Annotated in this window: 91 protein-coding genes and 5 pseudogenes (1 of these 96 cut by a window edge); 50 read left to right on the top strand and 46 right to left on the bottom strand. The window is 70.9% G+C overall.

Annotated features, from left to right (window positions below; all coding sequences use genetic code 11):
* Positions 1–117: 117 nt before the first annotated feature.
* The gene (locus ACIBTS_RS23795; RefSeq protein ID WP_399321929.1) at positions 118–999 is read left to right on the top strand and encodes a helix-turn-helix transcriptional regulator; all 882 of its coding nucleotides are present in this window, start codon (positions 118–120) and stop codon (positions 997–999) included.
* 107 nt (positions 1000–1106) lie between these two features.
* Here the strand turns inward: ACIBTS_RS23795 and ACIBTS_RS23790 are convergent.
* Positions 1107–1355, bottom strand: a pseudogene (locus ACIBTS_RS23790) (helix-turn-helix domain-containing protein); the annotation flags it as partial.
* Positions 1356–1649: 294 nt separating this feature from the next.
* Positions 1650–2531, bottom strand: coding sequence for an alpha/beta fold hydrolase (locus tag ACIBTS_RS23785; RefSeq protein WP_399321927.1), 882 nt, complete (start codon positions 2529–2531; stop codon positions 1650–1652).
* Positions 2532–2592: 61 nt separating this feature from the next.
* On the opposite strand from ACIBTS_RS23785, the gene ACIBTS_RS23780 reads away from it, so the two are divergent.
* Positions 2593–3024 carry a MarR family winged helix-turn-helix transcriptional regulator gene (locus tag ACIBTS_RS23780; RefSeq protein WP_399321926.1) on the top strand — a complete coding sequence of 144 codons (432 nt, stop codon included), beginning with the start codon at positions 2593–2595 and terminating at the stop codon, positions 3022–3024.
* Positions 3025–3043: 19 nt separating this feature from the next.
* Here the strand turns inward: ACIBTS_RS23780 and ACIBTS_RS23775 are convergent, their stop codons facing one another.
* Positions 3044–3343 carry a hypothetical protein gene (locus tag ACIBTS_RS23775; RefSeq protein WP_399321924.1) on the bottom strand — a complete coding sequence of 100 codons (300 nt, stop codon included), beginning with the start codon at positions 3341–3343 and terminating at the stop codon, positions 3044–3046.
* Positions 3344–3501: 158 nt separating this feature from the next.
* Here ACIBTS_RS23775 and ACIBTS_RS23770 point away from each other — a divergent pair, with 158 nt between their 5' ends.
* Together ACIBTS_RS23770 and ACIBTS_RS23765 are read left to right on the top strand one after the other, a co-directional pair.
* Positions 3502–4158: a response regulator gene (locus tag ACIBTS_RS23770; RefSeq protein WP_399321923.1), complete on the top strand. Its 657-nt coding sequence runs from the start codon at positions 3502–3504 to the stop codon at positions 4156–4158.
* Positions 4159–4277: 119 nt separating this feature from the next.
* On the top strand, positions 4278–4613 hold the full coding sequence (locus tag ACIBTS_RS23765; RefSeq protein ID WP_399322000.1) for a winged helix-turn-helix transcriptional regulator: 336 nt from the start codon (positions 4278–4280) through the stop codon (positions 4611–4613).
* Positions 4614–4766: 153 nt separating this feature from the next.
* Here ACIBTS_RS23765 and ACIBTS_RS23760 read toward each other — a convergent pair whose 3' ends face one another.
* From ACIBTS_RS23760 to ACIBTS_RS23750, 3 genes are all read right to left on the bottom strand, one after another.
* A complete protein-coding gene (locus ACIBTS_RS23760) occupies positions 4767–5081 on the bottom strand; it encodes an SCO5918 family protein (protein WP_399321922.1) in 315 nt (104 codons plus the stop codon).
* 79 nt (positions 5082–5160) lie between these two features.
* Entirely contained in the window at positions 5161–6666 is a 1506-nt protein-coding gene (locus ACIBTS_RS23755) for a DEAD/DEAH box helicase (protein WP_399321921.1), read from the bottom strand.
* Between the two features lie 195 nt (positions 6667–6861).
* A complete protein-coding gene (locus ACIBTS_RS23750) occupies positions 6862–7065 on the bottom strand; it encodes a cold-shock protein (RefSeq protein WP_079661011.1) in 204 nt (67 codons plus the stop codon).
* 325 nt (positions 7066–7390) lie between these two features.
* Here ACIBTS_RS23750 and ACIBTS_RS23745 point away from each other — a divergent pair, with 325 nt between their 5' ends.
* Positions 7391–9880: a SpoIIE family protein phosphatase gene (locus ACIBTS_RS23745; RefSeq protein WP_399321919.1), complete on the top strand. Its 2490-nt coding sequence runs from the start codon at positions 7391–7393 to the stop codon at positions 9878–9880.
* 232 nt (positions 9881–10112) lie between these two features.
* Here the strand turns inward: ACIBTS_RS23745 and ACIBTS_RS23740 are convergent, their stop codons facing one another.
* From ACIBTS_RS23740 to ACIBTS_RS23730, 3 genes are read right to left on the bottom strand one after another with little or no spacing between them, the layout of a single operon-like run.
* On the bottom strand, positions 10113–11354 hold the full coding sequence (locus tag ACIBTS_RS23740) for a sugar ABC transporter permease (RefSeq protein WP_399321918.1): 1242 nt from the start codon (positions 11352–11354) through the stop codon (positions 10113–10115).
* Entirely contained in the window at positions 11345–12124 is a 780-nt protein-coding gene (locus ACIBTS_RS23735) for an ATP-binding cassette domain-containing protein (RefSeq protein ID WP_399321917.1), read from the bottom strand. Before ACIBTS_RS23735 ends, ACIBTS_RS23740 begins: the two co-directional genes overlap by 10 nt.
* Before the next feature lie 26 nt (positions 12125–12150).
* Entirely contained in the window at positions 12151–13260 is a 1110-nt protein-coding gene (locus ACIBTS_RS23730; RefSeq protein ID WP_399321916.1) for a sugar ABC transporter substrate-binding protein, read from the bottom strand.
* Between the two features lie 192 nt (positions 13261–13452).
* Between ACIBTS_RS23730 and ACIBTS_RS23725 the strand changes: the two genes are divergently transcribed.
* Positions 13453–14319 carry a polysaccharide deacetylase family protein gene (locus tag ACIBTS_RS23725; RefSeq protein ID WP_399321914.1) on the top strand — a complete coding sequence of 289 codons (867 nt, stop codon included), beginning with the start codon at positions 13453–13455 and terminating at the stop codon, positions 14317–14319.
* Positions 14320–14500: 181 nt separating this feature from the next.
* Here ACIBTS_RS23725 and ACIBTS_RS23720 read toward each other — a convergent pair whose 3' ends face one another.
* The 7 genes from ACIBTS_RS23720 to ACIBTS_RS23690 form a co-directional block, all read right to left on the bottom strand.
* The gene (locus tag ACIBTS_RS23720) at positions 14501–16231 is read right to left on the bottom strand and encodes a glycoside hydrolase family 15 protein (protein ID WP_399321912.1); all 1731 of its coding nucleotides are present in this window, start codon (positions 16229–16231) and stop codon (positions 14501–14503) included.
* A gap of 73 nt (positions 16232–16304) precedes the next feature.
* On the bottom strand, positions 16305–17447 hold the full coding sequence (locus tag ACIBTS_RS23715) for an enolase C-terminal domain-like protein (protein WP_399321911.1): 1143 nt from the start codon (positions 17445–17447) through the stop codon (positions 16305–16307).
* On the bottom strand, positions 17444–19279 hold the full coding sequence (locus tag ACIBTS_RS23710; protein WP_399321909.1) for a thiamine pyrophosphate-requiring protein: 1836 nt from the start codon (positions 19277–19279) through the stop codon (positions 17444–17446). The genes ACIBTS_RS23715 and ACIBTS_RS23710 overlap by 4 nt, the downstream gene beginning before the upstream one ends.
* 100 nt (positions 19280–19379) lie before the next feature.
* On the bottom strand, positions 19380–22427 hold the full coding sequence (locus ACIBTS_RS23705; RefSeq protein ID WP_399321907.1) for an FAD-binding and (Fe-S)-binding domain-containing protein: 3048 nt from the start codon (positions 22425–22427) through the stop codon (positions 19380–19382).
* A 370-nt stretch (positions 22428–22797) separates the two neighbouring features.
* Positions 22798–23850: an iron-containing redox enzyme family protein gene (locus tag ACIBTS_RS23700; RefSeq protein WP_399321905.1), complete on the bottom strand. Its 1053-nt coding sequence runs from the start codon at positions 23848–23850 to the stop codon at positions 22798–22800.
* Positions 23847–24071, bottom strand: coding sequence for a CDGSH iron-sulfur domain-containing protein (locus tag ACIBTS_RS23695; protein ID WP_319676793.1), 225 nt, complete (start codon positions 24069–24071; stop codon positions 23847–23849). The genes ACIBTS_RS23700 and ACIBTS_RS23695 overlap by 4 nt, the downstream gene beginning before the upstream one ends.
* Positions 24055–24732, bottom strand: a complete 678-nt coding sequence (locus ACIBTS_RS23690) for a HemK2/MTQ2 family protein methyltransferase (protein ID WP_399321903.1) — start codon at positions 24730–24732, stop codon at positions 24055–24057. The genes ACIBTS_RS23695 and ACIBTS_RS23690 overlap by 17 nt, the downstream gene beginning before the upstream one ends.
* Positions 24733–24955: 223 nt before the next feature.
* Between ACIBTS_RS23690 and ACIBTS_RS23685 the strand changes: the two genes are divergently transcribed.
* Both ACIBTS_RS23685 and ACIBTS_RS23680 read left to right on the top strand, forming a co-directional pair.
* Entirely contained in the window at positions 24956–26002 is a 1047-nt protein-coding gene (locus tag ACIBTS_RS23685; protein ID WP_399321901.1) for an ATP-binding cassette domain-containing protein, read from the top strand.
* The gene (locus ACIBTS_RS23680; RefSeq protein WP_319676796.1) at positions 25999–26793 is read left to right on the top strand and encodes an ABC transporter permease; all 795 of its coding nucleotides are present in this window, start codon (positions 25999–26001) and stop codon (positions 26791–26793) included. The genes ACIBTS_RS23685 and ACIBTS_RS23680 overlap by 4 nt, the downstream gene beginning before the upstream one ends.
* Here the strand turns inward: ACIBTS_RS23680 and ACIBTS_RS23675 are convergent.
* Entirely contained in the window at positions 26771–29944 is a 3174-nt protein-coding gene (locus ACIBTS_RS23675) for an ATP-binding protein (RefSeq protein WP_399321899.1), read from the bottom strand. The genes ACIBTS_RS23680 and ACIBTS_RS23675 overlap by 23 nt on opposite strands.
* Before the next feature lie 183 nt (positions 29945–30127).
* On the opposite strand from ACIBTS_RS23675, the gene ACIBTS_RS23670 reads away from it, so the two are divergent.
* The 4 genes from ACIBTS_RS23670 (at position 30128) to ACIBTS_RS23655 (ending at position 36224) form a co-directional block, all read left to right on the top strand.
* A complete protein-coding gene (locus tag ACIBTS_RS23670; RefSeq protein ID WP_399321897.1) occupies positions 30128–31480 on the top strand; it encodes a hypothetical protein in 1353 nt (450 codons plus the stop codon).
* Positions 31481–31816: 336 nt separating this feature from the next.
* Positions 31817–33358, top strand: coding sequence for an alpha/beta hydrolase (locus tag ACIBTS_RS23665; protein WP_399321896.1), 1542 nt, complete (start codon positions 31817–31819; stop codon positions 33356–33358).
* A 202-nt stretch (positions 33359–33560) separates the two neighbouring features.
* Positions 33561–34919 carry a phosphatase PAP2 family protein gene (locus ACIBTS_RS23660; protein WP_399321894.1) on the top strand — a complete coding sequence of 453 codons (1359 nt, stop codon included), beginning with the start codon at positions 33561–33563 and terminating at the stop codon, positions 34917–34919.
* A 15-nt stretch (positions 34920–34934) separates the two neighbouring features.
* Entirely contained in the window at positions 34935–36224 is a 1290-nt protein-coding gene (locus ACIBTS_RS23655) for a hypothetical protein (RefSeq protein WP_399321893.1), read from the top strand.
* 58 nt (positions 36225–36282) lie between these two features.
* Here ACIBTS_RS23655 and ACIBTS_RS23650 read toward each other — a convergent pair whose 3' ends face one another.
* Positions 36283–36831, bottom strand: coding sequence for a DUF4232 domain-containing protein (locus tag ACIBTS_RS23650; RefSeq protein ID WP_319676613.1), 549 nt, complete (start codon positions 36829–36831; stop codon positions 36283–36285).
* 591 nt (positions 36832–37422) lie between these two features.
* Between ACIBTS_RS23650 and ACIBTS_RS23645 the strand changes: the two genes are divergently transcribed.
* Together ACIBTS_RS23645 and ACIBTS_RS23640 are read left to right on the top strand one after the other, a co-directional pair.
* Positions 37423–37569 carry a hypothetical protein gene (locus ACIBTS_RS23645; RefSeq protein ID WP_399321891.1) on the top strand — a complete coding sequence of 49 codons (147 nt, stop codon included), beginning with the start codon at positions 37423–37425 and terminating at the stop codon, positions 37567–37569.
* A gap of 15 nt (positions 37570–37584) precedes the next feature.
* The gene (locus tag ACIBTS_RS23640) at positions 37585–38352 is read left to right on the top strand and encodes a DUF2637 domain-containing protein (RefSeq protein WP_319676612.1); all 768 of its coding nucleotides are present in this window, start codon (positions 37585–37587) and stop codon (positions 38350–38352) included.
* A gap of 21 nt (positions 38353–38373) precedes the next feature.
* On the opposite strand, the gene ACIBTS_RS23635 is transcribed toward ACIBTS_RS23640, so the two are convergent.
* The 4 genes from ACIBTS_RS23635 to ACIBTS_RS23620 all read right to left on the bottom strand — a co-directional run bounded on the left by ACIBTS_RS23635 (position 38374) and on the right by ACIBTS_RS23620 (position 44451).
* Positions 38374–39579, bottom strand: coding sequence for a cytochrome P450 (locus tag ACIBTS_RS23635; protein ID WP_399321888.1), 1206 nt, complete (start codon positions 39577–39579; stop codon positions 38374–38376).
* A complete protein-coding gene (locus ACIBTS_RS23630) occupies positions 39579–40577 on the bottom strand; it encodes a DUF1259 domain-containing protein (protein WP_399321886.1) in 999 nt (332 codons plus the stop codon). The genes ACIBTS_RS23635 and ACIBTS_RS23630 overlap by 1 nt, the downstream gene beginning before the upstream one ends.
* A gap of 489 nt (positions 40578–41066) precedes the next feature.
* Entirely contained in the window at positions 41067–43718 is a 2652-nt protein-coding gene (locus ACIBTS_RS23625) for an RICIN domain-containing protein (RefSeq protein ID WP_399321885.1), read from the bottom strand.
* Between the two features lie 358 nt (positions 43719–44076).
* On the bottom strand, positions 44077–44451 hold the full coding sequence (locus ACIBTS_RS23620) for a cupin domain-containing protein (RefSeq protein WP_399321884.1): 375 nt from the start codon (positions 44449–44451) through the stop codon (positions 44077–44079).
* A gap of 73 nt (positions 44452–44524) precedes the next feature.
* Here ACIBTS_RS23620 and ACIBTS_RS23615 point away from each other — a divergent pair, with 73 nt between their 5' ends.
* Complete coding sequence (locus ACIBTS_RS23615; protein ID WP_161243422.1) at positions 44525–44965, top strand: MarR family winged helix-turn-helix transcriptional regulator; 441 nt, start codon at positions 44525–44527, stop codon at positions 44963–44965.
* A gap of 254 nt (positions 44966–45219) precedes the next feature.
* On the opposite strand, the gene ACIBTS_RS23610 is transcribed toward ACIBTS_RS23615, so the two are convergent.
* Positions 45220–47670, bottom strand: a complete 2451-nt coding sequence (locus ACIBTS_RS23610; RefSeq protein ID WP_399321882.1) for a non-reducing end alpha-L-arabinofuranosidase family hydrolase — start codon at positions 47668–47670, stop codon at positions 45220–45222.
* A 190-nt stretch (positions 47671–47860) separates the two neighbouring features.
* Positions 47861–49297, bottom strand: a complete 1437-nt coding sequence (locus ACIBTS_RS23605; protein WP_399321880.1) for an MFS transporter — start codon at positions 49295–49297, stop codon at positions 47861–47863.
* Positions 49298–49438: 141 nt separating this feature from the next.
* Between ACIBTS_RS23605 and ACIBTS_RS23600 the strand changes: the two genes are divergently transcribed.
* Positions 49439–49798, top strand: a complete 360-nt coding sequence (locus tag ACIBTS_RS23600; protein ID WP_079660980.1) for a metalloregulator ArsR/SmtB family transcription factor — start codon at positions 49439–49441, stop codon at positions 49796–49798.
* Between the two features lie 82 nt (positions 49799–49880).
* Here the strand turns inward: ACIBTS_RS23600 and ACIBTS_RS23595 are convergent, their stop codons facing one another.
* From ACIBTS_RS23595 to ACIBTS_RS23585, 3 genes are all read right to left on the bottom strand, one after another.
* Entirely contained in the window at positions 49881–50597 is a 717-nt protein-coding gene (locus ACIBTS_RS23595; protein ID WP_399321879.1) for a DUF1775 domain-containing protein, read from the bottom strand.
* Between the two features lie 72 nt (positions 50598–50669).
* Positions 50670–51326, bottom strand: a complete 657-nt coding sequence (locus ACIBTS_RS23590) for a hypothetical protein (RefSeq protein ID WP_399321877.1) — start codon at positions 51324–51326, stop codon at positions 50670–50672.
* A gap of 152 nt (positions 51327–51478) precedes the next feature.
* Positions 51479–52054, bottom strand: a complete 576-nt coding sequence (locus ACIBTS_RS23585) for a TerD family protein (protein WP_399321875.1) — start codon at positions 52052–52054, stop codon at positions 51479–51481.
* A gap of 142 nt (positions 52055–52196) precedes the next feature.
* Here ACIBTS_RS23585 and ACIBTS_RS23580 point away from each other — a divergent pair, with 142 nt between their 5' ends.
* Entirely contained in the window at positions 52197–52586 is a 390-nt protein-coding gene (locus tag ACIBTS_RS23580; RefSeq protein ID WP_399321874.1) for a BlaI/MecI/CopY family transcriptional regulator, read from the top strand.
* Positions 52587–52592: 6 nt separating this feature from the next.
* Complete coding sequence (locus ACIBTS_RS23575) at positions 52593–53525, top strand: M56 family metallopeptidase (RefSeq protein WP_399321873.1); 933 nt, start codon at positions 52593–52595, stop codon at positions 53523–53525.
* 154 nt (positions 53526–53679) lie between these two features.
* On the opposite strand, the gene ACIBTS_RS23570 is transcribed toward ACIBTS_RS23575, so the two are convergent.
* Positions 53680–53946, bottom strand: a complete 267-nt coding sequence (locus ACIBTS_RS23570; RefSeq protein ID WP_319670590.1) for a GlsB/YeaQ/YmgE family stress response membrane protein — start codon at positions 53944–53946, stop codon at positions 53680–53682.
* 238 nt (positions 53947–54184) lie between these two features.
* Between ACIBTS_RS23570 and ACIBTS_RS23565 the strand changes: the two genes are divergently transcribed.
* From ACIBTS_RS23565 to ACIBTS_RS23540, 6 genes are all read left to right on the top strand, one after another.
* Positions 54185–54547: an ArsR/SmtB family transcription factor gene (locus ACIBTS_RS23565; RefSeq protein ID WP_399321872.1), complete on the top strand. Its 363-nt coding sequence runs from the start codon at positions 54185–54187 to the stop codon at positions 54545–54547.
* Positions 54540–57197 carry a magnesium-translocating P-type ATPase gene (mgtA, locus tag ACIBTS_RS23560; RefSeq protein WP_399321870.1) on the top strand — a complete coding sequence of 886 codons (2658 nt, stop codon included), beginning with the start codon at positions 54540–54542 and terminating at the stop codon, positions 57195–57197. Before ACIBTS_RS23565 ends, mgtA begins: the two co-directional genes overlap by 8 nt.
* 178 nt (positions 57198–57375) lie before the next feature.
* The gene (locus ACIBTS_RS23555) at positions 57376–59097 is read left to right on the top strand and encodes an LCP family protein (RefSeq protein ID WP_399321869.1); all 1722 of its coding nucleotides are present in this window, start codon (positions 57376–57378) and stop codon (positions 59095–59097) included.
* A 131-nt stretch (positions 59098–59228) separates the two neighbouring features.
* Positions 59229–59456 (top strand): Sec-independent protein translocase subunit TatA, encoded by a 228-nt coding sequence (gene tatA, locus ACIBTS_RS23550; RefSeq protein ID WP_319670587.1) that lies wholly within the window; start codon positions 59229–59231, stop codon positions 59454–59456.
* A 75-nt stretch (positions 59457–59531) separates the two neighbouring features.
* Entirely contained in the window at positions 59532–59873 is a 342-nt protein-coding gene (locus ACIBTS_RS23545) for a DUF4190 domain-containing protein (protein ID WP_399321868.1), read from the top strand.
* Positions 59874–59903: 30 nt separating this feature from the next.
* Complete coding sequence (locus tag ACIBTS_RS23540; protein WP_319670585.1) at positions 59904–60476, top strand: TerD family protein; 573 nt, start codon at positions 59904–59906, stop codon at positions 60474–60476.
* Positions 60477–60559: 83 nt separating this feature from the next.
* Here the strand turns inward: ACIBTS_RS23540 and ACIBTS_RS23535 are convergent.
* Positions 60560–60724, bottom strand: a pseudogene (locus ACIBTS_RS23535) (sodium:proton antiporter); the annotation flags it as partial.
* A 6-nt stretch (positions 60725–60730) separates the two neighbouring features.
* Here ACIBTS_RS23535 and ACIBTS_RS23530 point away from each other — a divergent pair.
* Positions 60731–60952 (top strand): annotated as a pseudogene (locus tag ACIBTS_RS23530) (molybdopterin-binding protein); the annotation flags it as partial.
* A 16-nt stretch (positions 60953–60968) separates the two neighbouring features.
* On the opposite strand, the gene arsM reads toward ACIBTS_RS23530, so the two are convergent.
* Positions 60969–61862: an arsenite methyltransferase gene (gene arsM, locus ACIBTS_RS23525; RefSeq protein ID WP_399321866.1), complete on the bottom strand. Its 894-nt coding sequence runs from the start codon at positions 61860–61862 to the stop codon at positions 60969–60971.
* A 105-nt stretch (positions 61863–61967) separates the two neighbouring features.
* Between arsM and ACIBTS_RS23520 the strand changes: the two genes are divergently transcribed.
* From ACIBTS_RS23520 to ACIBTS_RS23455, 14 genes are all read left to right on the top strand, one after another.
* A complete protein-coding gene (locus tag ACIBTS_RS23520) occupies positions 61968–62342 on the top strand; it encodes an ArsR/SmtB family transcription factor (RefSeq protein ID WP_399321864.1) in 375 nt (124 codons plus the stop codon).
* Positions 62339–63082 carry an aquaporin gene (locus ACIBTS_RS23515; RefSeq protein ID WP_399321863.1) on the top strand — a complete coding sequence of 248 codons (744 nt, stop codon included), beginning with the start codon at positions 62339–62341 and terminating at the stop codon, positions 63080–63082. The genes ACIBTS_RS23520 and ACIBTS_RS23515 overlap by 4 nt, the downstream gene beginning before the upstream one ends.
* A 24-nt stretch (positions 63083–63106) precedes the next feature.
* Positions 63107–63535 carry an arsenate reductase ArsC gene (locus tag ACIBTS_RS23510; protein WP_399321861.1) on the top strand — a complete coding sequence of 143 codons (429 nt, stop codon included), beginning with the start codon at positions 63107–63109 and terminating at the stop codon, positions 63533–63535.
* A 270-nt stretch (positions 63536–63805) separates the two neighbouring features.
* Entirely contained in the window at positions 63806–64075 is a 270-nt protein-coding gene (locus ACIBTS_RS23505; RefSeq protein ID WP_399321860.1) for a CopG family transcriptional regulator, read from the top strand.
* Positions 64072–64515 (top strand): PIN domain-containing protein, encoded by a 444-nt coding sequence (locus tag ACIBTS_RS23500; RefSeq protein ID WP_285556848.1) that lies wholly within the window; start codon positions 64072–64074, stop codon positions 64513–64515. The genes ACIBTS_RS23505 and ACIBTS_RS23500 overlap by 4 nt, the downstream gene beginning before the upstream one ends.
* A 145-nt stretch (positions 64516–64660) precedes the next feature.
* Complete coding sequence (locus ACIBTS_RS23495) at positions 64661–65929, top strand: DUF418 domain-containing protein (RefSeq protein ID WP_399321858.1); 1269 nt, start codon at positions 64661–64663, stop codon at positions 65927–65929.
* Positions 65930–66198: 269 nt separating this feature from the next.
* The gene (locus tag ACIBTS_RS23490; protein ID WP_399321857.1) at positions 66199–68115 is read left to right on the top strand and encodes an ArnT family glycosyltransferase; all 1917 of its coding nucleotides are present in this window, start codon (positions 66199–66201) and stop codon (positions 68113–68115) included.
* 334 nt (positions 68116–68449) lie between these two features.
* Entirely contained in the window at positions 68450–70705 is a 2256-nt protein-coding gene (locus ACIBTS_RS23485; RefSeq protein ID WP_399321855.1) for a cache and HAMP domain-containing protein, read from the top strand.
* A gap of 6 nt (positions 70706–70711) precedes the next feature.
* On the top strand, positions 70712–71983 hold the full coding sequence (gene pgsB, locus ACIBTS_RS23480) for a poly-gamma-glutamate synthase PgsB (RefSeq protein WP_399321853.1): 1272 nt from the start codon (positions 70712–70714) through the stop codon (positions 71981–71983).
* Positions 71980–72462: a poly-gamma-glutamate biosynthesis protein PgsC/CapC gene (locus ACIBTS_RS23475; protein WP_319670574.1), complete on the top strand. Its 483-nt coding sequence runs from the start codon at positions 71980–71982 to the stop codon at positions 72460–72462. Before pgsB ends, ACIBTS_RS23475 begins: the two co-directional genes overlap by 4 nt.
* 58 nt (positions 72463–72520) lie before the next feature.
* Positions 72521–73618: an NlpC/P60 family protein gene (locus ACIBTS_RS23470; RefSeq protein ID WP_399321851.1), complete on the top strand. Its 1098-nt coding sequence runs from the start codon at positions 72521–72523 to the stop codon at positions 73616–73618.
* Between the two features lie 528 nt (positions 73619–74146).
* Positions 74147–75442: a cation:proton antiporter gene (locus ACIBTS_RS23465; protein ID WP_399321850.1), complete on the top strand. Its 1296-nt coding sequence runs from the start codon at positions 74147–74149 to the stop codon at positions 75440–75442.
* Between the two features lie 185 nt (positions 75443–75627).
* Complete coding sequence (locus ACIBTS_RS23460; protein ID WP_399321849.1) at positions 75628–75849, top strand: hypothetical protein; 222 nt, start codon at positions 75628–75630, stop codon at positions 75847–75849.
* A gap of 1044 nt (positions 75850–76893) precedes the next feature.
* Positions 76894–78051, top strand: coding sequence for a hypothetical protein (locus tag ACIBTS_RS23455; protein ID WP_399321847.1), 1158 nt, complete (start codon positions 76894–76896; stop codon positions 78049–78051).
* On the opposite strand, the pseudogene ACIBTS_RS23450 reads toward ACIBTS_RS23455, so the two are convergent.
* The 3 genes and pseudogenes from ACIBTS_RS23450 to ACIBTS_RS23440 form a co-directional block, all read right to left on the bottom strand.
* Positions 77936–78685, bottom strand: a pseudogene (locus tag ACIBTS_RS23450) (hypothetical protein); the annotation flags it as partial. The gene ACIBTS_RS23455 and the pseudogene ACIBTS_RS23450 overlap by 116 nt on opposite strands.
* Before the next feature lie 328 nt (positions 78686–79013).
* Complete coding sequence (locus ACIBTS_RS23445; protein WP_399321845.1) at positions 79014–79439, bottom strand: SRPBCC family protein; 426 nt, start codon at positions 79437–79439, stop codon at positions 79014–79016.
* A 47-nt stretch (positions 79440–79486) separates the two neighbouring features.
* A complete protein-coding gene (locus tag ACIBTS_RS23440) occupies positions 79487–79849 on the bottom strand; it encodes a VOC family protein (RefSeq protein WP_392654070.1) in 363 nt (120 codons plus the stop codon).
* A gap of 110 nt (positions 79850–79959) precedes the next feature.
* Here ACIBTS_RS23440 and ACIBTS_RS23435 point away from each other — a divergent pair, with 110 nt between their 5' ends.
* Positions 79960–80784 carry a helix-turn-helix domain-containing protein gene (locus tag ACIBTS_RS23435; RefSeq protein WP_399321844.1) on the top strand — a complete coding sequence of 275 codons (825 nt, stop codon included), beginning with the start codon at positions 79960–79962 and terminating at the stop codon, positions 80782–80784.
* Positions 80785–80942: 158 nt separating this feature from the next.
* On the opposite strand, the gene ACIBTS_RS23430 is transcribed toward ACIBTS_RS23435, so the two are convergent.
* Positions 80943–81821: an alpha/beta fold hydrolase gene (locus tag ACIBTS_RS23430; RefSeq protein ID WP_399321842.1), complete on the bottom strand. Its 879-nt coding sequence runs from the start codon at positions 81819–81821 to the stop codon at positions 80943–80945.
* A 131-nt stretch (positions 81822–81952) separates the two neighbouring features.
* On the opposite strand from ACIBTS_RS23430, the gene ACIBTS_RS23425 reads away from it, so the two are divergent.
* The 3 genes and pseudogenes from ACIBTS_RS23425 (at position 81953) to ACIBTS_RS23415 (ending at position 85996) form a co-directional block, all read left to right on the top strand.
* Entirely contained in the window at positions 81953–83899 is a 1947-nt protein-coding gene (locus ACIBTS_RS23425) for a BTAD domain-containing putative transcriptional regulator (RefSeq protein WP_399321840.1), read from the top strand.
* Positions 83900–84012: 113 nt separating this feature from the next.
* Positions 84013–84398 (top strand): annotated as a pseudogene (locus ACIBTS_RS23420) (transposase); the annotation flags it as partial.
* A gap of 368 nt (positions 84399–84766) precedes the next feature.
* A complete protein-coding gene (locus tag ACIBTS_RS23415; RefSeq protein WP_399321838.1) occupies positions 84767–85996 on the top strand; it encodes an MFS transporter in 1230 nt (409 codons plus the stop codon).
* A gap of 66 nt (positions 85997–86062) precedes the next feature.
* On the opposite strand, the gene ACIBTS_RS23410 is transcribed toward ACIBTS_RS23415, so the two are convergent.
* Both ACIBTS_RS23410 and ACIBTS_RS23405 read right to left on the bottom strand, forming a co-directional pair.
* Entirely contained in the window at positions 86063–86629 is a 567-nt protein-coding gene (locus tag ACIBTS_RS23410; protein ID WP_399321836.1) for a hypothetical protein, read from the bottom strand.
* A gap of 26 nt (positions 86630–86655) precedes the next feature.
* Positions 86656–87390 (bottom strand): alpha/beta fold hydrolase, encoded by a 735-nt coding sequence (locus tag ACIBTS_RS23405; RefSeq protein ID WP_399321835.1) that lies wholly within the window; start codon positions 87388–87390, stop codon positions 86656–86658.
* A gap of 80 nt (positions 87391–87470) precedes the next feature.
* Here ACIBTS_RS23405 and ACIBTS_RS23400 point away from each other — a divergent pair, with 80 nt between their 5' ends.
* The 3 genes from ACIBTS_RS23400 (at position 87471) to ACIBTS_RS23390 (ending at position 92096) form a co-directional block, all read left to right on the top strand.
* On the top strand, positions 87471–88445 hold the full coding sequence (locus ACIBTS_RS23400; RefSeq protein ID WP_399321833.1) for a helix-turn-helix transcriptional regulator: 975 nt from the start codon (positions 87471–87473) through the stop codon (positions 88443–88445).
* A gap of 106 nt (positions 88446–88551) precedes the next feature.
* Positions 88552–89127, top strand: coding sequence for a hypothetical protein (locus tag ACIBTS_RS23395; protein ID WP_399321831.1), 576 nt, complete (start codon positions 88552–88554; stop codon positions 89125–89127).
* 146 nt (positions 89128–89273) lie between these two features.
* Entirely contained in the window at positions 89274–92096 is a 2823-nt protein-coding gene (locus tag ACIBTS_RS23390; RefSeq protein ID WP_399321830.1) for a glycoside hydrolase family 2 TIM barrel-domain containing protein, read from the top strand.
* Between the two features lie 114 nt (positions 92097–92210).
* Here the strand turns inward: ACIBTS_RS23390 and ACIBTS_RS23385 are convergent, their stop codons facing one another.
* Entirely contained in the window at positions 92211–92786 is a 576-nt protein-coding gene (locus ACIBTS_RS23385) for a rhodanese-like domain-containing protein (protein WP_399321828.1), read from the bottom strand.
* A gap of 80 nt (positions 92787–92866) precedes the next feature.
* Between ACIBTS_RS23385 and ACIBTS_RS23380 the strand changes: the two genes are divergently transcribed.
* The gene (locus ACIBTS_RS23380; protein ID WP_399321826.1) at positions 92867–93151 is read left to right on the top strand and encodes a metal-sensitive transcriptional regulator; all 285 of its coding nucleotides are present in this window, start codon (positions 92867–92869) and stop codon (positions 93149–93151) included.
* 36 nt (positions 93152–93187) lie between these two features.
* Here the strand turns inward: ACIBTS_RS23380 and ACIBTS_RS23375 are convergent, their stop codons facing one another.
* The 6 genes from ACIBTS_RS23375 to ACIBTS_RS23350 form a co-directional block, all read right to left on the bottom strand.
* Positions 93188–93931 carry a sulfite exporter TauE/SafE family protein gene (locus ACIBTS_RS23375; RefSeq protein WP_399321825.1) on the bottom strand — a complete coding sequence of 248 codons (744 nt, stop codon included), beginning with the start codon at positions 93929–93931 and terminating at the stop codon, positions 93188–93190.
* Positions 93928–94293 (bottom strand): rhodanese-like domain-containing protein, encoded by a 366-nt coding sequence (locus ACIBTS_RS23370; protein ID WP_399321823.1) that lies wholly within the window; start codon positions 94291–94293, stop codon positions 93928–93930. The genes ACIBTS_RS23375 and ACIBTS_RS23370 overlap by 4 nt, the downstream gene beginning before the upstream one ends.
* A gap of 41 nt (positions 94294–94334) precedes the next feature.
* Positions 94335–95693, bottom strand: a complete 1359-nt coding sequence (locus ACIBTS_RS23365; protein ID WP_399321821.1) for a rhodanese-like domain-containing protein — start codon at positions 95691–95693, stop codon at positions 94335–94337.
* A gap of 720 nt (positions 95694–96413) precedes the next feature.
* On the bottom strand, positions 96414–97196 hold the full coding sequence (locus ACIBTS_RS23360; protein ID WP_399321997.1) for an amino acid ABC transporter ATP-binding protein: 783 nt from the start codon (positions 97194–97196) through the stop codon (positions 96414–96416).
* An 85-nt stretch (positions 97197–97281) separates the two neighbouring features.
* Positions 97282–98127: an amino acid ABC transporter permease gene (locus ACIBTS_RS23355; protein ID WP_399321820.1), complete on the bottom strand. Its 846-nt coding sequence runs from the start codon at positions 98125–98127 to the stop codon at positions 97282–97284.
* Between the two features lie 31 nt (positions 98128–98158).
* Complete coding sequence (locus ACIBTS_RS23350; protein ID WP_399321818.1) at positions 98159–99028, bottom strand: ABC transporter substrate-binding protein; 870 nt, start codon at positions 99026–99028, stop codon at positions 98159–98161.
* A 182-nt stretch (positions 99029–99210) separates the two neighbouring features.
* Between ACIBTS_RS23350 and ACIBTS_RS23345 the strand changes: the two genes are divergently transcribed.
* Together ACIBTS_RS23345 and ACIBTS_RS23340 are read left to right on the top strand one after the other, a co-directional pair.
* Positions 99211–100827, top strand: coding sequence for a gamma-glutamyltransferase family protein (locus tag ACIBTS_RS23345; RefSeq protein ID WP_399321817.1), 1617 nt, complete (start codon positions 99211–99213; stop codon positions 100825–100827).
* A 51-nt stretch (positions 100828–100878) separates the two neighbouring features.
* The gene (locus ACIBTS_RS23340) at positions 100879–101592 is read left to right on the top strand and encodes a TetR/AcrR family transcriptional regulator (RefSeq protein ID WP_399321816.1); all 714 of its coding nucleotides are present in this window, start codon (positions 100879–100881) and stop codon (positions 101590–101592) included.
* A gap of 19 nt (positions 101593–101611) precedes the next feature.
* On the opposite strand, the gene ACIBTS_RS23335 is transcribed toward ACIBTS_RS23340, so the two are convergent.
* Together ACIBTS_RS23335 and ACIBTS_RS23330 are read right to left on the bottom strand one after the other, a co-directional pair.
* A complete protein-coding gene (locus tag ACIBTS_RS23335) occupies positions 101612–101719 on the bottom strand; it encodes a LuxR C-terminal-related transcriptional regulator (RefSeq protein ID WP_399321996.1) in 108 nt (35 codons plus the stop codon).
* Between the two features lie 288 nt (positions 101720–102007).
* Entirely contained in the window at positions 102008–103702 is a 1695-nt protein-coding gene (locus tag ACIBTS_RS23330; RefSeq protein ID WP_399321814.1) for an RICIN domain-containing protein, read from the bottom strand.
* Positions 103703–104086: 384 nt separating this feature from the next.
* Between ACIBTS_RS23330 and ACIBTS_RS23325 the strand changes: the two genes are divergently transcribed.
* The gene (locus ACIBTS_RS23325; protein WP_399321812.1) at positions 104087–104455 is read left to right on the top strand and encodes a 2Fe-2S iron-sulfur cluster-binding protein; all 369 of its coding nucleotides are present in this window, start codon (positions 104087–104089) and stop codon (positions 104453–104455) included.
* A gap of 340 nt (positions 104456–104795) precedes the next feature.
* Here the strand turns inward: ACIBTS_RS23325 and ACIBTS_RS23320 are convergent, their stop codons facing one another.
* Positions 104796–105906, bottom strand: partial view of a glycosyl hydrolase family 95 catalytic domain-containing protein gene (locus ACIBTS_RS23320; RefSeq protein ID WP_399321810.1) — the end only. It continues 1775 nt past the right edge of the window; only the last 1111 of its 2886 coding nucleotides appear in the window; its start codon lies beyond the right edge, outside the window; its stop codon occupies positions 104796–104798.

The following is a 105906-nucleotide window of genomic DNA, read 5'->3' as shown; positions in this document are numbered from 1 at the left end:
GGGGCGGCGCGCCGGGCCCCCCCCCCCCCCCGGGGCGGGGGGGGGGGGGGGCCGCCCCCCCCCCCCCCCCCCCCCCCCCCCCCCCCCCCCCCCCCCGCGACCGGCCACAATCGTCGTATGAGCACAGCGATCAACCTGGGCGAGTTCCTCCGCACCCGCCGCTCCCTCCTGCACCCCGAGGACGTTGCCCTGCCGGACTTCGGAGGCCAGCGCCGGGTCGCGGGCCTGCGCCGAGAGGAGATCGCGCAGCTCGCCGGAGTCAGCGTCGACTACTACACCCGGATGGAACAGGGCCGCGTGCCCAACCCCTCAGGCGCGGTACTCGACGCCCTCGCCCGCGCACTGCAGCTGGACGCGGACGCCACCCGGCACCTGCACCGCCTCGCCCGACCGCAGCCCTCCGCCCGGCACGCTCCCCGGTGCCCGACCCGGCCGCAACGCGTACGCCCCATGCTCCAGCGGTTGCTGGACGATCTGGTGGACATGCCGGCGATGGTGATGGGCCGGCGCATGGACATACTGGCCTGGAACACGGCAGCGGCCGCCCTCTTCGGCGACTACACGCCCTTGCACCGAGCCGAGCGCAACATCGCCCGGATCACCTTTCTCGACGAGACGTCCCGGGAACTGTATGCGGACTGGACCTCCTGCGCCCGCGAGAACGTGGCTTACCTCCACCTGGACGCGGGACGGCACCCCGAGGACCCTCAGTTGGCGAGCCTGATCGGCGAACTGTCGATGAAGAGCGAGGACTTCCGTCACTGGTGGGCCGAGCACCCGGTGCAGGACAAGACCTCGGGAACCAAGCGATTCCACCATCCGGTGGTCGGCGATCTGGAACTGGCATACGAGACCCTGCGCGCAACGGACGACCCCGATCAGGCCTTGATCACGTATGCCGCCGAGCCAGGAAGCCCATCGCACGACGGCCTGCGGATGCTGCTGGCCTGGGCCACTGAGGCACCCTCCGCGATGCCGGACGACGACCGCGCGCGCTGACCTTCTGGGCAGTCCGGGCCTCACCGCCAGCGACCCACACCCGCGTCACACGCGCCATCGGTCAATGCCCCGACCAGCACATCGGCGAATAGAGCACCGCGCTGGCCCCGCAGGGACTGCTGGAGCACCACCGCGGAGACCTCGCCGAGCCAGGACCGCCCGGCTGTCCGCTTCGCCTCGGTGATCAGCTTCCGGGACAGGTCACCGGCCGTCGGGAAGGGCTGCCCGGCCCGACGGGCGTCCTCGCGGGCCCGCACGGCGTCGTTGAACACGACACGGGCGCACCCGAACGCCCTGACCAGCGCTGCCTGTTGAGTGGCGTCGGGGTACACGCGGAAGCTGTACCGGAGCTGCATGACGATCACACTAGGCACGTCGAACCCGCGTCGTCATCGGGAACGTGTGAACGATCCGTCACCGTCACGAGCCGGTTCCGGCTCCGCCGGACCTGAGTCTGCGACGCTCCGCGTCGCCACTGTCAGATTCGCTTCACCACCGGCCTGAAGGCCGATGCACTGCGAATGAAATCCGGTAGCGGTGGGCGAGCGCTCGGTCCAGGTGAAGGGAGCGAGCGGGGACGACGGGCTGATCGAGCCCGGCACGGTCGTCTTCACCAGCGCCGTCGTCAACCCGCGCCGTCGTGGACGGCGTCAGGCAGACGCCGGCGCCGTCCGGCTGAGGCTCGGCCGGCTGACGCGCGGCCGCGGGGCCGTGCCCGTCCCGTGGAGGTGGGCGTCGAGCAGGGCGAAGGTGGCTGCCGGCTGTTCGATGTGCGGGAGGTGGCCGGCCTCGGGGACGACCTGGAGCCGGCCGTCGGCGAACGCGTCGGCGTAGGCCGCGCCGTACGCCGGTGTGACGATGCGGTCGCTCGCGCCCCACAGCAGCAGCGTGGGGACGGTGACATGACGCAGTCGGCGCAGCAGTTTCGGGTCGTGCATGTTGGGCTCGCCCGCGAGAATTCGCAGGGTGGCCATGTTGGCCCGCATGACGGCGAGTTGGGCTGGTGCGAGGAGGGCCGGGTCCTGGTAGTGGCGCTCCGGGTCGTGCCAGACGTGTTCGGCGACACCGCGGGCGTCCAGGGTGAAGAAGTCCCGGATCGGCTCGTCGGGCACGTGCACGCCGACGGCGTCGATCAGGACGAGGTCGGTGATGATGCCCGCCGTGTCGCGCACGGCCATCTCCGCGGCCGTCCAGCCGCCGAACGAGGAGCCGACCACGAGGACGTCGCGCAGGCCGAGGGTGTGCAGGAGGCGGAGGTAGGCCAGGGCGAGGTCGTCGACGCCGGTCAGCCAGTCGGGGCGGTGGGTGCCGTTCCAGCCGGGGTGGGTGGGGGTGAGGGTGTGGGCGGTCCGCGCCAGATGGGCGGCGAGGCCGGCGACCGTGGCCGGTCCGCCGCCGCCGTGCAGGACGAGGACGGGGCGGCCGGTGCCGGCTGTGGCGAAGGTGAGGTCGCTAGGGATGTCGGCAGTGGCGTCGGCGGTGGTGTTGGCAGTGGTGTCGGTACTGGCGTGGGTGCTGGTGTCGGTGGGCATGCACCGAGCATAACTAAGGATGTTTATATAAGCCAGCTTAGTCGTGCATTAGACTGCACCCATGCCCGATGAACTGCAGCTCCTGGGACGCGCCGTCAAGCAGGCGCAGTACCGACAGCACCGCGCCCTGGACAGCCGGCTCGCCACCGTCGGCGCCACGCTCGCCCAGTGGGACGCCCTCCGGGCGATCAGTGAGTCACCCGGGGCCACGGGCCGCGCGCTGGCGGCGGCCACCTTCCAGAGCGAGCAGTCCTTCGGCACGCTCGCCGGGCGCATGATGGCGCTGGGCCTGATCGAGCGCCGCCCCGGCGGCGGCCGGCGCATCGAGCACCACCTCACCGCGTCCGGCGAACAGGTCCTGGCGGCCGGCCACCGGATCGCCGACGAGGTCCTCGCCACCTGCTTCGCCCCCCTGGACGAGACCGACCGCACGACGCTGCTGAACCTGCTGCGCCGGATGACGGCGGACCAGGACGCGGACGCGGGTCCGTGACCCGGCCGGTCGATCACTCTCAGGCCCGCTCACGGCTCCGTCGCTTCGGGGCCAGTGACCGGGACGCCTTCCGTGCCGCGGTGGCCACCGGGCCCGCCAGGAAGGCGGCTTCCACGGCCACGCTCAGGCGGACCCCGCGGCCGGAGGAGGAGTTGATGTCCAGCCCGAGGGCGTTCGCGGCCAGGATGCCGAGCGGGTAGGAGGCGAGGCACAGGGCGACGGCCAGCCAGACCGGGGGCGCGGGGCGCTCGCCGTTCCAGACGAACCGGGCGGCGATCGCGAGGGCGAGGAGCGGGACGACGAGGTAGGTCAGCTGCATGCCACCAGCCTCGCCGGGGCGGGCGGCGCAGGCGTCGGACGGCGGGATGAATCCCGGCGTCGGCGCCTATCGGAAGGTAGAGACGGTTGACATCCTCCCCCTCTTAAACCGGTCTTCGCGTTTCGCTTCGGCGACCCGTCCGCGCCGCCCCCGTCCGTGTGCTCGTCGTCGACGATCAGCCTGTCGTCCGTGCCGGGTTCGCGGCCATCGTGGACGCCGAGTCGGATCTGACGGTCGTCGGGGAGGCCGGTGACGGCGCCTCGGCGGTGGTGCTTGCGGGGCGGCTCGCCCCGGACGTCGTCCTCATGGACATCCGCAGGCCCGACATGGACGGCCTCACCGCGACGGGCCTCCTGACGCGGTCCGAGCGACCGCCCCGGGTGCTGGTGCTGACCACCTTCGACCTCGACTCGTACGTCTACGAGGCCCTGCGCGCCGGCGCCTCCGGCTTCCTCCTCAAAGACGCCCTGCCCGCCGAACTCCTCACCGGCATCCGGGTCGTCGCCGCGGGGGAGGCGATGCTGGCCCCAGCGGTCACCCGCCGTCTCATCGACGTGTTCGCCGGTGACGTCCCCGTCCCACCGGCCGCCACCGCCGATCTCCTCGACGCCCTGACCCCGCGCGAGCGCGAGGTCCTCTCGCTCGTCGCCGCCGGACTCGCCAACGCCGAGATCGCCGACCGCCTCGGTGTCACCACCGGCACCGTCAAGACCCACGTCAACGCCCTGCTGACCAAGCTCGGCGTCCGTGACCGCGTCCAGGCCACGATCCTCGCGTACGACACCGGCCTGGCCCGACCGAAGCCGCTGCACTGACCTCGACGTACGGTATGGGCATGGGCGGTACGGGTGTGGGCGGCACGGATGTGGGTGCGGGAGCAAGGGCGACGTCGTTGGCGGACCGTGTGCGCGCCGCCGACGCTCTCGGTGAGGGGATGTGCCCGCAGCGTCTGGTCATGGAACACGTCACCAGCCGCTGGGGCACCCTGGTCCTGATCGCGCTGCTGGAGCGCTCGTACCGCTTCGGCGAACTGCGCCGGGAGATCGGCAGGGTCAGCGAGAAGATGCTGACGCAGACCCTGCAGACCCTTGAGCGCGACGGGCTGGTCCACCGGGATGCCAAGCCGGTCATCCCGCCCCGCGTGGACTACTCCCTCACCGACCTCGGCCGTGAGGCGGCCGAGCAGGTCCGCAGCGTCGCGCTGTGGGCGGAGCGCCGGATGACGGCGATCCAGCGGGCCCGCGAGGAGTACGACTCCGCGAAGTCGTGACCCCGACCGGGACTCATGCCCGACCGGGACTCATGCCCGACCGGGACTCATGCCCGACCGGGACTTGTGCTTCCGACCGGGACTCATGCCCGACCGGGACTCATGCCCGACCGGGACTTGTGCTTCCGGCCGGGACTCATGCCCGGCCGGGACTCACGCGCCCTGGGGGCCGGGGCTGCCGAGGAGTTCCGAGGCGGTCTGCAGCGGTGTGAGAGCGTACTGCGGCACCGCTTCGGGGTGGGCGTGGCAGGTGAAGCCGAGGCGGGTCATGGCCCGGACGACCTCGCCGCCGGTGAAGTCGCGGCGGTCCTGCCGGGTGATGACCTCGCCCACCTGCTTCACGGGGTAGCGGCGGCGGCCGATGGTCACGGACTCACCGGTGATCGGCTCGGGCGGGATGCCCTTCATCGAGTCCAGCACCCCGTCCCTGGTCAGGTCGAACGGGTAACGGGCGATGACACAGCGCATGATGCCTCCCAGGGAGGAGAAGGGGACGGGGGAGCCGGGGGCCCGGGGAAGGGGCGAGCGGAGGAAGGAACGGGCGGGGTCAGGCCGCCGGGTCGGCGGCGGGGCGTTGGCGCGGTGCCGACCTGCGTCGGCCCGTGCCCGCCTCCGCCGAGGACCGGCCGCCCTGGCCGCCGCGGCCACGGCTGCCCCGGGACGAGTAGGACGCCCCCGCGCGCCGCGGACGCTTCTCGGCGGGCGGTGCGGTGATGACGACCGGCACGCCGGACGGGGCCTGGGCGCCGGTGATACGGCTCAGTTCCGCCTCGCCCGAACGGATCGGGGTGATCTGCGGGGAGATGCCGGCCGTGGCCATCAGCCGGCTCATGCCGCGCCGCTGGCCGGGGGTCACCAGGGTGACCACGCTGCCGGACTCGCCGGCGCGGGCGGTACGACCGCCGCGGTGCAGGTAGTCCTTGTGGTCGCTGGGCGGGTCGACGTTGACGACGAGGTCGAGGTTGTCGACGTGGATGCCGCGGGCCGCGACGTTGGTCGCCACCAGCACCGTCACATGTCCGGTCTTGAACTGGGCGAGGGTCCGGGTGCGCTGCGGCTGGGACTTGCCGCCGTGCAGGGCCGCGGCGCGCACGCCGCTGTTGAGCAGGTGCTCGGTCAGCCGGTCCACCGCGTGCTTGGTGTCCAGGAACATCAGCACCCGGCCGTCGCGTGCCGCGATCTCGGTGGTCGTGCGGTGCTTGTCGGTGTCGTGGACGTGGAGCACGTGGTGCTCCATCGTGGTGACCGCGCCCGCGGACGGGTCGACGGAGTGCACGACCGGGTCGCTGAGGTAGCGGCGGACGAGCAGGTCGACGTTGCGGTCGAGGGTCGCGGAGAACAGCATCCGCTGGCCGTCGGTGCGCACCTGGTCGAGCAGCTCGGTGACCTGGGGCATGAAGCCCATGTCGGCCATCTGGTCGGCCTCGTCGAGGACGGTGATGGCGACGTCGCTCAGCCGGCAGTCGCCGCGGTCGATGAGGTCCTTCAGCCGGCCGGGCGTGGCGACGACGACCTCGGCGCCGCTGCGCAGGGCGCCGGCCTGCCGGCCGAGCGACATGCCGCCGACGACGGTCGCCAGTCGCAGCCGCAGGGAGCGGGCGTACGGGGTGAGCGCGTCGGTGACCTGCTGGGCGAGCTCGCGGGTCGGGACGAGGATGAGGGCGAGCGGCTGGCGGGGCTCGGCGCGCCGTCCCTCGGTGCGGGCCAGGACGGCGAGGCCGAAGGCGAGGGTCTTGCCCGAACCGGTGCGGCCACGGCCGAGGACGTCACGGCCGGCCAGGGAGTTCGGCAGGGTCGCCGCCTGGATGGGGAACGGCACGCTCACGCCCTCGTGGCCCAGCGCGGCCAGCAGCGGCGCGGGCAGCGCGAGGTCGGCGAACGCCTCGACGGCGGGCAGTGCGGGGGTGATGGTCTTCGGCGGCGCGAATTCACCCTGGAGTGCGGCCGGGCGGCGTCCGTGACCGGAGGGGCGGCGCGAGGCGCTGCCTCCGTAACGGCTGCCCGTCGAACTCGCGAAACGGTCGTATGTGCGGTTATTTCGTGCACGATTCATGCAGAACCTTCCTTGTTGCGGGCGCGTGACAAGGAATTCCGCAGCTGGAAGAACGGCGCAGAGAATCGCGAGAACGAGCCGGAAACGGAGTATCGACAGTGATGACTGCGGTGAGAGTGGAGAGAAAACGAGCGAGCTGGGGCCCGCACCCCAAGGTGCGGGCCCCAGCTGCGAAGTACGCGTCTGCGCCGATGATCAGGCGTTGACGATGTTCTCGGCCGTCGGGCCCTTCTGGCCCTGCGCGATGTCGAACGACACCTTCTGGCCTTCCTGGAGCTCGCGGAAGCCCTGGGCGGCGATGTTCGAGTAGTGGGCGAAGACGTCGGGGCCGCCGCCGTCCTGCTCGATGAAGCCGAAGCCCTTTTCCGCGTTGAACCACTTCACGGTACCGGTAGCCATGATGAATCTCCTTCGGGTCGGTGCTCACCCGTCGGAAAACCTCTAGGCAACCACAACTGCAACTGCGTCGACAGTAGCACGCCGTGATCGGGAGGGTCGGAAAAATAATTCTGCGTGATCTCCCGTTCCGGGAATATTCATCGCGGGCGTCGTCGATTTTGTGCTTCTTGCCAGTTCGCGAGAACTGATCACCCTTGCTCTGTTGCGAGTGTCACTCCCAGGTCTCCGGCAGTCGGCCCGGCGGAATAAGGTTGAAAGTGGGCAGATGCACACATACCTGTGCCTCGGTGATGTGGAGAGCTCGACGAGAGCGAGATGAACGGTCATGCAGGAGACGGGCCCTGTCCGGGACGTCGTCGACGAGGCGCTCACCGCGCGCGTCACCGTCGACGAGCACGGCACCGTCACCGGGTGGAACGACGGTGCCGAAGCGCTGCTGGGACACCGCGCGGACGAGATGCTGGGCCGCCCGGCCCGCGCCCTGCTCGCCGAGGCGCCCGCCGCACCGGAGCTGCCGCCGTTCGCCCGACTGCCTAGGTGGCACGGCGAGGTCGCCCTCAGGCACCGCGACGGGCGGCGCGTGAAGGCCCGGGTGCTGGCCCACCACAGGATGCCGGAGTTCCCGGAGTCCGGCGGCGGGGAGTGGCTGGTGCTCTCGCCGCTGACCGGGCGCGAACCGGAACCGGAGCCGGCCGACGAGGACCTGGTGGGCTGGAGCTTCGCCCAGTCCCCGTGCTGTGCGACGGCGCTGTACGACACCGGGCTCCGGCTGCGGCGGGCCAACTCCGACATGGAGCGCTCCGTGGCCCTCGCCGAGGGGGACATGCGCGGGCTGCGCGTGCCGGAGATCGTCGACAACGAGGCGGGCGAGCTGGCGGAGCAGGACATGCTCCAGGTGCTGGCGACCGGCCTGCCGCACCACCGCGAGAACTATCTGCGGACCGCCGGCGAGCCCCGCCCGCACGCCTGGTCGGTCGTCCTGGCGCCGCTGCGCGACTCCGGTGGCCGCACCCTCGGCATCTGTCTCTCCGCGCACGACATCACCGAGCAGTTCTGGGCCCGCAAGCGCCTCCAGCTGATCGCCGAGGCCGGCCGGCGCATCGGCAGCACCCTCGACGTGACACGGACGGCCCAGGAGCTGGCGGACGTCGCGGTCCCCGACCTCGCCGACTTCGTCAGCGTCGACCTGCTGGCCTCCCTCGACTGCGGCGACGGCGGTGCCGGTGACGGCACGGGTGAGGCGGAGTACGCGGACACCGGGGCGGGCGGCTCCCTCGTGTTGCGCCGTGTCGCCCACCAGTCCGTGCTGCCGGGGGTTCCCGAGGCGGCTGTCGCCCCGGGCGGGACGGACGAGTATCCGGAGGAGTCCCCGCCGGCCGAGAGCGTGCGCTCGGGGCGGGCCCTGCTGCACCGGATGACCGATCCCGAGGTCATCGCCTGGGCCGCCAAGCATCCGCTGCGGGCCGCCCGGATCCACGACTTCGGCTTCCACTCGGTGATGACCGTGCCGCTGACCGCGCGCGGATTCATCCTGGGCGTCGTCGTCCTCGTCCGGCACCGGCACCCCGAGGCGTTCCAGCGGGACGACCTCGTGCTGGCCGAGGAACTGGCCGCCCGGGCGGCCGTCTGCATCGAGAACGCCCGGCGGTACACCCGGGAGCGCGGCACGGCCGTCACCCTGCAGCGCAGCCTGCTGCCGCAGCGGCTGCCGGAGCAGGTCGCGGTGGAGGTCGCCTCCCGCTATCTGCCCGCCGGTGCCCGGGCCGGGGTGGGCGGGGACTGGTTCGACGTGATCCCGCTGTCCGGGGCGCGGGTGGCACTGGTCGTGGGCGACGTCGTTGGCCACGGCATCCACGCCGCCGCGACCATGGGACGACTGCGTACGGCCGTCCGCACCCTCGCCGACATCGATCTGCCGCCCGACGAACTGCTCACCCACCTCGACGACCTGGTCGCCCGCCTGGCCGACGACGGCTACGGCTCCGAATGGGCGTCCGAGACCGCCGGCCGGAGCGGCATACCGCTCTCCTCGGGCGGCGTCGGCGCGACCTGCCTGTACGCCGTGTACGACCCCGTCTCGCGCCGCTGCACGCTGGCCCGGGCCGGGCACCCGCTGCCCGTCGTGGTGAGCCCGGACGGCACCGTCGAACTGCTCGACCTGCCGAGCGGGCCCCCGCTCGGCCTGGGCGGACTCCCCTTCGAGGCGGCCGAGATCGACCTGCCGGAGGACAGCCTGCTCGTCCTGTACACCGACGGCCTGATCGCCTCGCGGGACACGGACGTCGACCACGCCGTGTCCCGGCTGTGCCAGGCGCTCACCCGCCCCGCGGCCTCCCTCGACGTCCTGTGCGACACGGTTCTCGGCGCCACGCTCCCGCACCGGCGCGCCGACGACGTGGCCCTGCTCATCGCCCGCACCCGGGTGCTGGACTCCACCCGGGTCGCGGTCTGGGACGTCGACCCCGCCCCCGCCGCCGTCGCCGAGGTCCGCAAGAACGCCGTCGGACAGCTGGACAGCTGGGGTCTGACCGACGCCGCCTTCGTCACCGAGCTGATCGTCAGCGAGCTGGTCACCAACGCCATCCGGCACGCCGAGCCGCCCGTGCAGCTCCGTCTCATCCACGACAGAAGCCTCATCTGCGAGGTCTCGGACGCCAGCAGCACCGCACCCCACATGCGCCGCGCCCGCACCTACGACGAGGGCGGCCGGGGCCTGCTGCTGGTCGCCCAGCTCACCCAGCGCTGGGGAACCCGGCCCACCGCCACGGGCAAGACGATCTGGGCGGAGCAGGACGTGCCTTCCGGAACACCGTGACGGCCGCGACCGCCGGGAGGGCGGTGCTCAGGGCCGGCGCAGGCCCGCGATCAGGAGTCCGACCAGTCGGCGCGCGTCGTACTGGGGGTTCTCCGCGCCGATGAGGAATCCCAAGTCCGGCATGGGGGGATGGTGCCCCCTGTGATCGGTGGAACCCCTCGGTCCGAGGAGCACCTCGGTCCGAGGAGCACCTCGGTCCGAGGAGCCCCTCGGTCCGGGGAGCCGAGCCCCCTCAGGCCGGCCCCCGGGTCTCCGCCGCGCGGCGGGCCAGGGCGTCGAAGACCACCGCCGTGTACAGCACCCCGCCCGTGATCATGAACTGGACCGGCGGGCCCACGCCCAGCAGTGCCATGCCCGAGCCGATGGACTGGATGATCAGCACCCCCAGCAGCGCGGACCAGGCCGAGCCGCGGCCGCCGAACAGGCTGGTGCCGCCGATGACGGCGGCGGCGATGGAGTTGATCAACAGCATGCCGGAGCCCGGGACCTGGCTCGCCGAGGTGAGCCGCGACGCGACGAACAGGCCGCCGACCGCCGCCAGGGTCCCGGACGCCATGAACACCGAGATCCGTACGCGCGTCACATCGACGCCGGCCCGCCTGGCCGCCTCCTCGCCGCCGCCCAGCGCGAGGATTTGCCGGCCGTAGGGCGTGCGGCGCAGGAAGAGGTCCGAGACGACGAGGACGCCGAGGAAGATCAGCAGCGCCAGCGGCAGGCCCTCGAACTGGTCCAGCACATGGACCGCGGCGAACGCGGTCACCGCCAGGAGGGCCGTCCGCGTCCAGATCTCGCCCACCGGCCGGTACGGCATCCCGGCGGCGCCGCGACGCCTGCGCTGCCGGTAGGAGGCGAGGAGGTAGGCGGCCGTGGCGAGCGCCGCCAGGCCGTAGGTGACCGCGGGCGCGCCGAAGTACCGGCTGGTCAGCGTGGCGACCAGGCCGTTCTCGCTGAAGTTGATGGAGGTCTCCGTCCCCAGCAGGATCAGCATCAGACCGTTCCAGGCCAGCAGGCCCGCCAGCGTGACGACGAAGGCGGGCACGCCGATCCTGGCGAAGGAGAACCCGTGCACGGCGCCCGCGGCCGTACCGCAGATCACCGCGATGATCACGGCGAGCCATTCCGGCATCCCGAGGTTCACGTTCAGCGAGGCGAACACGGCGCCGGCCAGGCCGGCGAGTGAGCCCACCGACAGGTCGATCTCGCCGATCAGCAGCACGAAGACGATGCCGACGGCGATCATGCCCGTCCCGACGATGTCCACGCTGAGGACGGACAGGTTGCGTGGCGAGAGGAAGTTGTCGTTGAGGCCCTGGAAGACGATCCAGGTCACGGCGAGGGCGAGCAGGGCCGGGACCGGGCCGAGCGCCCCTTCGGGCAGCCTGCGGCGCACCGCACCGGCGTACGCCCCGAGCCGGCCGGTGTCCCACCGGCGTCCGCCGGCGCGCGCCCCCGTCCGCCTCCCCCTTACGGCCATGCTTCCTCCGGGCGGGTCGGGCGGTGGGAGGCGGCGTTGTCGGCCGCTCCGGTGATGGAGGCGATGATCTGCTCCTGAGGGGTGGTGTTCACGTCGAACAGACCGTTGTTGCGGCCGAGGCGCAGCACGGCGACGCGGTCGGCGACGGCCTTGATGTCCCCCATGTTGTGGCTGATGAGGAGCACCCCGATGCCCTGGTCGCGCAGTTCCTCGATGAGGTCGAGGAGCTGACCGGTCTGTTCGACGCCGAGGGAGGCGGTGGGCTCGTCGAGCAGGAGCAGCCGGGGCGAGCCGAGGAACAGCCGGGTGATCGCGACGACCTGCCGCTGGCCGCCGGACAGCGTGGCGAGCGGCGCCCGCACGTCGGGAATGCGCACGGACAGGGTGTGCAGCAGTTCGCGGGTGCGGCGCTCCATCTCCACCTCGTCGAGGACGCCGAGCCGGTGGATCTCCCGGCCGAGGAAGAGGTTCGCGACGACGTCGAGGTTGCCGCACATCGCGAGGTCCTGGTAGACGGTCGCGATGCCCAGGACCTGGGCGTCCTGCGGGCGCGTGATCTGGACGGGGCTGCCCTGCCATTCGATGACGCCCCGGTCGGCGGGACCGACCCCCGAGATCACCTTGACCAGGGTGGACTTGCCGGCGGCGTTGTCGCCCATCAGGGCGACCACCTCCCCGGCCGCGATCTCCAACTCGACGTCCACCAGCGCCTGGACGGCGGCGAACCGCTTGCATACGCCGCGCAACGTCAGCAGCGGCTGACCCGGCACGGGGCCACCTCCTCGGGTGGGGCTCATCAGAGGAGTCCGGCCTTGGCGCAGGCGGACCTGAGCTGCGGGGTGCAGATCCGCGAGATCGTGTACATACCGTCCTTCACCACAGTGTCCTTGATGGTGGTGGCCGTCACCGGCACCGACGGGAGCAGGACCGTCGGAATGTCCTTGGTGGTGGCGTTGTCGACGGTGCCGGGGGCGATGGACGCGACCGACTTGCCGCGCCCCAGGGCGACGGCCATCTCGGCGGCGGCGTCGGCGGCCGGCTTGAACGGCTTGTAGACGGTCATGTACTGGTCGCCGCGGACGATGCGCCGCACGGCCACGAGGTCGGCGTCCTGGCCGGTGATCGGGGGCAGCGGCCTGACCTCGGTGGCGTTGAGGGCGGAGACTACGGCGCCGGCGAGGCTGTCGTTGGCGGCCAGGACGCCGTCGATGTTGCCCGCGCCCAGTGCGGCGACGGCGCTCTTCATGTTGACGAAGGCGTTCTCCGGCCGCCAGCCGACGGTGTCGTACGACTTGCCGATCTTCACCTTGCCCTTGAGGACGGAGAGCGCCCCCCGCTTGAACCAGCCGGCGTTGGGGTCGGTGGTCGCGCCGTTCATCATGACGATCTGCCCGCCGTGCGCCTTCGCGCCCATGCCCTTCAGCAGCGCCTCCCCCTGAAGCCTGCCGATCTTCGCCCCGTCGAAGGTGACGTAACCGGAGATCGGCCCCTGCGCGAGCCGGTCGTAGGCGACCACCGGAATGCCGGCCCGGTGCGCGGCCTCGACCGACGGGCGCAGCAGCTGGGGGTCGACGGCGGCGATGATCAGGACGTCCACGCCTCTGGTGATCATCGATTCGAGCTGCTGCCGCTGGACCGCCGGGTCGGGCGTGGCGGCGAAGGTCGCCGCCGGGCAGTGCGGGCACAGTTCCTTCAGCCGCTGCTCGATCAGGGGCTTGTCGAACTGCCCGAAGCGTGAGGCCCCGCCGCCCGGGAGCAGCAGGCCGACGGCGAGACTGTTGCCGCCGCCCGATCCGCCCCCGCCGCAGGCGCCGGCCAGCGCCACACCGGCGGCGACCGACATCGCCATGGCGGCACGGGTGAGCGACCTGCCCCTCAGGGCCGGAACGCTGCCACGGAGACCCATTCTTCGGTTCCTTAGAGATTTCGCCCGATTTCATGACGTATCGGACGTCTGCTGTCCAGCGTAGCCAAGCCCCACGGACGGCGACCCTCGCGTCCCTCGCCACCTCGTCCCGGGTGGAACCTCGGACATCTGTTCGCCGTCAAGCAGGGGGAACGGGTCTGATGATCACGGACGGACATGGGGTGGGACGCGGTGGACAGGCGAATCAAGAGGGCGGCGCTGGCCTGTCTCCTCCTCACGACGACGGTCCTCACGGCGGGCTGCTCGGCCGCGACGCCCAAGGCGTCCTCCGAGGACTCCTCGCCTTCCGCCACCCCGCACTCCGCCGCACCGTCCGCCCACCCGCGCGGCGACGCGGGCGCACAGGCCGGCACCGCGGCGGCCTACCGCAAGTGGGGGATCAAGCCGCTGGCGGCGGCGCCCGCCCCGCCCGCGACCAAGCCGGTGGTGCAGGCGGCCGCAGGCAGCGGGGTGCCGGTGATCAGCGACATACCCACCAAGGAGAAGATCGTCTTCCTCACGTTCGACGACGGGGCCGAGAAGGACCCGAAGTTCGTGACGATGATGCGGGAACTGAAGATCCCCTTCACGATGTTCCTGACGGACGCCGCCATCCGCGCGGACTACGGCTACTTCAAGCCGCTCCAGGGCCTCGGCGACGCCATACAGAACCACACGCTGACCCACCCGAACATGCGTACCCTGAGCGCCTCCGCGCAGAAGGCGGAGATCTGCGGCCAGCAGAAGAAACTGAAGGCCGAGTACGGCACCGCGCCCCGGCTGTTCCGCCCGCCCTACGGCAACTGGAACGAGGACACCCGTGCCGCCGCGACATCCTGCGGCATAGAGAAAATCGTCCTGTGGCGCGAGTCCATGCAGATCACGAACATGCAGTACCAGCGCGGCGACAAGAAGCTCCACCCGGGCGACATCATCCTCGCCCACTTCCGCGGCCCGTCCGAACTCAAGGGCACGACGATGACCGAGATGACGGCCAACATGCTGCGCCACATACAGGAACAGGGCTTCACCGTCGCCCGCCTGGAGGACTACCTGTAGTCGTCGGCTACCGGGATTCATTCGCAGTGCCGCCCGGCGAGCCCGCTCCCATCGAACAGCGCGGCGGAGAGACCGGCGTCTGGCGGGGGCGCATCCGGCCCGGGGACCCCGGCCCCGTCCTCTGACACCGGAGCCGACGCCCGGAGCCGACGCCGAGGCCCGGAGCCGACGCCGGAGGGGGTCAGCTCCGGGTGAGGCCGGCGGCCGTCTCCAGCAGCAGGGCGTGGACGAAGGCCTGCGGGAGGTTGCCGCGCAGTCGCCGCTGGGCGATGTCGAACTCCTCGGCGTACAGACCGGACGCCCCGCAGGCGCCGCGGCCGCGTTCGAACCAGCGGTGGGCGTCGACCGCGCGGCCCTGCTGGTGTTCGGCCAGGGCCATGACGAACCCGCAGAGCAGGAACGCTCCCTCGGCCTCTTCCAGGGGGCGTTCGTCATGGCGGAAGCGGTAGAGGAAGTGGTCCTCGGCCAGCCGGTCGCGGCAGGCGGCGAGGGTGGCTCGGGTGCGCGGATCGTCGGCGGGCAGGGCGCCGCGGACGGCGGGCAGCAGCAGGGCCGCGTCGACCGACGGGTCGTCCGGGGCGCGCTGCCAGTGACCGTCGGGGTGCACGCAGTCGGCGGACGCGGCGGCGAGCAGCGTGCCGGCGAGCCGGGCGCAGGTGTCGGCGAGGGGATGGCGGGGCGCCGCGGCGGCCAGGGCGCGCAGCCCGGCGACGCAGGCGAGGCGGCTGTGGGTCCACTGCCGGGCGTCCAGCTCCCAGATCCCCGCGTCCGGCTCGCGCCACCGTTCGGCGATGGCGCGTACCGCCAGTTCCGCGGCCTTCCAGGCGTCGGCGTCCAGGCGGTCCGCGCGCTCCGCGGCGGCGAACAGCAGCAGCGCCTCCCCGAAGCAGTCCAGCTGGAACTGGTCCGACACATGGTTGCCGACCCGGCTGAAGCCGCCGGGATAGCCGGGCAGGTCCAACTCCCGCTGGCCCGGCACCGCGTTGCCGTGCACGGTGTAGGCGGGGGCCAGGCGCGTCCCGTCCGCGGCGAGCCGCTCGCTGACGAACCGGACGGCCGCGTCGAGCAGATCGGGCGCGCCGACGGCGGCCGCCGCCTGGCCGGCGTAGCTCTGGTCGCGGATCCACACGTACCGGTAGTCGTAGTTGCGGCCGGCTTCCGCGCGTTCGGGGAGGCTGGTGGTGGCCGAGGCGACCATGCCGCCGCCGTGGCTGGTCAGCCCCCGCAGCACGGCGTACGCGCGCCGGGCGTCGCCGACGGCGATGGTGTCCTTCAGCGGGGGCACCGCCGCGCGCCAGGCCCGCTCGGTCGCGGCCCATGCCTCCTTAGCCCGGGGGAGGTGACGGGGCAGCGGGGAGAGGGAGCACTCCAGGACGAGGTCGCGGGTGTCGCCGGGCCTGAGCAGCAGGTCGACGGTCAGGCCCGCCGCGTCGGCGGTGGCTTCCCGGGCGCCCTGCCAGCGCAGCCGGTGGTGGCCCGAGGTGAGGTGCCAGACGCCGTCCTCGCCGCGGTGCGGGAAGGACGTCGGGGCGCGGCCGTAGTCGCCGTGCGGGTCGAGGACGACGCGGACGGGGGCCGGTGCGTCGACGGCGCTCAGCCGCCGCAGCAGGATCAGCCGGTTGGCCTCGCCGGGGAAGGCGAGGGCGTCCCGGCACTCGACGACGCCGTCGGTGGTGACCCAGCGGCTGCGCCAGATCAGCGTGCCCTCCTCGTAGTAGCCGCCGGGGACGTAACGGCCGCGCGGGGTGACGGCGTAGCCGCCGCGGCCGCCGATCAGGGAGGCGAAGACGGCGTCGTCGTGCCAGGTCGGGGCGCACAGCCAGTTCACGGCCCCGTCGGGCCCGACGAGGGCGCCGCGCTCGCCGTCGGCGAGCAGCGCGTAGTCATGCTGCGCGTGCGGCGGGAAGGACATGGACTTCACAAGTGTCGCTGCCTCCTGCTGTCGGTGTTCTGGTGGGCAGGGCTTCCGGGGAAGGGTGTCGCTGTCAGGCCGCCCGGTAGGGCTCCGCTCGTTGGGGGGCGAGGGTGAGGCCGAGGCCGGGGGTGGCGTCGGCGCCGGGGGTGAGGGCGCCGCCGTCGGGGGTGAGGGTGCCGTCGAAGAGGATGCGCTCGATGCGGACGTGGTCGTGGAACCACTCCAGGTGGCGCAGGTTGGGCACCGCGGCGGCGGCGTGCGCGTGGGCGTGCGGGGCGCAGTGTCCGGAGATCTGGAGGCCGCGGGCCTGGGCGAGAGCGGCGGCGCGCAGCCAGACGGTGAGGCCGCCGCTGGGGGTACCTCCCACGCCTTCAAGGCAGTGGGGGAGGGGGGCGTCGGCCTGGAGGCAGTCCACGGCTCCGGCGGCGAGCAGGTGCTCGAAGTAGGGCAGGGTGTAGCCGTACTCGCCGGCCGTCACGTCCTGGGGGACCTGGGCGCGGATCGCGGCGAGGGTGGTCAGGTGGTCGGAGGAGACGGGCTCCTCGAACCAGGTCACGCCCTCGTCGGCGAGCGCCCGCCCCACCCGCACGGCCTGCTTGGCGCCGTAGCCGCCGTTGGCGTCGACGTACAGCTCGGTGTCGTCGCCGATGACGGCGCGGGCCCGGGCGACGCGCCGCCGGTCGCGGTCCTCGCGGGTGCCCCACGACTCCGCGATCTTGATCTTGACGCGGGGGATGCCGTCCTCCTCGGCCCAGCCGCGCAGTTGCCGTTCCTGCCGGTCGTCGTCGTAGGTGGTGAAGCCGCCGCTGCCGTAGACCGGCACCTTCTCGCGGGCCGCGCCCAGCAGGCGGACGAGGGGCAGGCCGAGCAGGCGCGCCTTGCAGTCCCACAGTGCGATGTCCACGGCGGCGACGGCCTGTGCGGCCACGCCGGGCAGGCCGGCGTTGCGGACCGCGCGGTGCATGGCCTCGTTCATGCGCGGCACGTCGAGCGCGGGGGAGCCGGTGACGACGCCGGCGAGCAGGTCGTCGACGATGCGGGCCGTCGCCGCGGGCGCGTAGGTGTAGCCGAGGCCGGTGACGCCCGCCGAGTCGACGGTCGCCAGGACCAAAGTGGTGCTGTCCCAGGCGAGGGTGCCGTCCGCCTCGGGGGCGTCGGTGGGAACGGTGAAGACGGCGGTGCCCACCCGTTCCACGGCCGGGGTGTCGCTCATGTGTCGTCCTGTGCGCCGGGCCGGTCCGTGCGGTGGCGGTGACCGGGCAGGAACTCCTGCACCTTGGCCTTGAAGCCCTGGCGGACCATGTCCGCGCGGTCGCTGTCGCCCTTGAGGATCGAGGTCGCCGCGGCCTCGATCTGGTCGAGGGTGGCGTGCGGCGGGATCGGCGGCACGGCCGGGTCGGTCACGAAGTCCAGGACGCAGGGCCGGTCGGCGGCCAGCGCGGCCTCCCACGCGCCGACGACGTCGCCGGGCTTCTCGACCCGGATGCCGCCGAGTCCGAACAGGCGGGCGACGTCGGCGTAGGCGATGTCGGGGATCGACTGGGAGGGCAGGAACTGCGGGGCGCCCTCCATGGCGCGCATCTCCCAGGTGACCTGGTTGAGGTCCTGGTTGTTCAGCACCGCCACGACGAGCCTCGGGTCCTCCCACTCCCGGTAGTACTTGGCGATGGTGATCAGCTCGGCCATGCCGTTCATCTGCATCGCCCCGTCGCCGACGAGGGCGATCGCGGGGCGGTCGCCGTGCGCGAACTTGGCGCCGATCGCGTACGGCACCCCGGGCCCCATGGTGGCGAGCGTGCCGGACAGCGAACCGCGCATGGCGCCGCGCAGCTTCAGGTGCCGGGCGTACCAGTTGGCGGCGGAGCCGGAGTCGGAGGACAGGATCGCGTTCTCCGGCAGCAGTTCGTTCAGTTCGTGGACGACGTACTCGGGGTTGACCGGGTCGGCGTCGACGGCGGCGCGCCGCTGCATGACCTCCCACCAGCGGGCGGTGTCCTTCTCGATCTTCTTGCGCCAGCTCTTGTCCTTCGCCCCCGCCTGCCCCGCGTCGAGGAGGGGCAGCAGGCGGGTCAGTGTCTCGCGGGCGTCGCCGACGAGGTTGACCTCGAAGGGGTAGCGCAGGCCGACCATGTGCGGGTCGATGTCGATCTGCACGGCCCGCGCCTGCCCGAACTCCGGCAGGAACTGGGTGTAGGGGAAGGACGAGCCGATGACGAGGAGGGTGTCGCAGCCGGTCATCAGCTCGTACGACGGCCGGGTGCCCAGCAGGCCGATGGAGCCGGTGACGTACGGCAGGTCGTCGTCCAGGGCGTCCTTGCCGAGCAGTGCCTTGGCCACGCCGGCGCCGAGCCGGTCGGCGACCGCCATGACCTCCTGACGGGCCCCGCGGGCGCCCTGCCCGATCAGGATGGCGACCTTCTCGCCCGCGCCCAGGACCTCGGCGGCGCGCGTGAGGTCCTCGTCGGCCGGCACGAGCGCGTAGTGCGGCATGCCGAGGCTGGAGGGGACCATCTTGAAGGCGTGGCCGGGCGGCGAGTAGTCGAGTTCCTGCACGTCGGCGGGGATGATCACGGCGGTGACCGAGCGGCGGGCCATCGCCGTGCGCATCGCCCGGTCCAGCACGTTGGGCAGCTGCTCGGGGACGGTGACCATCTCGCAGAAGTCGGAGGCGACGTCCTTGTACAGGCTCACCAGGTCGACCTCCTGCTGGTAGGAGCCGCCCATGGCGCTGCGGTTGGTCTGCCCGACGATCGCGACGACGGGCACGTGGTCGAGCTTGGCGTCGTACAGGCCGTTGAGGAGGTGGATGGCGCCGGGCCCGGAGGTGGCGGCGCATACGCCGACCCTGCCGGAGAACTTGGCGTAGCCGACCGCTTCGAAGGCCGACATCTCCTCGTGGCGGGACTGGATGAACCGGGGGTTGTCGTCGGCGCGGCCCCAGGCCGCGAGGAGGGCGTTGATGCCGTCGCCGGGGTAGGCGAAGACATGCTCCACTCCCCACTCGCGCAGGCGCTCGAGAATGTGGTCGGAGACCTTCTGCGACATGTTCGAAGACCTTTCCGGGTTGCGGTCGGGATGTTCTGGGCGCTCGGGACGATCGGGACGGTCGGGGCGTTCGCCAGGGGCGCGACGGGCGCGACGGGCGCTAGGGGCGGTGCAGGGAGCGCAGGGCGGCTCGGCCGGCCACGGTCGCGGCGGCCGACGTGAGGGCGGCGGCGCCCGCGGTGGTCGCCCAGCGGGCCGCGCGGGAGGGCGGGTCGGGGCGTACGGCCAGGCGTTCGGGATGCTCGCCCGGGAGCGGGCCGTCCAGGCCGAGGGCCAGCGCTTCGGCCAGGTGCAGGGCCCGCCGTCCGGTGCCGCCCTGTTCGATCTGGGTACGGCAGCTGAAGCCGTCGGCGAGCAGCAGACTGTCGGGGGCCGCCGCGCGGACGGCGGGCAGGACGCCCTGCTCGGCGACGGCCATGGAGACCTCGTGGTGGCCGCGTTCGAAGCCGAAGTTCCCGGCGAGGCCGCAGCAGCCCTCGTCGAGGACGTCGGCGTTCAGGTGGGCGCGGCGCATCAGCTCGCGGTCGGCGTCGAACTTCATGATCGCGTGCTGGTGGCAGTGGGTCTGCACGGTCGCGTGGCGGGCCAGCTGAGGGGGGTGCCAGCCGGGGGGCGCGTGCTGGACGAGGTGTTCGGCGAAGGTGCGGACCTGCCCGGCCAGCCGCTGCACGTCCTGGTCGGCGGGCATCAGCTCGGGGGCGTCGGAGCGGAAGACGGCGGTGCAGGACGGTTCGAGGCCGATGACGGGGGTGCCCGCCTCCAGGTAGGGCCGCAGGACGTGCAGGGTGCGGCGCAGCACCTTGCGCGCGGCGGGCAGTTGGCCGGTGGAGATCCAGGTCAGGCCGCAGCAGACCGGCTCGGTGGGCACGGCGACGCGGAAGCCGGCGTCCTCCAGGACGCGTACGGCCGCGACGGCGATCGACGGGTGGAAGTAGGAGGTGAAGGTGTCGGGCCACAGCACGACCGTGCGGGGGTCGGCCGGGTCGGGCTCCTCGGCGTAGGCGTGCCGCTGCCACCACTGCGGGAACGAGCGACGGGCGAACACGGGCGCCTGCCGGGCCTCGTCCACGCCGGCCAGCCGTTTGCCCGCCCGCGCCAGACCGGGTGCCTGCAATGCGCTGTTGACCAGCCCCGGAGCGAGACGGGACAGGCGCGCCCAGAGGGGGAGCCGGCCCATGGAGTAGTGGGCGGCCGGGCGCATCCGGCCCTCGTAGTGGTGGGAGAGGAACTCCGCCTTGAGGGTGGCCATGTCGACGCCGGTCGGGCAGTCCGACTTACAGCCCTTGCAGGCCAGACACAGGTCGAGCGCGTCGTGCACCTCGGTGGAGCGCCAGCCGTCCGTGACGGCCGAGTCGGCGTGCCCGTCGAGCATCTCGAACAGCAGCCGGGCCCGGCCGCGGGTGGAGTGCTCCTCCTCCCTGGTGGCCCGGTAGGAGGGGCACATGACGCCGCCGGAGTGGCCGCGGCAGTTGCCGATGCCGACGCAGCGCATCACCGCCCGGTTGAAGGAGTGGTCGTCCTCGGGGAAGTCGAAGTGCGTCGCGGGAGTCGCCGGGCGCCAGGAGGGTCCGAGGCGCAGCTGTCCGTCGACCGGGTTGGGGTGGACGACCTTGCCCGGGTTCATCCGGTTCCCGGGGTCGAACAGTGCCTTCAGCTCGCCGAACGCGCCGACCAGCCGCTCGCCGAACATCCGGGTGAGCAGCTCGCCCCGGGACTGCCCGTCGCCGTGCTCGCCCGACAGGGAGCCGCCGTAGGAGGCGACGAGGTCGGCGGCCCGCTCCACGAAGCGCCGGAAGTGGGCCACGCCGTCGGCGGTCCGCAGCCCGAACGGGATGCGGGTGTGGACGCAGCCCTGCCCGAAGTGCCCGTACAGCGACGGGTGGTCGTAGTCGAACTCCCCGAACAGTTTCTTCAGGTCCCGCAGATAGTCGCCGAGCCGTTCGGGCGGGACGGCGGAGTCCTCCCAGCCCTCCCAGGTCTCCCGGTCGTCGGGCGGCCGGGCGGTGACCCCGAGCCCGGCCTCGCGGGCCTTGAGCATCCGCTGCTCACGCTCGGGGTCGTCGGAGAACGCGACGTCGGCGTCCTTCTCGGTCCGGTCGAGGGCGCGCAGCAGCGCGTGCGCCTGTTCGTCGACGGCGTCCTGGCTGTCGCCGCCGAACTGCAGCATCAGCCAGCTGTCGCCGTCCGGCAGCGCGTCCAGGGAGGTCAGATAGGCGCCCTCCTCGCGCATCAGCTGGGCCATCCGCCCGTCCAGGGCCTCCAGCTGTCCGGGGTCGCAGTGCTCCAGCAGCCGGGGGACGTCGTCGGCGGCGGCGCAGATGTCGTCGTAGCCGAGGACCAGCAGCGACTGGTACGCGGGCACCGGCACCAGGTCGAGCTCGGCGTGCAGGACGGTCACCAGGGTGCCCTCGCTGCCGACCAGCGCCCTGGCCACGTCGAAGCCGTTCTCGGGCAGCAGGGAGTCGAGGTTGTAGCCGGAGACCCGGCGGGGGATCTTCGGGTAGCCGCGCCGGATGTCGGGCAGGTACTCGGCGACGAGGCCGTCCAGCCCGGCGTACAGCTCGGCGCGGCGGCCGCCCTCGGCGGCGATCCGCGCCCGCTCGGCCTTCGACGTCGGCCCGACCCACATGCGGGCGCCGTCGTAGGTGAGCACCTCCAGGCGGCGCACGTTGTCGACGGTCTTGCCGTACGCCTGCGCGGACGAGCCGCACGAGTTGTTGCCGATCATGCCGCCCAGGGCGCAGTGGCTGTGCGTCGAGGGCTTCGGCCCGAACTGGAGTCTGTGGTCCGACAGCCGTCCGTTGAGCGCGTCCAGCACGATGCCCGGCTCGACCACGCAGGTCCGGGCGTCGGGATCGACGGCAACCAGTCTGTCGCAGTACTTGCTCCAGTCGACGACCACCGCCGTGTTCGTCGACTGGCCCGCGAGGCTCGTGCCGCCGCCCCGCGACAGGACCGGGGCGTCGAAACGGGCGCACACCTGCACGGCCTGCGCCGCTGCCTCCACCGAGCGCGGCACCACGACGCCGATCGGCACCTGCCGGTAGTTGGAGCCGTCGGTGGCGTACGCGCCCCTGCTGCCCGCGTCGAACCTGACCTCGGCGTCCACCTCCGCGGCCAGTGCCGCGGCCAGTCCGTTGCGACTCATCAGAGGAAACCGCCTTCCCGTGGACGCTACTGCCGCTCCCGGGTACCCGGCCTGGAGGACTGCAAGAGTGCGTTTTCCGAGAAGTCGATCTCCTTCGCGGTGGTGATCCGGGCGTCCATGTTGCGCTCCATCGCGGCAGGACAGGGCGGGATTCCCCGCCCCCGGAGATCAGCCGGTGCCGGAGGGGTGACAGCGGCCACCAGCCGTTCGAGCGCACGTGAACCTCAACCCGACCGGGTTGGAATCCCCCTCTCTTGAGAGGAGGAGGATGTCAAGGGTGGTAGTGGTCCGCGGGCGCGGCGGCGCGGGCGCGGGGGCGGACGACGCGACGACGCGACGACGAGGAGAAGTACCCGGCGGCCAAGGCTGCCTAACGCAGCGCCGTGGCGCCCGCGCGCCAGGCGCCGAGCAGCCTGTCCGCCAGGCGGTCGTCGAGATGGGCGGTCGCGCGGATCCCGAACACCACGTCGGCGTCCAGGTGGGGTTCGCCCTCCAGCAGCCCGCCGACGACGTCGTGCCGGACGATCTGTTCGTGCACGGCGTCCGCCTCCACGTGCTCGGCGTAGAACCGCACGGCCGCCGGGCCCGCGCCCACCCGGCGCAGCGCCTCGGCGAGGCGGCGTGAGGCCGGCGACGAGGTCACCTCGACGGCGGCGAAGTGTCCGACGAGCGCCGCGCGCAGCGCCCGGTGCAGACCGAACAGGGACATCAGGTTGACGGTGGCGAGCGCCTCGGCCGGCGCCGCGTCGACGTAGTGCCCGTACGTCGCGTCGAGCCGCAGGTCCTCCATGAGGTCGGCGAACAACCGCGCGTGGATCCGCTCGGCGCGGCCCCCGCCGAACTCGTCGAACTCCACGGCGACCATGGCCGCCTTGGCCCGCCCGTGGAGCCGGGGGAGGACCCAGGCGTGCGGGTCCGCTTCCTTGAGGTGGTACAGCGAGCGCACGGCCGCGTACTCACGCAGCTGGTCGAGGCTGCCCTCGTCCCGGAGGAAGTGGGAGACGCTGCCGGGGGCGTCGCCGACCGGTTCGAGCTGGAGTTCGTCGAGCGCCTGCGCGGCGGTCACCGGCTGGTCGGTGCCGTCGTCCATGGGGACGTCCCTGCGCAGTGCGGCCAGGAAACGGTCCTCGATCGCAGCGCGGCAGGCCAGCAGCGCGCTGTCCCACTCAAGGCTGTCGGGGACGCCCTGGAAGCCCTGGTAGTGCAGCTCGTAGAGGACGTAGAGGGCGAGCTGCAGGTCGTCGCCGTAGACGGGACGCTCTGCGGGCAGCGGGACGGGGGAGGGCGGGCTGCCGGGGGCCGGTCCCCTCAGCAGGGCCGTCACCGCGGCGGAGAGCGGGCCGCGCGGCTCGGGCAGCGGCGGCGGCCGGAGCCGGAGCTGATCGCGGGGACGGGGAGAGGGCGAGGGCCAAGAGACGGTCATGCGGCGTCGCCCTCTTCCGGCCGGCAGCGGCGCCGATGGCTGGTGTCGCACCAGGGGTAGATGCGGCTGCGGCGACAGGTGCAGACCGCCACGGTGAAGCGGTCCGAGACCGTCACCTCGCCGTGCTCGTCCACCACCTCGACCGGCCCCTCGATCAGCAGGGGCCCGTCGCGCTGGACGCGGACACGGACGCGGTGGGGGCGTTCAGGGGTGTGCGGCACGGATCACCACCAGCTCCTCCGTCGTCCCGTCGGCCGTCAGCCCCTGCTCGCGCAGCCAGGCGAGCCGTGACCGCAGCACCCGGCCGAAGGGCAGCCTGGCCCGGTCGACGACCTCCGCGCGCAGCCCCGCCTTCTCCAGACGGGTCAGCGTGGCGTCGATGCCGCACAGATGCGAGTGCACGATCAGCAGCGTGCCCGTCGGACGCAGCACCGTCGGCGCGGTGTCGCAGATGCGGTCGATCAGCAGGCGGCCGTCCCGGCCGGCGTCCCACGCCCTGGCGGGCCCCCGGGGCGGCGTGGGGCCCGGCGCGGGCACATAGGGCGGGTTGGCGGTCACCAGGTCGAAACGGCGGCCGGGCACGGCCGCCGCGAGGTCGCCGTGGCGCACCCGCAGGAACTGTCCGTTCAACAGGGCGTTCAGCCAGGCCGCGGCGATCGCCCGCCAGGAGATGTCGACCGCGGTGACCCGGCCGCCGAGCCGGGCCGCCTCCACCGCGAGCAGTCCGCTTCCGGTGCCGAGGTCCAGCACGTCCGTCTCGCCCGTGATCCTCTCGCGGCGCAACGCACCCTCCAGGAGCCGCGTGTCGGCCTGCGGAGGATAGACGCCCCGGGGAACCCAGCAGCGGACTCGTGGTGCGGCGGCGAGTGAGTCGGCCGTCATGGCTGCCTGTGCCTTCCTCTGGGACGTGCTGCTGAGCCGGCAGCGCCCCACGAGTACCCCGGGACCGCAGACGTAACGACGCCAGGGCCGAGGAGACAGCCGCGGCCGTTTTCAGACCCGCCGCCGCCGGTTTCAGCGCTCCGAGCTCTCCCCGGGGATATGACACAGGCTCTGAAACCGGACTGAAGCCGGTCTGAACCGCTCCGCCCGCAAGCTCTGCGGCATGACTTCGACGCACAACGAACCCGCGATCGCGGCCACCGGGCTGCGAAAGGCCTACGGGGACAAGACCGTCCTCGACGGCATGGACGTCCAGGTGCCCGCCGGCACGATCTTCTCCCTCCTCGGCCCGAACGGCGCCGGCAAGACCACAGTGGTCAACATCCTCTCGACGCTGATCTCCGCCGACGCCGGACAGGCGCGGATCGCCGGCCACGACGTCACCGGCGAGGCCCAGGCCGTGCGCGCCGCCATCGGCGTCACCGGCCAGTTCTCCGCCGTGGACGGGCTGATCACCGGCGAGGAGAACATGCTGCTGATGGCCGACCTGCACCACCTCTCCAGGAGCGAGGGGCGACGGGTGACCGCCGAACTGCTGGAGCGGTTCGACCTGGTCGAGGCGGCGAAGAAGCCCGCCTCCACCTACTCCGGCGGCATGAAACGCCGCCTCGACATCGCGATGACCCTGGTCGGCAGCCCGCGGATCATCTTCCTCGACGAGCCCACCACCGGCCTGGACCCCCGCTCCCGGCACACCATGTGGCAGATCATCCGCGAGCTGGTCTCCGGCGGCGTCACCGTCTTCCTCACCACCCAGTACCTGGAGGAGGCCGACCAGCTCGCCGACCGCATCGCGGTGCTCAACGGCGGCAGGATCGTCGCCGAGGGCAGCGCCGAGGAGCTCAAGCGGCTCGTCCCCGGCGGGCATGTGCGGCTGCGCTTCTCCGACCCGGACGCGTACGGCCGCGCCGCGACCGCGCTGCGCGAGACGACCTGCGACGACGAGGCGCTCACCCTGCAGATCCCCAGCGACGGCAGCCAGCGCGAACTGCGCGCCATCCTCGACTGGCTCGACTCCGCCGGCATCGAGGCCGACGAGCTGTCCGTGCACACCCCCGACCTGGACGACGTGTTCTTCGCCCTGACCGGCGCCCCCGCCACGGCCACCGCCCCCGCCACCGACCCCGCCGAGAAGACCGCCGGGCAGACCGGCGAGAAGACCGCCAAGCAGACCGCAGGCAAGACCGCCGAAAAGGAGACCGCCCGATGAGCACCCCGTCGTACGCCCTTCGCGACAACCTGACCATGCTGCGGCGCAACCTCCTGCACGCCCGCCGCTACCCCTCCCTCACCCTGAACCTCCTGCTCACCCCGGTCATCCTGCTGCTGCTGTTCGTCTACGTCTTCGGCAACGTGATGAGCGCCGGCATCAACGGCGGTCACGCCGACCGCGCCGACTACGTCGCCTATCTCGTCCCCGGCATCCTCCTGCTGACCGTGGCCATGACCTCGCTCGGCACCGCGGTGGCCGTGTGCACCGACATGACCGAGGGCATCATGGCCCGGTTCCGCACCATGGCGATCTCCCGGGCCTCCGTGCTGATCGGCCATGTGATCGGCAGCGTCATCCAGACGATGATGGCCCTGGTGCTCGTCCTGGGCATCGGACTGGCCATCGGGTTCCGGCCTGACGCGTCCGCGGTGGAGTGGATCGCGGCAGCCGCCCTGATGGCCCTGGTCAGCCTCGCCATGACCTGGATCGCGGTCGGCATCGGTCTGATCAGCCCCAACCCCGAGGGGGCCAGCAACATCGGGACGCCGCTGGTGATGCTGCCGTTCCTGTCCAGCGCGTTCGTGCCGGTGGACGCCATGCCCGGCTGGTTCCGCTGGTTCGCCGAGTACCAGCCGTTCTCGCCCCTCATCGAGACCCTGCGCGGGCTGCTGCTGGGCAGCGGGATCGGCGCCAGGAACGCGGTGCTGGCCGTCGGATGGTGCGTGGGGCTGTCGGTGCTGGGCTACCTGTGGTCCAAGGCGAAGTTCAACCGTGAGCCGCGGCACTGAGCTCGCGCAGTGCGGCCGCCCGCAGCTCCTCCCGTCTCAGGGTGGCGTACGTCGACCTCGCGTCGTCGTAGGCCGCCCTGTCGGCCTTTTCGGCAGCCTCCCGGGCCCGGGTCGTGGACAGGGTGGGGAACTCCCGGATCGCCGGCATCCGCTCCGCCAGCGCCAGCAGCCGTACGGCCGCCGGGTCGCCCGAGGCCAGCCCGGTGAAGCCGAGCGCCAGCAACACCGTGCCGTACACCGGAAGTTCCGCCGGGGAGTCGTCCTCGAAGGAGCCGCCCAGCATCCCCAGCAGCCGCTGCCGCAGCTGTTCTGCCAGCGCGGCCACCGGCTCCAGCCGGCCGCACTGCGCGTGCGCCGCCAGCGCGGCCGACTGGATCTCCAGCGACCACGGATCCACGAACGGATCGTCGGCGTACAGCAGGCTGCCCTGCCGGATCCGCTCCGCCGCCTGGCGCCACAGCCCGAGCCCGACCTCGGTCAGCCCGCGGGCCAGTGCGATCTCCGCGCGGGCCGGCAGTTCGGAGCTGAACGCCTCGGCGGACTCCGGCTGTTGTTCCAGGGCCGCGAGGCCCAGCCAGTACTCCGCCTCGTCGACGTCCCCGCGCTGCAGACAGGCGAGCACCAGCCCCCAGCGCACGCCGATCGCGTCCGACCAGTCGCCGACCTCGTCGAGCGCGCCCAGCGCGGCCCGCAGATGGTCGTACGCCTCCGCGCCCCGCCCGGACTTCAGGCACAGCTCGCTGATCCGCCCATGGCTGAGCAGCCGCATGGCCGGATTCCCGAGCGGCCCCATCGCGTCGAGCATCCGGCGGGCGCACGCCAGCGCGCGTTCCGTCTCGTGCTCGGCCTCCCACACATAACTGGCGACGCCCGCCGCCATGCCCGCCAGCATGGGCGCGTCGGCGTCGCAGAGTTCCTGCAGCCGCGTGTACCGCGGCGGACGTATCTCGGGGAAGGCGCCCAGCACGACGGCCAGCGCCCGCGCCAGCGTGTCCGGCGGGGCGGGCGGCAGCCGGCGCAGCGTGACGAGATGGCGTACGGCGTGGGGTCCGCGACCCATGAAGAGGCTGGCCGTGCACACCACCGCCGCACTACGGGCCGCCTCGACGTCCGCCAGGTACTCGGGGTCCTCCGGGTTCTCGGGGTCCTCGGGACCGGGACGGAAATGGGACAGCGGGCCGCCGGTCTCGTCGGCGAGGGCGGCGAGGCGGGCGTAGTTGGAGCCGGTGGCCCACAGCGAGCCCAGCGTCGCGGTGACCGCCGCGACGGTGGGGCCGTCGGCGCGGGCCAGCGCGTACCGCAGGGCCAGGACGAGGTTGTCCTGCTCGGCCCGGATGCCGGTCCACGGGCGCGGCGGGCCGCCGCCGAACAGCACGTCGTGGTGCGCCCGCCCGAAGTCCCGGGCCCACAGGAGGAACCGGCCGGTCACCGCCTCCTCCTCGCCGGCCTCGGCGCGCCGGGCGGCACCGAACTCCCGCAGCGTCTCCAGCATGTGGAACCGCACCCCGGAAGGGTTTTCGCCCACCTTGACCAGGGACTGGCCCGCCAGCTGTTCCAGCAGCGTCAGCGCGTCCGCGTGCTCGCCGAGGACGCACTGCGCCGCGTCCTCGGTGAAGCCCCCGGGGAACACCGACAACGCCCGTAGCGCGGCCCGACCGTCGGCCTCCAGCAGATTCCAGCTCCACTCCACGACGGCCCGCAGGGTGCGGTGCCGCTCGGGCGCGTCGCGGGCGCCGCCGCGCAGCAGCGCGAAGCGGTCCCGCAGCCGGCGCGAGATGTCGGCCACGGAGAGCACCCGGACCCGGGCCGCGGCGAGTTCGACGGCCAGCGGCAGCCCGTCCAGGTGGCGGCAGATCTCGGCCACCTCGGCGGCCGGCAGGTCCACCCCGGGCCTGGCGGCCCGCGCCCGCTGCACGAACAGCTCCACCGACGTCGCCGGCGAAAGCTCCGGCAGGGCGTACACCGACTCCGAGGTCAGCCCCAGCGGAGCCCGGCTGGTGGCCAGGATCCGCAGCTCCTTCGACCGCGACACCAGCGCCTGTACGAGATCGGCCGCGCCGGCGATCACCTGCTCGCAGTTGTCCAGCACCAGCAGCGCGGGCCCGCCGCCCAGCGCGGCGACGATGCCGCCGACCACGTCCCCGCCCCCGGCGAACCGCCCGGCCTCCCCGGCGCCGACGGCCGAGGCCACTTCGTCGGCGACGTCCTCGTCGGCGAGGACGCCGGCCAGGGTGACGAAATGCACCACGGGCTGCACGGCCGCCCGGCTCACCGCGTGCGAGAGCCGGGTCTTGCCCAGCCCGCCGGGACCGACGACCGTGACCACCCGTGCCCCGCGCAGCAGCCCGCCCACGGCGGCGACGTCGGCGTCCCGCCCCAGCAGCGGGTTCGGCTCGTGCGGCACCCCGTGCCGGGTCGGCGGCGCGTCCGCGCGCAGCAACTCCTGGTACAGGGACCTGAGGCCGGGCCCCGGGTCGGTCCCCAGCTCGTCGCGCAGCCTTCGGCGGTAGGCGTCGTACCGGGTCAGTGCCGCGGGCCGCCCGGCGGTCGCGGCCTCGCAACGAAGCAGCTCCGCCAGCACCTCCTCGTCCCGCGGCAGCTCCCTGGCCAGCTCGGCCAGCGGCGCCGCGGCCTCCGCCCGCCGTCCCACCCGGGCGAGCGCGAGCGCCCGGGAGCGGGCCAGCGCGTGATGAGCCCGGCGGCGGCCGGCGCGCAGCGCCACCACCGGATCGTGCACGTCCTCGCCCGCACCGGCGCCCAGTCTCCCGTCCCACAGCGCCAGGCCCGCCTCGGCCTGCGCCAGGGCGCCCTCGTGGTCCCCGGCCCGCGCCCGCTCGGCGCTCGCCGCCTCGTACGACAACAGCGCGGAGCTGTCGACCTGGGCCTCGTCCAGCGCCAGCCGGTACCCCGTCGGCGTGCTCACGATCAGCTCGGCGCCCAGCTGCGCCCTGAGCCGCGACACCAAAACCTGCACCGCCTTGCCCGGCCGCTCCGGCAGCTCGTCCGGCCACAGCCCCTCCACCAGCACGCCGGTGCTGCACCCGGCGTGCAGGTCGGCGGCGAGCAACGCCAGCAGGCCGCGCAGCCGGGGCGCGGTGATCTCCCGCCCACGACAGGCGACTTGGGACAGCAACGCCAACTCGGTGGTCATGCCTGAAGGTTAGCCAGCACCACGCCGAGGGCTGCCGCCCGTGTGCGAGTGATCAAGAAGTCGGTAAGAACCAGGCGTCCCGCGCCGGTTGGGCACAACCTTTCGGCCCGACGGCCCGTCCAAGTCGCGCCCGGCGCCGGTCACCGCGCCGGGGTTTCTTCTGTGTCATCTCTGGGGGATGCCATGAATTCTGTCTCCGTCGGGCGTGTGCTGCGTCGCGGTGCATGTGCCGGAGCCGTGGGCGCGCTGGTCGTCGCCGGTCTCGGGAGTGGGCTCGCCGTCGCCGACGACGAGCCGCAGTCCGATCAGCTGTGGATCCAGGCGCCGTACGAGCACGCGGTCACCGTCGCTCCGGACGGCGGCGCGGCGCAGTACCGGTCGCTGGCGCTCGGCCTTTACCACGACAACGGCAACTTCACCGTGACCGGCGGCAGGCTGACCGTCGACGTGTCCGGACTCGCCGGGGTCGCCGACGTGTCCTGGCCCGACAACTGCACGCCCAACGACGCCGGCACCGTCGCCGTGTGCGACACCGGCGACGTGCCCACCCGCTACAGCGCGCAGGTGCAGTTGAAGGTGCGGGCCGCCGCCGGCGCCGCCGTGGGAGCGCAGGGCGCGATCGAGTACTCCGCCGAGGCCACCGGCGGCCCCGACGGCACGCTCACCGCCCCGCAGGGCTCCGCGGAGACCTTCGTCACCGTCGGCTCCGGCCCGGACCTCGGCATCGGCGCCCCGCAGGACCTCAGCGGCGTCGCGCCCGGCACCACCCTCACCGTGCCGTCCTCCGTCACCAACACCGGCAACGAGACCGCCCACGGCTTCAGCGTGCAGATGTGGGCGACGTACGGCCTGGACGTCGCCACCCGCTACCCGCAGTGCACCTACACCGGGCCGAACGACGACGACAGCCAGTACCCGTCGATGACGTACGTGACCTGCTCCTTCGACACCGACGTCGCGCCCGGCGCCACCGTCGAACTGCCGCAGCCGCTGCGGCTCGCCGTCACCGACCACGCGCTGTACGAGCGGTTCGACTACAACGTGGCGCCCGGCGGCGGCGTCACCGACCTCGACAGCTCGGACAACGGCAGGTCCTGGCACATCAACGCCGACAACACCGCCGACTTCGGCGTGCACGGCACGAAGGCGAGCGGCGCGGCCGGTGACACCGTCACCGCCGGTTTCCGCTTCGTCAACCGCGGCCCGGCCTGGGTCGGCAACGTCGCCTCCGGCGACCCGGTCGCGGTGATCGACTACTACCTGCCGCCGGGCACCACCGCCACGTCCGTGCCCGCGACCTGCCGCACCGCCTGGACGTCCGGCGACGACCCGTCCATCGGCCACTACGCCTGCACCCTGCCGACGTGGGCGAAGCCCCGCCTGAAGGTCGACTTCCCGTTCCGGCTGCGCATCGACCGGGTCGTGCCCGACGCGACGGGCCGCGTCACCGTCCACCCCCACTCCGACACGTCCGTCGGCTTCGACCCGAACCCCGGGAACGACACCGCCGAGGTGATCGTCAACCCGTCCGCCTGACGGGAGCGACGCCCGCAACCGGGCCCAGGTCCGCGACCTGGCCGACGATGTAACGGCCGCCGTCGCGATCGGCCTTGAGGGCCGCGGGGGTGTCGGAGACACGGGTGTGGGTGAAGGGGGGGCACGGTCCGCCGCTCCTTACTTGCGGGCGGCGGTCTGCTCGACCGCGCGCACGATCACGCCCCGTCCGCGGCGAACGCCCGATGTTGTGCATTCTCTTGACGGTCGTAAGAATTTATCCCTACGTTCCTCGGTGTCTTCGTCGTTCAGTGCACTGAGCATCGGCTCCGGCCAAGCCGCGGGCCGTCCGCCCACTCGTCCGAGGAGCCGCCCCCCATGCACACCAGCATCCGCCTCCGCACCCCCGGCGCCCCCCACACCCCCAGCACCCCCCACACTCCCCACACCCCCAGCACCCCCCACACTCCCCACACCCCCAGCACCCCCCACACTCCCCACACCCCCAGCACCCCCCACACTCCCGGTTCGCCCCGCATCCGCCCCCGTCTGCGCATCGCCCTGGCCGCCCTGACCACGCTGGCGTCCGCCGTGCTCACCGCGCTCCCGGCGCCGGTCGCCGCCCACGCGGACTCCTCGGTCGACGGCCATCTCACCGGCGCCCTCGCCGACGGCGCCACCTGGATCGCGGATGTCCCCGAGCGGTGGAACGGCACCCTGCTGCTGTTCAGCCACGGCTTCGGCCCCACCGTCGCCAGGAACGCCCCCACCGACGCCGTACGCACCGCGCTGCTCGCCGAGGGCTATGCGATGGCCGGGTCGTCGTACGACCCCAACGGCTCGATGTGGGCCCTGAACAGCGCCGAGCGGGACCAGTTCGCCACGCTCGACGCCGTCGCCGCGAAGATCGGCAAGCCGCGGCGCACGCTGGCCATGGGCCAGTCCATGGGCGGACTCGTCAACGCGCAGATCGCCCGGGACGGCGGCGGCCGCATCGACGGCGCGCTCGGCCAGTGCGGCCTGGTCGCGGGCGCCACCGACCTGGACAACTACCAGCTCGACGCCGAGTACGCGATCGCCCGCCTGCTGCTGCCCGGCCAGGACGTGAAACTGGTGCGGTTCGGCACCGCCGCCGAGGCCTCCGCCACCGCCGACCTGCTCACCAAGGCGGTCACCGCCTCCCAGAGCACCGCCCAGGGCCGGGCCCGGATCGCCCTGGCCGCCGCCTTCCTCAACCTGCCCGCCTGGGCGCCCGGCCAGGCCCGGCCCGCCGCGACCGACTGGGCGGGTCAGCAGGAGCAGCAGTACGCGTGGTTCGCGCAGGGCATCCTGACGTTCGTCGAGGGCGGCCGGTACGCCGTCGAGCAGGCCGTCGGCGGCAACAACTCCTTCAACCGGGGCGTCGACTACGCCGACCTGCTCGCCGGTTCCGCGCACGCACCCCAGGTGCGCGCCCTCTACCGGGCGGCCGGCCTCGACCTGCGCGGCGACCTGCGCACGCTGACCGAGGGCGCCACGATCACCGCCGACCCCGCCGCCGTCCGCGCCGCCCGGCGGACGTCCTTTGCGGGCCAGGGCCTCGACGTGCCGTTGCTCGACATCCACACCACCGCCGACAACCTGGTTCCCGTGGAGCAGGAGCACCGCTTCGCCGCCCGCGTGCGGGCCTCCGGCGACGGCGCGCTGCTGCGCCAGGCGTACGTAGAACGCCAGGGCCACTGCACCTTCACCACCGCCGAGACGGTGGCCGCCCTGCACGCCCTGGAGCACCGGGTCACCACCGGGCGCTGGGACGACGCCGCGACCCCGGCCGCGCTCCAGCGCGCCGCCACCGCCCTCGACCTGGACGGCGCGGCATATGTCCCCTATCGCCCCGCCCCGCTGACGGTCGCCCGCGACCGCGCGCAAATGAACCGATGATCGTTGTTTCCCGTCCTTACGGGCACGGCGCGACTGCCGATAGCATGTTCGACCTTGCGACGAACACCCCCTTGCCCGCCCCTCACCAGAAAGCCATGCCATCTGACGTGATAAGTGATCTGGTCGGCTAAATTCTCACAAAATGGTCAATTAATTGATATCTATATCACCGCGGTTGTTTTCGCGAATAAAGAGCAGAATCATGGTCTCCGCGTGGCGTGAGCCACGGGTGATGCTGGGGACCGCGGTGGGCGTGGTGGGCCTCGGATTCCTCCTCGCGCTGGAGATCGTCGCGCGCCACTACGGCGTGCGCGGGCCGATCACCAGTCAGGTGCGCGAGGTGGTGTTCCCGCCCAAGTCGGGCGGTCTGCTGTACGCCAGCATGGCGTTGATGCTGGTGGTGTTCACCTGGCGGCAGCGCCTCATCGCGATCGGCGCCGCGATCGGCATCGACCTCGTCTTCGTGGTTGTCCGGTGGGCGGCCGACATCAAGGTGACCGAGGGCCACCCCTTCGGCAACGGGGCGCTGTGGGTGACTCTCGGCTGTGCGGTCTTCGCCGTCACGCGCCGCACCGGCCGGGAACGGGTACTGCTGCTGAAGGGCGCCGGGCTGGGTCTGCTGCTGATGACCGGCCGCAAGACCGGGGACACCTGGCTGCTCATCACCTCGAAGACCCGCCCCATGGTGCTCGACCAGTACGTGGCCGCCGCCGATCACGCGCTCGGCAACCCCTCGTGGCTGATGGGCCGGATCGTCACGGCCACCGGCGCGACCGGCTTCAACATCCTCGACTTCGTCTACGGCCAGCTTCCCGTCGCCGCGGTCGTCGTCGCGCTGTACCAACTGCGCAACGTGGCGGTCGAGCGCCGCTTCCCGACCCATCACCTGGTGCGCACCTTCCTGGCGATCGGCCTCCTCGGACCGGCCTTCTACATGATCTTCCCGGTGGTCGGCCCGATCTTCGCCTTCGGCGACGGCACCCAGCACTGGGCGGCGATCAGCCTGTGGACGGAATCGCACCCCAGCGTGCAGTGGGCGGCGGCCGATCTGTGGCCGGACACGGCGCCGCCGCTCACCGCCCCGCACGCCATGCCGTTCGACGGGGTCACCCCGCGCAACTGCATGCCCAGCCTGCACACGGCATGGGCCGTCACGATCTTCGTCCATTCCCGGAAGGGCCCGAGGGCGCTGCGCTTCGCCGGCGCGGTCTGGCTGATCGCCACGCTGACCGCGACGCTGGGATTCGGCTACCACTACGGCGCGGATCTCCTCGCCGGCGTGGTGTTCGCGCTCACGATCGAGGCAGCACTGCGCACGTACGACCGCGGCTGGGAACGCTCGGGGATCCGGCTGGTCGCGTACGGCACGACGGTCTTCACCGCGCTCCTGCTGTCGTACCGCTATCTGCCGTTGCAGCTGGCCGGCCGCCCCTGGGTCTACGGTCCGCTTCTGCTGCTGGCGATGGCCTCGGTGGTCTACGGCTATGTACGGACCACCACGGCGTGGGAACCGAGGACCGCCCTGGCGCGGCAACCGGAACCCCAGCCCGAACCGGTGTGAGTAGCGTGCTCCTCCATGGAGATCGAGATCGAATCCCTCATGGAGGACCTGCTCTGCGCGGACGCCTCGCGTGCCGCGGCCGCCGCGACCCGGGTGACGCGGCAGCCGGACGCCCTGTTGCCCGCCGTGCTGCGCGCCGCCGCCGACCGAAAGAGCACGCGTGATCTGCAGCCGGTGATGCGGGTGCTGGCGCGCAGCGGGCCGCCGGCCTTCGACGCGGTCGTCACGGCATGGCGGCAGGGGGAGATGCCGGACTGGCAACTGGGCCGGCTCCTGGGCGTGTTCGACGAGCGTGCGGCCGACCGGTACGCGGCCGCCGCGGCCGATCCCGACCGCAGGCTGCGGGGGAACGGCTTCTCCGGTCTGGTCAGGCTGCGGGTGGACTCCGATGCCGGGCTGCGGGCCCTGGTGGAAGCCTTCTCCCGAGGCCGCGCCGTCTACGAATACAAGGCCGCGGAGTACGCCCGGCTGCTCGCCGACTCCTTCCGGCCGCGGCTGCGCAGGCTGCGCCGCGACCCGGCCGAGTCCCCGAGGACCCGACGGGGAGCGATGACGGCGCTGGTCGCGGGCGGCGGCGCCGATGCCCTCGACCGGCGCGACCAGGCGGCGATCGAGCGGCTGATACGCGTGAAGATCCCGCACGAGACACCGAGCCTTCCGTCGCCGGGCCTGGCCGGGTGGTGGCTGGCCGTGCCCGGAGCGTCGTACGAGCAACTGTTCGAGGTGCTGGGCCTGCACGACCGGCGGCCCATCACCGTCCGGGGCGGCCGCGAGGCCATGGAGGGCGGCCACGACACCGTCGCCCTCACCGGCCACGACGGCGCCACCCGCACCGTGGGCCGGGCCTTCATCACCCCGGAACTGGACGGCTGGCGGCTCGTACACGGCCCGCTCGCCCTCCTCCTCGGCACACCCTGGTTCGACATGATCGAGACGATCGAACGGCTCAGCGCCCGCTGCGGCCGGGCCCAGTTCTTCTTCCTGGACGACGCCGGTGGCTCCGACGTGTGGGTGGTGGCCGAGGAAGGGCGGGTGATCCGCCGGTACACGGCCTACGACGACCCCGAATGGGTGGGCGACCCGCTGCCCTGGGAGACCCTCGCGGCGGACGACCCGGAGTACGAGGCCGAGTCCGACGACGTCCCGCCCAACGCGGGAACGGCCGGCGCCGAGACCGCCTGCGGCCACCTCTCCATCGACCCTGGCCAGGTCGGCCCGGCCACCCGCGTCCGCGGCCACGGCTGGCTCGCCCTCACCGAACCCGACGTGGGCCACGGCGTGTTCCCCGGCGTCCTCCCCCTCTGAGCCTGTGAGCCCGTGAGTCCGTGAGCCCTGAGAGGGACGAGAGCCGTCGGATCCGCCGCTACCAGGACAGGGCGTCCGCCGCGTTGTCCTGCCAGTAGGTGACGGTGGCGGCGCTGTTGAAGAAGACGCCGCCGTTGGGCAGCTTCAGGGTCTTCTCCTTGTTGACCGAGCTGCCGTTCCTGTCGACGAAGAACACGCCCAGCGTCTTCTCGGTGGCGCCGCCTTCGCCGTCGGGGGAGGACGTCGTGATGCCGGCGTAGGCGGACTGACCGGGCTCGAGCACCAGCACGGACTGCGGAATGGTCTCGTCGGCCCACGGCAGCGGAGCCTGCGCGTCGGCGCCGGCCCGCAGGAGCGGCGCGCTGTAGGCGTAGCAGGGCTTGGCGCCGGTGTTGGTGGCCTTGAGCAGCAGGTGGTTGATCGGACGGGCCGCCTCGGTGACGGTCAGCGCGGTGTTCGCCGTGGTGCAGGTGACGACGGAGGACGCCTTCGTGGTGGCGGCGGAGGCGGCCTGCCCGGCGGCCTGGAATCCGACGACCGCGAGGGCGGCGGCGACGACCATGGAGGAGGCGGCCGCACGGGAGGCGAAACGGTTGGCGATACGCATGGCTGGACTGCTTTCTCTGTAAGGAAGGAAGGTGATCTTCCGGCTGCGAGCTGCGAGATGCGAACTGCCGTCTGCGAAGCCGGAGTTGAGCAGGGACGAGCACCGTGTCCGGCGAGGCGCCCTGCTTGGATGGCCCAAGCCTGTGCCACGATCCGTCCCGTCCGCCATTCCATCGCGAGTTTCGGGACGCTGGAACGAAAAAATCGCCTCTGACCTGGGGAAACGCGTCCTGCCCGGGACGCCGGACGGAACGGGGGACCGGCGCGGGCGGCCGCCGGAGGGCGACTTGGTGCATTGTTCAAGAGGATTTGAGAAGAAAAACTACTCGACTCATAACGTGCGGGGTGGGGCGTAAATGGCATTAATTAATAAACGCTCTCCCCAACATTTCCCCCACACCGGTGTCACTCATTTGCCGCGCATCTGGAGGAGGGGGCGCAGCGTTAGCGGGATATGACGAAAGCTAGGCCCTATGGCTTGCCTCAGCGCGACACGGGGAAGAGCAAACTGCCTGCGACCGGGGAGGTGAAAGTGGGGAAATACACTTACGTGACCGGTCCGTCACGCTCTGTGCTTGAGCCGTGTGGCGTCTTGCGCGAGGACCGAACGCGGATCGAACCCCAGGTCACCGAATCCCTGCTGCGCGACTTCCTCGCACTTCTGGAGGCAGCTCAGAAGGAACTCAACCAGCGGTGGAACGACCAGGAAAAGTCCGGCTGTCACGCGGACTGTGCGTGACGGGAGGGGGTTTCCATGAATCACGACTATATGGACCCCTCCTTTGTACGTGAATGGCATCCCGACGCCACCCTGTACGGGTCGGATGCCGACTGGCACGGCAGTCCTGTCGATCCCCTTGACACAGGGGTTCCCCTGGGACCCGCCGTCTCGGGCTGGGACCCGGTCGAGGAACTCGCCTATCTCCTGCAGGAGGCAGCCCCGGCGGAGCAGCCGGCCGGAGTGCCGCCGCCGCACAGCGAGCCCCCGGCCGGCGCCCAGTTCACCGGCCCGATGGAGAACCTGGCGCAGATCACCGCCCAGCTTCCGCCCATCCGACGCTCAGCTGTCGGGCATCGGAAGACACGAGCCGGAAAACTCCGGCTCAAGTGGTTGCAGACCGGCAGTTTCGTGATCGTCGCATTCGTCGCCGTCATCGTGGCGATGGTCAGCGTATTCGGCGGTATGGCGGCATACGCGCCTCTGCAGAACATTTCGTCCGGTTCGAAGAGCGGGATGATCCATCAATGGCCTGTTCTCGTCTACGGCCCCTGGATGGTGGCGTCCCTCTCCATCCTCCGCACTGCCTTGCATCGGCGCCGAGCCCTGCACTCATGGTTCATCGTCGTGCTGTTTTCCTCCGTCGCCATCATGCTCTGCGTAGCTCAGGCCGACCGGACCTTCACCGGTATCGCCGGAGCCGCCCTGCCCGCCCTCGCGTCCCTGGCCTGCTTTCAGCAGCTCATCCGACAGATCACCTTGACTCTGCCACCACGGCAGGCATCCCGCCGCCACCGCCAGTAGCGGACGGGATGCGGTCGTCGCCTACCAAGCCACCGGCAACTCCAGCGGAAACCGCCGGATCGTCTCCGTGTCCCACCGCACTTCCTCCGGCGGCACCGCAAGCCGCAGCCCGGGGAAGCGCTCCAGAAGTCGCCCGACCGCCACTTCCAGCTCCGCCATGGCCAACGGCACCGCGATGCACCGGTGTCCGCCCCAGCCGAAGGTCATGTGCGGCTGGTACGGCCGCTCGGGGTCGAGGACGTGCGAGTCCGCGAAGCGCTCCGGGTCACGGTTCGCCGTCAGGTACGACACGTGGACGAAGTCGCCCGCCCGGATCCGTACGCCGTCCAGCTCGAAGTCCTCGAGCGCCACCCGGGGGATCCCGACCCCCTTGCGGAACGGGATGTGGCGGAGCATCTCCTGCAGCACGTCGGTCAGGGTCTCCGGCCGGCGCCTGAGGTGCTCCATCAGCTCGGGACGCGTCAGGAGCAGGTACGCGATGTCGCTGATCTGGCATGTCGCCGTGTCCTGGCCGCTGAGCGTCAGCGTCAGCGCCATGACCGCCAGTTCCCTGTCGTCGAGCTGGTCGTCGCCGTCCCGCGCCGCGGCCATCGCGCTGATGAGGTCCTCACCGGGTGAGTTCCGGCGCTGCTCGACGAGCTTGGCGAAGTACGCCGTCAGATCGGCCTTGGCGCTCGCCGCGGCCTCCTTGCTGTCCGCGCCGACGACGAGCAGCCGGCGCACGGACTCCTGCATCCGGGGCCATTCCGCGCGTTCGACGCCGAGGAGGTCCAGGATGGTGTGCTGCGGAAGCGGGTCGGAGAGGTGCTGGACCAGGTTCGCCGGCGAGCCCTCCTGCTCCATCTCGTCCAGCAGGGCGTCCGCGAGCCGGGTGATCCGGCCCCGCATCCCGTCGACCTGCTGCTGGGTGAAGGCCTGCGAGGCCAGCCGGCGGACGCGGCTGCTGTGCGGCGGGTCCATCACGTTGATCGATTCGGCCGAGACGATGGGCTCGGGGGTCAGCCGCGGGTAGTCGTGGCCCATGATGGCGGCCCGGCTGAGGCGGTGGTCGGTGGTCACCCGCTTGACCGCGTCGAAGCCGGTGACCAGCCAGGCGTCCCCGTCACCGTAGGGAAGCCGGATACGTGCGGGAGCGTCGCGCCGCATCAGGTCCGCGAGCGCGGGGTCGAACTCCAGTGCTTCGCTGAAGTCGAACGGGCAGAAGACCGTCTCGTCGTCCGCGGTCATCAGGAGGCTCCTCCGGGCATCGGTACGACGTCGGTGGTGTCCACGGCCCGGCGAATGGCCTTGGCGAACCTGACGGCGTCGCCGACGGCCCAGTAGTGGACGAAGAACAGGCGCGGTTCGTCGGTGAGGTTGTGGTGGTGCACTTCGACGAGTTCGACGCCACCGCGCCGCAGCGCCACGAGGACGGGCTGGACCTCCTTGGCGATCATGACCAGGTCACCGCTGATGGCGGCCCTTCCGCCGCCGAGCGGCTGGAAGTTGACGGAGGTGGTGGCGCCCAGACCCGGCGGCAGGATCACCGGGCCGTCGGCGATGGTCTCTCGGCGCACATAGGTGGACTTGTAGATCTTGCCGTCGGCGATGCCCTTGACGCCCATGGCGGCGTCGATCGCGGCGGTGTCCAGGTCGACGGGCGGCGAGGAGACGGCGGGTTCGGCGGGCGGGGTGCCGGTGCGGTCGAACGCGGCGCGCAGCCCGCGGGCGACGGCGACCGGATCGTGGCCGTGGGCGTGCAGATGAACCCACCAGACGGCCGGCCGGTGGGCGAGCAGATGCTTGTGGATGGCGGTCTGCGCGATCCCGTGCTGCTGCAACACATCACTGAAGCACTGCAGTTCGCCCTCGGTGACGACCGCGTCGCCCATCAGAAGCGTGCTGTGGTCCGCGTACCGGACGAAGGACACGTGTGTGCCCAGGGCGAGCGCGGGGTCGATCCGGATGCCTTGGGAGAAGACCGTGAGGTCCAGGCGCGGAAAGGCCGTGTGGTACATGAACCGCTTCATGTCACCGGGCCGGCCGAGAGCCCCGCGCACGTCCGCCCAGTCCGCCAGCTTGGTCATCACTGGTCCGACCAGGGCGCGGGGCTTCGGCCCGGCGGACAGGGCGCGGGCCTCGGCAGGCGCCCCGGTGAGGGTGGGCGCGAGGGCGGCCGCGGCCAGCACACGCCGCCGGGACGCGGTGAGTCGGGGACGGGGGTCCTGCTGTCGCTCGTCATCCATGTCGTATGCCTCCTGGCGCGATGCAAGCACGCAAGACCCCGTGGACCGCTGACCGGCACAGTCACAACCCGCCAGGTGGCCTAACCGGCCACCGCCTTTGGACGGCGGCCCTGCAGCACCTGGGCGTCACCCGGGCGTACTGATCACGACCGCCTCGATGTCAGGCCCTAGGCTCCCAAGCGCGCGGTCGGCTTCCGGGGGTTCCAGCTCTGTCCGGGGGTTCCAGCTCTGAAGGAGATGGCTGCATCCCCGGCCTGTGCGGGGGCGCCCCGGAGACTCGTCCGGGACCTAACCGACGGCCGGGCTTCGTCGATGGCCACGAGAGACCTGCCGGCGCCGGCCGCGCACCGAACTCGCAGGCCCTCCAAAACCTCAGGACCATCGGACGGCTCCTGGACGGGACGGACCTCCGTGATCGCGCCGGCCGGTGGACGGCCAGGCGGGGCCGCAGGCCGTTGTGCCTGCGGCCCCGGTCGGGGTGGAGGTAGGTCAGGACGGGTCGCCGTACTGGAGGCCGCGTCCGTTGGTGCCGACGTAGACGCGGCCGTAGACGTCGGGGTCGCCGGTGACGACGCCGACGCCGCCGATGGCGCCCCACTGGTGGGCGTCGTCGTTGACGCGGAGCCAGGTGGCGCCCTTGTCGGTGGAGCGGAAGACTCCGGTGACGTCCTTGACGGAGCCGATCAGGTACAGCGCCTGGTAGCCGGTGCCCGGCTTGGCCTTGCCGAAGCCGAGGGCGGAGGCGGACTGCACCGTCTTGAGCGTGGTGAAGCTGCGGCCGCCGTCGGTGGAGTGCAGCAGCCCCTTGCCACTGCCGGCGATCCACAGGTCCCCGGCGATGCCGGGGACGGCCGTGAGCCGGCCGGCGGGCAGGTTGCCGGCGCGGGCGGTGAAGCTGCGCCCGCCGTCGGTGCTGGCGTAGAGCGTGCCGCCGGACAGGGAGTAGAAGGTCCCGGCCGAGGAGCGGTCGGCGACGACCACGGCGTCGTTGCCCAGGCCACCGACCCTCGACCAGCTCGCCCCCATGTCGGTCGAGCGGTACGGAGCCTGACCGGCCTCGGTCCAGACGATGGTGGAGCCGTCCGCCGCGAGGGCGACATGACCGTCCTGGGCACCGGCCACCGGCTCTGCCTTGAAGCCGTTCCAGCTGCTGCCGCCGTCGGTGGAGTAGGCGCCGTCCTGCGCGCCGCCACGGCCGACGCGGACCATCGTCGAGGGCTTGGACTGGGCGAAGTCGATGTCGGTGCTGTTGGTCATCATCGGGTTCTTCAGCCGCCCGGAGGGCACCTTGGTCAGGTCGTCGTGCCGGAAGCCGCCCTGGTCGCCCATGGAGGTGATGACGGCGGCGCCGCCGGGAGGAGCGATCGCGTCGATCAGCGCGGTCTCCTCCAGCCCGCGGGCGCCCATGCTCCAGTGGCTGGTACCGCCGCTGTCGGAGGCGTTGGCGTCCTTGCTGCGCAGGATGCCGTTGCCGGTGCCGTACAGCACGTGCCCGGAGTCGAAGGGATCGATGGCCAGGGCGGTCATCCAGTGCCCGGTGTGGGTGCCGACGTAGGGAGCGGCGGAGGCGCTGCGCACCGACCTGTCGGCCAGTGCCTTCCAGCTCGTACCGCCGTCGGTGCTGCGGTAGACCTCGTCCTGGGGGTACCAGCGGCCGAGGGTGGTGACCATCACCGTGGACGGCTTGCGCGGGTCGACGGCCAGACCGGAGAACCCGTAGCTGCCACTGGACGGGGAGATGTTCTGCCACGCCCCGCGGGCCGGCGTGTACTTCCACACCGAGCCCCCCGTCACGCCGTTGGGTCCGAGGGCGTTGGTGTACGTCAGGTACAGCGAGCCGTCACCGGAGAGCACGCCGTGCTGCGGCATCTGGCCGGTGGGCTGCCCGGAGACGGCCTGCCAGGTGTTGCCGCCGTCGGTGGAGCGGTACAGGGAGGTGGACCTGTCGCCGACGCCGACGTAGATCGTCTTGCTGCCGGCCGGGCCGTACGTCACGAAGGAGATGCCCGCGCCGCTGCTCGCCCCGTCCTTGACCGGGAACGAGGAGACCTGCCGCCATGTCACGCCGTAGTCGGTGCTGCGCCACAGGCCGTTCTTGCGGCTGCCCAGCAGCAGGTTGCTGTGGTCGGCCGGGTCGATCACGAGCCGCTCGCCCGCCCCGCGGCCGTCCTCGTTGCCGCCCACCTTGAAGGGCAGATTGGTGCGCTGGAAGGTGCGGCCCCGGTCCGTGGAGCGCAGGATCGCGCCGTTGCTCCCCCACTCGTTGGTGTAGGTACCCGCCCCGAGGTAGAGCCGGCCCGGGTCGACGGGGTCGGTGGCCACCGCATCGATGCCCAGCAGGTTCCAGTCCTTCTCGCCGATCCAGTCGGTCAGCGGGATCCACTGCTCGGCCGCGGTGTCCCAGCGGTAGGCGCCGCCCATGTCGGTGCGCGCGTACAGCAGGCCCTTCTCCTTCTGGTTGAACACCAGACCGGTGACGTAGCCGCCGCCCACCACCTGGGCGTTCTTCCACACATACGGTCCGGCCGCGGCCGTGGCCTGCGCCTCGCCGGCCCCGGACGCCCGGGTCCCGCCCGTCTTCACCAGCTTCCACTGCTGGTTGCTGCCGCCCGTGCTCGGATACTGGACGACCGCGGCACCCTGGGCCGTGGAGCCTCCGAGGACGTCCAGGACCTGGCCGCTCCTGCGGGAGGTGAAGGTGACGGCGTCGGAACCGCTCACCTCCTTGAGCTGCCACTCCTGGGAGGCGGCGGAGCTGTCGGTCTGCTGCTCGACGGCGGCCCTCTGAGCGGTGGAATTGCCTGCTACGCCCAGCACCTTGCCGCTGTTGCGGTTCACCAGCTCGTAGTAGCCGTCCCCGGTGGACTTCAGCTTCCACTGCTGGTTGGCGGTGTTCTGGTCGGTCCACTGCTGGATACGGGTGCCGTCGGCGGTGGAGAAGCCGTTGACGTCCAGCACCTTGCCGCTGCGCACGGAGACCAGCCGGTAGTAGGCGTTGCCGTCGACCGTCGCGGCCTGCGAGTCCTCCTGCGTGAACAGGACATACGGCACAACGGCGAGGGGCGCACCGAGCAGTACGGCGGTGGCGGTCCAGCGACGGCGATGGCGCCCGCGGCGCCCGCCGTTCGTGGGGTCGGTCATGGGGAGGTGTTCTCCTTGCGTGCCATTCACCAGAGGTGGCAGATCCAGGCTCCGGAACGGCTGGATCCGACTCCTTGTGGGCACAGGCCCCGCAGAGGGTTGCCATGAGCCGAGAACTTTTTTCCGGTCACCGTGCGGTACAGGTCTCGAGGAGGTCGCCGTCCGTGCCCTCGGACACGACTCGTTGATCCAGGAGTCCACCTGGCTTCGAAGTCTCCTTCGCCGTCGCCCCGCAGCACGCGCAAGGAACGCGCCCGAATCCGCAGCGAGAAGGGCATCCGCCGGGGCGGGCGCCCCCTCGCCACCGCGGCCTGAAGAACCCGGCGAACCTGATTCGTTCTACGCGGTCACCAGCACACTAGTGAGCCCAGGGCGGTGTGATGACGTTGCCGTCAGCCAGTTTGGCGATGAGCCCCACACGTGTGGTGACCCACATGTGGGCGGGCTGGTCGGTGGTGTTGGCGACCGCCAGTTCGGAGCCTGCAGGTGCCACTGCCGCGTCACCTGCGTGGAGTTCGGCGCTCTCACCGTCGATGGTGAGTCGGAGGCACCCGGAGAGGACGTAGAAGGTCTCCTCGTCGCTGATCGTGTGGGTCGGCCCCGCCATTGCGGCCGGGATCTCGACGCGCCAGGCGGCGAGGTCCCGGCTGCCGGTGTCCGGACGGACGTAGGAAACGAAACGGCCACCGTGAATCTCGTGTACGACGGCCTCGTCACTGCGGATGAACGGCATGCTCCAGCCTTCCCCTCGACAAGTTACTTGTCTAGAAGATAGACAAGCGGCTTGACGAGTTATAGTCAAGTCCATGGACGACGCCCTGGCCTTCTCCGCACTCGTGCTGGCACTCTCCGGACAGCTGGTGCAGGAAATCCACACCAGCGTGTCCCAGCAGGGATTCGAGGACCTACGACCCGCACACGGCTTCGCCTTTGCCCGCATCTCTGCAGGCGGCGCCACCACGGCCGACCTGGCCGAGCACTTGGGGGTGACCAAGCAGGCCGCCGCCCAGCTGGTCGAGGAGCTGGTCCGAAAGGGTTACGTGGAGCGGCATCCACACCCGCACGATGCCCGCGCCCGCCTCCTGGGACTGACCGAGACCGGCTGGGCCGCCACGCGCGCCGCCGACCAGGCAGCCCGGACTGCCGTCGCACCGTGGCGAGAAGTACTGGGCCAGGCGCGCTTCAGCGAACTCGTCGCCGACCTGACACTCCTTGCACCGCCGGGACCGATCCGCCCTGCCTGGTGAGCCGATGGCCCGCCGCCCTGGAGACCGCCGGCCGTGAACGAATGCCCGCCGATGCTCTTGGTGTCGCATCGACCACGGCTGCAGGGACCAACCGGCGTTGGGCGACGTCCCACCCGCGTGCGCACGATCTACAACTGCCGTGTCAGTCCCGGCTTCCGGACCGCACCACGGAAGCGCCTGACCGGTGACGATGGCCGGAAACCCCAGCCGACGTACGGCTGGGGTTCCCTCACGATCATCGTGGACCGGGCAGGTCAGTGCTTCAGAGTGAGGACGCCCGGTCGGTACGGCAGGCGGTCGTAGGGGGTGGTCGACGGTGTGTTGGGGGACTTGCCCTGGTAGAGGAACTGCAGGTTGCAGGGGTCGATGGTCATGGTCTGGTCGGGGTTGTCGCGGACCAGGTCACCGTGACTGATGTTGTTGGTCCAGGTGGCGCCGCTGTTGGCCTTGCCCGCGAAGGGGTTGGACTCGGTGGCGGCCTGCGGGGTCCACGGTCCGTTCAGGCTGGTGGCGGTGAACGAGCGGAAGTAGCGCCGCTCGTTCGCACCCCGAGCCTCGACGATCATGAGGTACTGGTTCTGGCCCTTGACCTTGTAGACCTGCGGCGCCTCGAAGAGGTTCTTCACCGTGTCGCTCATGACCGTCGTGTACGACGAGCCGAAGCTGCCCGGGAAGTTCCCGATCGGCATGGTCGCCCGGTAGATCTTGCCGTTGTCACCGGCGAAGAACAGGTACATGTTCTTGTCGTCGGCGATCAGGGTCTGGTCGATCGGGCCGGTGGGGGAGTCGGTGCGGGGGAGGCTGCCGGTGAACAGCGGCTGCGCGTCGGACCAGCCGTTGGGGTTGGTGGGGTCGCTGGAGATGCGGTAGCTGAAGGGCCACGGACCCCACTGGTACGCCAGCACCCAGATCTTCTTGGGCGCGAAGTAGAACAGTGTGGGCGCCACCGCTTTTTGGCTCATGCCGGTCTGGCGGGCCGACGCCATGTCCGACCAGTTCGTGAACGGGCTGAACGCCATGGAGCCGTAGTCCGATCCCGAGTAGTTCGTCCCGTAGACCAGGTGCTTGCCGTTGTACGTCACGGTGGTGAAGTCCTTCAGCGAGGCCCACCCGTTCGCCGGCTGCGCCAGCGCGTCCGTCGAGGTCCACCGGTACGTCGACGGAAGAGCACACGTGTCGCTCTTCGGCGCCACGGTCGGCTTGAAGTTCCAGTGCTGGTTGGCGCCGTTCCTGGAGTCCCAGATCTGGACGGGAGTGCCGTTGGCGGTCCGACCGCCGGGGATCTCCAGCGCCCGGCCGCTGGCGACGTTGGTGAGCGTGTAGGAGCCGTCGCTGTTCCGGCGGGCCTTCCAGCGCTGGTGGGCGCCGCCGTTGGCGTCCCAGACCGTCGTCCTCGTCCCGTTGGCCGTCCGGTTGGCCGGCTCGTCCAGTACCCGGCCGCTGGCGACGTTGGTCAGCGTGTAGGTGCCGTCGCTGTTCCGGCCGGCCCGCCACTGCTGGTTGGAGGCGCCGCTGGCGTCCCACACCTGGAGCGGGGTGCCGTTGCCGTTGTGTCCCGCGGGCTCGTCGAGAACGCGTCCGGCGGCTGCGTTGGAGAGCGTGTAGACGGTGCCGGAGGTGATGCCCCCGCTCGCCGTGCCCCCGCTCGCCGTGCCGCCGCTCGCCGTGCCCCCGCTCGCCGTGCCGCCGCCCGGCGTGCCCCCGCCGCTGCTGCCGCCCAGGGCGGTGAGCACCGCGTTGTAGGCGGGCTTCTTGTTACCGCTGTTGTCGAACAGCAGCGGGTTCTCACCGGTGCGCCAGGAGTCGCTGTCGCGGATGCCCCACACCGTGATGCCCGTGCAGCGAGCGACGTTCACGCAGGCCTTGACGGCGTCGGTGTACGCGGTGGCGGACGCCTGGGCGATGTCGAGCTCGGTGATCTGGACGTCCACGCCGAGCGCGGCGAAGTTGGACAGGGTGGTCTGGAAGCTGGCCGGCGGCCCGCCTGCGCCGAAGTGGCTCTGGAAGCCGACGCAGTCGATGGGCACGCCGCGCGACTTGAAGTCCTTGACCATCTTGTAGACGCCCTGGGTCTTGGCGTCCGACCAGTTCTCGATGTTGTAGTCGTTGTAGCAGAGCTTGGCCGCCGGGTCGGCGTTCCGGGCGGTGCGGAAGGCCTCCTCGATGAAGCCGTTGCCCAGTACGTCCTGGAACACGGAGCTGCGGTGCTGGCCGCTGCCGCCGTCGGCGAAGGCCTCGTTGACCACGTCCCAGGCGTAGATCTTGCCCTTGTAGTGGGTCATCTCCTGGGTGATGTGGTTCTTCATCACCGTGCGCAGGGTGCCCGCGTCGGTGATGGACTTGACCCAGCCGGGCAGCTGGGAGTGCCACACCAGGGTGTGGCCGCGCATGCGCTGGCCGTGCGCGGAGGCGTGGCTGACGATCGAGTCGGCGGCGGCGAAGGTGAACGAACCCCGGGAGGGTTCGATGGCGTCCCACTTCATCTCGTTCTCCGGGGTGATCATCTTGAATTCCCGGTCGAGAATGGCGGAGTACGTGGAGTCGCCCAGCCTGCCCGCAGCGACCGCCGTGCCGAAGTAGCGGCCGCTGCCGGTCGCTGCGTCGGCGGCCGTGGTCGGCGTGCCGGCCTCCGGGGTGCGCGCGGCCAGGGCGACCAGCGGTACGGCAGCGGCCGCGGCTGCGAGAACGACGGCGGCGGCGAGCACGCGGGGAGTTGCCGGATGGCGGCGATGAGAGCGTTTCTGATCTGGCAACGACGTGTCTTTCTGGTGCAGTGGGCCGCTGCCTTGGGCCCGGACACCTGTCAGTCGGCGCCAAGCACGCAAGGGTTGCCGTGATGGGGGAGGTATTTCTTGTCCGAGCCGGAGATCGGCGCGGCAGGTGTCCTCCCCGGAGTTACGTCCGCCGGTGGCGTCTGACAAGAACCTGATCCCCAGTGGGGCGGCTGGGTAGGAGTCGTGCCCCGCCCCGCCCTGCGTCGCCCAGGCACGTACCGTGGCCGGGTCCAGGCAGGTCTCTGTCATCACGTCGAAGACGATCCGACCCCCGGGTCGCGTGACCCGTGCCGTCTCGAAGAAGTAGCGGGAGACCGGTGTGGTCGTGCTCGAGGCCGACCGCCCTGACCGTGGGGTTCTGCCACAGCCGTACGGCCGGCAGGGAGGCGCCCAGTGCGATCGCCCCCAGCGCGACGACGGCAGCCTGCAGTCCGGCCGCCGCACCGAGCCACCCCGCCAGCGGATAGGTCAGCAGCCAGCACCCGTGGGAGAGCGAGAACTGCGCCGCGAAGGCCGCCGTCCGCTCCCCGGCGGGCGCCGAGCGTCGGATCAACCGCCCGGTCGGCGTCAGGACCATCGAGCAGGCGGCGCCGAACGCGGCCCACAGGGCCAGTAGGGCGGGCAGCCGCCAACTCCCTTCCGACACCGCCGTGACGGCCCCCAGCCCGGCGAAGACGACGCCGAGCAGCAGCGCGCCGCGCAGCATCACCGTCCGGTCCGCCACCCTGTCCAGCACCCGCGGCAGGACGAGCGCCACGACCATCGAACCCGCGCCGTACGCGCCGAGCGCCAAGGCCACGGTGCCCGCCGACAGTCCCAGGAAGTCCCGTACGTAGACGACCGAGTTGACGGTCACCATCGCGCTCGCGGCGGCGACCGCGAGGTTCAGGGCGAGCAGGGCGCGCAGTTGCGGGACCACGAAGAAGAGCCGGCTGCCCGCCGTGGCCCTGGCGTACGCGCCGCCGGTGCGCGGAGCGGAGGCGGCGGCCGGCGTGGGCAGTACGACGGTGACGACGAGCGCGGCCGACGCGAGGAAGCCCAGCACGGTGCCCGTGAACAGCCAGTTGTACGTGATGACGGACAGCAGAGCCGCCGCCAGCGCAGGGGAGAACAGGCTCTCCAGGTCGTAGGCGAGCCGGGACATCGACAGCGCCCGCGTGTAGTCGCGTTCCGCCGGCAGCACGTCCGGGACGACGGCCTGGAAGGTCGGGGTGAACGCGGCCGACGCGGACTGGAGGAGGAAGACCAGGACGTACACCTGCCAGACCTGGTCCACGAAGGGCAGCAGCAGTGCGACCCCGGCTCGGGTGAGGTCGGCGGTCACCATGAGCGTGCGGCGCGGCAGCCGGTCGGCGACCGCTGCGACGGCCGGGGCGATCGCGACGTACGCGACCATCTTGATCGCGAGCGCGGTGCCGAGCACCGAGCCCGCGTCGGCGCCGGCGATGTCGTAGGCGAGCAGTCCGAGGGCCACCGTGGCCAGGCCGGTGCCGACCAGGGCGATGACCTGGGCGGCGAAGAGGTGGCGATAGGTGCGGTCGCGCAGGACGGCGAGCATGCGGGCGGCTCCCGGACAGGGCGGAGGGGCGGCTTCTCACGAGTGTAGCCATCATGTGCGCACCTGCGCACATGATGGCCGGAAGTCGACGACACCCGGACGTCTGCCCAGCCCTGTGCCGGATGCCTCTAGGCTGGCCCCATGCCCGAAAGCCAGCCGATCTCACTTGCGGCCGATGTGCATCTGCGTGCCCCGGACAGCGCACGGCTCGCCGAGGCGACCGGTGTGTTCGCGATGCTGTCGGACGCCACCCGGCTGCATCTGCTGTGGCTGCTCGCGCAGGGCGAGTCGGACGTCGGCTCCCTCACCGAACGCTGCGAGGCGTCGCGCACGGCCGTCAGCCAACACCTCGGCAAGCTGCGGCTCGCCGGGCTGGTCGACACCCGTCGGGAGGGCCGGTACATCTTCTACCGCCTCAGCGACGGCCATCTGCGGCGCCTGGTGCTGGAGGCGCTCAGCCATGCCGACCACCGGGTGAGCGGGAAGGCACCGCACGACTGACGTCACGGCTGACGTAGGGCGAACGCGCGAGGGCCCTCACACCCGGAGACGGTGCGAGGGCCCTGCCGTACGCCGGACCGGACTACTCGGCCGGGGCGCCGCCCTTGCGGCGCACGAAGAAGACCACGGCGGCGGCCACGACGAGGATGCCCGCGACGATGCCGGCCCAGGCCCCGCCCGACAGTCCGCCGTCGTCGTCCTTCTCCTCGGCGGCCTCGGACTGCGGGGACGCGGAGGAGGCGGTCGTCTCCGCGGCGCTCGGCGTCGGCGACGCGGACGCCGGGGAGCTCGGGGAGGGCGAGCCGATCGGCGTCGCGCCCGCCGCTGCCGCCTTCAGCTTGAGGACCGGGGCAGGGTTCTCACCGTCTTCGTCCAGCGCGATCCAGCGGTCGGTACGGCCGTCGCTGTACGTCTGGAGCGTCTTGAACGGCAGCTCCTTCGCGTCGGGCAGCTGCTTGACGACGACGGAGTACTCGGCGTCGGAGCCGGCCTTCACGGCCGGGCCCTTCACGGTGTAGCCGTCGTCGTTGGCCGTGAAGGCCCAGCCCTTGGGGCCTTCGCCGTACGTCACGTCGGCCGGGGCGATGCCCTCGGGCAGGACGACACGGATCTCGGTGATGCCGGCGGTGTCCGACTCGGACTCGGCGTCGAAGGCGATCTCGACACTCTGGGCGAGGGCCTGCGCCTTCTCGGACTCGACCTCGACGTGGGCGGAGGCGGGACCGGCGCTCAGCAGGACGGCGGTGGCGCCGGCCGCGGTCAGGACGGTCAGCCGGCGGACGGCGCTGTGCTTCAACATGGTGTGGGTGTCTCCAGGCATGGGGGAGCGCGCGGCGGCTGCTTCGCCTTCGCGGGAGCCGCCTCGGCAAGGTCAGTGGGCGAGGACGAGACCAGCCCGGGGAGGACCCCGCCGTACCACCACGTCCGCGAGCACCGCCTCTTCGACGGGCGGTCGCTCCAGCCAGGCCAGGACGAGCACCGACGGCCACGGCACGACCGGGCGGCCGCCGGCCAACGCGAGCCGGACCCAGGCGAGACGCGTCCGTACCGCCTCGACGGCCGTCGTCAGACCGCGCGCCGGCGACCAGCAGACCGTGTCCGCGCGGTGCAGCAGGACGGCGACGAGCACGGCCGCGACCACGTGCACCGCCGTCATCGTCACCGAGTCGTGCAGCCGCCCGTGCCACGCCTGATGCGCGTCGTGGTGCAGGTGGCCGGACATGGCCGTCGGAGCCGCCGCAGCACCGTGCGCGTGCGCGGTCATGAGCCACACGTGCAGCCCCGTCTGTGCCGCACCGCACGTCGCCACGACCGTGGCCAGGGAGCGGGGTCGCCGTGCACCGAGCAGCCCGACACCGAAGAGCACCAGGGCCGCGAGCCCGCTCTGCCGCCAGGGCGCGGGCCCCTCTGCGACGAGATGATGCGCGCTCACCCCGAGCACCGTCCCGACCACCGCGAACACGGCTGCCCGCGGAACGGGCAACGGCGCACGGTGCACCGACGTGCGGAGTGTGCTGGGCTGGGTCATGGCATGCCCATCATCGGCCATGGTCCACCTCACCCGGGGGCCGGATCCCCAAAGAGGTGTCTCGTCCGGAACCCGCCGTCGCGGCCGGGGTCTGGACGGGGACCGACCGGGCCCGCCCCCGAACAGCGGACCCGGCGGAGCGGTCGTCCGGGTCAGACGTTGACGCCGAAGTCGGAGGCGATGCCGGCCAGTCCGGAGGCGTAACCCTGGCCGACCGCGCGGAACTTCCACTCGGCGCCGTGCCGGTAGAGCTCGCCGAAGACCATCGCGGTCTCGGTGGAGGCGTCCTCGGACAGGTCGTAGCGGGCGAGTTCCTGGTTGTTCGCCTGGTTGACGACCCGGATGAACGCGTTGCGGACCTGGCCGAAGCTCTGGCCGCGGTTCTCGGCGTCGTGGATCGACACCGGGAACGCGATCTTGTCGATCTCGGCGGGTACGGCGGCCAGGTTCACCTTCACCGACTCGTCGTCGCCCTCGCCCTCACCGGTGAGGTTGTCGCCGGTGTGCTCGACCGAACCGTCGGGGCTCTTGAGGTTGTTGTAGAAGACGAAGTGCTGGTCGGACGGGACCTTGCCGGAGGCGTCGAGCAGCAGCGCGGAGGCGTCGAGGTCGTAGTCGGTGCCGGTGGTGGTGCGCACGTCCCAGCCGAGGCCGACCAGGACGGCGGTCAGGCCGGGCGCCTCCTTGCTGAGCGAGACGTTGCCGCCCTTGGACAGGGAAACTCCCATTGCGTACTCCTTCTCGATATGTCAGGTCAGGGCCCGAAGAGGGCTCGACTGAAAATCTACAACACTGTAGAAAAGAATGGGCTGTTGGGCGTCGATACGATGTCCCGTCGGGAAACCGTCGGCAGCGGAAGGGAGACAGGGCGTGACGGATCACCAGCAGCGGCCCCGGCGGCGGGGGCAGGGCGAGCTGGAGGCGCTGGTCCTGTCGGCCCTGCGTGAGGCGGACGGGCCGGCGACCGCGGGATGGGTGCAGGAGCGCCTCGGCGGGGACCTCGCCTATACGACGGTGATCACGATCCTGACCCGGCTGCTGGCCAAGGGCGCGGTGACCCGGGAGCGGGCGGGGCGGTCCTTCGCCTGGACGTCGGCCTCGGACCAGGCCGGTCTCGCGGCGCACCGGATGCGCAAGGTGCTGGACGCGGAGAGCGACCGGGAAGCCGTGCTGGCCAGCTTCGTCACCGGCCTGGGCCCGGACGACGAGCGGCTCCTGCGCGAGCTGCTGGGTCGTTCCCGGAGCGAAGGGGAAGACTGAGACCTCATGGGGGTGTTCGTCTTTCTGCCGTTGGTCCTGCCGTTGACGGCGTGGCCGATCGCGCGCCTGGCCGAGCAGAATCTGCATCCGCGCACCGCGGCCCGGCTGCTGACCGGGGTCGCCGCCGTGATGGCGGCGTGCAGCACGGTGTGTCTGGGGCTGGTGATGGTGGTCGGTACGGCGCAGTTGCCCGGCAATCCGCTGCCTGACGGCTGGTCGGACCCTGAGGTGCGCGCGGCGGTCCCGTACGACGAGGTTGCCGGCAAGGCCGCGATCCCGGCGCTGTTCGTCGTGCTTGCGGCCTGCGGCGCGGCGCTGTGGCGGCACGGCCGGGTGCGCCGTGCGGCGCACCGGGCGCTGGCCGGGCTGCCGGGCACCGAGGTGGTCGTCCTGCCCGACGAGGTGCCGTACGCGTACGCGCTGCCCGGCGGCCGCCGGGGCCGGGTACTGGTGACCACGGCCCTGCTGGACTGCCTCGAACCGGCCGAACGCCGGGCGCTGTTCGCCCATGAGCGCGCGCATCTCGCCGCCCGGCATCACCGGTTCCTGCTCACCGTCCAACTCGCCGCACGGGCCAACCCGTTCCTGTGGCCGCTGCGGACGGCCGTGTCGTACGCGGCGGAGCGGTGGGCGGACGAGGAGGCGGCGCGGGCCGTGGGCAGTCGCCGGACGGTGGCGCGAGCGATCGGCAAGGCGGCCCTGGTGTCCCGGGGTACCCCGGTGCCCACGCTTGCGGGCCTTGCCGCGCCGGGCCCGGTACCGCGCCGGGTGACCGCCCTGCTCGGCCCGGCTCCCGCCGTCCGCAGCTGGCCGCCGGTGTTCACCACCGTGGGTTTGGCGGCGTGGGGAGCGGCCGCGGGAACGGCCGTCTCGGCGATGTCGTCCGCGAACTCCGCGGTGACCATGTTCATCATCCTGCAGGCCGCTACCCCCTTTTGAGCGGGCAGGGACACCCGGGGGGAGGTGTGCCGGGCCAGCTTCGCGGACGCGGTCCCGCAGGGCCATGAGAAGCGGCCCCGAGGGTGCCCTGCTGGGCTGCCTCCGCATCAAGGACACCCTCGGCGTCGCCGACCGATACGAGGCAGCCGTCGGCTCAGTTGCGCGAGTTGCCGAACAGCAGCCGGTAGCCGATGAGCAGGACCAGGGAGCCGCCGATGGCCGCGCCCCAGGTGTAGAGGTCGAAGAAGTGACTCTCCACCGGGCGGTCGAGGAAGTGGGCGGAGAGCCAACCGCCGACGAAGGCGCCGGCGACGCCGATGAGGGTGGTGCCGATCAATCCGCCCGGGTCGCGGCCGGGCAGCAGGACCTTGGCGATGGCTCCGGCGAACAGGCCGAGGATGATCCAGCCGATGATGCCCACGTCGTTGTCCTCCAGATCGAGTTGCCTGATTGCGCAAGCCTAGAGACGGCAGAAGGAGCGTGGCGAGGCTTGGGCGGTCTCTGCGCCCGAGTCGTTGAGGTTCTGTCACTCACTCAATACATTGCGCAATCCGGGAACTGGAAGCCGGGTCTTCGGGCGGCCTACGGAGCCGAGCCGACGCCTACACTGGGTGGGCGGACGTGCGTCGATGGTGATGTGGGCGGGACGGGAGAGCGCTGTGGCGGAGAAGAACGGTGGCTTCGAGGACCCCTCCACCGAGGTTCTCACCGAGGCGGCCGCCGCGTTCGGTCTCCTCGCCTCGTCGGCCCGGCTGCACATCATGTGGGCCCTGTCCCAGGGCGACTGCGATGTCACCCACCTCGCCGACCGCGTCGGCGGCGCCCTGCCCGCGGTCAGCCAGCATCTGGCGAAGCTGAAACTCGCCGGGCTCGTGCGCTCCCGCCGCGAGGGCCGACGGCAGGTCTACTACGTCGATGATCCCGACATCGTCACCGTGGTGCGTGTGATGGTCGGGCAGCTGACCGCGCGCTCGCACCAGGGCTCCGCGCCGGTAGGCCGGTTGCGCCGGACCGGTGGCTGAGACCACCGCCGCCTCGGGGCAGCACGTCGAGGTGCCTGGTCCTACGGCCGTATCGGCGCCCGGCATGGCGGAGGTTCCGCCGGAGCCTGGCGTGCCCACCGTGCTGGAGGCGCTGAGCCGACTCGGCAGCAGTCCGCGCGGGCTGACCGAGGCGCAGGCCGAGGAGCGCCTGGCCCGCTTCGGCGAGAACACGCCTGCGGCCCGTCGCGAAGCCTCCTGGCCCCGGCTGTTCACCCGCAGTCTGCGGGACCCGTTCACCGCGGTGCTGGGGTGCCTCGGACTGGTGTCGGCGGCCGTCTTCGCGTGGGGCACCGCCTCGGTGATCCTCCTCCTGGTCGTGGTGAGCTGCGTGCTGCGCGCGTCCGGGGAGTACCGGGCGGACAGGTCCATGGCCGGGCTGCGCGAGCTGGTCGCCACCACGGCCACCGTGCTGCGGCGCGTGGACGAGGATTCGGTGCCGAAGGCCCGCGAGGTCCCTGCGGACGAGTTGGTTCCCGGTGACGTCGTGCGCCTGGGCCCGGGCGACATCGTTCCGGCGGACGTACGGCTGCTGCGCGCCGGCGCCCTGACGGTGCACCAGGCGGCGCTGACGGGGGAGTCGGCCCCCGTCGCGAAGTGCGCTGACGACGTTCCCCGCGGGGGAGGGGACGGCATGTTCTCGCAGCCGCAGCTCTGCTTCCAGGGCAGCAGTATCGCCTCCGGGAGCGCCACCGCGATCGTTCTGGCGACCGGCGCGCGCACCTGGTTCGCCGCCGCCCACGACCGCGGTGCCGGCGGTCGGGAGACGAGCGCCTTCGACCGTTTCGTCCACGGCATCTCCTGGATCCTGATCCGGTTCATGCTGCTCACCCCGCCGCTGGTCCTCATGGCCAACGCGGCGCTGCGTGGCCGGGGGCTGGAAACGCTGCCGTTCGCCGTCGCGGTGGCGGTCGGGCTGACGCCGGAGATGCTGCCGGTCCTCGTCACCACCTGCCTGGCCCGCGGAGTCGCGCTGCTGGCACGTACCCACCAAGTGATCGTCAAACGGTTGCCCGCGCTGCACGACATCGGCGCCATGGACGTGCTGTGTCTGGACAAGACCGGCACGCTCACCCAGGACCGGCCGGTGGTCGACCGGGCACTCGGCCCTGACGGCTCGGACGACCCCGACGTCCTGCTCTGGGCGGCCGTGAACGCCTGGTGGACCTTGCAACTCGCCGAACTGCCGGCCCCCGACGCCCTCGACGAGGCGATCCTGGACACGGCCGACGAGAGCGAGCTCATGGCGTACGACGGGGTCGCGGCCGTCCCCTTCGACCCGCACCGCCGCCTGGCCACCGCCGTCGTCCGTACGCCCGGTCGCCTCGGCACGCACACCTTGGTCGTCAAGGGAGACGTCGAGGCCGTCCTCGAACGCTGCGTACTCGCCGAGGAAGAGCGCGAACGGCTGCGCGTTCTCGCCGCCCGACAGGCCGACGGCGGCCTGCGCGTCCTGGCGGTCGCCACCGCGGAGCGCCCGGCACGCGCCCGTGCCTACACGCCGGCCGACGAACGCGGCCTCACCTTCCGCGGCGCGATCACCCTGCGGGACGCACTCGCGCCCACCGCCGCCGACGCGTTGAAAGTCCTCACCGACCAGGGCGTCACCGTCAGGATCCTCACCGGCGACCACCCGCGCACCGCCGCCCGTGCCTGCCGCGACCTCGGCATCCCCCTCGCCGAGGAGGCCGTGCTCACCGCCGAACGCATCGACGGCCTCACCGACGCGCAACTCGTCGAACTCGCCCGAAGTACGACCGTCTTCGCCCGTTGCACCCCGGAGCACAAGGCCCGCATCACCCACGCCCTGAGGTCCGCCGGGCACACCGTGGGCTTCCTCGGCGACGGCGTCAACGACCTGCCCGCCCTGCGCGCCGCCGACGTGGGCATCGCCCCACAAGGCGCCGCCGACGTCACCCGCGAGGGCGCCGACGTGGTGCTCGCCGAGAAGGACCTCACCGCGATCGCCCACGCCATCGCCGCCGGCCGGCATGCCGGCCAGAACATCGCCACGTACCTGCGGATCACGCTCTCCTCGAACCTCGGCAACGTCATCGCCATGCTCTCCGCGGGCCTGCTGCTGCCGTTCCTGCCGATGCTCCCGGCCCAGGTGCTGACCCAGAACCTGTGCTTCGACGCGGCCCAGCTCGCCTTCGCCCACGACCGGCCCCACCCGGCGGTGCTGCGCCGTCCGACCGTGCTGCGCCCACGCGACCTGCTCCGCTTCATCACCGGGTTCGGTGTGCTCAACGCCGTCGCCGACCTGGCCACCTTCGGCGTTCTCGCGCTCGCCCTGCACGGGCCGGGCACGGGGGACGACGAGGCGGTGTTCCACTCCGGCTGGTTCACCGAGAACCTGCTCACCCAGGCCCTGGTGATGCTGCTGCTGCGCTTCGGCCGCCGCACCGCCGAGCGGCGAGGGACGAGCCCGGTGACCGGGGCCGCGGCGGCACTGGCCGCCGTCGGCCTGCTGTTGCCGCCCTCACCGCTCGGGCCGTCGCTCGGTCTGACGGTGCTTCCCGGGTCGTACTACCCGCTGCTCGCCGCCGTTCTCGTGCTCTACGCCGTCGGCCTCCTGGCGGCCGGGGCGCGTTACGAGCGACGGCGCGCGGAACGAGGGACGGCCCGGTAGGGCCGCACCGGGCGGGCGCCCCCTCCCCCCGAGCCGAATACCGCCGTGTCGGTTCCATGAGATCCCTCACCTGTGAATTGCCCCAGGACCCCTGCTGCACAGGCCACGGCTTTGTTAGATTGCGCAACTACGCAATCGATGTGATCTTGCTTCGCCCGACCGTTCATGGGAGTGGGAGATGAGCGACCCCTGGGACGGTCCTGTCGGCCAGACCACGCGCAGCCGCACCGCCAGGGTGCCCGGGCAGCGTACGGCCGGACACGACGGGGCACGCCCACCGGGCGGCCGGGCCGCGGCGCGGGCGCAATCCCGCCCACGCGGGGGTGCGCGGGCCCGGCGCCGGGACCGCCCGGTGCGGCGCGGCAGGCGCGTGCTGCGGATCGTCGGGCTGTGCCTGGCGGTCCTGGTGCTGGGCACGGCCGGCGCCGGCTGGTGGTTCTACCAGCACCTGAACGGCAACATCAACAGCGTCTCGCTCGACGGCAAGGGCGGCACGGAGAAGGTCGACGCGTTCGGCCGGACGCCGATCAACATCCTGGTCATGGGCTCGGACGGCCGTACCAGCGAGGCGGACTGCAAGCTGGGCGGCGGCTGCTCGAAGACCGGGGTGCAGACCAGCAGCAACGCGGACGTGCAGATGGTGGTGCACGTATCCGCCGACCGCTCCAACGCCACCGTGGTGAGCATCCCCCGCGACACCATGACCAACGTGCCGTCGTGCAGGGACGGCGAGACCGGCCGGTCCACAGCCGGTTACTACGGCCAGATCAACAGCGCGCTGCAGTACGGCCCGGCCTGTCAGGTGGCCACCGTCCACCAGCTCACCGGCATCCCCGTCGACCACTTCGTGAAGCTCGACTTCTCCGGCGTGGTCAAGATGTCCGATGCCGTCGGCGGCGTCTCCGTGTGCGTCAGCGACGACGTGTACGACACCTACTCGCATCTGAAGCTCTCCAAGGGCGCCCACACCCTCAAGGGCGTCGCGGCCCTGGAGTTCGTCCGCTCCCGGCACGGCTTCGGCGACGGCAGTGACCTCGGCCGTACCGTCTCCCAGCACATCTTCCTCAGCGCGATGATCCGCAAGTTCAAGAGCGCGGGCACGCTCACCGACCCCACCGCGGTCTACGACCTCGCCGACGCCGCCACCAAGGCACTGACCGTCGACGACGGCCTCGGCAGCGTCAAGAAGCTGATAGCGCTCGCGGCCGACCTGAACAAGGTCCCCTCCAAGCGGATGACCTTCACCACCATGCAGACCGCCCCCGACCCGGCCGACAGCAACCGGGTGGTGGTGGGCGCGGGCGCCAAGACCCTGTTCGCCACGATCGCGGACGACCAGTCCCTGACCACCGGCTCCGGAAGCAAGTCCGCAGCGGCCTCCGCGACCGCCGGCGTGACGGCCACGGCCACCGCCTCGGCCGTACCCGCGTCCCAGATCGCCGTGACGGTCCAGAACGGCACCGGTATCACCGGCCGCGCCTCCACCGTCGCCACCGCACTCACGGACGCCGGCTTCGGTTCCGGTACGACCACCGCCAACGCCCCGAGCGCCGCGACCACGACCACTCTCACCTACGGCGCCGACCAGAACGCGGAGGCCCAGACGGCCGCCAAAGCCCTGGGCCTGCCCTCCTCGCACCTGAGGCAGGGCAGCGGCACGGGCCTGACCCTGGTGGTCGGCAGCGACTGGCCGAGCGGCACGACCTACCCCGGAGGCGCATCCTCGCCCGCGCCCGCCGACACGAAGGCCGCGGTCTCAGGCGCCCACGCCCAGACCGCCGACCAGGCGAAAACCTGCGCCAAGGTCAGCCCCTACAAGACGGTCTCCCTCAACGGCGTCCCCATGACGCCGACTCAGGCGTACGCGGCGGCCAGGGGCAAGGCCGACTCCGACGCCTGAGGCGGTGACCGGCGCGACGGCAGGGTTGTACAGTTGCGCAAGCTGGCAATAAATACGAGTAACCATGGAAAGACGGAGGGTGCCGCGCGCCTGCGCGCACCGCTGTCCGGCGTAGAGAAAGGGTGTGCGGGATGCTCCGCAACGGACTGGAACCCTGGCACCTGCTGATCGTGGCGATCGTGATCCTCGTGGTGTTCGGCTCGAAGAGGCTCCCCGACGCCGCGCGCGGGCTGGGCAAGTCGATGCGCATCCTCAAGAGCGAGGCCCAGGCGATGAAGGAGGACGGCACCGCCCAGCGCGCCGCCACCCCGGCCGAGGACGCCACGGCTCCCGCCGCCGAGAGCCGCCCAGCTCCCTGACGCCGGCGTAATCACGGCCGCCCGCCAGGCTCCGGACGATCTCGAACACGATCTCGCGCCGTTATCGTTCCGAACATGAGCGCTTCACCCCACACGGCTGACCGGAGCCGGAACAAGCCCGCCCTCGTCAGTGCCTACGCCGCCGCCGGCAGCGTGGTCTACGCGAGCGGGTCCGTCATGGGCGGATGGCTGACGGTGACGTACTCCGCGCCGATCCTGGGCCTCCTGATCGTCTGCGCGCTGGTCGCCGTCGTCTCCGGACACATCGGCCGCCGCCGTGCCAAAAAGCATGGAGCAGAAGGTCGTTGGCTGTCCCTGGCGGCCATCGTCGTGGGCTGGCTGTGCATCCTGTACGCGGTCCTGGTCAACCTCCTGGTCCTGGGGCTGATCGCGGGGCTGGCCGCTTTGCTCGGCTAGTGTGATGCGCCGAAAATCCTGAGATTGACCATGCGGGGAACCTCCCGCGGTGACCTGACAGGGAGCGACAAGGTGAGCGGTGCCGGCGAGGGACTCGGCAAGGTCGAAGTGAGGCTCAAGTGGGACCCGAGTCCCTTCGGGGAGCCGCCTCGCCATCTCGACATCATCGCCGCGACCTACTCGGTCGACGACCCCTACGGCCGGCCGGTGTACGTCGTCCACTACGACAGCCGGTCACCGGACGGCACCATCAACATGACCCGGCACAGCCAGACCGGCATGGGCTTCGGCTTCGTCGAGGTGATGGTCCTGGAGTGCGACCGGCTGGCCTCCACCTACGCACGGGTGGTGGTCGGCGTGGCCATCCACCAGGACGGCGGCCCACGCACCTTCGGTGACATATCCAACGGCGGGGTGCTCGTCGTGGAGGGCTACCGGCAACTCCTGGCGGACGACTTCGCGCAGCTCGGGGAGTTCACCGCCGCGACGATGGCGGAGTTCAGCAGGGCCGAGTCCGGAGCGTGGGAGTTCCACGAGATGGTCCGCGGCTTCGACAGCGACCCGGTGCTCTTCACCGCGGAGATGGGCGGCGTCCGCCGGTGACGGCGTCGGCGGTCGACGGCGGGGCGCGCTCAACGCCCCGCCGCGCCCAGGAGTTCGTGCAGCAGGTGTGAGGCGGTGATCACTCCGGGCAGGGAGATCAGCAGCGAGGCGGGGCGGATCAGCGCGATCGTCAGGACGACGGCGAGGTGGCCGCCGATCGACAGGTCGCCGAACAGCGCCGGGGTGAGAGTTGCGCCGAAGACCAGCAGCGCCGCGAACTTCGCCGGCTCCGCGAGCGCCTCGCCCAGCCGCACATCCCGAGTCGCCCGTCGCGGGGTTACCGGTTCACCCAGGGCCTGCACATCTCTTCCGGTATCGCGGCGATTCCGCTCCTGCTCGCCAAGCTGTGGACGGTGTGTCCACGGCTGTTCGAGTGGCCGCCGCTGCGCTCGGCGCGGCACGCGCTGGAACGTCTGTCGGTCGCGGTGCCGGTGACCGGGCCCCTGGTGCTGCACATGGCGGTCAAGGCCCCGGAGCGGGTAAGCCCGTTGGTCAGCTCTGGCAGCCGCACCCTGAGGCGGTCTTGGCTTCCGCCACCGTCGTGGCGGGATCGGTGGCCTGCTCGTCCGAGGTGCAGCAGGCGGCGACGCCGCAGCACCCGCCCGTCGCGGCGTTCGAGGAGCCCGGCTCATCACCGGCGGAGGGCTTGACCGCGCGGACGATGGCTGAGTGCATCCCGTCGGCGACGGCGTGGGTCGGCGTGATCTCGACGCCGGTGAACCCGGCGGCTTCGAGCCCTTCCCGGTATTCGGCGAAGGACAGCGCGCCGGCGATGCAGCCCACGTAGTCGCCGCGTTCGGCGCGCTGCTCGGGCGTGAGGGTGTCGTCGGCGACGACGTCGGTGACGCCGACACGGCCGTCGGCCTTGAGGACGCGGAACGTCTCGGCGAAGACGGCGGGTTTGTCGACGGACAGGTTGATCACGCAGTTGGAGATGACGACGTCGATGGTGTTCGCGGGCAGAGGTATGGCCTCGATGGTGCCCTTGAGGAACTCGACGTTGGTGGCTCCCGCCTTTTCGGCGTTGGCCAGGGCCAGGGCGAGCATCTCGTCGGTCATGTCGAGCCCGTACGCCTTGCCGGTCGGGCCGACGCGGCGGGCGGAGAGCAGGACGTCGATGCCGCCACCGGAGCCGAGGTCGAGGACGCGCTCGCCCTCGCGCAGTTCCGCTACGGCGGTCGGGTTGCCGCAGCCGAGGGAGGCGGCGACCGCTTCGGCAGGCAGGATGTTGCGCTCGTCGGCGGCGTACAGCGTGGAGCCGAAGTTCTCGTCGACCTCGACCGGCTCGGCCCCGCAACAGGCGGTGCCGCCCTCACTGACCTTCACGGCTGCGGCGGCGTAGCGTCGGCGGACGGTTTCGCGCAGGTCGGTGGACTGCTCGTTCATCACTTCACTCCTGGGTGACCGGGCATGGCGGTGCCCGGAACGGCCTGTATTGAAGTTCGTTGATACAACCTTGCGTCTTGGATCGAAAAACGTCAACATAGAAGCATGTCGAAACAAGAGCTTGAGGTGCTCGGCCAGGACGCCGGCTGCTGCCCGGGGCTGGCATCCGCGCCGATGGACGAGGACCAGGCGGCCGAGCTGGCGAAGGTGTTCAAGGCTCTGGGCGACCCGGTCCGGCTGCGCCTGCTGTCGATGATCGCCTCACGCGGCGAGGGCGGCGAGGTCTGCGTCTGCGAGCTGACCCCCGCCTTCGACCTGTCCCAGCCGACGATCTCCCACCACCTCAAGCTCCTGCGCCAAGCCGGTCTCATCGACTGCGAGCGCCGTGGCACGTGGGTGTACTACTGGGTGCTACCGGCGGCTCTCGACCGGCTCGCCGTGTTCCTGAAGACGCCGACCGCGGTCGAGGCACTCGCGTGAGCGCCTCACTGGGGCGCCGTGCCCTGGCCGAGGCCGTCGGCTCGGCGGCGCTGGTCGCGGTGGTGGTCGGTTCCGGCATCCAGGCCACCGAACTGTCCCGGGACGTCGGCGTCCAATTGCTCGCCAACTCGCTGGCCACCGTGTTCGGCCTGGGCGTGCTCATCGTGCTGCTCGGGCCTGTCTCCGGGGCTCACTTCAATCCTGTCGTCACGCTCGCCGCCTGGCTGACCGGCCGCCGTGCAGGCGACGGGCTCACGGCGCGGCAGGTGGGCGCGTACGTCTCTGCCCAGATCGCTGGTGCGGCAGCGGGTGCAGTCCTGGCCGACGCCATGTTCGGTAAGCCGCTGGTGCGGTGGTCGACGCACGACCGTTCGGCCGGCCACCTCCTGCTGGGCGAGATCGTGGCCACCGCCGGCCTTGTTCTCCTGATCTTCGGGCTGGCCCGAGTCGGCCGTGCCCACTTCGCCCCGGTGGCGGTTGCGTCGTACATCGGGGCCGCGTACTGGTTCACGTCCTCAACGTCGTTCGCGAACCCGGCGGTGACGATCGGCCGTGCCTTCACGGACACGTTCGCCGGCATCGCACCTGGATCGGTCGCCCCCTTCGTAGCGGCCCAGGTGGTCGGTGCCGTACTCGGACTTGCGCTGGTGGCGGCAGTCTTCGGGCGCCCGGCTCCTGCGCGGGCCGGTACTTCCGCCGTGCACGCCGAGCCCGAACTCGCCGCCCCCACCCTTCCCTGACCCACCGCCCAGGAAGACGCCACCATGAGCAGCACCCCCGCCGCCGAGCAGCACTCCGTCCTCTTCGTCTGCGTCCACAACGCCGGCCGCTCCCAGATGGCGGCGGCGTTCCTCACCCACCTCGCCGGAGACGCCGTGGAGGTCCGCTCGGCCGGCTCGGCCCCGGCCGAAACGGTCAACCCCGCCGTCGTCGAGGCGATGAGCGAATCGGGCATCGACATCTCTGCCGAGACCCCGAAGATCCTCACCGTCGAGGCCGTCCAGGCGTCGGACGTCGTGATCACCATGGGCTGCGGCGACACCTGCCCCGTCTTCCCCGGCAAGACCTACCTGGACTGGAAGTTGGACGACCCGGCAGGGCAGGGCGTCGACGCCGTACGCCCCATCCGCGACGAGATCGAGGACCGCGTCAGGGGCCTGCTCACCGACCTCGGTGTGCAGCCCCGTGGATGACGGCCGCCAACGGGGGGCAGTCGCTCACAGTGGCGCCCTTGCCGCCAGGGCGTGGACTCGATCGCCTGGCGCGTGCAGCGGTCGTAGCCCGCTTGGTGAGGTTCTTCGGCGTCGGGCGTCCGGCGGGCGTGAGCCCAGGCGTCTGAGCGAGCACGGAGTCGAGGTCCTGTTGCCGCACGACGACGGACGGGGCCTGTGAGCTCGGCTCGGCCGGCCCTCCAAAACGGGACGGGACATGGGGCAGTCCGGTACATGGACTACTCTTGGTACATGTCCATGAAGCGCACCAACGTCTACGCCGACCCCGAGGACCTGGCCATCATCAAGGAGGCCGCCAAGCGCCGAGGTATAAGCGAGGCCGAGATCATCCGCCAGGGCATCCACCTTGCAGCCATGGCGAACCGGGTCTGGGACGAGCCGCTGTTCTCACGCACCTTCGAGGGGCCGGGCCGCACGCTGTCCAAGTCGGAGGTCCGCGACACGGTCGCCGACGCCGTCGTCGGGCATGAGGCCGGCCCAGGTCCCGGATCCGCCGCGTGATCATCGTCATCGCAGACACGTCCGGCCTTCTGGCAGCCCTGGACTCGGCTCATCCGGAACACCGGGCGGCGAACGAGGCCATCATGGCGGCGGGCCTGCTGGTCATGTCCCCGCTCCTGCTGGCCGAACTGGATCATGTGGCGACGCGTGAGCTCGGCAGGGAGGCCGCCCTCAGCGCGGTCGACGACCTGCGGCGCTGGATGAGCCGGGGTCGTGTCGTCCTGCCGGAGATCACGGAGGACCACTTGGGCGCCGCCCAGTCCGTCCGTGTCCGCTACCGCGCGCTGGACCTCGACCTCGCCGACGCGGTGAACGTGGCGCTTGCCGCCGACTACGACACGGACGCGATTCTCACCCTCGACCGACGAGACTTCCGGGCCGTACGCCCGTTGGGACGCTACAAGGCGTTCCGGGTACTCCCCGACGACCTCCCGCTCTGAGGAACTCCTTCTCCGGGCAGGGCTGCCCGACTGCTGCCCTGACCGAACCCCGCCGATCGGCGGGGTGGTGGGGGCCGACCGGCGGGACAACTCCCGTAGCCTGTCGGATGGTTGGTGGCGTCCGCGCTTCGGCAGGGTTGTCCCGGTGACCGAGATCGAAAGTGCCGACAAGGCGCCTGGACGGCCCCTACCCTCAGCTGAGTCCGCCACGGCGACGGAACGCCCCGCGCCGATGGCGCGGCTGGTCGGGGTGGACCTCGCCCGTGCACTGGCCGTGTTCGGAATGTTCGCCGTGCACGTCGGCCCCGCCCCCACGCCCGGGGGCGGCGTCGGCGACTGGTTCTTGGAGCTGGCGAGCGGCCGGGCGTCGGCTCTGTTCGCCACCCTTGCCGGGTTCTCGTTGATGCTGATCGCAGGCCGCTTCGAGCCGAAGACCGCACTGGCCGGCCGGCAGGCGAGGGCCCGGATCGTGATCCGGGCCGTGATCCTGCTGGTGCTGGGCAGCGCGTTGGCGATGACCAACTTCGGTGGAGCCGGGATCCTCAACTTCTACGCGGTGTACTTCCTGTTCGCCCTGCCCCTGCTTCGGCTGCGGGCCAGGACGCTCGCGATCATCGCGGTCACGCTCGCGGTCGTCACGCCGCAGCTGGCGTACGTGATCCGGGCGCTGCTCACCGAGTCGATCGTGAACAGCATCGACTCCTGGGACCCGATCGCGCGGCTCTCCGGCGTGGGCGTGCTGGACCTCCTGCTTCTCGGCCTCTACCCGGCGATCACCTGGATGACGTTCGTGGTCACCGGCATGGCGTTGGGCCGGCTGGATCTGACCTCCGGTGCGGTGAGGCGGCGGCTGGCCGTGGTCGGTCCCGCGCTGATCGCGTTCGGGTACGGCGTCTCGTGGCTGGCGCTGCGGCTGACCGGCGGCGCTCAGAAGATCATGGCCGGGATGTCCGCCATGAAGGACCCAGGTGCCATGAAGGACCCCGGCATGGCGTCGGGATCCTTCGACACGCCGGTCGGTGGTGGGCTGTGGGGCTCCGACGCATGGGGGTTGCTGGCAGCCGAGCCGCACAGCGGTTCCACGTTCGACCTCATCGGCAGCATCGGGATCGCGATCACCGTGCTCCTGTGTCTGACGGTGGCCCTCGACCGGCTGCCGTGGCTGCGCCGGCCGGCGGCCCCGGTCATCGCCGTCGGCACCATGTCCCTGACCCTCTACGTGGGCCACATTCTGGTGATCCTCGCCTTGCCCGGCGAAGCGGCCACTCCGCCGCAGTCCGCCTCCGCCGCGCTGCTGCTCTGCTTCATCCTCGGGGCCACCCTGTTCGCGGCGATCTGGTCCCGCTTCTTCCGCCGCGGACCTCTGGAATACCTGCTCAACGGCGCCACCAAACTGGCGCATCGCGTCCGATGAACCTCGGTCGGGCAACCCCGGGAAGTCGGTACGAGGAGTGGCCGCTGTTCGCATCCCCGGTGTGCTTCAGCCCTCCGGGGATGCGCGGCAGCGTGCGTCGGCCTCCGGCATGCGGGCGCCGGAAGCCGTAGCCGCCGCTCGACGCGCATCGCCGGTCTGTCGGGCGGCGTACCGCCGGACGGCACGCATGTGCGGTGCCCGCGGCCCCCGCGCAGCCTTCCGCCTCTCACCTGCCGTTCCGCCCGACCACTGATCCAGGGACCTTCACCATGGCCGCCATCCCCACTGCCCGGAGCACCGCCTCCCATGGCCTCCGCCGGGAACCGCCCGGCCGCACCGACCGGCCGGAAGCTCCAGCGCGCTGGGAACGCCCGGCGCTGGCCGCGGTGTTGGGCGTCGCCGCACTGCTGTACGCCTGGGGCATGGGGCACGCCGCGATCCACCCCTACTACAGCGCGGCGATACGGTCGATGGCCACCAGTTGGCGGGCCTTCTTCTTCGGCGGTCTCGACACCAGCGGTTCGATCACGCTCGACAAGTTGCCCGGCGCCTTCTGGCCCGATGCCGTCTCCGTATGGATCTTCGGGCCGCACACGTGGGCGGCCGCGCTGCCCCATGTGATCGAGGGCGTGCTCACCGTGTGGCTGCTGCACCGGATCGTACGGGCATGGGCCGGGCCGTTCGCCGCACTGATCGCCGCGCTGACGCTCACCTTCACTCCGGTCACCGTGGTACTGAACAGGGCCACCATCCCGGACACCGCACTCACGCTGCTGCTGGTGGCAGCCGCCGGAGCCCTGCAGAAGGCGGCACGGACCGGACGGCTGCTCCCGCTGATCATGTGTGGCGTCTGGGTCGGGCTCGCTTTCCAGACGAAGATGCTGCAGGCCTGGCTCGTACTGCCGGTCTTCGCCGTGGTCTATCAACTCACCGCGAGCGGGTCGCCGTTGCGGAGGGCTCTGCGCCTCCTGCTGAGCGGTGCGGTCACGCTGGCCGTCTCCTGCGCGTGGGCGCTGATCGCGTGGCTGACTCCCGCAGGCAACCGCCCCTATGTCGACGGTACGTCGAACAACAACCCCTTCAGCCTGGTCTTCGGCTACAACGGCATGAGCCGCTTCGGCGACGACGGCACCGCGTTCGGCGCGGTCCCGGGCACCGCCGCCAGCCGTACCTCCGGAAACACCGGCTGGGGGATGCTCGTCAACCACACCGTCGGCCCGCAGATCGCCTGGTTCCTGCCGCTCGCCGTGCTCGCCGCCGTAACGGCCCTCATCTGGCGCGCCCGCGAGCCGCGGACCGACCTGCCGCGGGCAGGTTTCCTCCTCTGGGGCGGCTGGCTCGCCATCCATGCCGTGGTGTTCAGCGTCTCCAACGGCAATCACGTCTACTACACGGCCGTGCTCGCACCGGCGATCGCCGCGCTTGCCGGAGGCGGGCTCGCGCTCTTCCGGTCCGCGCACGAGTCCGGCGGCAGGCGACGGCTGTGGCTGCCGTCGGCGATCGTGCTGACGGTGGCCTGGACGCTCGTACTCGACGGGCCGACCTGGTTCGCCTCCCGGCTGCTGGCGTTCGCCGTGGTCTTCGCGGTGTGCGGGACGGTCGGCCTGTGGTCCAGCGGGTCACGCGCCTCCCGGAGGCTGGTCCAAGGGTCTCTGGCCGCCGGAATCGCGGCCACTCTGCTCGTACCCGCCGGCTGGGCCGTCTCGGCCCTCGACCCGCGCTACGCGGGCGCGTCCACGTCGCCGACGGCGGGTCCGGTCGGCGAGGCCTACCGTAGGGCCCTCCACGACCCGTCCGCTCTCCGTCGGGCCGAGCTCGACCGGCCCAGCACCCGCGACGCCGCCCTGCTGGACTACCTCATCGCGCACCGCAAGGGCGAGAAGTACCTGCTCGCGACCCAGGCCGCCTACCCCGCCGAACGTCTGCTGCGCGCTCAGGCCCAACCCGTGCTCGTCATGGGCGGATTCACCGGCAAGACCCCCTTCCCCAGCGCCCCGCAGCTCGGCGACCTGATCGCCACTCACCAACTCCGCTACGTGCTGCTCACTCACCTGCGACCCACCACCCCCGCCACGACGTGGGTGAAGTCCCACTGCAGCCGCGTCCGCTCCGGGGCCTACGGCTGGCGCACCAGGGGCAACTTCGCCCTCTACGACTGCCGCACCCCCGCCGATCGGCGGGGGTGAAGCAGCCGACTGCGGGATGGGCAAGGCAGAACAAATACAAAATAATCCTTGCGGGAAATTGTCGCCCCGTCCACAGGCGACCCATCGCAATTTGTTCGCATCTCGTGAATCCTGAATTAACCATTCTCATGGTGCGGCAAACTAGCAGGTCAGGCGAGTTGAGTGAGCTCCGTCACGCCGCCCCGATAAACCGGCGAAGCATTCCCGCCGTCAGACAGGTCAAGAACTTTCGTTCGTCGCTTCACGCGAAATCGGCAGAGGCTGGAAAGGATTTTTCTTGACCACCAATCGATCCCCGATATCCACGCGGGGCCCGGCTCGGCGTCGGGCGGACATGGCTGTGTTGGGGGGTGTGCGGCCGCCGCTGGCGGCCCTGCCGGTTCTGTTGGCGCTCGTCGCGGGCCTGACGGTGTTCGCCGTCGGGAGCGATGCCGAACGGGGCGTTCCTGAAGCTGTCCTCAGCTCCCAGCAGCACATCGCCGAGGACGGGGCGGTCGCGCTGCAGGGCGCCGTCGACCAGAGTGTCACCGATCTGCGGGCAGCGGCCGCGGACTTCGGTGGCCCCAAGTCCGTACCGGCGGACGCATTGCTGACCCGCCTCGACCGGACCTACCGCAAGTGGCGCGGTACCGCCGTCGTCGACCTGTCCACCGGTGGGCTGCTCGCCTCGCACGGCGAGGCCGTACCGCTCGGGAAGGTGAACCTTCGTGGACTGCCGGCGAACCCGCCTCCGAGACTGGTGCGGGACGACTCGGGCGTCACCCGGCTACTGGCCTTCGCGACCCTGTCGCAAGGCGACAGGCAGGAGTTGCTCGTCGCCTCCCAGAGCCTGAAGCTGCCGGGCATCTCCGTCGGCAGGAATCACACGCTCGACGTCGTGGACCGTGACGGAGCCACCCTCGCCTCGGCCGGGCCGGGATCCGGCACCGACCGGGCCAAGGCGCTGGTCGGCGCCGCCGCCCGCGAGGCGCAGAGCAAGGGACCGTCGGACGCCGCCACTGCCGGCGGCTTCGCCGGTCCGAGCGGCAGTCTCGTCGGGGCAGCGGACGGCAAGACCCGTACCGCAGTCGGGTACGCCGCGGTGGCCCGGGCGCCTGCCTCGAAAGAGAGTCCGAGCAGCGCGCTCGGGCTGACGGTCGTCACGACGGTACGAACCGAGCGTCATGGGGCCGGGACCGGTGACCTTCGTCTCGCCGTCCTTGCCGCGGCCGTGCTGCTGATCCTCGCGGCCGGGGTCACCGCCGCCCTCCACATGGTGGTGCAGCGGCCTGTGCTGCGGTTGCGTCGCGAAGCGCTAAGGCTCGGCTCGGGTGACCTCACGGCTCCCGTCCACGTGTCCCGCTTCGGGGAACCCGGCCGGGTCGGCGCCGCGCTGGAGGCACTGCGCCTGCAACTCCGTGGCAGGGGCGAGCCGTCGCAGGACACGGTCGCGCAGCCACCGGCCAGGAGGCGTGTTCTCGGGACCGGCAAGGGCCGGCGTCGGCTCGGACTGCGCACCGTCCTTGTGGTGTGCGCGTTCGCTCTGCTGGCCTGGCCCGCGTCGATGCTGCTGACGCTCGGCAGCACCTGGCCGCACCCCGCTGCGGTCGTACCGCGGGTGATCTCCGACGACCAGCGGCAACGCACCGAGACGACGGCGGATCGCGTACGCAGGGGGATCAACGACGGATACGCCGATCTCGCCCATCTCGCCACCGTGATCGACACTTCCCGGTCGGAGGAGGCACGCAAGATCCTCGACAGATCCCTGGAGCAGCACGGCCGATATCAGTCCCTGTACGTCGTCGACGGCGCCGGCGAGATCCTCGTACGCGCCGGCGGTGAACCCCGCACCCCGAAGAAGGTCCGCATCAGGCCCGGGGTCATGCAGACGAACACGTCCGGCACGGAACCGGTGCTCGCCGCCGTGGCCGCTCAGCAGGTCAAGGGTGCGCCGGCGAGGTCCGCACGCCGCTATGTCGTGGGCGAGTTCAAGGTCCAGTACCTGGCCGGCATCCTCAACCGGCCCGGTCTCGGCTCGGTGTGGCTGGTGGACTCCGCTCACCGGGTCATCGCGTCCAACAAGGGGTTCGTGGCCTTCGGGCGGGTCTCCGACGGCCGGCTGCGGGCCCAGCTGAAGTCCGTCCGCAAGACCAAGGGCTCCGCCGAGCTGCTGCTCGGCTGGAGGGATCCGGCGGTCGCCGCAGTGGCGCCGTTCAACGACAAGCGGGGCGTCGCGAGCGCACTCGGCTGGAGCGTCGCCTCCATCAGGCCGGTGTTCTGGATCGGCCTGCCCGAGTACGAGGCCCAGCGGCGGATCATGCTCGTCGGTCTGCTGGGGGTGACCACGGGCGCCCTCTGCCTCGGCTGGCTGTACCTCGTCGTCGTACGTCCGCTGCGTGAAGTCACCCAGGGCGCCGAGGCGTTGGCGGCCGGGGACCGCAGAACGGTGCTCTACCCGCGCTACCACGACGAGGTGGGATCCCTCGCCCGCAGCCTCGAACTGATCAGACAGCGACTCCCCCGCGCCGACGCATCGCCCGCGCCCGGTTCCCCGGACGGGCCGCCCACCGCCTCCACTTCCCTGTCCGGCCCCGGTCCCAGGAGCTGACCCGCCGTGCTCTTCCTGTACTGCGTCCTCGCGACGTGCTGCGCCGGCCTGCTCGTCGCAGGCATCGTCGAACAGCGCCGCCATGACGCGAATCTGGCCGCCATACCCACCCGAGTGCTGGTCAACGGCATTCGCGGCAAGTCCTCCATCACCCGGCTGTGCGCGGGCGCGCTGCGCGGCAGCGGCCTGGTGACCGTCGCCAAGACCACGGGCACCGCGGCCCGGTTCATCCATCCCGACGCCACCGAAGAGCCCGTCTACCGCAAGTTCGGCATCGCCAACGTCGTGGAGCAGATCGGCATCGTCCGGCGGGCCGCCGGCTACCGACCCGATGTCCTGGTCATGGAGTGCATGGCCGTCATGCCCGCACTCCAGGAGATCAACCAGACCAAGCTGATCCGCTCCACCATCGGCGTGCTCTGCAACGTCCGCGAGGACCATCTCGCCGAGATGGGCCCGACGCTGGACGACGTGGCCCGCTCCCTGTGCCGGTCCCTGCCGGCGGGCGGCGTCTGCGTTACGGCCGAGAAGGAGCGCTTCCACATCCTCCAGGAGGAGGCCGACGCCCGGAACTGCGAGCTGGTCTACGCCGACCCGGAAACCGTCACCGACGAGGAACTGCGCGGCTTCAGCTGGTTCACCTTCAAGGAGAACGTCGCCATCGCACTCGCGGTCGCCGAACTGCTCGGCGTCGACCGCGCGACCGCGCTGAAGGGAATGTACGAGGCGCCACCGGACCCGGGTGTGCTGTCCGTCGAGCGGTACCGCACCCCTGGCGGAAAACGGCTGCGCTTCGCGAACGTCTTCGCCGCCAACGACCCCGAGTCGACACTGATGAACATCCAGCAGCTGCTCGAACTGGGCGCGATCCACCGTCCGTTGCACGTCGTCATCAACTGCCGTCCCGACCGTGTGGAGCGCAACGGGCAGATGGGCGCGCTCATCCCCCAGCTCGACCCGGAGACGGTGTTCCTCATCGGCCATCCCACCAAGTCGGCCGCCGACGCCATACCCGCCCACTGGACCGGGAACGTCGTCGATCTCGGCGGCGACCGCCGCGATGCCGACCGGCTCACCACGGACCTGCTGGCTCACCTGGGGCCGGACTCCTCGCTCGTCGCCATCGGCAACAGCCACGGCCAGGGCGAACTCTTCCTGGAGCGGCTCGCGGCACTCGCGCCCGAACACTCCGACGCCGCCGCTGACCCCGCCGGCCAAAGCGACGCCCTCACATCGCCCGGCGCCCACCACAACTCCTCCCATGGAGAATCCCGTTGATCCCCGCAGTGGTCACCCCGCAGATCGCCGCCATCGGCATCGCACTCGGTCTGGTGTTCTCCCTCCTGTGCTACCTGACCACGAACCTCTCACCGGGCGGCATGATCACCCCCGGCTGGCTCGCCCTCACCCTCGTCGGCGATCTGCGGCGCGCCGCCATGGTCGCGGCCGTGGCAGCCCTGACCTACCTGCTGACCAAGCTGCTGCAGCGCTTCGTCATCCTCTACGGCAAGCGGCTGTTCGCCGCCGTCGTGCTCATCGGTGTCCTGCTCCAGGCCGGGCTCTCCCTGTTGCTCCAGCAGCAGTTCCCCCTGCTGTTCGCCCATCAGGCCCTCGGGTTCATCGTCCCCGGTCTCATCGCCTACCAGCTCGAGAGGCAGCCCAAGACAGCGACGGTCCTCTCCACCGGCGCGGTCACTTTCGCCACCTACGTGATCTTGGTGTCCGGGCTGCTGCTGGGCGCCCTGCCGACGACATGAGTCGCCTCCTCCCCGACATGCGGCGCCATCTCACCTTGCCCCCCAGCGGAGTTGACCAGTGAAACGCCTTCTGCCCAGAATCCGTAGGTTCTCCCTGACCAGGAACGCGGCCCTGTTCCTGGTGACAGCCGTCCTGCTCGCGGCGAGCTGCGGGCTGACCCTGCAGTTGAGGCACCGCACCGACAATCCGGAGACGTCACAGGCATCACAGGCGTCACAGGCGTCACCGGGTGCCGGAATCCGGGTCAGGAGCGGCCCGCTGTACTTCGAGCGGATCGGCAACCCCGCCCGCACGGTCGCCCGCGACCGGCGCGGCACCGTCATCGCCACGTTCACCGACGGCGCCCGTACGGCCGTGCTGACAGGGCCCAGCAGAACGTTCGCGGAGCCGCGCACGACGGATGCCAAGGTCGTCACCAAGAGCTGGGTGCGGTTGCTGCCCAAGGCATGGGCCCGTGGCGCGGAGCAGAGCGACTGGTTCAGGACCTGGCTCAGGTCCCGGCTCGGCAGCCGCGATCCCGACATCCTCGCCACGGCCTTCGACTACATCGCAGGCGCCCCGGCCCGGAAGACGGCAGCGGGAGTCACATACAGCGGTGCCGCCCGCTACACACCCGACACCACCAGCGACTCCGGGCGTGCCAAGCAAGGCAAGTCGAAGCCGCGCATGGGCTCGGACTTCTACGACTACCTGGGCATCCCCTGGACCTTCCCCGACGCGGTCACCCGCAGCCCCGAGAAGGACCGCTCGCGCTCCGTCGACAGCTCCGGCTATGTCCGGCTGGTGTACGGATACCGCTCGGGGTTCCGGCTGAACAGCAGGGACAGCGCGGCGGGCAGCGGGCTGCAGCGGACCGCCGACGCGATCGCCCACGCGAAGCTCGGCGTACCCGTGATCCCCCTCACCGACCGCCGCCCCGCCGTCATCCAGCAGCTCCAGCCCGGCGACCTGGTCTTCTTCAGAACCCGGGAGCTGCCCGGCGGACAGATCGGCCACATCGGCATCTACCTCGGCCTGGACACCGCCGACCACTCGCGCTTCATCTCCAGCCGGAAGAACGCGGGCGGCCCCACCATGGGTGACAAGGGCGGCACCTCACGGCTCGACGGTGACGGCTACTACGCCCAAGGGCTGCGCGCGGCCCGCCGCCTCTGACTGCGGTGCCGCGGGGTGACGGGTGACGCCTCCCGCGTGCGGACGCCGGAAGCCGTAGCCCCACTCGACGCGTATCGCCGTGCGTGCCGGTCGGTGTACCGCCGGACGGCACGCACGTGCGGTGCCCGCGGCCCCCGCACAGTCTCCGCTTCTCACCTGCCGTTCCGCCCCACCACTGATCGCCGCACTGCTGTACGCCTGGGGCATGGGGCACGCCGCGGTCCACCCCTACTACGGCGCGGCGACACGGTCGATGCATGGGCCGGACCGTCCACCCCCGCCGATCGGCGGGGGTGGAGCAGCCGACTGCGGGATGGACAAGGCGGAAGAAATGCCAAATGATCCTGTTCGTCGCTCCATGCGACATCGGCCGAGCCCGGAAAGGGCGCTTCTTGACCACCACTCGATCCCCGATATTCACGCAGTGCCCGGCTCGGCGTCGGGGCGGACACGGCGAGGAGCTGCTGAGCTGTCGGAGCGGGGGCCGGGGCGGCCGCTGGTCTGTTACGAGTTCTGAAGCGGATTGAAATGATCTCTGTCCTGATTGTGATCACCACGGTGGTGGCCGGGTGGTCGCTGGTCGCCGGCCGGCTGGAACAGCGGCATGTGCGGGCTCCTCTGGTGCTGGTGCTCGCGGGCGTCGTCACAGGGCTGTTCACGCACAGCCATATCGCCGCCGCGTTGAACTCCGAGGTCGCTCAGCACGTGGCCGAGGTCATCCTGGCCGTCCTGCTGTTCGTCGACGCCACCGAGTTGCCGGGCGGGCGACTGTTCGGCAACGACCCCGGCTCCGCCGCGCGGGCACTGCTGGTGGCCCTGCCGCTGAGCCTGATCACGATGATGCTGCTGGGAATGTGGCTGCTGCCCGGCCTGCCGGTCGCGCTGCTGCTGCTCATCGCGTGCATCGTCGTCCCGACCGACTTCGCCCCGGCCGAGACGCTGGTCCGCGACCGGCGTATCCCGGCGAGGGTGCGCAGCGTGCTCAACGTGGAGAGCGGCTACAACGACGGCATCGTCTCGCCCCTCTTCCTGTTCGCACTGATCCTCGTCGGCACCAACTCCGTCACCCGCACGCCCGTGCAGGCCCTCGGCACGGCCGTGCCGTTCGCGCTGAAGGCCCTCGTGGCCGGCTTCGTGGTGGGTGCGCTGGTGGCGTGGCTGATCAATATGGCCGACCGCGCGGAGTGGATGACGGAGCAGTCCCGGCGGATCGTCGTGCTGGTCACACCGCTGCTCGCCTACACCGTGACCACGGCGATGGACGGCAATGGCTTCGTGGCCTCGTTCGTGTGCGGGATCGCCTTCCGCTACGTCAGGCAGGCGCCGGTTCGCCGACGGGGCGTTTCGGCTCCCCACGCCTCGGACTTCCAGCTCATCGAGGACACCAACTCGATGGCGACGATGTGCATGTGGTTCTTCTTCGGCAACGCCGTGGTGCTCGCCCTGGGCGAGGGCATCGACTGGCCCACCGTCGTGCTCTGCGTCGCCGCGCTCACCGTCGTGCGCATCCTTCCGATCATGCTCGCCTTCCTCGGCTCGAAGTTCACCTGGCGAGAACGGCTCATGGTCGGCGCGCTCGGACCACGAGGCACCACCTCCATCGTGTTCGGCCTGCTCGCGTTCAACGCTCTGCCGGACGGGCTGTACGCCGACACCGCCCTGTACGCCATGACCCTGACGGTGCTCGGCAGCGTTCTGCTCCACGGCGGCGGCTCGGTGGCCATCGCCCGGTCCCTGACCGGCCCGCCCCCGTCGGCTGCCGACGGCCCTGGCTCCCCGGGGACCGACGAGCCGGACTCACGGGTCGTCGCCATGCGGAGTTGATGTGCCTGGCGGTGCTGCGTGTCTCGCGGTGCCGTCGCGTCATCCGGTGTCGCCGTGCTTGCGGCGCGTCCGCCTCGCGGCCCCGACGGCTACCACCCCAGGCCGGTCTTCTCCAGCCACTCGGCGGGGGTGGGCCCGACAGCCGTCGGATGTGCGGAGAGCGGCCGGGCGTCCAGGCTGGAGGCATGACACAGCATGTTCGCAACAAGGAGCCCGAGACCGGCCTCGGGGCATCGGCCGACATCGACGTGCCCGGCCGTGACGTCACACGTGGCAGAGGCGGGTTGCTGGAACTTCTCGGCCTGACGCTGGCGGCGGGCGCTGGTGTCCTGTTCGTCGTCCGTCCTGAGTTCTACGAAGCAGGGGCGCACATCTTCGCCACGCGGGCGGCCTCACTGGTCCACTGAGCCGGCGATGGGAGATCTCCTTCGGTGTGAGGTCTCCGCGGTCCGGCACCATGGCCTTGCCCGGCGAGGCGGCGGCACATCCGCCCAGGGGCCCTGAGGGGTTCGTAGGCGGCGGTGCCGTCAGGAGGCGGACCACCCGACAGTCTTCGGTGACACCCCCGCCGACCGGCCTGGACCGCCCTGCCGACCGGCGGAACAGCGCCGCGCCGGCCGGTCGGCGGACCCGGACGGCCAACTGCCCTATCTGATGACGGCGTTGGCCACCACGACCGCTAGCCCGAGCAACGCGTCCACTGTGCCGGCACCGGCAGGCTCGTTCAGCCGGCCGGTCTTCATCCTGCCAGGCGCGGCTCGTTGATCCGCGTCGCTCGCGCCGCACTGTCCAGCTCCTCGTCCGACAGTACTACGGCCGCAAGACCTCATGGCCCGCACCAAGGCCCGGGTCTCTGACCTGGGCCTTGGTCGTGGAGCGGGTGACGGGAATCGAACTCGCGCTCTCAGCTTGGGAAGCGACGGCGCTTGGGCACCTACGTGGCTGCTGACCTGCGCAGATTCGTTGTGTCACCGCAGACTGCGTGCCTGGTGGCACCGCTGTTGACTGTGGTTCTGCGCTCTGAAGGGCACACTATGGGCACGACGCCGTGACGTGGGCGAGTGCCCTACCCGAGCCGCCTTCTCCCGGGCCGAAGCTCGTCGACGCGTAGGTCGACTGGGAGGAGCCGTAGCGAGTGCACATTGATGCCAGTCGCTGCCCTGGTTCGCGGAATGGTTCGGAAAGCTGATCAAGGAGCGCCTCGGCTCTGCCTCCCAAGTCGCCCAGGCCCTTTCCGCGTTGCGTGACGCAAGTCCTACGTTGGGGCGCCTTCTCGCGGCCCGCGCTGTCTTCGGCCGCATTCTTGCGACCCGCCGCCCGTCCGGCTCAGCGGACCGGGCGGCCGCTTCTTACCTCACGCCGAGAACCTGTCCTGCCTTCCGGCCATCTCTAGGAGGGGCGCATGACGTGTGGGAAACGAGCAAGGCGACCAGAACCGAAAGCGAGAGAGCGTGTCGGCCATCAGCCAGCGGATACACCTGGTGCTGCTTACCGCCTGGACAGTCCTCTGGTTCGCCGTGGTCCAGCCGCACGGGGGGTTCTCCTGGCACTACCTGCGTACTGGCGGGGAGTTGCTCTACGCGGGCTCGGGCAGGGCAGATGGCGGTCTGAACCTGTACGCCCACCACCCCGAACTGCAAATGGGCCCCGTCAGCTTCCTGACAGCGGGCCTGTTCAACCCTCTTCCCGAGCCCGCCGGGCAGTTCCTGGCCGAAGGCGTGATGTCCCTGCTCGGTCTGCTGATCCTGGTGGTGGCCGGACGCAGCGCCGCCTGGCATCTCCTGGGCACGGGCACCAATCACCAGCGGCTGAGGCAGCGGGTGCTGATCGCCGGCCTGGCCTTCATCCCGATGTGGATCGAGGTCGCCGTCCGTTTCGGCCACCTCGACGACGTACTGGCACTCTTTTTCACAGCCCTTGCCGTACGCGCTTTAACCCGCGGCAACCCCGCTGCGACGGGCGTCTTCCTGGCCTTGGCCATGGACTCCAAACCGACCGCGCTGGCCTTCCTGCCGCTGCTGCTCGCCCTGCCGAGGGGGCAGTGGCTGCGCGCGGGTCTGTGGTGCACGGCTCTGGTCGCGCTCGCCTGGCTGCCGTTCCTCCTCAATGCCCCGCAGTCGTTGACCGCAGCCGAGTTCACCATCCCCAACCAGCCTGCGTCCGCGCTGCACTGGCTCGGCGTCGACGATCCGCAGACCCCTCCCTGGGACCGGCCCGCGCAGGCCGCGATAGGGCTGGCGCTGGGTTGCGTCGCGGTCTGGCGAGGCCGCTGGGCCGCCGTCGTCCTGCTCGGCGCCAACGCCCGGATCGCCCTGGACCCCAGCGTCTACACGTACTACACCGCCTCCGTCCTGCTGGGCACCCTGCTGTGGGATGTCATCGGACAGCGGCGCCTGGTGCCCTGGTGGAGCTGGATCGGCCTGATCACCCTGTACGGCGCGGTCTTCGTCGTTCCCGGTGACGCGGCCCGCGGCCTGATCCGCCTGGGCTTCGTCATCGTCTCCACCGCGTATGTCCTGCTCTGGCCGGTACGAGACCGGCGTCGGCGACACTCCCGGTCCCGCGGCAGGCAGGTGGGAACCGAACTGGCCCTGGACACGGTGCAGTGAACCATGCCCGGCCCGCCGAAAAAGAGCCGACCGGCCTCCGCCGCCGAGACGCCGACCCCGACAGCCTCGTGATCCGCCGGCGCCAACCCCGACGACCAACGTCCTGGCACGCGGCGAGTGATCGCAGCACACAGCAAAAAGGCCCAGGTCGATGACCTGGGCCTTCTTCATGGAGCAGCTCGGCGTGGTCCGCCGCTTGGTGCAGCTCGCGAAAGTGCAGTTCCAAGGCGTCCAGGAAGCGTCCGTACCTGTCCGCCCGGCCCTTGCCGACCGTGGCCGTGCCGACAGGGACGATGCCCGGGGAGTTGGCCAGGCGCAGCAGCAGCGACTCGAGCAGGCTGCGCCGCAGGGTGTGGTGGACGTCGAGGGGGCGTCCCACCGGGCACCTCCCAGCAGGTGCCGGGCTTCCAGGAGGCGCCGCTCGTCGATGAGTTCACGTACCCCCTTGCCGGTGGCGTCCCGGGTGGCACGGCTGAGGGTGCGGACCGAGCAGCCGAGCAGCTCGGCGTAGTCGTTGGAGTGCCGTCTGCCGGAGCCAGGCGGTGTCGCCGGGGTGCGGGCTCAGCACGGCAGGGGCCTCGTGCGCGGTGAGCGGGGCCAGGAGACGGGCCAGGTCGGGCCGAAGCACATCCGGCATCGCCACCGACCGGCTCGCCCACCGGCACCGCCGCTGGCCTGCCTCGGCCAACCCCCATCTACTGGTAAGCCAGCACTCGGTGCTCGACCAGGAGCGGCCACCGGTATCGATCGGAACCCTGCGGATGGTCTTCCCGAAGGGCGTGGCTGGAGCCCGAGGAGAAGATCGCGTTCCGGCGCCGCCCTCTTCCTGGGACACCCGGGGCGTTCGCCGTTGAGGACCGTACGGCGGTGGCGATCGTCGGGATGGTCACTCTTGAGCCTGGCTCGCCCCGCGTCCCGGCGGCCTGAACCGGTGAGCCGTACTGGCGACGGGATCCACCGAATCAGGAGGCCGCGGCCTGCTGACTGTGACGCTCCTCGAAAGTTCGTTTGATGACCGCGCCACCATGGGTCATCGACGCGTCGATGGCGGGGGCGAGGTCGTCGGGCAGCACATCGTGGATCCAGATGAGCCGGCAGTGATCCTCACCGTCGGCGAGTACTTGCATGGACGCGTTGTCGTGGGCCGGCTGCATGCTGTCCCCAACGACGGCGTAGACGATCCGGCGGTTTTCGTGGTCGGAAGCGATGAAGCGCTCCCTTGCCACAGTGCCGTCGATGAACGTGACGACCCTGGTGTCGGTCTCGACGCGGGTGTCCGCTACGAAACCGGGTGCCATACGCGACGGTCCCGCGGCGAAGTCACCGATGACCGCCCACACGTCGTCGGCACTGCATGCGATCGTGATTTCCTTGCTGATGGAAGCCATTGCTCCTGCTCGTGAATCGGCGTTTTTGGATTGATCTCTTGGGGCTGTCAGTCGGCTGCGGCCAGGCAGAACAGGTGCCCCTCGGGGTCGGCGAGCACCACCCACTCGTCGCCGCCCGGCTGGAACTCGGGCCGGGTTGCGCCGAGCGCGACGAGCTCTTTGACCGTTCGTTCGACGTCGGTGACCTTGAAGTCGAGATGGGCCTGCTTCGCCGGGCTGGGCCAGCTCGGCGGCTGGTAGCCCTCGACACGTTGGAAACCGAGCTGGATCGGCCCGCCGTCGCCCAGACAGACGCAGTCCGCGTCGCTGTAGGTCACTTCCCAACCGGTCAGCGGTCGGTAGAACTCGGCGAGCGGGCCAGGAGTGGCGCAGTCGATGATGACGGTGGCGAGCTGGGCCAACGGGGACATGGTGTCGACTCCTTCGTCTCAGGTGTGTCGCCACAGAGCCTGCCTCGCTGCACCCGGTCCGTCTTGAAGATTCTTGCGGGAGTGTCAGACCCTCCGCCTACCCTGGTCCGGTGCTCTCGTTTGTCGACCTCATCACCCGGCCGGAGTTCGCTGTCACGGCGGCGACCTGCCGCAATGACCACACGAACTGGTCGGCGGTGGAGTCGCACCGGCACGTGCAGGTCGTGCTCGTGCGACAGGGACGGTTCCGCAGACGGGTCCGAGGCGTCGACACGGATGTCGACCCGACCGTCGGCTACGTCGGTATGCCCAGTGAGGAGGAGCACTTCGCCCATCCCGCCGGCGGCGACGTGTGCACCTCGATCAGCCTCACCCCAGCCCTGTGGCGCACCCTGGCCGGCGACACCCCCTGGCTCACCACGTCGACCGTGTACGTCGACGCACGGCTCGACCTCGCCCACCGGCGGCTGCTGGCCACCACCCGGACCCCGGACGTCGACTATGCCGGCGCGGAACGGTTGACCGGCCTGATCCGCCACATCGTTGACCAGGTCATCGAGGCGCCGGCCCCGGCCGACGCAGCTGCCAGCCCCGGCGACCGGGCGCTCGTCGCCGCGGCACGTGACCTGATCCGCGACGCCCATTCGTCCGCGACCGGACTGCTTCCGCTCGCCGCGCACCTCGACGTGTCGCCGTATCGGCTGAGCCGGGCGTTCACCCGGCAACTCGGTGTCTCACTGACGCGATACCGCAACCGGGTTCGCGTCACCCGCGCACTCGACCGGCTGGAGGTCGGCGAAAACCGCCTCGGCGCACTCGCCGCCGACCTCGGCTTCGCCGACCAGGCACACCTCACTCGCACCGTGCGCGACCACCTCGGACACACACCCACTGCGCTGCGCCGACTTCTTGCCCAGGGCCTGCCTGACACATGACCAGGACGGTGTGGCTGACGGCGACCACAGGTGTCAGCGGTACGTGCGGACGTGCGCTGCCGCGCGCATCACGCTCGCCACCCGAGGGTCCGCGAAGTTTGCGGCACCATCGGGTCTGTGTGTGCGAGTTTCTACCGGCATCGGCCCGTCCGTGGCGATCACCGCTTCACCAGGTTCAGGATCAGCGTCGCGACATCCTCCGGAGCCTCCTCGGCCATGAAGTGGCCCGCCTGGGTGGTGAAGTGCTGAAGGTCGCCGGCCCATGGCCGCCAGATCGCGGTGGCGTCGAACCCCAACTGCCGGCCCCAGTCCTGCTGGACGACAGTCACCGGCATGGTGAGCCTGTTGCCCGCGTCGAGGTCGGCCTGGTCATGCTCGATGTCGACCGTCGCGGTTGCGCGATAGTCCGCGACGATCGAGGGAACCGCGTCCCGGCATGCACGAAGGTACTCCGCGCGTACGTCCGTCGGGATCGCGTCGGAGCTCATGGACCAGATATCGAGGAAGTGGCCGAAGAACGCGTCGGCGCTGCCGGCGATCATCTGCTCGGGCAGACCGGGCGGCTGGGCCATCAGATACAGGTGGAAGGCCACCGCCGCGCTGGCCCCGTGGAGGACGTTCCAGGTGTCCAGAGTGGGAACGATGTCCAGGAGTCCCAGGTGGCTGATCCGATTCGGGTGATCCAGGCCGGCCCGGAAAGCAACATGCGCGCCGCGGTCGTGCCCGACCAGCGCGAACCGGTCGAACGCGAGTGCGTCGGCCAGGCCGACGATGTCCGCGGCCATCGTCCGCTTCGAGTAGGTGTCCTCAGCGACCGCTTCCGGCTTGCTGCTGGCGCCGTAGCCGCGAAGATCTGGGCAGACCACGGTGTGGCGCTCGGCCAGGACGGGAGCGACATGCCGCCACATCAGGTGGGTCTGGGGAAAGCCGTGGAGCAGCACGAGGGCCGGTCCTGCTCCACCGACCGCCGCGTTCAGTTCAACGCCGTCGGCCACACCGATCGACCTGGTCTCGAACCCCTCAATGGTGATGTCCATCGTGATCGTCTCCTTCTCCCGTACTCGTGAGCTGCTGCCGCTACCCGCGAAGGCATGAGCGAGAGGAGGATCGGAGAGCTGGGTTAGCAGTGGATCAGCAGCGGCAGCCCGAAACCGTCGACAATGAGGACATGGAGATCCTCGTCAAGGTGCTCGGGCCGATCGAGGTCACGGATACCGAGGGCCGCCCGGTAGCGGTTGGCAGCCAGCGCCGCCGCGAGCTTCTGGGGCGGCTGGTCGCTGCCGGCGGCCGGGCCCTCCCGCTTCAGGTGCTCGTCGACGATCTCTGGGAGGACCCCCCGCCCACAGCGGCCGGGACGGTCCGCACCTTCGTCGCCGAGCTGCGACGCGCCCTTGAACCTGATCGACTTCCGCGAACCCGGTCGCACGCCATCGAGACCGTCGGTACCGGATACGCCCTGCGGATTCCACGGGCACACGTCGACGCCCACCGCTTCGAGGACACCCTTCGAGCCGTGCGCGACCAACCCAGCGGCCAGGTTGCCGGTGTGCTGAGCGAAGCCCTCTCGTGGTGGCAGGGTGAACCGTACGCAGACCTCGACGCCTCGCCCTGGCTGATGGCAGAGCGCGCCCGGATGACAGAACTTCATCGTCAAGCCGTCGAGCTGCGCGCCCGGGCGGTGCTCGACCTCGGACGTGGCGCGTCTCTCGTCCCGGAGCTGGAGGTGCTGGCAACGGCACACCCATGGCGGGAGCATGCCGGGGTCCTGCTCTCCCATGCTCTCTACCAAGGCGGCCGCCAGGTCGATGCGCTGGCCTCGCTGCGTGACGCGCGAGCCAGGCTGCTGGATCAGTTCGGGCTGGAATCGGTGGACAGCCTCGACCATCTCGAACGTGACATCCTCCGGCGCGCTCCGCACCTCACACCCACGCCCCGGGACGAGGACCGGCTGCGCCTGCTCACGCGCACAGAAGCGACGGGGACCTACACCCGGCTGCGCTCGATGAGCACCGTCGCCAAGGCCGCCGCAGTCACCGGCGGCACCAACCTGGTACTTGCCCAAGAGCAACGCGCCGCGGCAGCCGCGGAAGCGGAACGGACCGGAGACCCCGGCCTGACCGCCCGCGTGATCGCGGCCTACGACGTCCCCACCATCTGGACGCGCGCCGACGATCCCGGACAGTGCGAGGCGCTCGTCGCGACCACCCGACGCACTCTGCACCGCCTTGGACCAGGGGCTCCACCCGCGCTTCGCGCACGTCTGCTCGCCACCATCGGGCTCGAGCATCGCGGGACCCGCGACCGCTGGGCCGCCGAGGCGGCGACCGAAGCCGAACAAATCGCCCGCGACCTGCACGATCCCAACGTGCTGGTCCTCGCGCTCAACGCCAGATTCGTGCAGTCCTTCCAGCACCCCGGGCGCACCAGCGAACGCGACGTGATCGCCGACGAGCTCATCGATCTCTCCACGCGACACGATCTCCCGATGTTCGAGATCCTCGGCCACCTGATCAAGATCCAGGTTTACGCGGCGCGTGGCGACACTGAGACCGCTCAGCGCCACGTCGTAGCGGCCGAACGACTCGCCACCATCCACGAGGCCCCGCTCGTTCACATTCTCACCGCCGCTTTCCGGAGCATGCAGCTGGCAGAACGATCGAACGACCCCGCCGAAGTCGCTCACGCCTATCGCACCGTAGCCACCGACCTCGCCGGCGCCGGCATGCCCGGGGTGGAAGCCGGCATCTTCCCGCTCGCGCTCCTCTCACTCCGCATGCGCCACCAACGTCCCGCGCCAACCGACCCCGACCTCGACTGGGGCCCCTACCGTCCCTGGGCCCAGCCCCTCCTCCACCTTGCCGGCGGCAACCTCGAAGCGGCCCGCCACGCGGCCGCCACCCTGCCCACACCCCCCGCTGACCACCTGTACGACTCGCTCTGGGCCGTCAACGCACACACAGCGATCGTGCTCCAAAACGAATCACTGGCCACACAAGCGCGTGACGCCCTCTCCACCCTGCGCGGCGAGATCGCGGGCGGAACAACCGCCGTGATCACCTTCGGCGCCGTCAACGACATCCTGGCCACCCTCGATCAGTACCTCAATCGGCGATGACAACGGCTGACACAATGAGGTGGATCGCTTCTGGTCGCCGTGTCCGGGGCGGCAGTTGAGCGTTCGGTGCGGCATGGGGACGTCGCCGTGAATCGTGGCGGATGAACTGTGGGACTGCCTGGAGCCGCTCCCGCCGCAGCGTGAGCGCAGGTTCCGCTGTCCCGGCCGCAAGCCGTTGCCGGACCGGGAAGTATGGTGCGGGATCCTCACGGCTGGACCGGTCTCGCTGCGTGGTCGACTCCTCCCACGTCAGAGCGCTAAAAGGGGGCAGCACACCGGCCCGTCGCCGGTCGACCGAGGCCGGGCCGGCTCGAAACACCACCTGATCACCGACGGGCACGGCACGCCGCTCGCGGTCCTGCTGACCGACGGCAACCGCAACGACGTCACTCGGTCGCTGCCGCTGCTGGACGCGATCCCGCCGGTCCGCGGCCGGACCGGCCGTCCCCGCCGCAAGCCGGACTCGCTGTTTGCCGACCACGGCTACGACCACGACATCCAGGGCCTGTCCGGCGGATCATGCCGCAGACGCGGGGGATGGCACGCCCTCCCCCACTCTCGGCTGCGCTCGAGCGGGGGGACCCCCATCGCGTCGACGCCCTCCTCCGTCTTGCAGGTGGACGCACCATTCCCCGCTCACCTGCGTTGATCAGGCGTCGCTGCTTTCCTGCGACCTGATCCGCCGGACAGGCCCTACCGCGACCAGGTCCGCGCCCGCGGCATCGTGCCGTCGCAAGTGCCATTGTCCTGGCAAGAATGCGACATCAACCGCGGGGCGCGAGGGTGCTGTCGTAGTTCTGCCAGCCGACCGGGGACACCGCCTGCTGAGCTGTTCGCCAACGCACTGCCCATCACAGGACGGAGCTCATGTCCCCCACCACTACCAACCCAGTCGACGGCGCAGCTCTGCCGACCCCATCGCCGCTGATCGGCTGGCTGGCCGTGGTCTCGGTGATGCTGGGAATCTTCGCCATTGTCACCACTGAGATCCTGCCTATCGGCCTGCTGACCTCGATCGGCTCCAGTTTCACCATCTCAGATGGTGTGGCCGGGCTGATGATGACCATGCCGGGTTTTCTCGCGGCGGTCTCTGCTCCTCTGGTCACTGTGGCCACGGCACACATCGACCGTCGCCTGATGCTATGCGTCTTCATGCTCCTGCTGGCCCTGGCGAATTTCCTTGCCGCTGCGGCACCCGACTACTGGCTCGTGCTGGTCTCCAGGGTCATGGTGGGGATCACGATCGGCGGGTTCTGGTCGATAGGCGCTGGGCTGGCCGAACGGTTGGTGCCGCCGACCTCGGTCAGCAGGGCTACCGCCGTGATCTTCTCCGCTGTCCCGTTGGGATCCGTCCTCGGAGTACCGACCGGCACCCTCCTCGGGGATCTCGCCGGGTGGCGTATCGCATTCGCGGTCATGGGTGCGCTGACGGTCGGGGTGCTGATCATGCTGCTCCTGGTCGCGCCCCCGTTACCTCCCGTCCAGGCCACCCAACTGAGCGATCTCAGGGGCATGTTGCACAGCAGCAACACCCGCTTCGCGCTCCTGCTGACGTTCCTGATCGTGCTCGCCCACTTCGGGACCTACACCTATGTGACGCCGTTCCTGGAACGGGTCACCCATGCCGGCGACGGCCTGATCACCACGTTCCTGTTGATCTACGGCGCTGCCGGTATCCTCGGCAACTTTCTCGGGGGTGCCCGGGTGGCACAGTATCCGCGGACTGTCTTCGGACTTGCGGCCGGACTCATTGCAGCGGCGACTCTTCTGCTTCCCATGGTGGGCCGCTGGGAGGCTGGTGCTGTTGCCCTGCTGATCGTGTGGGGCGTCGGCTACGGCGCAGTGCCGGTCGCATCGCAGACCTGGTTTTCCAAGGCGGCGCCGTCTGTCCCCGAAGCGGCATCGGTGCTGTTCACGGCTTCCTTCCAAGCCACGATCTCCATCGGCGCGCTTCTAGGGGGGATGGTCCTGGACCGCACCTCCCCATCCGCGGTCATGGTGCTCGGCGGCTGCACTGCGGTGTTCATGGTCCTGACAGCGGGAGCCCACTTCGCCAGGCGTCTCACCTGGCCAGGAAGCGCAGAGGCGCCCGAGTAGTTCGGCGAGCACCATCTCATCCGGCACAACCACGCCGCCGTCCTCCTGCCGAGCCGAAACCTCGATTCACTGCGGGTGCCAACGTCGAGGTCGCCAAGGACTGACGGGTGAGTGTGCGCTCGGTGCAGCGCTGGCGCCGGGCCTGGCACGACGTCGGCATCGAGGGGCTGCGGTCTGCCGGGCCCGTGTCGCGGCCCAAGTTGTCAATCCCCTCGAATCGTGGAGACCTTCGTGCGCGGCCAGGTACCGGCGGGCCAGCTCGGCGAGAGCATCGTCGCCCTCCCACCGGAAGCGGCCGGTGGAGGGCAGCCAGTCGTCGAGCAGCACATGCGTGGCCTCACCGGCGCGCTGCGGACCATGGCAGAGGATGCCGGTGAGCGCCGCGTGGCGGATCAGGTAGAACGGCGCCTGCCCGTCCGGCGGAATACCGAGGGTGGTAAGGCGCTCGGTCAGCTCGGCCCGGGCGGTGATGTCCCGGCCGCGTACCCGGATGCCCAGGTCGGCGGCCGTGGCGTCCTGGGCCTGGATGGCGAAGACCCGTCGGACGACCGTCACGGCAGAGGCCTGGCATGCTCCGCCGGCCAGGGCCTGAGCGTGGGCCCGCAGCCGGCGGATGCTCTCGTGGTCAGGCATCGGGCTGTGCCTCTCGGCCAGCGCGGTCAGGAGACGGCTTTGTCGAGGACACGGGCGAGTTCGGCGGGCGCGGACAGCATCGGCCAGTGCCCGGTGGGCAGGTCGAAGCGCCGCCACGGCGGCTGGTTCAGGTAGGCCAGCATCGGCACCCCGGCTTCCAGCAGCCCCGTGAAGTCACGGCACGCGATCAGGACACGGTCCACACCGGGGCCGGGCTCGGCCGGGCCGGCGAGACGCTGGGTGAAAGTGCCGAACGGCTGAGGGGTGGCACGCGTGCGCAGAGCGTTCCGCCGGCCCTCATCGAGCCCGTCGAGGCTGCTGGACAAGCCCAGGACCTCAAAGGGCGGCATCGGTAGCCGCCACCCGTCGCCGGAAGCGTCGACCTGCTGGCGCAGCTGGTCCGCTGCCTGCGGTGGCATGAGGTCGAGCATGCACATGCCTGTGGCGAACGGAGCGCTGTCCACGTAGATCACGCGCTCCAGGCGGTTGCCGAGACGTCCGGCTGCCCCGGTTACCGGGGCAGCCGCGTAGCTGTGGGCGACCAGCGTGACGTCGCGCCGACCGTTCCGCTCAATGAAGCCGGTGATGTCCGCGATGTGCGTGTTCAGGTCTGTCCGGGGTCCGGCCTGGTCGGCGTGTTCGGCCAGGCCGGTCAGGGTCAGCGGCAGCGCCGTGTGGCCGCGCTCCTGCAGAGCGCGGGCGGTGTCTTCCCAGGCCCACGCTCCGAGCCAGGCGCCGGGAACGAGTACGAAGGTGGCCATGTGATCTCCCTGAAGTGAGGTGCTGCGGGGAGCGTAAAGTCGATACAGGACAGAATCCGCCCTGAAATGCCGAGTGATCCATGTCGCATCCCCTGACCCGTGTGCTGACCCTGCTGGAACTCCTCCAGTCCAACGCCCGGCTCACCGGTGTGGAGCTGGCCGACCGGCTGGACACCGACGTGCGCACGGTGCGCCGGTACACCGCGCACCTGCGGGAGCTGGGCATCCCCGTGGAGGCCGAACGCGGCCGCTACGGCGGCTACCGGCTGGCCCGCGGTTACCGGATGCCCCCTCTGGTCCTCACCAACGACGAGGCTCTCGCCGTCGTCCTTGGCCTGCTCGCGGCAGAGCGTCTGGGCATGGGCACCGCGGCACCGGCCAGTGCCGGTGCCCTGGCCAAGATCGAGCGGGTGCTTCCGCACGCCCTGCGCGAACCGCTCGCCGCCATGCGGGAGACCCTGTCGTTCACCGCCAACGCCGTGATCGGTCAGGCACCCGGAACCGGAGTCCTGCTGGCACTGGCCCAGGCCTCCCGCGCCCACACGACCGTCGCCATCAGCCACCAGTCCTGGTGCCAGGAACACACCGAACGCGACATCGACCCCTACGGCGTGGTCTTCCACACCGGCCGCTGGTACGTCGTCGGCCACGACCACCTCCGCGGCAGCCTGCGCACCTTCCGTATCGACCGCATCGCCTCCGTCGCCCCCCGAGCCCACAGCTTCACCGCACCCGACGGCTTCGACCCCGTCGCCCATCTGACCTCGACCCTCGCCCAGGGGCCCTACCGCTGGCAGGTCGAGGTGACGATCCAGGGCCCCCTCGATGAGATCGCCCGCCGACTGCCTCGCTCAGCGGTGACCCTCACCGCCCAGCCCACCGGCGTTCTCATGCACGCACGGGCAGAACGGCTGGACGGCATGGCCCACATGCTCGCCTCCCTGGAATGGCCCTTCACCATCCACCATCCCGACGAACTACGGCAGGCGCTCAAGAATCTGGCCGCCCAGCTCACCGCAGCCGCCCAGCGGAAACCGGAAGAACTACCGCAGTAAATACCGGATTTACTGCGGCAGACCCAGATGGGCGGGCGGGCATGGCGATCGAACCAGTGACCGAACTCGGGTCGGGGGCGCGCTACGTGTCCCGCGCGCCCGGGTAGTGCCCCTGTCCGCTCCTCCGGCCACGTACACCGCGGCGGTCGAGCGGTACCTCACCGGCGCCGGGATCGCGAAGTCCTCTGCGCGGATCTACCGGATCTCGCTGACGACGTGGGGATGGATGTTCGCCGGCGAGGCGGCGCCGACCGGTCCGGCCCGCCGGGGCGCCAAGCCGCCCGTCTTCCCCGTCACAGCGATCGACGACCCGGTGCTGCCGGAGGCCCTGGCCGAGCTGGCGGCGGCGCGGGCGGACGAGATGGACGCCGACACCATCGCCGCCCTGTGGCGCCTTGACGTCGGGATCCGCGAGAAGACGCAGTGGAAGATGCTCTACGAGTCCGCCGCACGGGCCGATGAGGTGCTGTGCCTGAACGTCGAAGACCTGTACCCGCAGGACAAGCGCGGGAAGATCACCGCCAAGGGCGGGGCGACGGAGTGGATTCACTGGCAGTCCGGCACCGCCCAGCTCCTGCCCCGGCTCATCGCCCGCCGTACCCGCGGCCCGCTGTTCCTCACCGACCGCAAGGCCACCTGTAGCTTCTGCTGCCCTCTTGTGTTCGATTCATTCGACTCCTAATGTCGGCGTCGCTCCCCCAAGTTCGCTCTGATCTGCGGCGTTGTACCGCGGAAGCGCTTCGACAACCGTGTGTCGACCGGGCCCGCCGACTACCCGCACGTCCCCGTCGCGCCCTCCCCGATGGTCCACCCAAGCCTGGAGATCTCATGCACTTGTCACGTCGTGGCGTTCTGATCCTCGGCGCCGTGGGCGCGGCCGTCGCCGGAGGCATCCCCGCGGGCGCGGCCCGGGCCGCCGGGACGGCCGACGCAGCGGACGCCTCCGCGCGCACCGAGCGCCTGTATCTCTCCGGAGAGGACGCCGACCACCCGGTCGACTGGGACTTCCTGTGCACCAGCGGGCGGCGCAGCGGCGGTTGGGGCAGCATCCCGGTTCCGTCCAACTGGGAGTTCCAGGGATACGGCACCTACAACTACGGGTGGAATCTGGTCCCGGACGAGAAAGGCCACTACCGGCACACCTTCACGCCCCCCGCCCACTGGCGTGACAGACGCGTCTTCCTCGTCTTCGAAGGGTCCATGACCGACACCGAGGCGTGGATCAACGGCGGGTCGGCCGGGCCCGTCCACCGCGGCGGGTTCTACCGGTTCCGTCACGAGGTGACCGGAAAGCTGCGTCCGGGGCAGGACAACCTCCTGGAGGTGACCGTCAGCAAGGAATCCACCGACGATTCCGTCAACCGGGCCGAACGCCTTGGGGACTACTGGAACTTCGGCGGCATCTACCGTCCCGTCCACCTCGAGGCGTTCCCGCTCCAGCACATCGAACGCATCGCCGTCGACGCCCGCGCCGACGGCACACTGCGGATCGACGCCCACCTGTCCGGTACCGGTACCGCCGACCGTCTCGTCGCGCAGGTCACCGACCTCTCCGGGCGCCCGGTCGGCGCCCCGTTCACCGCGGCCGTCGCTCCCGGCGACACGACGGTGACCCTCAGGACCGCTGTCGACTCCCCCCGGCAGTGGACGGCGGAGACCCCGCACCTCTACCGCGTCGAGGTCGCGCTCCGCGTCGGCGACGACCGCACCGTCCACCGCGTCGACGAGAGGTTCGGCTTCCGCACCGTCGAGGTGCGCCCCGGCGACGGCGTGTACGTCAACGGCGTCAAGATCCTCCTCAAAGGAGCCAACCGGCACACCATCTGGCCCACGTCAGGCCGGGCGACCAGCGCCCGCATCAGCCGCACGGACATCCTCCTGATGCGGGAGATGAACATGAACGCGGTCCGGATGTCCCACTACCCGCCGGACACGCACTTCCTCGACCTCGCCGACGAACTCGGGCTGTACGTGCTCGACGAACTCGCCGGCTGGCAGAAGTCCTACGACGAAGCGGCAGGCAGGCCCCTCGTCGCCGAGATGGTCACCCGTGACGTCAACCACCCGTCGATCCTGTTCTGGGACAACGGAAACGAAGGCGGCTGGAACACCGCCCTCGACGGCGACTACGCCCGCCACGACCCCCAGCAGCGCACCGTCCTCCACCCCTGGGCGAACTTCGGCGGCATCAACACCGACCACTACGAGACGTACGACAGCACGCGCCGCATCCTCCAGGAACGCGGCGACGTCTTCATGCCCACCGAGTTCCTCCACGGCCTCTACGACGGCGGCGCCGGCGCGGGCCTCGACGACTACTGGAAGCTGATGGGCCGTGAACGGCTGTCCGCCGGAGGCTTCCTGTGGTCACTGATCGACGAGGGCATCGTGCGGGACGACCTCGGCGGTACCGTCGATGTGGCGGGCAACGCCGCACCCGACGGCATCCTCGGCCCCTTCCGCGAGAAGGAGGCCAGCTTCTACACGATCAAGGACATCTGGTCTCCCGTACAACTCGCCGAGCCCGAGCGGTTCGCCTCCGGCCTGCCGGACGACTTCGACGGGCGGATCGGCCTCGCCAACCACTACGCCTTCACCAACACCCGTACCTGTCGTTTCACTTGGCGGCTCCTGGACTTCCGCACCCCGTCGCAGCGGCGGAACGGCCACACCGTGCGCGCCCAGGGCACCGCCTCCGCGCCGGACATCGAGCCCGGTGCACAAGGAGTGCTGCGCCTGCCCCTGCCGTCCGGTTGGCGACGCGCCGACGCCCTGGCGCTCACCGTCACCGATGCCGACGGCCGTGAGATCCACCGCTGGACATGGACCATCGCGTCAGCCGCCGACCAGGCCCGGCGGCTGGTACGGACGGGCCCCGGACCAGCCGTACGCGGCTCCCTCACCGACAACACGCTCACCCTCGCATCCCGCCACACCACGGTCACGCTCGACGCCACGACGGGCCTGCTGGCCGGCGTCACCCACCGGGGGAGGGACTTCGCGCTGTCCCGCGGCCCGCTGCCCACCACCGGAACGGCCGACCTCACCCGCCTGACGCACGGGCCCGACGGCAACGGTTACACGGTGCAGGCCGAGTACTCCGGCGTCCTGCGCCACGTCCGCTGGCGTCTGCACCCCAGCGGCTGGCTGCAGTTGGACTACCGCTACCACCTCACCGGCGAGCACGATCTCTTCGGCGTCGGCTTCGACCACCCCGAATCGGGGGTGACCGGCGTGACCTGGCTCGGCCACGGACCCCACAGGGTGTGGAAGAACCGGCTGCGCGGTGTCGCGACGGACATCTGGACGAAGCAGTACAACGACACCGCGACGGGTGCCGACGGCTGGGTGTACCCGGAGTTCAAGGGCTACCACGCGGGCGTCCGCTGGGCGTCCCTGCACACCGCCGCCGGACGACTCACCGTGGTCGGCGAGGACGACAACCTCTACGTGCGCCTCTTCACCCCCCGGTTCGGACCCGACCCACGCCACACCGCGCCGCCCTTCCCGCAGGGCGACCTCTCCTTCCTCGACGCCATCCCGGCGATCGGCACCAAGTTCGATCCACCGGCCTCGCTCGGCCCCAGCGGCGGCCCCGCCACGGCGACGGGCGACTATGGTCGAACCCTGTACTTCTCGTTCTCCGACTAGCGCGTCCACCCGCTCGCCGACGCCGCACCATGCGGCCGGCCCCCTGCCGAGCGGCACTTCCCACAGGTGCACGACCTCACCTTCCCGAGGCGTGCGCGAAGCGCGGTCCCGGGCTCAGTTGGCGCGCAGGCGTGCCAGCGTCGCCTCGAGGTCGGCCTTGCGGGGCCGGTTGTACGGGAGCTTGGCGAGCATGGCGGCCATGCCGCAGGTGTTGGTCACGGCGGAGAAGACCAGCCCCCCGGCGATGCCGGCGGACAGCAGCCGGAAGGCTGGGTGGACGAACTCGCCCAGCGCCAGGCCCAGCAGGACGACCGAGCCGGCGGTGAGGCGGACCTGTCGTTCCATGCCCCAGGTCGCCTTCGTGCTTCCCTCGGGCCGGTGCAGGTCATGGCCCTGGGCGGCCCAGGCTCCGGTGCCGCCGACGAGCGTGGCGGTGTGGATGCCTTCGTCCGCGAGGATTCGGCACGCGTTCTCGGAGCGGGCGCCGGAGGCGCAGACGACGAGAACCTCGCCGCGCTGGGCGGCTGTGCGGATGTCCGGCAGTGCCCGGTCGAGCTGGTCCAGAGGGATGTTCAGAGCGCCGGGTACGTGGCCGCCGGCGTACTCGCCGGGGGTGCGGACGTCGATGACGGTGAGTTCCTGCAGGCGACTGCGGGCCTGGCCGGGGTCGAGGGCGGTGGAGGCGGTCATGGCGAATGTCATCCTTGTGAGTCGAGGGTGCCCCGGGTACGGGAGCGCTTGTTCCCGTGGGGTGTCTGTGAGGAGCGGTCGTGGAACTTGATCTGGCGGGTGCGGAGCTGCGGTCGGTGCTGAACCGGCTGCGTCGGGCGCAGGGTCAGATATCCGGAGTGATCCGGATGATCGAGGAGGGTCGCGACTGCGAGGAGGTCGTCACCCAGCTCGCCGCCGCATCCCGCGCGCTTGACCGGGCCGGATTCGCCGTCATCGCCACCGGTCTCCAGCGGTGCCTCGCGGACGGCAGTGGTGACGGGTCCGGTGAGGACCGTGAACAGATGCGTGCCCGGCTGGAGAAGCTCTTCCTCTCGCTGGCCTGACGCTTTCCCGTCCACCCGTCCGAGCTACGGACATGGTCATGCGATCGCGTCCATGAGCATGAAGGCCGCGACGGCGAGCAGCACGTAGGCGAAGAGGCGCTGAAGGGTATGTCCCTTGATCTTCTTCGACAGGCGTTTGCCGTCCCAGGCGCCCAGGATGGCCGCCGCGGTGAACGGTGCGATGACCGTCCAGTCCAGGTGCATCCCCGTGCCGGCCCGGGCGCCGAGCGCGGCCAGGGAATTGATCGTGATGACCAGGAGGCTGCTGCCGACGGCCCGGCGCATGGGCAGACTCAGCACGCTCACCAGGGCCGGGACGGCGAGGAAGCCGCCGCCCACGCCCAGGAATCCGGTCACCGCGCCGAGGCCGGCCCCGGCGGCGCCTGCCTTGCCAGCGTTGACCGTGCCGGACGGCTCAGTGGGGGCGGGCCGGAGCATGCGCAGCGCGGCGAGTGCCGCGATGACGGCGAAAGCGACGGTGAGCATCCTCTGGGGCAGGTGGCCGGCGGCGGCCCCGGCAAGCATCGCGGGCACAATGCCGGCCGCGGCGAACAGTAGCCCGGCAGACCAGGCCACATTGCCGTCCCGGGCATGCCCGACGAGCGCCGTGACCGAGGTGAGGGTGACGATGATCAGGCTGGCCGTCGTCGCTTGGGCCGGGGTGAAGTGGAGCAGGTAGATCAGGGCGGGCACGGCGAGGACGCTGCCGCCTCCGCCGAGTCCGCCCAGGGCCAGTCCGATGACGGCGCCGGCGACGAGCGCGAGGATCAGGGCCGTCATGCTATCGAGCCGTTGTCTCCGCGTTCGTCGACGACCGGGTGACCGGCCAAGGCCCACGCCTGCATGCCGCCCTTGACGTCCACAGCCTCGGCGCCGCGCGCGGCCAGCAGCTCGGCGGCCTGCTGAGAGCGGTTCCCGCTGCGACAGATCACCACCAGCGGCCGTCCCTGGGCGGCGACGGGCAGTGTCCCGCCCGCCGCCAGGCGGGACAACGGCGCGTGGAGGGCACCGGGAGCGTGACCGGCGTCCCACTCACCCTGTTCGCGCACGTCCAGCAGCACGGCCGGGGCATCGGTGCCGTGGGTGCGTCGGCGGGCGTCGTCCACGGTGACGCGGTCCCCGCCGTATCGGAAGAGAGACATCACAATCCTCTCAAGGGGTTCGAAGGGGGTAGGGCAGGCCGTCAGCCGGTGCCGACGGTCAGTCCGGCGTCGGCGGCGGCGTCGAATCCGTCGTCAACGGCCACCACGTCCCGTCCGGCGGCGTCCAGCAGCGAGGCGGCGATACCGGCCCGCATCCCGCCTGCGCAATGCACCCAGACGGTGCCGGGCGGCACCTCGCCCAGCCGCTTGTGCAGCTGGTGGACGGGGATGTGCACGGAGCCCTCGATGTGGCCGCCTGCGCGCTCGGCGTCGCGCCGTACGTCCAGGACGACGATGCCGTCGGTGCCGTGCTCGGCCAGGCCGGCGAACGTGGACCGGGGGAAGGAGGCCAGGGAGCCGCCCTCGGCCACCCACCCCTCGGGCGTGCCGGTCGCGGCGGCGGCGGGCCGGTCGATGCCGACCCGGACGAGTTCGCGCTGGGCGGCGGCCAGTTGCTCGGGGGACTCGGCGAGCAGGGTCACCGGCTTGCCCCACGGGATCATCCAGGCCAGGTAGGTGGCGATCTTGCCGTCGGCCTCGAAGTTGAACGAACCGGCGACATGGCCCTCGGCGAACGCGATACGGCTACGCAGGTCGACCACCCACTCGCCGGCCGCGAGGCGGCCGGCGATCTCCTCGGCGTCCGCAACAGCTGGGGGAGTCAGGTCCACCGGAGCCGGGCCGCCGGCGTTGGCCGGACCCATGTGCGCGTAGTAGGCGGGCACGTCGTCGAGGTCGGCCAGCAGCCGGGTGACGAAGGAGTCCACGTCCTGGGTCAGCGCCGCGTTGACGCTCTTCTCCTTGCCGATGGTGGTGGCGTCCCCCTCGGCCTGCGTCGAGGAGCAGAAGCTGCCGAAGCCGTGGGTGGGCAGCACGGACGTCTCGTCGGGCAGTTCGTCCGCCAGCCGGTGCGCGGAGGCGTGCTGAGCACGGGCCAGCTCCTCGGTCAGTCGCGGCTCGACCAGGTCCGGTCGGCCCACCGTGCCGATCAGCAGCGAACCACCGGTGAACGCGGCCGCCGGCACACCGTTCTCCTGCAGCACGTACGAGGTGTGGTGCGGGGTGTGACCCGGGGTGGCCACGGCTCGCAGGTCCAGGCCGGAGTCGACGGTGACCGTGTCGCCGTCGGCCACCGGCACCCGGGCGAACGACACGCGCGCGCCGGCCGGCACCAGATAGGCGGCGCCCGTCACACGCGCCAGCTCCAGCCCGCCGGTGACGTAGTCGTTGTGGATGTGGGTCTCCACCACGTGCGAGATCCGCACCCCGCGCCGGGCGGCCGCAGCCAGAACCTGGTCGAAGTCGCGCGGCGGGTCCACGGCCACAGCCGCCTGCTTGCCGCCGGCCAGGTAGTGGCGGTTGCCGAGACCGTCGAGCTCGATGGTGTCGATGAAGAACACGGAGTTGTCCCTTCCCACGTGAATTACCCCCGGGGGTATGTGTATCACCGTAACACGAGTACCCCGGGGGGTATTTCTGGGCACCCCGGTGTCACTTCTGTCGCCTGTCGTTACACCTGGCGTTACACCTGGCGTGAGCCGGGCCGGGTGGGGTGGCGGGCTCCCCGGATGTGGTGCGTGCCCCGCCCGTTGGTCTAGACAACAAACAACCCCCGGGTCCATGACCTGGGGGTTCGTGTTGGAGCGGGTGGCGAGAATCGAACTCGCGCTCTCAGTTGGGCTGCCGCGCGCGGAGATCAGATGCTGAGGTGACGTTGCGGACGCGTGCGCAAACTCCCGGTAAGGTCCTGCCTGGGATCTTCGGGGCGTCCCAGCCGAGAGCCGTAGAACGCCGGACGGCGCTCGCGGCGGTGGCTCGGGTGTGGCGAGCGGCGAGTCGGCGGGGCCCCACGCCTGCCGCGCGAGCATGTCGTCGGTGACCGCGGCACCGAGCCCAGCGGCCAGGTCCTGGTGGGTGGTTGCGAAACGGGCGGCGCTGTCGAACACCTCGCGCAGTACGGGCAGATCGCGTACCACCGGCGGAACTCCCGCGGCGGGCGCCTCCATCGCGGCGAGTCGACGCCCTCCTTGACGGAGGGGAAGGCGAAAGCACGTCCCAGCCTGCACTCTCGCCTTCGAGATGGGATGCGACCCGAGGACCGGTGTCCGCGCCGCGCTTGCTCAGTCGCCCTCGTTGACACGGCGCAGGAAGGCGCGTGTGCGTTCGTGGGCGGGGTCGGTCATGAGCTTCTCAGGGGGGCCTTCCTCCAGAACGGCCCCTTGGTCGAACATCACCAGCCGGTCCGCGGCCGAGCGGGCGAAACCCATCTCATGCGTGACGACGATCATCGTCATGCCGTCGTCGACGAGTTCATTCATCACGGCGATGACCTCGCCGACCATCTCGGGATCGAGGGCGCTCGTGGGTTCGTCGAAGAGCATCAACTCCGGCTTCATGGCGAGGGCGCGGGCGATGGCGACGCGCTGCTGCTGGCCGCCGGACAGGGCCGACGGCCGCGACGACGCCTTGTGCCCGAGGCCCACCCTCGCCAGGAGCTCCTGTGCCTGCTCCCTGGCCTCGGCCTTCGGCATGCCGAGGACCTTCGCCGGCGCGACGGCCACGTTGTCGAGCGCGGTCAGATGGGGAAAGAGGTTGAAGCGCTGGAAGACGAAACCGATGTTGCGGCGGCGCTCGGCCACCACCTTCGGCCGCTCCTCCACCGGCCGTTTCCCCACCGACCGATCGGAACCGGACGCCAGCGGCCGGTAGCCGACAGGACGGCCGTGGATGAGGATCTCGCCCTCGTCGATGCGTTCGAGGTGGTTGAGGCATCGGAGGAATGTGGTCTTGCCGGAGCCGGACGGCCCCATCATGACCACGACCTCGCGGGCCCGCACGTCCATGGAGATACCGTTCAGCACCCGGACGTCGCCGAAGCGCTTGACCACCCCGCGTGCCGACATCACCGCCGATGCGTCAGCCGGCCCGGCGGGCGCCCCGGCCCCGTGACCCTCTTGTTCCCCGTCCTGCCTCGTGATCGGTTCCATGTCAGTGGGCCTCCTTGCCTACGAGCGTGGCGTCCTCGCGGCCGGTGGTGCGGCCGAGGCCGCCACCGGTGAGCCGCTCGCGCAGCGAGGGTGCGGCGATCACCTGTCCGGGATCCGCGAGTCTGCGCTCGATGAACCGCTGGACGAACGACCACACCGTCGTCAGCGCGAGGTAGTAGCAGGCGACGACGAGGAAGATCTCGAAGGTCTTGAAGGTCGCCGAGTTGATCGACTGCGCGGTCAGGAACATCTCCTGCAGGCCGATGACCGACAGCAGGGAGGTCGACTTCATCATCAGGTTGAACTCGTTGCCCAGCGGCGGAACGATGATCCGGATCGCCTGCGGCAGCAGCACGACCCGCATGGTCATCGCGGGGGTCATGCCCAGCGCCTGCGCCGCCTCCGCCTGCCCGGGATCGATGGCGCCGAGGGCCGCGCGGAAGATCTCGGCCATATAGGCGGCCTCGTTCAGGGCGAGCGTCAGCGTGGCCGCCTGTACGACGCCGAGGAGCACGAGCCCGCCGACCTGGACGTCGGCGAAGCGGTAGACGCCCGCCGCGGCGAGGCCGTTGTAGACGAGGACGAGCTGGACCAGCAGAGGCGTGCCGCGGATCAGCCAGACATAGGCCCCGCCGCCCCAGCGCAGCGGGGCGAAACGGCTGCGCTGGGCCAGGGCGACGCCGAACCCGAGGAGCACGCCGAGCAGTTGGGCGATGACCGAGATGTAGACGGTGCGCCAGAGTCCGTCGAGGAACATTTCGGACGGCGAGAACAGGTAGTGCCAGAAGAACGGCCAGTCGAAGCCGGACGACTGCCCTGCGTCGGCGAGCACGGTTGCGTGGGTCACGTGGTCTTCTCTCTGCGTGCCTGCCCGGGAATCAGTTGGCGATGTCGTCGCCGGTCAGGTTCCACTTCTTGAGGATCGTGTCGTACGCGCCGTTCTTGCGTACCGCGGCCAGCGCCTGGGTGAGCGCGTCGTGCAGGGCCTTGTCGTCCTTGCGGGTCGCGGCGCCCACCTTGATGCGGTTGAACGGTTCGCCGACGAGCTTGAAGATGTCCGGCTGCTGCTTCAGCACATACGCGGCGGTCTCCAGCGTCGTGCCGTAGGCGTCCACCAGTCCGATGCGCAGTTGCTGGAGGGCGTCGCTGTCCTTGGTGAACTGCCGGATGTCGATCTTCGGCTTCCCGGCCGCCGTGCACTTCTCGGACTGGTCGGTGAGGTACTGGACGATGGTGGTGCCCGTCTGCCCGGCCGCCTTCTTGCCGCACAGGTCGTCCGCGCTCTTGATGGCGTCGGCGTTCTTCGCGGCCACGACGAGGGTGTTGGAGGCGTACATGTACGGGACGAAGTCGACGACCTTCTCCCGCTCCGGCTTGATGTAGAGCTGGGTGATGATCGCGTCGCACTGCTTGGCCTGCAGCGCCGGGATGATCCCGTTGAAGCTGGTGTTGGCCCAGTTCGCCCGGACCCCGAGCTCGGCGGCCAGCGCGTCCCCGAGTTCGATCTCGGCGCCCACCGGCTTCTGCGCGACGTCGTAGTACGTCAGCGGCGGCGCGCTGATGTCCGCACAGTAGGTGATCTGACCGTCCTTCACGAGCGCTCCCGCGGGCACCTTGACCGACGCCGCCTTCGGGGCGGCGTCGGTGCCGCCGGAACTGCCGGCACATCCAGTGAGGGCAATGGCTGCGGCGGTGGCACCGCTCAGTACGGACACCGATCGACGGGAGAAGGAGAGCGACCAGGCCATTTCCGAACCCCTTTGAGAGTTCGCGCTGTTGCGCGGCGATTTAGTCAGTGTCATAGTCGATAACGCTGACTATGGCAGGGAAGCTAGGCCCGTCGCTCTCGGACTGTCAAGAAGCCCGATGTAACACGGCAGTTAAAGAGGCCGCACCGCAGGCGGCCGTCGGCGCACTCGGAAAGGGAACGATGTCCGCACTCACCGAACGTCCGCTCGCCGCGAGGGGCGGGGAATGGGCCGTCGCGACGCCCCACGCCGCGGCGAGCGACGTGGCCGCCGAGGTACTGCGCAGTGGCGGCAACGCGGTCGACGCGGCGCTCGCCGCCGCCGCCATGCTGACGGTGGTGTATCCCAACCAGTGCTCTGTCGGCGGCGATCTGCTGGCACTGGTGGGTACCCGGGACGGCGACGTCCGCTTCGTCAACGCCAGCGGCCGGTCCCCCCGCGCGGTCGACGTGGCGTCGCTGACGGCGGCGCACGACATGATGCCGGTCCTCGGCGCCCTGCCGGTGACGGTTCCCGGCACGGTCGCCGGATGGAGCGCCCTGGCCGAGAACTGGGGCGCCCGTCCGCTCGCCTCCGCCCTCGCGCCCGCCGAGGCCGCCGCCCGTGAAGGGGTGCCCGTGGCCCCCGGACTGGCCCACGATCTCGTACGGGAGAGTGACAACCTGGCGCGGGATCCCGGTATGCGCGGCGTGTTCTTCGCAGACGGCGAGGTCCTCGCGGCCGGACAGACGCTGCGCCAGCCCCACCTCGCCCGTTCCCTGGCCCTGATCGCCTCGGAAGGCCCCGCGGCGATGTACGGCGGAGAGGTGGGCGCGAGCCTGGTGAAGCTGCTCGCAGCAGGGGGATCCGCAATGACGGAGGAGGATTTCGCCGCGCACACCGTGGAGCTCTCGCCGGCGCTCGCCGCGGAGTACGACGGTGTCGAGTACCTGTCGGCCGGTGCGAACTCGCAGGGCCTCTACTTCCTCCAGGGCCTCAAGGCGCTCGACGTGGCCCGCACCGTCCGCGGGCCGCTCGACCCGCTGGGCCGCGACGCCGGCGTGGTCGCCTCCGTCCTCGCCTGGACCGCCGGTGACCGTGACCGCCACTGCGCCGACCCGGAGTGGAGCAGCGCCCCCGTCGACCACCTGCTGTCCGACGCGTACGCGCGGCACATCGCCGAGCACGCCATGGCCGACACGGCGGTCGACCTGCTCGCACAGCGCAAGGCGACCGGTGACACCGTCGCGGTGGTGGTGGCCGACGCGGACGGCACCTGGGTCTCCCTGATCCAGAGCGTCTTCCACAGCTTCGGCGCCGCGCTGCTCGACCCCGGCACCGGGATCGTCCTGCACAACCGGGGCGCCTCGTTCTCCCTCGACCCCGCCTCGCCCAACCATCTGGCCGGCGGGAAGCGGCCGCTGCACACGCTCATGCCGGTCCTGGTCCGCGAAGGGGGCGAACTCGTCGGCGCGCACGGCGCCATGGGTGGACGCGCGCAACCCCAGGTGCACACCCACATGGCCCTGCACCTGGCCGCCGGCTCCTCTCCCGAACACGCCGTGTCGGTGCCACGCTGGGTCCTTGGCGCCATGGAGGCGGGAGTGACGACCGGCGCGGGCGTCGTCAGCACCGAGCGGGACGTCCCTGCCGCCGGCGTCCACGCGATCGAGGGGGCGGGCTTCACCGTCCGCTCGCTCGGCGCGAACGACGACGGGGTGGGCCACGGCCAGTTGGTCCGGCGAGTTGCCGGGGACGGCCGACCGCACCTGGCGGCGGCCACCGATCCGCGCGCGGACGGTTCGGCGGTGGCCGGCTGACGCCATGACCGGGTGCGCGATCATGGGAGCGATCGACGTGGGGAAGGAAGCATGACCGACAGCAGTGCCAGGACGACCAAGAGGGCGAGCCGAAGCCGGCTGCCGCGAGGCACCCTGAGCCAGGAGCTGATCGTCCAGGCGGCGTTCCGGGTCGCGGACTCCTCCGGTATGGAGAAGCTGACGTTCCTGGCCCTCGGCCGTGAGCTGTCCGCCCATCCGACGGCGATCTACCGGCACTTCCGCAACAAGGACGAACTTCTGCTTGCACTCATCGACGCCCTGCACGAGGAGGCCCTGGCCAACACCCCACCGCCCACGGACGACTGGGCCCACGACCTCATGCAGATCGCGATCCACACCCACGAGGCGTTTCTCCGCCATCCCCGGGTCGGGGCCCTGGCCGCCGCGCGCACCGCCCGGCGGGAGAACGAGTTCCGGTCCGTGGAGCGCAAACTGGACTGCATGCGCCGTGCCGGTCTCGACGACACCGAAGCCGCCCGCTACTACCGGGTCTTCGCCGACCTGGTGCTGGCCTACAGCGCCATGGACGCGAGCCTGGCCACGCTGTCCCCGGAGCTCCGGGACGCCGATCTGCACGCCTGGAAGACCGACTACCTCACGCTGCCGCCCGACAAGTACCCCAACATCGCGCGGGTCGCACCACGGTTCGTGGGCCTGGACGACCCCCAGAACTTCGTGACGGCCGTCCAAGCGGTCATCGACACGGTCCGGGCGAAGTCGGAGCACGAGGCCCGCCGCACCTGAGCCGCGGCGCGCGGGGTCCTTACGGCGCGGACACGCGCACGATGCCGACGGTGTGCGCCCGCACCGTGCGCTCGGTGATGTCGAGGCGGCGGGCGAACCACTGGTTCCGTTCGCCGGTGGCGAGCAGGAGCAGGACCTCCCACTCCCGGTCGGTCAGAGGGCGGGCGGATGCGCCGCGGGGAAGGAGTCCGGGTGAACGCTGGTCATCTGCCGCCTCAGCTCGCGCAACTTGGCGATGGCGGCATCGCGCTCCACTTCGGCTCGTCGTACACGACGGTCATGAGCGGTGCGCGACAACCCCGACCAGACGATGACCGTCGACCCCTGCCGGTGCCGACCGGAGAAGTCCTCAGCCCGACGAAGGCGACGAAATGCGCCCCCATCGAAGAGATGGGGGCGCATTGGTCGGCTTCGCCTACTTGAGCGCTGTACCGCCCGAGTTGTGATAAGCGATCGCCTTGCGGATCAGGTTTCCGCCGTCGGACTCGACCGTGGTCTGTTCCTGCTGCCCTGGACCGAAGAACAGGCCGGCGACATGGGCGTTCGCCACCTGGTCCATGTGCCCGAAGAACCAGTCCACCTTGTCGTCCTTGAAATGGTTGAGGGTGTTGTTCTGCGCCATGTTGCCCACGGGGATCTGCCACAGGACCACCGGCTTGCCCACGGACTCGGCCATCGTCTTGTAGAACTTCAGCGCGGCGGCGGCCTTCTGGTCGGTCCAGAAGCTGTCACGGCTGCCGTGGGCCGGCTGTGCGTACCAGCCTGCGTCGCGGTCCGACACGTCGGTGGCCAGGAAGTCGGCGTTCTGCGCCCCGAGGCTCGCGTAGTCCTTGACGCAAGCCTGTGTGTTGGTCTCCCAGTCGAAGCAGGAAAGGTGCATCCCCACGGCGGTGTTCGGCGCGTACTTGTGCGCCATCGAGATCAGGCACTGGGCGAGTCCGGCGGCGCTGTTCTCCTGCGATCCGCAATCCGTCGGATTCGCGCCCGAGACCTGTGCGGGAACCTGGTGCGGATTGCCGAGCGACCGGACGTAGCCCCAGAAGTCGGGCTCAAGGTCGATCGCGTCGTGCGACTTGCCGATCTTCTGGAGGAAGAAACGGTAGTCGTTCAGGTACCGGGTGAGCAGGTCAAGCCGGTTGATGGCCTTGACCTCGCCCGGACCGTCGCCCTGGCCTGCCGCATCCCCGAGGTCGCGCAGCGAGTACCAGGTCCAGAGCATCTTCTGCGGGCGCGGGCTGCCCTTGTACGTCGCCTGGGCCGCCACGCTGTCCCGCCAGGTCACGTACGTGCCGGGCGCCGTGGTGCTGCCGTTCCAGCAGCCCCACCAGCCCGACCAGTCGTCGTGGCAGCGCGAGGCCGTGTAGTAGTCCGACGAGGGCGCGGGCTGGCTGTGCACATAGGCGTACCGCACGTCGAACGGCGCGGCGGCCGCCGAGGCGTCGGACATCGAGCCGCCGATGAGCACCGTGCCACTGCCCATGAAGCGTTTCGTCGAGCTGCCGCCACCGGCCGCGGGCGACGAAGGCGAAGACGAAGACGACGGTCGCGTGTCGCTCGGAGTCGGGCTTGCGGGAACGCCGCCGCCCGGCGCGGTGGGTGTACCGGAGCTGCCGACACTCCCGGCCGGGACGAGTTGCCACTGCTGATCGGCGCCGCCCCGGTCGCGGTTCTGGACGACGCCGCCCCCGTTGGCCTTGGCGGCGTTGCGGACACCGACAGCCATGCCACTGAAGCGATTGACCAATCGCACGTAGCCGTTCGACGACTTGGCCAGTTTGAACTGCTGGTTGGTGCTGTTCAGGTCTTTCCACTGCACGATGGCGGAGCCGGCGGTCTTCGACCAGCCGAGGTCGTCCAGCACCTTGCCGGAGTTCCGGTTCTTCAGCCGGTAGTACCCGTCACCCGCGTCGATGAACTGCCACTGCTGGTTGGCCCCGCCGTGGCGCGGCCACTGCACCACCGCCGCACCGTCGTTCTTGGCGAAGGCGCGGTCGTCCAGCACCTTGCCGCTGTTGCGGTTGACCAGCACGTACCATTTCTTCAGATCCAGGGTTTTTTGCTGCGCCGAAGCCTGGCTGACCACGACAGCCGAGCCGGCAACGACCACCATGGCGAGACCCCCCCAGAGACCCCGTCGCGCGAGCAACCGACGGCCACGATGCTTCGGGCGGCCACCGCGCGCGCCGCCGTCGGCACGGTGGCCGCCGACGCCGGACGCCACCGATGACGTGGGTGGGCCGGGGACATGTCTGTGCTCTCGTTCCAGGGACACGCCTGTGCTCTCTCTCAGCCGTTGCATCTGACCGGACCACTTGGCCGGACAACACTGAGTGGTCCCAGAGGCCGAAAAGGTTGCCGCGAAGAGCCACATAATTTTGGTCCTGCAAGCGAGCGCCGGCCGGAAGGGCGCCATTGCAAGCGGCGGCCCGACCTGGAGGCGATCCTGCGCGCGGCGCCCCCCGGGACCGCGGTCTACTGCTGCGGCCCGGAGGCGATGCTCGACGCGGTCGAGGCACTGATGCCCACCGCCTGCCCGCAGGGCAGGCTCCATGTGGAGCGGTTCACGGCGGGCACTCGCGCCGGTGCGGCCCTCAGCGCACCGTTCGAGGCCGAACTGCGGAGGTCGGGCCGGGTGGTGCGGGTGCCGGCCGACCAAAGCCTGCTGTCGGCGCTGCAGGACATCGATCCGAGCCTGGACTTCTCCTGCGAGAACGGGGTGTGCGGCAGCTGCGAGACCCGTGTGCTCGGCGGCGTCCCGGACCACCGCGACCACGTGCTGCGGCCCGACGAACGCGACCGTCACGACGTCATCTACCCATGCGTCTCTCGCGTGCGCGGCTCCCGGATCGTCCTCGACGTCTGAGCGACGGCATGCCGGCAAGAGCGCCACCCCGCTCTCGGCGTGAACTGCGGCTTTGCGTACGTAGGTCACACCGAACCCCCGCCCCGGACCGCGCCGCTGTCGACCGTGTCTGCCCGTTCTTACGGGCTCGCTGTGGGCACGGACGCCACCAGCAGCCGTGCCATACGCGCACGCGACGCTTGCGCCCTGCGGACCCCATCGTCTCTCGGGCTGGTCCGGAGGGTCGTCGCCACTGCGAGGTTGCGGTGCTCGCCCTCGGCCGAGGACGCCCTCCGCGCCCGGACCGAGGGCGTGCGATGGGCCTCGGTGCGGCCGGGGAATTCCGCACCGCACCGTTCCGTCACAGGGCGTCGAGCTGCCACTGCTGGTTGGTGCCGGTACCGGCGGGCCACTGGATGACGCGGGCGTTGTCGGCCGTGGAGCCGTCTGCGACGTCCGCGCACCAGCCGTTGTCGACGTTGACGAGCCGGTAGTAGGCGCCGCCCGCGTCGACGAGCTTCCACCGCTGGTTGTCGCCGCCCGTGTCCTGCCACTGGACGAGCTGGCTGCCCTGGGCGGAGCCGCCGGGGCTGTCGAGGACCTTGCCGCTGTGGCGGGCGGCGAGGCGGAAGGAGCCGTCGGCGTTGGGCAGGAACCGCCACTGCTGGTTGACGGCGCCCGACGAGGTGTACTGAATGATCTTCCCGCCGTCGGCAGTGCTGGCGCCGGAGACGTCCAGGGCCTTGCCGCTGCGCCGGTTGACCAGCCGGAACCAGCCGCTGAGCAGGGAGACGGTGATGTCCGTGCGCTGCCCGGCGGCCAGCGTGACCTTGCGCGCGTGGGTGCCCAGGGGAGAGGAGGCCACGGTCGCCGACGTGGTCACCGATGTCATGCCGCGGCGGCTGATGAGGGTGACGTCCTGGTTGACGGCGGAGGTGACGGACAGGGTGGCGGTGCGGGCGGACAAGTCCCAGCTGAAGGTGTGGACACGGATGCGGCCGCGTGCCCGTACGCCGGTGATGGAGCCCTTGGCCAGTTGGTCGGGCAGGGCCGGCAGGATCTCCAGGACGCCGGGGCGGGAGTAGATCAGGGACTCGGCGAGTACGCCGGGGAGGGCGTGGGCGGCGTCGGCGTTGTAGATGTCGAGGTTCGGGTTGTGGGAGGTCATCAGCGACCTGAAGACCATGTTGTTGCCGATGATCTTCTTCAGGTTGTCGTAGACCTTGCCGCCGTCCTTCAGCCGGGCGCCGGCCAGGGCGCGGTGGAGGCTGCCGTGGGCGGAGATGTTCTGGTCGCCGCGCTTCTCGAGGGCCTTGAGCGCCGGGCGGACGAGCGAGGGCTCCTCCTCGGGGTTGATCTCGTGCAGCGGCCAGGCGCCGTACAGGTGCTGGATGTGCCGGTGGTTGTAGCGGTCGGTCAGGGTGGGCCAGGACCATTCGGCGAGCGCGCCGTCGCCGTTGACGCGGTAGTCG

The organism is Streptomyces sp. NPDC050121 (assembly GCF_044460385.1).
Lineage (GTDB): Bacteria > Actinomycetota > Actinomycetes > Streptomycetales > Streptomycetaceae > Streptomyces > Streptomyces soliscabiei.
This window is presented reverse-complemented; position numbering and strand designations above follow the sequence as displayed.

Bases quoted from the DNA above. Each gene is read 5' to 3' on its own strand.
- ACIBTS_RS23465 (WP_399321850.1), top strand. From the start codon at position 74,147: ATGATCTCTGTCCTGATTGTGATCACCACGGTGGTGGCCGGGTGGTCG.
- ACIBTS_RS23510 (WP_399321861.1), top strand. From the start codon at position 63,107: ATGAGCAGCACCCCCGCCGCCGAGCAGCACTCCGTCCTCTTCGTCTGC.
- ACIBTS_RS23675 (WP_399321899.1), bottom strand. From the start codon at position 29,944: ATGACCACCGAGTTGGCGTTGCTGTCCCAAGTCGCCTGTCGTGGGCGG.
- ACIBTS_RS23785 (WP_399321927.1), bottom strand. From the start codon at position 2,531: ATGCCCACCGACACCAGCACCCACGCCAGTACCGACACCACTGCCAAC.
- ACIBTS_RS23340 (WP_399321816.1), top strand. From the start codon at position 100,879: ATGACCGACAGCAGTGCCAGGACGACCAAGAGGGCGAGCCGAAGCCGG.
- ACIBTS_RS23350 (WP_399321818.1), bottom strand. From the start codon at position 99,028: ATGGCCTGGTCGCTCTCCTTCTCCCGTCGATCGGTGTCCGTACTGAGC.
- ACIBTS_RS23505 (WP_399321860.1), top strand. From the start codon at position 63,806: ATGTCCATGAAGCGCACCAACGTCTACGCCGACCCCGAGGACCTGGCC.
- ACIBTS_RS23410 (WP_399321836.1), bottom strand. From the start codon at position 86,629: ATGCCTGACCACGAGAGCATCCGCCGGCTGCGGGCCCACGCTCAGGCC.
- ACIBTS_RS23400 (WP_399321833.1), top strand. From the start codon at position 87,471: ATGTCGCATCCCCTGACCCGTGTGCTGACCCTGCTGGAACTCCTCCAG.
- ACIBTS_RS23540 (WP_319670585.1), top strand. From the start codon at position 59,904: ATGCGGGGAACCTCCCGCGGTGACCTGACAGGGAGCGACAAGGTGAGC.
- ACIBTS_RS23625 (WP_399321885.1), bottom strand. From the start codon at position 43,718: ATGACCGACCCCACGAACGGCGGGCGCCGCGGGCGCCATCGCCGTCGC.
- ACIBTS_RS23765 (WP_399322000.1), top strand. From the start codon at position 4,278: ATGTGCCCGCAGCGTCTGGTCATGGAACACGTCACCAGCCGCTGGGGC.
- ACIBTS_RS23745 (WP_399321919.1), top strand. From the start codon at position 7,391: ATGCAGGAGACGGGCCCTGTCCGGGACGTCGTCGACGAGGCGCTCACC.
- ACIBTS_RS23370 (WP_399321823.1), bottom strand. From the start codon at position 94,293: ATGTCTCTCTTCCGATACGGCGGGGACCGCGTCACCGTGGACGACGCC.
- ACIBTS_RS23595 (WP_399321879.1), bottom strand. From the start codon at position 50,597: ATGTTGAAGCACAGCGCCGTCCGCCGGCTGACCGTCCTGACCGCGGCC.
- ACIBTS_RS23700 (WP_399321905.1), bottom strand. From the start codon at position 23,850: ATGACCGTCTCTTGGCCCTCGCCCTCTCCCCGTCCCCGCGATCAGCTC.
- ACIBTS_RS23640 (WP_319676612.1), top strand. From the start codon at position 37,585: ATGAATCACGACTATATGGACCCCTCCTTTGTACGTGAATGGCATCCC.
- ACIBTS_RS23620 (WP_399321884.1), bottom strand. From the start codon at position 44,451: ATGCCGTTCATCCGCAGTGACGAGGCCGTCGTACACGAGATTCACGGT.
- ACIBTS_RS23655 (WP_399321893.1), top strand. From the start codon at position 34,935: ATGGAGATCGAGATCGAATCCCTCATGGAGGACCTGCTCTGCGCGGAC.
- ACIBTS_RS23665 (WP_399321896.1), top strand. From the start codon at position 31,817: ATGCACACCAGCATCCGCCTCCGCACCCCCGGCGCCCCCCACACCCCC.
- ACIBTS_RS23660 (WP_399321894.1), top strand. From the start codon at position 33,561: ATGGTCTCCGCGTGGCGTGAGCCACGGGTGATGCTGGGGACCGCGGTG.
- ACIBTS_RS23755 (WP_399321921.1), bottom strand. From the start codon at position 6,666: ATGAATCGTGCACGAAATAACCGCACATACGACCGTTTCGCGAGTTCG.
- ACIBTS_RS23600 (WP_079660980.1), top strand. From the start codon at position 49,439: ATGCCCGAAAGCCAGCCGATCTCACTTGCGGCCGATGTGCATCTGCGT.
- ACIBTS_RS23390 (WP_399321830.1), top strand. From the start codon at position 89,274: ATGCACTTGTCACGTCGTGGCGTTCTGATCCTCGGCGCCGTGGGCGCG.
- ACIBTS_RS23635 (WP_399321888.1), bottom strand. From the start codon at position 39,579: ATGACCGCGGACGACGAGACGGTCTTCTGCCCGTTCGACTTCAGCGAA.
- ACIBTS_RS23425 (WP_399321840.1), top strand. From the start codon at position 81,953: ATGGAGATCCTCGTCAAGGTGCTCGGGCCGATCGAGGTCACGGATACC.
- arsM (WP_399321866.1), bottom strand. From the start codon at position 61,862: ATGAACGAGCAGTCCACCGACCTGCGCGAAACCGTCCGCCGACGCTAC.
- ACIBTS_RS23545 (WP_399321868.1), top strand. From the start codon at position 59,532: ATGAGCGCTTCACCCCACACGGCTGACCGGAGCCGGAACAAGCCCGCC.
- ACIBTS_RS23605 (WP_399321880.1), bottom strand. From the start codon at position 49,297: ATGCTCGCCGTCCTGCGCGACCGCACCTATCGCCACCTCTTCGCCGCC.
- ACIBTS_RS23345 (WP_399321817.1), top strand. From the start codon at position 99,211: ATGTCCGCACTCACCGAACGTCCGCTCGCCGCGAGGGGCGGGGAATGG.
- ACIBTS_RS23650 (WP_319676613.1), bottom strand. From the start codon at position 36,831: ATGCGTATCGCCAACCGTTTCGCCTCCCGTGCGGCCGCCTCCTCCATG.
- ACIBTS_RS23430 (WP_399321842.1), bottom strand. From the start codon at position 81,821: ATGGACATCACCATTGAGGGGTTCGAGACCAGGTCGATCGGTGTGGCC.
- tatA (WP_319670587.1), top strand. From the start codon at position 59,229: ATGCTCCGCAACGGACTGGAACCCTGGCACCTGCTGATCGTGGCGATC.
- ACIBTS_RS23720 (WP_399321912.1), bottom strand. From the start codon at position 16,231: ATGTCCTTCCCGCCGCACGCGCAGCATGACTACGCGCTGCTCGCCGAC.
- ACIBTS_RS23630 (WP_399321886.1), bottom strand. From the start codon at position 40,577: ATGGATGACGAGCGACAGCAGGACCCCCGTCCCCGACTCACCGCGTCC.
- ACIBTS_RS23685 (WP_399321901.1), top strand. From the start codon at position 24,956: ATGACTTCGACGCACAACGAACCCGCGATCGCGGCCACCGGGCTGCGA.
- ACIBTS_RS23375 (WP_399321825.1), bottom strand. From the start codon at position 93,931: ATGACGGCCCTGATCCTCGCGCTCGTCGCCGGCGCCGTCATCGGACTG.
- ACIBTS_RS23490 (WP_399321857.1), top strand. From the start codon at position 66,199: ATGGCCGCCATCCCCACTGCCCGGAGCACCGCCTCCCATGGCCTCCGC.
- ACIBTS_RS23740 (WP_399321918.1), bottom strand. From the start codon at position 11,354: ATGGCCGTAAGGGGGAGGCGGACGGGGGCGCGCGCCGGCGGACGCCGG.
- ACIBTS_RS23415 (WP_399321838.1), top strand. From the start codon at position 84,767: ATGTCCCCCACCACTACCAACCCAGTCGACGGCGCAGCTCTGCCGACC.
- ACIBTS_RS23360 (WP_399321997.1), bottom strand. From the start codon at position 97,196: ATGTCGGCACGCGGGGTGGTCAAGCGCTTCGGCGACGTCCGGGTGCTG.
- ACIBTS_RS23325 (WP_399321812.1), top strand. From the start codon at position 104,087: ATGCTCGACGCGGTCGAGGCACTGATGCCCACCGCCTGCCCGCAGGGC.
- ACIBTS_RS23385 (WP_399321828.1), bottom strand. From the start codon at position 92,786: ATGACCGCCTCCACCGCCCTCGACCCCGGCCAGGCCCGCAGTCGCCTG.
- ACIBTS_RS23460 (WP_399321849.1), top strand. From the start codon at position 75,628: ATGACACAGCATGTTCGCAACAAGGAGCCCGAGACCGGCCTCGGGGCA.
- ACIBTS_RS23485 (WP_399321855.1), top strand. From the start codon at position 68,450: ATGGCTGTGTTGGGGGGTGTGCGGCCGCCGCTGGCGGCCCTGCCGGTT.
- ACIBTS_RS23445 (WP_399321845.1), bottom strand. From the start codon at position 79,439: ATGGCTTCCATCAGCAAGGAAATCACGATCGCATGCAGTGCCGACGAC.
- ACIBTS_RS23795 (WP_399321929.1), top strand. From the start codon at position 118: ATGAGCACAGCGATCAACCTGGGCGAGTTCCTCCGCACCCGCCGCTCC.
- ACIBTS_RS23760 (WP_399321922.1), bottom strand. From the start codon at position 5,081: ATGCGCTGTGTCATCGCCCGTTACCCGTTCGACCTGACCAGGGACGGG.
- ACIBTS_RS23615 (WP_161243422.1), top strand. From the start codon at position 44,525: ATGGACGACGCCCTGGCCTTCTCCGCACTCGTGCTGGCACTCTCCGGA.
- ACIBTS_RS23590 (WP_399321877.1), bottom strand. From the start codon at position 51,326: ATGACCCAGCCCAGCACACTCCGCACGTCGGTGCACCGTGCGCCGTTG.
- ACIBTS_RS23710 (WP_399321909.1), bottom strand. From the start codon at position 19,279: ATGTCGCAGAAGGTCTCCGACCACATTCTCGAGCGCCTGCGCGAGTGG.
- ACIBTS_RS23705 (WP_399321907.1), bottom strand. From the start codon at position 22,427: ATGAGTCGCAACGGACTGGCCGCGGCACTGGCCGCGGAGGTGGACGCC.
- ACIBTS_RS23780 (WP_399321926.1), top strand. From the start codon at position 2,593: ATGCCCGATGAACTGCAGCTCCTGGGACGCGCCGTCAAGCAGGCGCAG.
- ACIBTS_RS23440 (WP_392654070.1), bottom strand. From the start codon at position 79,849: ATGTCCCCGTTGGCCCAGCTCGCCACCGTCATCATCGACTGCGCCACT.
- ACIBTS_RS23775 (WP_399321924.1), bottom strand. From the start codon at position 3,343: ATGCAGCTGACCTACCTCGTCGTCCCGCTCCTCGCCCTCGCGATCGCC.
- ACIBTS_RS23555 (WP_399321869.1), top strand. From the start codon at position 57,376: ATGAGCGACCCCTGGGACGGTCCTGTCGGCCAGACCACGCGCAGCCGC.
- ACIBTS_RS23690 (WP_399321903.1), bottom strand. From the start codon at position 24,732: ATGACGGCCGACTCACTCGCCGCCGCACCACGAGTCCGCTGCTGGGTT.
- ACIBTS_RS23520 (WP_399321864.1), top strand. From the start codon at position 61,968: ATGTCGAAACAAGAGCTTGAGGTGCTCGGCCAGGACGCCGGCTGCTGC.
- ACIBTS_RS23585 (WP_399321875.1), bottom strand. From the start codon at position 52,054: ATGGGAGTTTCCCTGTCCAAGGGCGGCAACGTCTCGCTCAGCAAGGAG.
- ACIBTS_RS23405 (WP_399321835.1), bottom strand. From the start codon at position 87,390: ATGGCCACCTTCGTACTCGTTCCCGGCGCCTGGCTCGGAGCGTGGGCC.
- ACIBTS_RS23715 (WP_399321911.1), bottom strand. From the start codon at position 17,447: ATGAGCGACACCCCGGCCGTGGAACGGGTGGGCACCGCCGTCTTCACC.
- ACIBTS_RS23330 (WP_399321814.1), bottom strand. From the start codon at position 103,702: ATGGTGGTCGTTGCCGGCTCGGCTGTCGTGGTCAGCCAGGCTTCGGCG.
- ACIBTS_RS23730 (WP_399321916.1), bottom strand. From the start codon at position 13,260: ATGGGTCTCCGTGGCAGCGTTCCGGCCCTGAGGGGCAGGTCGCTCACC.
- ACIBTS_RS23575 (WP_399321873.1), top strand. From the start codon at position 52,593: ATGGGGGTGTTCGTCTTTCTGCCGTTGGTCCTGCCGTTGACGGCGTGG.
- ACIBTS_RS23670 (WP_399321897.1), top strand. From the start codon at position 30,128: ATGAATTCTGTCTCCGTCGGGCGTGTGCTGCGTCGCGGTGCATGTGCC.
- ACIBTS_RS23680 (WP_319676796.1), top strand. From the start codon at position 25,999: ATGAGCACCCCGTCGTACGCCCTTCGCGACAACCTGACCATGCTGCGG.
- ACIBTS_RS23750 (WP_079661011.1), bottom strand. From the start codon at position 7,065: ATGGCTACCGGTACCGTGAAGTGGTTCAACGCGGAAAAGGGCTTCGGC.